The 111,571-nt window shown below is 63.8% G+C and carries 106 protein-coding genes, 1 pseudogene and 1 riboswitch (1 of these 108 cut by a window edge); of the genes and pseudogenes, 47 read left to right on the forward strand and 60 right to left on the reverse strand.

Going from position 1 to position 111,571, the window contains the following annotated elements:
* From MUO32_RS24545 to MUO32_RS24570, 6 genes and pseudogenes are all read right to left on the reverse strand, one after another.
* Nucleotides 1-183 (reverse strand): annotated as a pseudogene (locus MUO32_RS24545) (succinate-semialdehyde dehydrogenase (NADP(+))); the annotation flags it as partial.
* A 10-nt stretch (nucleotides 184-193) separates the two neighbouring features.
* Nucleotides 194-1,174 (reverse strand): 3,4-dihydroxyphenylacetate 2,3-dioxygenase, encoded by a 981-nt coding sequence (gene hpaD / locus MUO32_RS24550; RefSeq protein ID WP_257951002.1) that lies wholly within the window; start codon nucleotides 1,172-1,174, stop codon nucleotides 194-196.
* 90 nt (nucleotides 1,175-1,264) lie between these two features.
* Complete coding sequence (gene hpaE / locus MUO32_RS24555; RefSeq protein ID WP_257951003.1) at nucleotides 1,265-2,782, reverse strand: 5-carboxymethyl-2-hydroxymuconate semialdehyde dehydrogenase; 1,518 nt, start codon at nucleotides 2,780-2,782, stop codon at nucleotides 1,265-1,267.
* Between the two features lie 39 nt (nucleotides 2,783-2,821).
* Entirely contained in the window at nucleotides 2,822-3,208 is a 387-nt protein-coding gene (locus tag MUO32_RS24560; RefSeq protein WP_257951004.1) for a 5-carboxymethyl-2-hydroxymuconate Delta-isomerase, read from the reverse strand.
* A gap of 73 nt (nucleotides 3,209-3,281) precedes the next feature.
* Nucleotides 3,282-3,794 carry a flavin reductase gene (locus tag MUO32_RS24565; RefSeq protein ID WP_257951005.1) on the reverse strand — a complete coding sequence of 171 codons (513 nt, stop codon included), beginning with the start codon at nucleotides 3,792-3,794 and terminating at the stop codon, nucleotides 3,282-3,284.
* A gap of 10 nt (nucleotides 3,795-3,804) precedes the next feature.
* Complete coding sequence (locus MUO32_RS24570) at nucleotides 3,805-5,364, reverse strand: 4-hydroxyphenylacetate 3-hydroxylase family protein (protein WP_257951006.1); 1,560 nt, start codon at nucleotides 5,362-5,364, stop codon at nucleotides 3,805-3,807.
* Nucleotides 5,365-5,458: 94 nt separating this feature from the next.
* On the opposite strand from MUO32_RS24570, the gene MUO32_RS24575 reads away from it, so the two are divergent.
* A complete protein-coding gene (locus MUO32_RS24575) occupies nucleotides 5,459-6,340 on the forward strand; it encodes a helix-turn-helix domain-containing protein (RefSeq protein WP_257951135.1) in 882 nt (293 codons plus the stop codon).
* Here the strand turns inward: MUO32_RS24575 and MUO32_RS24580 are convergent, their stop codons facing one another.
* On the reverse strand, nucleotides 6,341-6,625 hold the full coding sequence (locus MUO32_RS24580; RefSeq protein WP_257951007.1) for a DUF2218 domain-containing protein: 285 nt from the start codon (nucleotides 6,623-6,625) through the stop codon (nucleotides 6,341-6,343). It lies immediately after the preceding gene.
* Entirely contained in the window at nucleotides 6,625-7,185 is a 561-nt protein-coding gene (locus MUO32_RS24585; protein WP_257951008.1) for a PadR family transcriptional regulator, read from the reverse strand. Before MUO32_RS24585 ends, MUO32_RS24580 begins: the two co-directional genes overlap by 1 nt.
* 129 nt (nucleotides 7,186-7,314) lie before the next feature.
* Here MUO32_RS24585 and tsaA point away from each other — a divergent pair, with 129 nt between their 5' ends.
* Nucleotides 7,315-7,833 (forward strand): tRNA (N6-threonylcarbamoyladenosine(37)-N6)-methyltransferase TrmO, encoded by a 519-nt coding sequence (tsaA, locus tag MUO32_RS24590; RefSeq protein ID WP_257951009.1) that lies wholly within the window; start codon nucleotides 7,315-7,317, stop codon nucleotides 7,831-7,833.
* 14 nt (nucleotides 7,834-7,847) lie between these two features.
* Here tsaA and MUO32_RS24595 read toward each other — a convergent pair whose 3' ends face one another.
* Nucleotides 7,848-8,057: a molybdopterin-binding protein gene (locus MUO32_RS24595; protein WP_257951010.1), complete on the reverse strand. Its 210-nt coding sequence runs from the start codon at nucleotides 8,055-8,057 to the stop codon at nucleotides 7,848-7,850.
* A 127-nt stretch (nucleotides 8,058-8,184) separates the two neighbouring features.
* Here MUO32_RS24595 and MUO32_RS24600 point away from each other — a divergent pair, with 127 nt between their 5' ends.
* Entirely contained in the window at nucleotides 8,185-9,018 is an 834-nt protein-coding gene (locus MUO32_RS24600) for an amidohydrolase (protein ID WP_257951011.1), read from the forward strand.
* Here the strand turns inward: MUO32_RS24600 and MUO32_RS24605 are convergent, their stop codons facing one another.
* The 18 genes from MUO32_RS24605 to MUO32_RS24690 form a co-directional block, all read right to left on the reverse strand.
* On the reverse strand, nucleotides 9,019-9,624 hold the full coding sequence (locus MUO32_RS24605) for a thiamine phosphate synthase (RefSeq protein ID WP_257951012.1): 606 nt from the start codon (nucleotides 9,622-9,624) through the stop codon (nucleotides 9,019-9,021).
* Nucleotides 9,621-10,394: a thiazole synthase gene (locus MUO32_RS24610; protein WP_257951013.1), complete on the reverse strand. Its 774-nt coding sequence runs from the start codon at nucleotides 10,392-10,394 to the stop codon at nucleotides 9,621-9,623. Before MUO32_RS24610 ends, MUO32_RS24605 begins: the two co-directional genes overlap by 4 nt.
* Nucleotide 10,395: 1 nt before the next feature.
* On the reverse strand, nucleotides 10,396-10,593 hold the full coding sequence (gene thiS, locus MUO32_RS24615) for a sulfur carrier protein ThiS (protein ID WP_257951014.1): 198 nt from the start codon (nucleotides 10,591-10,593) through the stop codon (nucleotides 10,396-10,398).
* Nucleotides 10,590-11,576: a glycine oxidase ThiO gene (thiO, locus tag MUO32_RS24620; RefSeq protein WP_257951136.1), complete on the reverse strand. Its 987-nt coding sequence runs from the start codon at nucleotides 11,574-11,576 to the stop codon at nucleotides 10,590-10,592. Before thiO ends, thiS begins: the two co-directional genes overlap by 4 nt.
* A gap of 2 nt (nucleotides 11,577-11,578) precedes the next feature.
* Entirely contained in the window at nucleotides 11,579-13,390 is a 1,812-nt protein-coding gene (gene thiC, locus MUO32_RS24625; RefSeq protein WP_257951015.1) for a phosphomethylpyrimidine synthase ThiC, read from the reverse strand.
* Between the two features lie 88 nt (nucleotides 13,391-13,478).
* Nucleotides 13,479-13,595, reverse strand: a riboswitch (TPP riboswitch).
* Between the two features lie 136 nt (nucleotides 13,596-13,731).
* On the reverse strand, nucleotides 13,732-14,448 hold the full coding sequence (locus MUO32_RS24630; protein WP_257951016.1) for a Bax inhibitor-1/YccA family protein: 717 nt from the start codon (nucleotides 14,446-14,448) through the stop codon (nucleotides 13,732-13,734).
* A 27-nt stretch (nucleotides 14,449-14,475) separates the two neighbouring features.
* On the reverse strand, nucleotides 14,476-15,249 hold the full coding sequence (locus tag MUO32_RS24635) for an anti-sigma factor (protein WP_257951017.1): 774 nt from the start codon (nucleotides 15,247-15,249) through the stop codon (nucleotides 14,476-14,478).
* Nucleotides 15,236-15,781: a sigma-70 family RNA polymerase sigma factor gene (locus MUO32_RS24640; RefSeq protein ID WP_257951018.1), complete on the reverse strand. Its 546-nt coding sequence runs from the start codon at nucleotides 15,779-15,781 to the stop codon at nucleotides 15,236-15,238. The genes MUO32_RS24635 and MUO32_RS24640 overlap by 14 nt, the downstream gene beginning before the upstream one ends.
* Before the next feature lie 53 nt (nucleotides 15,782-15,834).
* Complete coding sequence (locus MUO32_RS24645) at nucleotides 15,835-16,272, reverse strand: YqaA family protein (RefSeq protein WP_257951019.1); 438 nt, start codon at nucleotides 16,270-16,272, stop codon at nucleotides 15,835-15,837.
* Between the two features lie 374 nt (nucleotides 16,273-16,646).
* Nucleotides 16,647-16,871: a hypothetical protein gene (locus tag MUO32_RS24650; RefSeq protein ID WP_257951020.1), complete on the reverse strand. Its 225-nt coding sequence runs from the start codon at nucleotides 16,869-16,871 to the stop codon at nucleotides 16,647-16,649.
* A 105-nt stretch (nucleotides 16,872-16,976) separates the two neighbouring features.
* A complete protein-coding gene (locus MUO32_RS24655; protein WP_257951021.1) occupies nucleotides 16,977-17,702 on the reverse strand; it encodes a TfuA-like protein in 726 nt (241 codons plus the stop codon).
* Nucleotides 17,699-18,925 carry a YcaO-like family protein gene (locus MUO32_RS24660; protein WP_257951022.1) on the reverse strand — a complete coding sequence of 409 codons (1,227 nt, stop codon included), beginning with the start codon at nucleotides 18,923-18,925 and terminating at the stop codon, nucleotides 17,699-17,701. The genes MUO32_RS24655 and MUO32_RS24660 overlap by 4 nt, the downstream gene beginning before the upstream one ends.
* Nucleotides 18,903-19,163, reverse strand: coding sequence for a hypothetical protein (locus MUO32_RS24665; protein ID WP_257951023.1), 261 nt, complete (start codon nucleotides 19,161-19,163; stop codon nucleotides 18,903-18,905). The genes MUO32_RS24660 and MUO32_RS24665 overlap by 23 nt, the downstream gene beginning before the upstream one ends.
* A 30-nt stretch (nucleotides 19,164-19,193) precedes the next feature.
* Nucleotides 19,194-21,011, reverse strand: coding sequence for a hypothetical protein (locus MUO32_RS24670; RefSeq protein ID WP_257951024.1), 1,818 nt, complete (start codon nucleotides 21,009-21,011; stop codon nucleotides 19,194-19,196).
* 6 nt (nucleotides 21,012-21,017) lie between these two features.
* Nucleotides 21,018-21,455, reverse strand: a complete 438-nt coding sequence (locus MUO32_RS24675; RefSeq protein WP_257951025.1) for a helix-turn-helix domain-containing protein — start codon at nucleotides 21,453-21,455, stop codon at nucleotides 21,018-21,020.
* A gap of 134 nt (nucleotides 21,456-21,589) precedes the next feature.
* Nucleotides 21,590-22,351, reverse strand: a complete 762-nt coding sequence (locus tag MUO32_RS24680) for an amino acid ABC transporter ATP-binding protein (RefSeq protein WP_257951026.1) — start codon at nucleotides 22,349-22,351, stop codon at nucleotides 21,590-21,592.
* A complete protein-coding gene (locus MUO32_RS24685) occupies nucleotides 22,348-23,028 on the reverse strand; it encodes an amino acid ABC transporter permease (protein ID WP_257951027.1) in 681 nt (226 codons plus the stop codon). The genes MUO32_RS24680 and MUO32_RS24685 overlap by 4 nt, the downstream gene beginning before the upstream one ends.
* A gap of 102 nt (nucleotides 23,029-23,130) precedes the next feature.
* On the reverse strand, nucleotides 23,131-23,904 hold the full coding sequence (locus MUO32_RS24690; protein WP_257951028.1) for an amino acid ABC transporter substrate-binding protein: 774 nt from the start codon (nucleotides 23,902-23,904) through the stop codon (nucleotides 23,131-23,133).
* A 282-nt stretch (nucleotides 23,905-24,186) separates the two neighbouring features.
* On the opposite strand from MUO32_RS24690, the gene MUO32_RS24695 reads away from it, so the two are divergent.
* The 5 genes from MUO32_RS24695 (at nucleotide 24,187) to MUO32_RS24715 (ending at nucleotide 30,569) form a co-directional block, all read left to right on the forward strand.
* Nucleotides 24,187-25,599, forward strand: a complete 1,413-nt coding sequence (locus MUO32_RS24695) for a peptide ABC transporter substrate-binding protein (RefSeq protein ID WP_257951029.1) — start codon at nucleotides 24,187-24,189, stop codon at nucleotides 25,597-25,599.
* Nucleotides 25,600-25,658: 59 nt separating this feature from the next.
* On the forward strand, nucleotides 25,659-26,582 hold the full coding sequence (gene oppB, locus MUO32_RS24700) for an oligopeptide ABC transporter permease OppB (RefSeq protein WP_257951030.1): 924 nt from the start codon (nucleotides 25,659-25,661) through the stop codon (nucleotides 26,580-26,582).
* Nucleotides 26,575-27,699 (forward strand): ABC transporter permease, encoded by a 1,125-nt coding sequence (locus tag MUO32_RS24705; RefSeq protein WP_257951031.1) that lies wholly within the window; start codon nucleotides 26,575-26,577, stop codon nucleotides 27,697-27,699. Before oppB ends, MUO32_RS24705 begins: the two co-directional genes overlap by 8 nt.
* Nucleotide 27,700: 1 nt before the next feature.
* Nucleotides 27,701-29,317 (forward strand): ABC transporter ATP-binding protein, encoded by a 1,617-nt coding sequence (locus tag MUO32_RS24710; RefSeq protein ID WP_257951032.1) that lies wholly within the window; start codon nucleotides 27,701-27,703, stop codon nucleotides 29,315-29,317.
* A gap of 109 nt (nucleotides 29,318-29,426) precedes the next feature.
* On the forward strand, nucleotides 29,427-30,569 hold the full coding sequence (locus MUO32_RS24715) for a gluconeogenesis factor YvcK family protein (protein WP_257951033.1): 1,143 nt from the start codon (nucleotides 29,427-29,429) through the stop codon (nucleotides 30,567-30,569).
* Here MUO32_RS24715 and MUO32_RS24720 read toward each other — a convergent pair.
* Nucleotides 30,547-33,213 (reverse strand): EAL domain-containing protein, encoded by a 2,667-nt coding sequence (locus MUO32_RS24720; protein ID WP_257951034.1) that lies wholly within the window; start codon nucleotides 33,211-33,213, stop codon nucleotides 30,547-30,549. The two genes, MUO32_RS24715 and MUO32_RS24720, sit on opposite strands and share 23 nt — an antisense overlap.
* Nucleotides 33,214-33,413: 200 nt before the next feature.
* Between MUO32_RS24720 and paaX the strand changes: the two genes are divergently transcribed.
* The 11 genes from paaX (at nucleotide 33,414) to MUO32_RS24775 (ending at nucleotide 43,320) form a co-directional block, all read left to right on the forward strand.
* The gene (gene paaX / locus MUO32_RS24725) at nucleotides 33,414-34,307 is read left to right on the forward strand and encodes a phenylacetic acid degradation operon negative regulatory protein PaaX (protein ID WP_257951035.1); all 894 of its coding nucleotides are present in this window, start codon (nucleotides 33,414-33,416) and stop codon (nucleotides 34,305-34,307) included.
* A gap of 180 nt (nucleotides 34,308-34,487) precedes the next feature.
* Nucleotides 34,488-35,693: a 3-oxoadipyl-CoA thiolase gene (gene pcaF, locus MUO32_RS24730; RefSeq protein WP_257951036.1), complete on the forward strand. Its 1,206-nt coding sequence runs from the start codon at nucleotides 34,488-34,490 to the stop codon at nucleotides 35,691-35,693.
* Between the two features lie 24 nt (nucleotides 35,694-35,717).
* Nucleotides 35,718-36,722: a 1,2-phenylacetyl-CoA epoxidase subunit PaaA gene (paaA, locus tag MUO32_RS24735; protein ID WP_257951037.1), complete on the forward strand. Its 1,005-nt coding sequence runs from the start codon at nucleotides 35,718-35,720 to the stop codon at nucleotides 36,720-36,722.
* A gap of 13 nt (nucleotides 36,723-36,735) precedes the next feature.
* Nucleotides 36,736-37,020, forward strand: coding sequence for a 1,2-phenylacetyl-CoA epoxidase subunit PaaB (paaB, locus tag MUO32_RS24740; RefSeq protein ID WP_069061017.1), 285 nt, complete (start codon nucleotides 36,736-36,738; stop codon nucleotides 37,018-37,020).
* Nucleotides 37,020-37,802: a 1,2-phenylacetyl-CoA epoxidase subunit PaaC gene (paaC, locus tag MUO32_RS24745; RefSeq protein ID WP_374708719.1), complete on the forward strand. Its 783-nt coding sequence runs from the start codon at nucleotides 37,020-37,022 to the stop codon at nucleotides 37,800-37,802. Before paaB ends, paaC begins: the two co-directional genes overlap by 1 nt.
* Nucleotides 37,803-37,811: 9 nt before the next feature.
* A complete protein-coding gene (paaD, locus tag MUO32_RS24750; RefSeq protein WP_257951039.1) occupies nucleotides 37,812-38,336 on the forward strand; it encodes a 1,2-phenylacetyl-CoA epoxidase subunit PaaD in 525 nt (174 codons plus the stop codon).
* Nucleotides 38,337-38,423: 87 nt separating this feature from the next.
* A complete protein-coding gene (gene paaE, locus MUO32_RS24755) occupies nucleotides 38,424-39,500 on the forward strand; it encodes a 1,2-phenylacetyl-CoA epoxidase subunit PaaE (RefSeq protein WP_257951040.1) in 1,077 nt (358 codons plus the stop codon).
* Between the two features lie 12 nt (nucleotides 39,501-39,512).
* The gene (locus MUO32_RS24760; protein WP_069061021.1) at nucleotides 39,513-40,268 is read left to right on the forward strand and encodes a Phenylacetic acid catabolic protein; all 756 of its coding nucleotides are present in this window, start codon (nucleotides 39,513-39,515) and stop codon (nucleotides 40,266-40,268) included.
* Nucleotides 40,269-40,280: 12 nt separating this feature from the next.
* Nucleotides 40,281-42,338 carry a phenylacetic acid degradation bifunctional protein PaaZ gene (gene paaZ / locus MUO32_RS24765; protein ID WP_257951041.1) on the forward strand — a complete coding sequence of 686 codons (2,058 nt, stop codon included), beginning with the start codon at nucleotides 40,281-40,283 and terminating at the stop codon, nucleotides 42,336-42,338.
* A 4-nt stretch (nucleotides 42,339-42,342) separates the two neighbouring features.
* Complete coding sequence (locus MUO32_RS24770; RefSeq protein WP_257951042.1) at nucleotides 42,343-42,858, forward strand: acyl-CoA thioesterase; 516 nt, start codon at nucleotides 42,343-42,345, stop codon at nucleotides 42,856-42,858.
* A 213-nt stretch (nucleotides 42,859-43,071) separates the two neighbouring features.
* The gene (locus MUO32_RS24775) at nucleotides 43,072-43,320 is read left to right on the forward strand and encodes a hypothetical protein (RefSeq protein ID WP_257951043.1); all 249 of its coding nucleotides are present in this window, start codon (nucleotides 43,072-43,074) and stop codon (nucleotides 43,318-43,320) included.
* Nucleotides 43,321-43,332: 12 nt separating this feature from the next.
* On the opposite strand, the gene MUO32_RS24780 is transcribed toward MUO32_RS24775, so the two are convergent.
* The 4 genes from MUO32_RS24780 to paaG form a co-directional block, all read right to left on the reverse strand.
* Entirely contained in the window at nucleotides 43,333-43,929 is a 597-nt protein-coding gene (locus tag MUO32_RS24780; RefSeq protein ID WP_069061024.1) for a TetR/AcrR family transcriptional regulator, read from the reverse strand.
* 194 nt (nucleotides 43,930-44,123) lie between these two features.
* Nucleotides 44,124-45,434 (reverse strand): phenylacetate--CoA ligase PaaK, encoded by a 1,311-nt coding sequence (paaK, locus tag MUO32_RS24785; protein ID WP_257951044.1) that lies wholly within the window; start codon nucleotides 45,432-45,434, stop codon nucleotides 44,124-44,126.
* Nucleotides 45,435-45,469: 35 nt separating this feature from the next.
* Nucleotides 45,470-45,910 (reverse strand): hydroxyphenylacetyl-CoA thioesterase PaaI, encoded by a 441-nt coding sequence (gene paaI, locus MUO32_RS24790; protein WP_257951045.1) that lies wholly within the window; start codon nucleotides 45,908-45,910, stop codon nucleotides 45,470-45,472.
* A complete protein-coding gene (paaG, locus tag MUO32_RS24795; protein WP_257951046.1) occupies nucleotides 45,907-46,695 on the reverse strand; it encodes a 2-(1,2-epoxy-1,2-dihydrophenyl)acetyl-CoA isomerase PaaG in 789 nt (262 codons plus the stop codon). Before paaG ends, paaI begins: the two co-directional genes overlap by 4 nt.
* Nucleotides 46,696-46,796: 101 nt before the next feature.
* Here paaG and paaN point away from each other — a divergent pair, with 101 nt between their 5' ends.
* From paaN to MUO32_RS24845, 10 genes are all read left to right on the forward strand, one after another.
* Nucleotides 46,797-48,458, forward strand: a complete 1,662-nt coding sequence (gene paaN / locus MUO32_RS24800) for a phenylacetic acid degradation protein PaaN (RefSeq protein ID WP_257951047.1) — start codon at nucleotides 46,797-46,799, stop codon at nucleotides 48,456-48,458.
* 49 nt (nucleotides 48,459-48,507) lie between these two features.
* Nucleotides 48,508-49,647, forward strand: a complete 1,140-nt coding sequence (locus MUO32_RS24805) for an ABC transporter substrate-binding protein (RefSeq protein WP_257951048.1) — start codon at nucleotides 48,508-48,510, stop codon at nucleotides 49,645-49,647.
* A 70-nt stretch (nucleotides 49,648-49,717) separates the two neighbouring features.
* Entirely contained in the window at nucleotides 49,718-50,590 is an 873-nt protein-coding gene (locus tag MUO32_RS24810) for a branched-chain amino acid ABC transporter permease (protein ID WP_257951049.1), read from the forward strand.
* Between the two features lie 2 nt (nucleotides 50,591-50,592).
* On the forward strand, nucleotides 50,593-51,549 hold the full coding sequence (locus MUO32_RS24815) for a branched-chain amino acid ABC transporter permease (protein ID WP_257951050.1): 957 nt from the start codon (nucleotides 50,593-50,595) through the stop codon (nucleotides 51,547-51,549).
* Complete coding sequence (locus MUO32_RS24820) at nucleotides 51,546-52,331, forward strand: ABC transporter ATP-binding protein (protein ID WP_257951051.1); 786 nt, start codon at nucleotides 51,546-51,548, stop codon at nucleotides 52,329-52,331. The genes MUO32_RS24815 and MUO32_RS24820 overlap by 4 nt, the downstream gene beginning before the upstream one ends.
* Entirely contained in the window at nucleotides 52,318-53,019 is a 702-nt protein-coding gene (locus MUO32_RS24825; protein WP_257951052.1) for an ABC transporter ATP-binding protein, read from the forward strand. The genes MUO32_RS24820 and MUO32_RS24825 overlap by 14 nt, the downstream gene beginning before the upstream one ends.
* Nucleotides 53,020-53,023: 4 nt before the next feature.
* Complete coding sequence (locus MUO32_RS24830; protein ID WP_257951053.1) at nucleotides 53,024-55,084, forward strand: 3-hydroxyacyl-CoA dehydrogenase NAD-binding domain-containing protein; 2,061 nt, start codon at nucleotides 53,024-53,026, stop codon at nucleotides 55,082-55,084.
* A 79-nt stretch (nucleotides 55,085-55,163) separates the two neighbouring features.
* A complete protein-coding gene (locus tag MUO32_RS24835; protein WP_257951054.1) occupies nucleotides 55,164-56,090 on the forward strand; it encodes a helix-turn-helix domain-containing protein in 927 nt (308 codons plus the stop codon).
* A 114-nt stretch (nucleotides 56,091-56,204) separates the two neighbouring features.
* A complete protein-coding gene (locus tag MUO32_RS24840) occupies nucleotides 56,205-57,611 on the forward strand; it encodes an aldehyde dehydrogenase family protein (RefSeq protein WP_257951055.1) in 1,407 nt (468 codons plus the stop codon).
* Between the two features lie 28 nt (nucleotides 57,612-57,639).
* Entirely contained in the window at nucleotides 57,640-59,619 is a 1,980-nt protein-coding gene (locus tag MUO32_RS24845; protein WP_257951056.1) for a tyramine oxidase, read from the forward strand.
* A 34-nt stretch (nucleotides 59,620-59,653) separates the two neighbouring features.
* Here MUO32_RS24845 and MUO32_RS24850 read toward each other — a convergent pair whose 3' ends face one another.
* Both MUO32_RS24850 and MUO32_RS24855 read right to left on the reverse strand, forming a co-directional pair.
* On the reverse strand, nucleotides 59,654-61,030 hold the full coding sequence (locus tag MUO32_RS24850) for an FAD-containing oxidoreductase (RefSeq protein ID WP_257951137.1): 1,377 nt from the start codon (nucleotides 61,028-61,030) through the stop codon (nucleotides 59,654-59,656).
* Nucleotides 61,027-61,494, reverse strand: a complete 468-nt coding sequence (locus tag MUO32_RS24855) for a DUF4126 domain-containing protein (protein WP_257951057.1) — start codon at nucleotides 61,492-61,494, stop codon at nucleotides 61,027-61,029. The genes MUO32_RS24850 and MUO32_RS24855 overlap by 4 nt, the downstream gene beginning before the upstream one ends.
* Before the next feature lie 326 nt (nucleotides 61,495-61,820).
* Between MUO32_RS24855 and MUO32_RS24860 the strand changes: the two genes are divergently transcribed.
* Genes MUO32_RS24860 through MUO32_RS24875 form a run of 4 tightly spaced genes read left to right on the forward strand, consistent with a single transcriptional unit; the run spans nucleotide 61,821 to nucleotide 65,622 of the window.
* The gene (locus tag MUO32_RS24860) at nucleotides 61,821-62,732 is read left to right on the forward strand and encodes an ABC transporter substrate-binding protein (protein WP_374708720.1); all 912 of its coding nucleotides are present in this window, start codon (nucleotides 61,821-61,823) and stop codon (nucleotides 62,730-62,732) included.
* Nucleotides 62,733-62,786: 54 nt separating this feature from the next.
* Nucleotides 62,787-63,947, forward strand: a complete 1,161-nt coding sequence (locus MUO32_RS24865; protein WP_257951059.1) for an ABC transporter permease — start codon at nucleotides 62,787-62,789, stop codon at nucleotides 63,945-63,947.
* A complete protein-coding gene (locus tag MUO32_RS24870) occupies nucleotides 63,944-64,882 on the forward strand; it encodes an ABC transporter ATP-binding protein (RefSeq protein ID WP_257951060.1) in 939 nt (312 codons plus the stop codon). Before MUO32_RS24865 ends, MUO32_RS24870 begins: the two co-directional genes overlap by 4 nt.
* The gene (locus tag MUO32_RS24875) at nucleotides 64,879-65,622 is read left to right on the forward strand and encodes an ABC transporter permease (RefSeq protein WP_257951061.1); all 744 of its coding nucleotides are present in this window, start codon (nucleotides 64,879-64,881) and stop codon (nucleotides 65,620-65,622) included. Before MUO32_RS24870 ends, MUO32_RS24875 begins: the two co-directional genes overlap by 4 nt.
* Here MUO32_RS24875 and MUO32_RS24880 read toward each other — a convergent pair.
* From MUO32_RS24880 to MUO32_RS24915, 8 genes are all read right to left on the reverse strand, one after another.
* The gene (locus MUO32_RS24880) at nucleotides 65,619-65,936 is read right to left on the reverse strand and encodes a Dabb family protein (protein ID WP_069061043.1); all 318 of its coding nucleotides are present in this window, start codon (nucleotides 65,934-65,936) and stop codon (nucleotides 65,619-65,621) included. The genes MUO32_RS24875 and MUO32_RS24880 overlap by 4 nt on opposite strands.
* An 8-nt stretch (nucleotides 65,937-65,944) precedes the next feature.
* The gene (locus MUO32_RS24885; protein WP_257951062.1) at nucleotides 65,945-67,600 is read right to left on the reverse strand and encodes a GMC family oxidoreductase; all 1,656 of its coding nucleotides are present in this window, start codon (nucleotides 67,598-67,600) and stop codon (nucleotides 65,945-65,947) included.
* A 40-nt stretch (nucleotides 67,601-67,640) separates the two neighbouring features.
* Complete coding sequence (locus tag MUO32_RS24890; RefSeq protein ID WP_257951063.1) at nucleotides 67,641-68,420, reverse strand: 3-ketoacyl-ACP reductase; 780 nt, start codon at nucleotides 68,418-68,420, stop codon at nucleotides 67,641-67,643.
* Entirely contained in the window at nucleotides 68,417-69,925 is a 1,509-nt protein-coding gene (locus tag MUO32_RS24895; RefSeq protein ID WP_257951064.1) for an FAD-dependent oxidoreductase, read from the reverse strand. The genes MUO32_RS24890 and MUO32_RS24895 overlap by 4 nt, the downstream gene beginning before the upstream one ends.
* A 7-nt stretch (nucleotides 69,926-69,932) precedes the next feature.
* Nucleotides 69,933-71,048 (reverse strand): ABC transporter ATP-binding protein, encoded by a 1,116-nt coding sequence (locus tag MUO32_RS24900; protein WP_257951065.1) that lies wholly within the window; start codon nucleotides 71,046-71,048, stop codon nucleotides 69,933-69,935.
* Between the two features lie 5 nt (nucleotides 71,049-71,053).
* On the reverse strand, nucleotides 71,054-71,935 hold the full coding sequence (locus MUO32_RS24905; protein ID WP_069061047.1) for a carbohydrate ABC transporter permease: 882 nt from the start codon (nucleotides 71,933-71,935) through the stop codon (nucleotides 71,054-71,056).
* Nucleotides 71,932-72,813 carry a carbohydrate ABC transporter permease gene (locus MUO32_RS24910; RefSeq protein WP_069061048.1) on the reverse strand — a complete coding sequence of 294 codons (882 nt, stop codon included), beginning with the start codon at nucleotides 72,811-72,813 and terminating at the stop codon, nucleotides 71,932-71,934. The genes MUO32_RS24905 and MUO32_RS24910 overlap by 4 nt, the downstream gene beginning before the upstream one ends.
* Before the next feature lie 154 nt (nucleotides 72,814-72,967).
* On the reverse strand, nucleotides 72,968-74,218 hold the full coding sequence (locus MUO32_RS24915) for an ABC transporter substrate-binding protein (RefSeq protein WP_069061049.1): 1,251 nt from the start codon (nucleotides 74,216-74,218) through the stop codon (nucleotides 72,968-72,970).
* 341 nt (nucleotides 74,219-74,559) lie between these two features.
* Between MUO32_RS24915 and MUO32_RS24920 the strand changes: the two genes are divergently transcribed.
* Nucleotides 74,560-75,603, forward strand: coding sequence for a LacI family transcriptional regulator (locus MUO32_RS24920; RefSeq protein ID WP_374708723.1), 1,044 nt, complete (start codon nucleotides 74,560-74,562; stop codon nucleotides 75,601-75,603).
* A 47-nt stretch (nucleotides 75,604-75,650) separates the two neighbouring features.
* Here MUO32_RS24920 and MUO32_RS24925 read toward each other — a convergent pair whose 3' ends face one another.
* The 5 genes from MUO32_RS24925 to MUO32_RS24945 are packed head-to-tail and all read right to left on the reverse strand — an operon-like array spanning nucleotide 75,651 to nucleotide 81,592.
* Nucleotides 75,651-77,156, reverse strand: a complete 1,506-nt coding sequence (locus MUO32_RS24925) for an aldehyde dehydrogenase family protein (RefSeq protein WP_257951067.1) — start codon at nucleotides 77,154-77,156, stop codon at nucleotides 75,651-75,653.
* Nucleotides 77,156-77,935: an enoyl-CoA hydratase/isomerase family protein gene (locus tag MUO32_RS24930; protein WP_257951068.1), complete on the reverse strand. Its 780-nt coding sequence runs from the start codon at nucleotides 77,933-77,935 to the stop codon at nucleotides 77,156-77,158. Before MUO32_RS24930 ends, MUO32_RS24925 begins: the two co-directional genes overlap by 1 nt.
* Nucleotides 77,928-79,541 (reverse strand): acyl CoA:acetate/3-ketoacid CoA transferase, encoded by a 1,614-nt coding sequence (locus MUO32_RS24935; protein WP_257951069.1) that lies wholly within the window; start codon nucleotides 79,539-79,541, stop codon nucleotides 77,928-77,930. The genes MUO32_RS24930 and MUO32_RS24935 overlap by 8 nt, the downstream gene beginning before the upstream one ends.
* 6 nt (nucleotides 79,542-79,547) lie before the next feature.
* Nucleotides 79,548-80,549, reverse strand: coding sequence for a Gfo/Idh/MocA family protein (locus MUO32_RS24940; protein WP_257951070.1), 1,002 nt, complete (start codon nucleotides 80,547-80,549; stop codon nucleotides 79,548-79,550).
* Entirely contained in the window at nucleotides 80,546-81,592 is a 1,047-nt protein-coding gene (locus tag MUO32_RS24945; RefSeq protein WP_257951071.1) for a LacI family DNA-binding transcriptional regulator, read from the reverse strand. Before MUO32_RS24945 ends, MUO32_RS24940 begins: the two co-directional genes overlap by 4 nt.
* 361 nt (nucleotides 81,593-81,953) lie before the next feature.
* Between MUO32_RS24945 and MUO32_RS24950 the strand changes: the two genes are divergently transcribed.
* The 3 genes from MUO32_RS24950 (at nucleotide 81,954) to MUO32_RS24960 (ending at nucleotide 84,907) form a co-directional block, all read left to right on the forward strand.
* Complete coding sequence (locus MUO32_RS24950; RefSeq protein ID WP_257951072.1) at nucleotides 81,954-83,120, forward strand: dihydrodipicolinate synthase family protein; 1,167 nt, start codon at nucleotides 81,954-81,956, stop codon at nucleotides 83,118-83,120.
* 89 nt (nucleotides 83,121-83,209) lie between these two features.
* A complete protein-coding gene (gene ung / locus MUO32_RS24955; protein WP_257951073.1) occupies nucleotides 83,210-83,899 on the forward strand; it encodes a uracil-DNA glycosylase in 690 nt (229 codons plus the stop codon).
* 33 nt (nucleotides 83,900-83,932) lie between these two features.
* Nucleotides 83,933-84,907 (forward strand): squalene cyclase, encoded by a 975-nt coding sequence (locus MUO32_RS24960; protein WP_257951074.1) that lies wholly within the window; start codon nucleotides 83,933-83,935, stop codon nucleotides 84,905-84,907.
* Between the two features lie 24 nt (nucleotides 84,908-84,931).
* Here the strand turns inward: MUO32_RS24960 and MUO32_RS24965 are convergent, their stop codons facing one another.
* Both MUO32_RS24965 and MUO32_RS24970 read right to left on the reverse strand, forming a co-directional pair.
* Nucleotides 84,932-85,882 (reverse strand): nucleoside hydrolase, encoded by a 951-nt coding sequence (locus MUO32_RS24965; protein WP_257951075.1) that lies wholly within the window; start codon nucleotides 85,880-85,882, stop codon nucleotides 84,932-84,934.
* A 41-nt stretch (nucleotides 85,883-85,923) separates the two neighbouring features.
* The gene (locus MUO32_RS24970) at nucleotides 85,924-87,159 is read right to left on the reverse strand and encodes an FAD-binding oxidoreductase (RefSeq protein WP_257951076.1); all 1,236 of its coding nucleotides are present in this window, start codon (nucleotides 87,157-87,159) and stop codon (nucleotides 85,924-85,926) included.
* A 223-nt stretch (nucleotides 87,160-87,382) separates the two neighbouring features.
* Between MUO32_RS24970 and MUO32_RS24975 the strand changes: the two genes are divergently transcribed.
* Nucleotides 87,383-87,676 carry a hypothetical protein gene (locus tag MUO32_RS24975; protein ID WP_257951077.1) on the forward strand — a complete coding sequence of 98 codons (294 nt, stop codon included), beginning with the start codon at nucleotides 87,383-87,385 and terminating at the stop codon, nucleotides 87,674-87,676.
* Here the strand turns inward: MUO32_RS24975 and MUO32_RS24980 are convergent.
* The 4 genes from MUO32_RS24980 to MUO32_RS24995 are packed head-to-tail and all read right to left on the reverse strand — an operon-like array spanning nucleotide 87,670 to nucleotide 91,164.
* Nucleotides 87,670-88,551 carry a metal ABC transporter permease gene (locus MUO32_RS24980; RefSeq protein WP_257951078.1) on the reverse strand — a complete coding sequence of 294 codons (882 nt, stop codon included), beginning with the start codon at nucleotides 88,549-88,551 and terminating at the stop codon, nucleotides 87,670-87,672. The genes MUO32_RS24975 and MUO32_RS24980 overlap by 7 nt on opposite strands.
* The gene (locus tag MUO32_RS24985) at nucleotides 88,548-89,420 is read right to left on the reverse strand and encodes a metal ABC transporter permease (protein ID WP_308311336.1); all 873 of its coding nucleotides are present in this window, start codon (nucleotides 89,418-89,420) and stop codon (nucleotides 88,548-88,550) included. Before MUO32_RS24985 ends, MUO32_RS24980 begins: the two co-directional genes overlap by 4 nt.
* On the reverse strand, nucleotides 89,417-90,277 hold the full coding sequence (locus MUO32_RS24990) for a manganese/iron ABC transporter ATP-binding protein (protein ID WP_308311337.1): 861 nt from the start codon (nucleotides 90,275-90,277) through the stop codon (nucleotides 89,417-89,419). Before MUO32_RS24990 ends, MUO32_RS24985 begins: the two co-directional genes overlap by 4 nt.
* Nucleotides 90,274-91,164, reverse strand: a complete 891-nt coding sequence (locus MUO32_RS24995; protein WP_257951079.1) for a metal ABC transporter substrate-binding protein — start codon at nucleotides 91,162-91,164, stop codon at nucleotides 90,274-90,276. Before MUO32_RS24995 ends, MUO32_RS24990 begins: the two co-directional genes overlap by 4 nt.
* A 210-nt stretch (nucleotides 91,165-91,374) precedes the next feature.
* Between MUO32_RS24995 and MUO32_RS25000 the strand changes: the two genes are divergently transcribed.
* Nucleotides 91,375-92,088, forward strand: a complete 714-nt coding sequence (locus tag MUO32_RS25000) for a hypothetical protein (RefSeq protein WP_257951080.1) — start codon at nucleotides 91,375-91,377, stop codon at nucleotides 92,086-92,088.
* A gap of 129 nt (nucleotides 92,089-92,217) precedes the next feature.
* Here MUO32_RS25000 and lysS read toward each other — a convergent pair whose 3' ends face one another.
* The 3 genes from lysS to MUO32_RS25015 form a co-directional block, all read right to left on the reverse strand.
* Nucleotides 92,218-93,711 carry a lysine--tRNA ligase gene (gene lysS / locus MUO32_RS25005; RefSeq protein WP_257951081.1) on the reverse strand — a complete coding sequence of 498 codons (1,494 nt, stop codon included), beginning with the start codon at nucleotides 93,709-93,711 and terminating at the stop codon, nucleotides 92,218-92,220.
* Nucleotides 93,712-93,723: 12 nt separating this feature from the next.
* Nucleotides 93,724-95,193 carry a glutamate--tRNA ligase gene (gene gltX, locus MUO32_RS25010; RefSeq protein ID WP_257951082.1) on the reverse strand — a complete coding sequence of 490 codons (1,470 nt, stop codon included), beginning with the start codon at nucleotides 95,191-95,193 and terminating at the stop codon, nucleotides 93,724-93,726.
* A 131-nt stretch (nucleotides 95,194-95,324) separates the two neighbouring features.
* A complete protein-coding gene (locus tag MUO32_RS25015; RefSeq protein ID WP_257951083.1) occupies nucleotides 95,325-97,097 on the reverse strand; it encodes an SLC13 family permease in 1,773 nt (590 codons plus the stop codon).
* Nucleotides 97,098-97,582: 485 nt separating this feature from the next.
* On the opposite strand from MUO32_RS25015, the gene MUO32_RS25020 reads away from it, so the two are divergent.
* Complete coding sequence (locus MUO32_RS25020) at nucleotides 97,583-98,653, forward strand: porin (protein WP_257951084.1); 1,071 nt, start codon at nucleotides 97,583-97,585, stop codon at nucleotides 98,651-98,653.
* A gap of 52 nt (nucleotides 98,654-98,705) precedes the next feature.
* On the opposite strand, the gene MUO32_RS25025 is transcribed toward MUO32_RS25020, so the two are convergent.
* From MUO32_RS25025 to MUO32_RS25035, 3 genes are all read right to left on the reverse strand, one after another.
* A complete protein-coding gene (locus tag MUO32_RS25025) occupies nucleotides 98,706-99,455 on the reverse strand; it encodes a TerC family protein (RefSeq protein WP_257951085.1) in 750 nt (249 codons plus the stop codon).
* A gap of 98 nt (nucleotides 99,456-99,553) precedes the next feature.
* Nucleotides 99,554-100,405 (reverse strand): AraC family transcriptional regulator, encoded by an 852-nt coding sequence (locus tag MUO32_RS25030; RefSeq protein ID WP_257951086.1) that lies wholly within the window; start codon nucleotides 100,403-100,405, stop codon nucleotides 99,554-99,556.
* 74 nt (nucleotides 100,406-100,479) lie between these two features.
* A complete protein-coding gene (locus MUO32_RS25035; RefSeq protein ID WP_257951087.1) occupies nucleotides 100,480-101,136 on the reverse strand; it encodes a TetR/AcrR family transcriptional regulator in 657 nt (218 codons plus the stop codon).
* 143 nt (nucleotides 101,137-101,279) lie between these two features.
* Here MUO32_RS25035 and MUO32_RS25040 point away from each other — a divergent pair, with 143 nt between their 5' ends.
* Nucleotides 101,280-102,485: an HlyD family secretion protein gene (locus MUO32_RS25040; RefSeq protein ID WP_257951088.1), complete on the forward strand. Its 1,206-nt coding sequence runs from the start codon at nucleotides 101,280-101,282 to the stop codon at nucleotides 102,483-102,485.
* An 82-nt stretch (nucleotides 102,486-102,567) separates the two neighbouring features.
* Nucleotides 102,568-104,160, forward strand: a complete 1,593-nt coding sequence (locus tag MUO32_RS25045; RefSeq protein ID WP_257951089.1) for a DHA2 family efflux MFS transporter permease subunit — start codon at nucleotides 102,568-102,570, stop codon at nucleotides 104,158-104,160.
* Here the strand turns inward: MUO32_RS25045 and MUO32_RS25050 are convergent, their stop codons facing one another.
* Nucleotides 104,161-105,036: a PhzF family phenazine biosynthesis protein gene (locus tag MUO32_RS25050; RefSeq protein WP_257951090.1), complete on the reverse strand. Its 876-nt coding sequence runs from the start codon at nucleotides 105,034-105,036 to the stop codon at nucleotides 104,161-104,163. It abuts the gene before it with no gap.
* 118 nt (nucleotides 105,037-105,154) lie between these two features.
* On the opposite strand from MUO32_RS25050, the gene MUO32_RS25055 reads away from it, so the two are divergent.
* From MUO32_RS25055 to MUO32_RS25075, 5 genes are all read left to right on the forward strand, one after another.
* Complete coding sequence (locus tag MUO32_RS25055) at nucleotides 105,155-106,264, forward strand: metallophosphoesterase (protein WP_257951091.1); 1,110 nt, start codon at nucleotides 105,155-105,157, stop codon at nucleotides 106,262-106,264.
* An 85-nt stretch (nucleotides 106,265-106,349) separates the two neighbouring features.
* Nucleotides 106,350-107,390, forward strand: a complete 1,041-nt coding sequence (locus MUO32_RS25060) for a LacI family DNA-binding transcriptional regulator (RefSeq protein ID WP_257951092.1) — start codon at nucleotides 106,350-106,352, stop codon at nucleotides 107,388-107,390.
* 9 nt (nucleotides 107,391-107,399) lie between these two features.
* Entirely contained in the window at nucleotides 107,400-108,854 is a 1,455-nt protein-coding gene (gene xylB / locus MUO32_RS25065; RefSeq protein WP_257951093.1) for a xylulokinase, read from the forward strand.
* Between the two features lie 27 nt (nucleotides 108,855-108,881).
* Nucleotides 108,882-110,192, forward strand: a complete 1,311-nt coding sequence (xylA, locus tag MUO32_RS25070) for a xylose isomerase (RefSeq protein WP_257951094.1) — start codon at nucleotides 108,882-108,884, stop codon at nucleotides 110,190-110,192.
* A gap of 328 nt (nucleotides 110,193-110,520) precedes the next feature.
* Nucleotides 110,521-111,571, forward strand: the 5' portion of a protein-coding gene (locus MUO32_RS25075) for a methyl-accepting chemotaxis protein (protein WP_257951095.1). The gene runs 458 nt beyond the window's last position; the window shows 1,051 of its 1,509 coding nt (coding positions 1-1,051); its start codon is at nucleotides 110,521-110,523; the stop codon falls past the right edge of the window.

A 111,571-nucleotide genomic window follows, 5' to 3' on the forward strand; every position in this document is an offset into this window, starting at 1 on the left:
CTTCTGGGCGACGGCGGCCGCGTCGATGGCTTCCTTGGTTTCCGCAGCACCGAGCTTCGGCACGTATCCGACAAGCTCACCCGTCGCAGGGTTCTTCACCGCGATGCCGCTGCCGTCAGCTTCGATCCAGCGCGTGCCAACCAGTGCCGCCTGGCGCAGAAGGCTCGGGTCTTTCAAGGTCATGGTCACTTCCTTACGGCGCGATGATCGGCTGGGATTTCAGCTTTGCATCCTCGGGCTCGACGCCGGCAAAGAGGCTGCCGTGCTCGAACCAGGATTTCGGGGCCGCGGCACCCCAGAGCGTCTGGCGCTGCGGGTCCTTGAGATCCCACTTGATGGGCTCGAGGTCCGGGTCCACCGTCTGGTAGTCCGAGCAGTAGATCTCGATGCGGTGGCCATCGGGATCGAGAATATAGAGGAAGAAGGCGTTGGAAATGCCGTGGCGGCCGGGGCCGCGCTCGATATTGGAAACCCAGCCGGTCGTCGCCATCAGGTCGAGCAGGTCGATGATGTTGAGCGGTGTCGGCACCCAGAAGGCCGTGTGGTGCAGGCGCGGGCCACGGCCGTTGGTGAAGGCGATGTCGTGCACGCCGCCCTTGCGGTGTGTCCAGGCGGCCCAGAGGCGGCCGGTTTCGGCATCCTCGGTATATTCCGTCACGCGGAAGCCGAGTTCGTTATAGAAGGCGACGGAGGCGTCGACGTCGGGCGAGAAGCAGTTGAAGTGGTCGATGCGCAGCGGCTTCACGCCGCGATAGAGCGCGTATTTCTGATGGATCGGCGGCAGGCGGTCCATCTTGGTGTAGAATTCGAGCGGGATGCCCATGGGGTCGCGCGTGCGGAAGGTGCGGCCCTGATAGGGACGCTCGACCCATTCCACCGGCAGGTCCTTGCCCTTGAAGAAATGCGCGGCCTTGTCGAGATCGTTCTCGTCGAACACCTTGAAGCCGAGGTCGCGGGCCTCAGGCTTGTCGGATTTCTTGAGCACGATGCAGTGATGGCCGCGCTCTTCCATGGCGCGCAGATAGATCGTGTCCTTGTCCTCGTCCGTCACCTGCAGGCCGAGCGTATCGACATAGAAGGCGCGCGACTTGGCAAGATCGGTGACGCCGAATTCGACATGGCTGAGGCGCACGATGTTGAAGGGCGGGTAGAGATTGGGCTGGGGTACGGGCATGTTGTCCTCCTCAAGCCCGCCTCGTGACACGAGGACGGGCGCAGTCTTGTGGAATAAGCGGGATCAGCCGCCGAGTTTCGGGCCGGCGGCTTAACCGCCGAGTTTCGGGATCGCGTGGGCGCGGGTGGCAAACGCGATGTTTTTCGTTTCCATGTAGAAATCGAAGGACCAGTCGCCGCCGTCGCGGCCGATGCCGGAATTCTTGACGCCGCCGAAGGGTGTGGGCAGGTGGCGGACGTTCTCCGAGTTCACCCAGATCATGCCCGCATCGAGATGATCGGTGAAGCGGAAGGCGCGGGTGACGTCTGATGTCCAGAGATAGCCGGTGAGACCATACTGAACGTCGTTGGCGAGTGCGAGCGCCTCCGCCTCGTCCTTGAAGGGAATGGCCGTCAGCACGGGGCCGAAGATTTCTTCCTGGGCGATGCGCATTTTGTTGTTGGCGCCGGTGAAGAGGGTCGGCGAGACGTAGCAGCCGCCGCCGGGACCGGCGAATTTCTCGCCGCCGGCCGCAACCGTCGCGCCCTCGGACTTGCCGATCTCGATATATTCAAGAACCTTCTTCTCGTGCACCGGATGGATCAGCGGGCCGACGACGGTTTCCGGGTCGAGCGGATGGCCGACCTTGATGCGCTTGGCCTTTTCCGCGACCAGCGCGGTGAATTTTTCATAGACGCTCTCCTCCACCAGCAGGCGGGAGGAAGAGGTGCAGCGCTCGCCGTTCAGCGAATAGATCATGAAGACGGCGGCATCCGCGGCGCGCTCGAGATCCGCATCGGCGAAGACCACGACGGGGTTCTTGCCGCCGAGTTCGAAATGCACGCGCTTCAGCGTGTCGGCACCCTGCTTCATGATCATCGAGCCGGTGCGGCTTTCGCCGACGAAACCGATGGCCTTGATGAGGGGGTGCTCGGTCAGCGCCTTGCCGGCATCCTCGCCGAAACCGTTGACGAGGTTCCACACGCCCTTCGGCAGACCGGCGCTTTCGGCGATCTCGACGAGCAGGCGCGCCGTCAACGGCGAGAATTCGGCCGGCTTGTGCACGATGGTGCAGCCGGCGGCGAGCGCAGGCGCAATCTTCCACGTGGAGAGCATGAACGGCGTGTTCCACGGCGTGATGATGCCGACGGGGCCGATCGGCACGCGGGTCGTCATGTTGACCTGGTTTTCCGTGCGCAGCGTCTTGCCGTCGCGGGCTTCCGGCGCGCGGTCGGCGAAGAAGCGGAAGTTTTCCGCGCCGCGGAGCGCGGCCTTGGCCATGAAGCGCAGCGACTGCCCGGTATCCATGCATTCGACGAAGGCGATCTCTTCGGCGCGGGCGACGATGGCGTCGGCGACCTTGTGCAGGAGTTTCTTGCGCGTGTCGCCCGGCATACCCGACCATTCCGCAAAGGCGGCCTTGGCGGCCTTGGCGGCGCGGTCGATATCGGCGGCCGTGCCCCGCGCCACCGTCGCCAGAGGCTTCAGGTCGATGGGAGAGATGCTTTCGAAGGTCGTGCCGTCGCCGCCCGCGACATCCTCGCCGGCGATGCGGTTCAGCACGCCCTGTTCCTTGAAGCGGGCGAGATAGGCATCCGCCTTCGCGATGTTTTCCTGAAGTTTCGACATGATAGTCCCTGTTATTTGCCGCGTAGGCGTGGATGCCTGTTATTTACCGCGCAAGCGCGGATGAATGGCGTTCTTCTTCCAGCTCAGCTCCGCGTCGATCTCGCGGATTTCGAGCGAGAGCGCGAAATGCGGCGTCTCGAAAAGGGGAGCGAGCAGCTTGCCCGCCGTGGCAAACAGCGCCTCGCCGGTGCGTTTCTTCTCCTCCGCACTGCGGCCCTTGCCGATGCGGAGATTGAGGTCGATGAAGGCGTTTTCCGCCAGGCGGTCGGCGATGGCATAGTGTTCTGCCTTGAGGGCGCGCACCCTGATGGCGCCGACCTCGAAGAGGCCGGTTTCCAGCACCGTCTCGAGAAGCGCCACACAGAGCGCGTCAAGGTCGGTGCGGCCTTCCAGATTGGCCGAATATTCGACGGTCAGGTGCGGCATTGTTCCTCCTGCAAGCAGCTTTTATTTAACATGTTAAATAGAAGATCGCTTGTCAAGAGGCTTTTGCCACGCATCAGCCGCCGAAGCTGCCGGTCTGGGTCGGCACATGCACGTAGTTACGGTCGAAATAGATAAGCGCATGCCCGTCGCGCCGAGAGCGGATGTCCATGACTTCGCCGATGAGGATGTTGTGCGTGCCGACGAGCCGCGCCTCCGTCAGCCGGCAGTCGAAGGAAACGATGGCGTCGGCCAGCGCCTGGTTGCCGGAGGGCAGGTCCGTCCAGGTCGCGTCGGCATACCGCGCCTCCATGTCGGCCTGCTGGCCGGCGAAGGAGGCGGCCAGCGTCTTGTGTTCCTGGGTGAGCACGTTGACGCAGAAGCGGCCGTTCTCGATGAACAGGCCTGTTTGCGCCGAGCGGCTGTTCATGCAGACGAGCAGGGTTGGCGGCTCGTCCGTCACCGAGCACATGGCGGTGGCGGTGAAGCCGCCGCGCCCGGCGGCTCCCTTTGTGGTGATCACATTGACGGGCGCGCAGACGCGGGCCATCGCATTGCGGAATTCGGTCTTGGAGATGGTGAGGTCCATGGTCGCACCCTCATTCGGCAGCATCGCGCAGGGCGCCATCGCCCAGCGGAGGCAGCCAGGTGTCGCCCGTCCAGCCGGTCTCGTCATAGTCGGCCATGCACTGGTCGACGAGGGCTTCCATCTCCTTCAGCCGTCCGCCGCGTTCGGCACCCTTCAGCACCTGAAGACGCACTTCCTCCGGCGCCCCGGCATAGTTCAGCTCGTAGAGCGCATGGCGGCCGCCGAATTCCGTGCCGGTCGCATCCCAGAGCAGCTTCATGATCTTGATGCGCTCGATGTGGCCCATACTGTCGGAACCGCGGACATATTGCGCGAGATAGCGGTCGATCTCCGGATTGGCGAAATCCTTGGCCGAGGAGGGCAGGTAGATGAGGCCCGAGGCGACGGTGCGGCGCACGATGTCGATGACCTTCGGATAGGCCTCCGACATGAAGGTGCGGTAGCACAATGCCGCTTCGAGGTTCGGCAGCACGGCGCCGTTTGCCCAGGGGATCGGGTTGTAGGCCATGGCGTTGGAGAAGGCCCAGAACTGGTGGCGAATGGCGATGACCTCGCCGAGCATCGCCTGGTTGCCGCGGAAGGCATCGCCGCCGGTGGCGCGCAGCGCCTTGGCGAGCAGGCCGGCCAAAAAGTCCATCTTCACCGCCAGGCGCGTGCAGCCCTGGAAGCAATAGCCGTGCATGAAGCCCGAGGCCGGGTGGAAGGACAGGATCTTTGCCGCATCGCGCAACACCAGCACATCTTCCCAAGGCACGAAGACATTGTCGAGCACGAGGATCGCGTCGTTCTCGTCGAAGCGCGAGGACAGCGGATAATCGAAGGGATGGGCGGCGGCGCTGGCCGTCTGTTCGTAGGAGACGCGGCAGAACATTTTCACGCCCGGCGCATTCATCGGCAGGATGAACATGACCGACAACGACGGGTCTTCGGTGACGGTCGCCGAACTCTGGGCGAGGAAATTGTAATGCGTCAGTGCCGAGGAGGTGGCGACGACCTTGGCGCCGGAGACATAGATGCCGGCATCCGTCTCCTTGGTGATGTGCACGAAGACGTCCTTCACCGCGTCCGCCGGCTTGTGGCGGTCGATCGGCGGGTTGACGATGGCGTGGTTCATGAAGAGCACGCTTTCCTGCGCGCGTTTGTGCCAGGAAAGGGCATTGTCCTTGAAGGGGCCGTACCAGTCGGCGTTTGCCCCGAGTGTGTTCATCAGCGCGGCCTTGTAATCCGCCGTGCGGCCCATCCAGCCATAGGACATGCGCGCCCAGTCGGCGATGGCGCCCTGCTGGGCGACCAGATCGGCGGAGGAATGGGCGACGCGGAAATATTTGTGCGTGTAGCCGCCGGAGCCGGTGTCGGTCGGCGAGGTCAGCCGCTCCTGACGTTTCGGGTCGTGCAGCGCATCATACATGCGGGCGATGGAGCGGGCGGAATTGCGCATCGCGGGGTGGCTGGTGACATCGGCGATGCGCTCGCCGTTGATATAGACCTCGCGCCCATCCCGAAGGCTTGCGAGATATTCGGCGCCGGTGAACGGCCGGGTCTTTTCGCTGCGATGATCTTCCGCGCGCATATGATGTCCTCCTCAGAAATCCTGACAAATGCTAGGTCGGGGACATCAGATGCGCCATGGACAAAGCGGGCAATTCGCTGGTACTTTTTCCGGCATGAATGCCAGCCGCGATGTCCCTGCCTTTTTCGTCTACGGCGAGCCGAGCCGAGCGCTCGATGTCGGCTTCCTGCATGTCGAAACCGTGATGGAGCGCAAGAGCTTGCATTTCGGACGGGTCGCGCCGCACAAGCATCCGCTGATGGGGCAGGTCACCTATTGGTTCAAGGGCGCGGGGCGTTACCAGATCGAAGACCGCACTTGGAATTTTTCCGCTCCGGCGATCAGTTTCGTGCCGAGCAACGTGGTGCATGGTTTCGAGGTGGACGAACAATCGGACGCCATCGTCGTGTCGATCTCGGATGACTTGTTGCGCGCCATGGCATCGCAGGTGGATCTGTCGCTTGCAGCCCCCGTGCTGCTTTCCGGCGAGGCCGATGCGCCGGGTTTTTCGCGCATCGGAGCGCTGCTCTACATGGTGATGGACGAGTATCGCGGCGGCGCAGCGGCGAGCGAGCGGGTCATGGCGGGATTGATCGGCGTCGTGCTGTCGTTGATGGCCCGGCTCGGCGGCACGGTCGGTTTCGAGGCGGCCGCACCCGTGGTGGCGCTGGGGCTGGAGTTGCGCCGCGCCATCGACCGGCACTATCGTGAGGATTGGCCGGTCGGGCGTTATGTCGAGACCTTGGCGACGACGCCGCATCTGCTCGACAAGGCCGCTCGCGCGGTGTTCGGTCAGACGGTGAAGGATATGGTGCTGGAGCGGCGCCTGCTGGAGGCCAAGCGCCTGCTGCGCTTCACCATCCGCCCCATGGAGGATATCGGCCGGGAGATCGGTTTCGAGGACCCGGCCTATTTTTCGCGTTTCTTCCGCAAGCGCACGGGTCTTTCGCCCACGGATTGGCGCCGGCAGAATTCGGAAGCCGCCGGCGCCAGTTGATCAGGCATCCTGCCAGGTGGGGACAAGCTCTTCGCGGAAGGCGAAGCGCACGAGGTGGCGGATCACCACGTCCTTCAGCTGTTCCATATTCTCGGTATCAGGTGCCGTGAGGTCGATCCGCAGCGCGCCATCCTCAGTCTTCAGTCGGCATTCGCCGATGGAGAAGGTGATCGCACCCGCATGTTCATCGAAAGTGACGGTGAGCTTGTGGGCAAAATGCTTGCAGAGTTGCTGCAGGTATTTGCTGGCATGCTCGGTGGGGATGGCGGTTGTGCTCGATGTCATCAGTTTTTCTCCACGGTCTGGGCGGCAAGGTCGAGTGCGGCGGCAATGGCTTCGGCGGAGGTCGCATCGAGATCGCCACGTCTCAGCCGCAGGCGCAAGGCGAGTTTCAGGTTCTCCATGGCGCGAACCACGGGGGCGGGCACACCTTCGCGGCCGCCGGGGCCTCCACCGCCGGCCCGTGCCATCAATTCGTCGATGGCGGCACGGTTGGCGGCCAGGAAGGCCTTGCCTTCCTGCGTGATGCTGTAGCGCTTGCGCCCGCCTTCGGCCGGTTCGATGACCGCATAGCCCATGTCGTCGAGCCAGGAAAGCGTCGGATAGATGACGCCGGGGCTCGGGCTATAGCTGCCGCCGAAACGTTCCTCGACGGTCTTGATCAACTCATAACCATGGCTCGGCGCATCCGAGATGATGGCGAGCAGCAGCAGGCGCAGTTCGCCATAGTCGAAGAGGCGCCCGCCATGACGGCCGCCCCGGCCGGGACCATGGTGCCGGCCGCGATGGAAGGGACCCGAGCGGTCGTCGGGCGGTGAAAAATGGCGGTGAGGGCCGCATCCCATTCTGTGTTTCATGAAGTCGATATAAATCTCGATATATCGAAAATCAAGATATATCGAGATTTACATCTTTAAAAAGATTTTGTGGGTCGCTATCGTCGTATTCAGAAAAATATAGCGATGGAGATGAACGTGGTCCGGCTGAACGAAATCCGCGAGAACGAGGTGGCGATAGCAGCGCCGGACGCTGCCGATGCGGAGATCGTCTTTATCGGCCGCATTTCGACGCCCTGGACCTCGCGCATGGAAACGCCGCGGCAGGGGCGCCCTGACGGGCCGGTTTGCGTCATCGAGATTTTCGAGCCCTGGATACAGGCGCTGACAGGCGTCGAGCGCTATGAACGGCTGGAGGTGCTGTACTGGCTGCACCAGTCGCGCCGCGATCTCGTGCTGCAAAGCCCGGCTTCAAACGGCGAGGTGCATGGGACGTTTTCGCTGCGCTCGCCGGTGCGACCCAATCCGATCGGCACCTCGATCGTGCTTCTGGAGAAGATCGAGGGCAACAGGCTCTTCGTGCGCGGCCTCGATTGCCTCGACGGCACGCCGCTGATCGATCTCAAGCCGGATCGCACGCTCTTCAAGCCGATCGCGCCGCGCCAGAAGGGCGACGACGAGACCGGTGAGGTGCATATGTGCAAGAAGCTGGACTAGGACCTTTCGGTTCCTCAGTCGTCCACGGCCACCATGACATCCGAGGCCTTGATCACCGCATAGGCTTCCTGCCCCGCGGCAAGGCCGAGTTCGTTCACCGCATCATTGGTGATGGCGGCGGTGACGATCGACCCGCCGACATCGATGCGGACATGCGCCGTGGTGGCGCCGAGAATGACTTCGACGATCTTGCCCTTCAGGCGGTTGCGTGCGCTGATTTTCATGCCGGTCTCCTTTTGTTTCATGGGCAGATTTAGCGGGAATAGGGTGAAATGCTAGGCCGCTTCCAATAATTCGTATTTGAATGGATCATTCTTCTATGGCAGTGTTCTTGCGCTGGAGGAGGCCCGAATGATCGTCGATACACATCTGCATCTTATCTACCGCGACCGGCTCTCCTATCCCTGGCTTTCCAGCGTACCGCCGCTCGATGCGGATTTCACGCAGGATCTCTACGCCCGCGAAGCCCGGCGGCTCGGCATCGTCGCGGCACTGCATATGGAAGTCGATGTCGCCGAGAGCGATATTGCGCGCGAAACGGCCGTGGTGAAGGACCTGTCTGGCGAGGCCGGCAGTCTGCTTGTCGGAGCGATCGCTTCCTGCCGGCCGGAATCGCCGGATTTCCCTGCCTATCTCGAGACGGTGCTGGCCAACCCCTTCGTGCGCGGTTTTCGTCGCGTCCTGCATGTCATGCCGGATGATCTGTCCGAAGGCGCGTTGTTTCGGGAAAACATCAAGCGTCTCGCCGGCACCGGCCTCAACTTCGATCTTTGCGTCCTGCCGCACCAGATCGAAAAGGCGGTCGCGCTTGCCGATCTTGCGCCCGATGTCTCCTTCGTTCTCGACCATTGCGGTGTGCCTGACATCAAGGGCGGCGGTTTCGACGTCTGGAAGGGACCGGTCGCGGAGATCGCACGCCGGCCGAACATGACCGTGAAACTGTCCGGCATCCCGGCCTACGGTTCCGACAGCTGGACGCTGGAGGACCTGAAGCCCTACTTCGCGCATGTCGCGGAAAATTTCGGCTTCGACCGCATGGTCTGGGGCAGCGACTGGCCTGTCTGCACGCTGGGCGGCGGGCTTTCCACCTGGATCGGGGCGACGCAGGCGCTTCTCTCCGGCGTTAGCCTTGAAGAGAAGCGTCGCGTCTTCGCAGAGAATGCCAGACGGCTGTGGAAGCTCTGATCATCGCCAGCGCGCGGTGTGTTCGATCCACGCGCGCGCACGTCCCTCCGGGTCGGCATTGAGCGTGATATCCGTCACCACGGCCGCGCTGTCGGCGCCGTTTTCGAAGACGGCGGGCAGGCGATCCGGATTGAGGCCGCCGATGGCGACGAGAGGGATCGGCGCAATCCGCGTTTTCCACTCCCGCAGCTTTTCCGCCCCCTGCGGCGCCCATTTCATTTTTTTGAGGATCGTCGGCCAGACGGGGCCGAGCGCGATGTAATCGGGTTCGGCAGCAAGCGCCGTGTCGAGTTCGGCGTCGTCATGGGTGGAGAGGCCAAGCTTCATTCCGGCGGCGCGGATGGCGGCAACGTCGGCGTCCGCAAGATCCTCCTGCCCGAGATGCACGAAGTCGCAACCCTCCTCGATGGCGATCTGCCAGTAGTCGTTGACGACGAGCTGGCAGCCCTGCGCCGCGCAGGTGGCCTTGGCGCGGAGGATTTCGTCGCGCAGGCGATGCTCCGGCAGGTTCTTCATGCGTAGCTGCACGAGCTTGACGCCCACAGGCACGAGGCGGTCGATCCAGTCGGCGCTGTCGACGATGAGGTAGAACGGATCGAGTTTCACGCGAATACGGCCTTTCCGATGACGGGCGTGGAGGGGACGGCCATGTCGCGCGGCTGCAGCGGCACGGCCTGATGGGCGAGCCGCCCGGCGGCGATGGCCAGTGCAAAGGCCTCGGCCATGGCAGCAGGATCGCCCGCACCGGCCACGGCGGTGTTGAGCAACACGGCGTCATAGCCGCGTTCCATGACGTCTGCGGCATGGGAGGGGCGGCCGATACCGGCATCGACGATCAGCGGCACATCCGGGAAATGCGCCCGGAAGCTCTTGAGCGCCGTCGGATTGACCGGCCCCATGGCCGAGCCGATCGGCGCACACGACGGCATCAGCACGCGGCAACCGGCTTCCAGCAGCTTTTCGGCGACGACGAGATCATCCGTCGTATAGGGAAAGACTTGGAACCCGTCCCCGGCGAGGATGCGTGCGGCCTCGACAAGTCCGAAGACGTCGGGCTGCAAGGTATCGTGATGGCCGATGACCTCCAGCTTGATCCAGTTCGTGCGGAACACGTCGCGCGCCATCTTTGCCGTCAGCACCGCTTCCTGCACGCTGTGGCAGCCGGCGGTATTGGGCAGCACATGCACGCCGAGATCGCGGATCAGGTCGAAGAAGGCGCCGCCCGATCTGCCGCCCGCCGTTTCACGGCGTAGCGATACCGTGACGATCTCGGTCTTCGAGCGCCGCACCGCCTCTGCCAGGATGGCGGGAGAAGGATAGCGCGCGGTGCCGAGCAGCAGGCGCGACTGCACGGCGATATCGTAGAGTTTCAGCATGTCAGCCTCCCTGCATGGGCGAAAGGATTTCGATGCGGTCGCGTGCGCCAAGCGGGAAGGCGGCGCGCTCCTCGCGGTGCACCAGTTCGCCATTGACAGCCGTTGCCAGCCAGTCGCCCTCGTAGTCGAGGGCGAGCAGGAGGTCGGCAAGGGTCGCGGCGGCAACATCCTGCTCCTCACCGTTGATGATGAAGGTCATGAAGCCTTCCTTTCCTGGTGTCTCGGTTCGGCAAGCAGCCGCCGCGCCACCTCGCCCGCCATGGCGGGCGCGAGCAGGAAGCCATGGCGATAGAGGCCGTTTACATGTAGGATGTGCCCTTCCTCCGTTACGCGCGGAAAATTGTCGGGGTAGGCGGGGCGTATGCCGGCGCCGGTTTCCGTCAATCGTGCCTCGCCGAAGGCGGGGTGAAGGGCGTAGGCCGCGTTCAGGAGTTCCATGAGGGAGCGGGCGGTGATGGGGCTGGCGTCGTTGCTCTCGATCATCGTCGCGCCGACCATGAAGTGGTTGCGCTCGCGCGGCACGATGTAGATCGGGTGGCGCGGATGCAGCAGCCGGACCGGGCGGGAGAGGGTGATATCGCCGGTTTCGAGGCCGAGCATTTCGCCACGCACGCCTCGGAGATCGGCAAGGCGCCCGATCCGTTCTGCTCCCGTGCAGTTTATCACGCGGTCATAGTGCGTCGCCTTCCCCTCGGCGCTCATGCCGAAGAGGAAGCGCATGCGCGCCTCCTCAAGGCCTGCAGTCAGCGCGGAGAGCGCCTTGCGCGGATCGAGATGCGCCTCCTGCCGGAAGAACAGCGCCTTGCGGAAACGCCCGGCGAGATGCGGCTCCAGGGCCGCAATGCCCGCTTCGTCCAGCCATTCCCAACCGCTGGTTCGCCCTGCGAAACGGTCGAGCTCGCCGGCATCGCGCCCGCCGGCCACGACCAGCGTGCCGCGACGTTGCACGTGGCCGGGAAGGGCTGCCTCCCACCAATCGGCCGCCATGCGGCCGAGGGCGAGCACAGGTTCCTCCGCGCTCTCTCGCTCGCACCATGGCGCGAGCATGCCGCCGGCAAAACCGGAGGCGCCTCGGCCGATCTTCTCGGCCCGTTCGTGGATGGTGACGTCGAAGCCGTGGCGATAGAGCTGCCAGGCGACCGTCAGGCCGGCGACGCCGGCGCCCTTGACGAGGATGCGCATGGTCATTCCCCCGTCAATGGCATGTAAAGGTCGCCGCCCTCGCGGAATTTCAGGGCCATCGCCTCCAGCCCTTCTTTCTGCGCCTCGGCGCGGATATCGTGCGAGATGCGCATGGAGCAGAATTTCGGACCGCACATGGAGCAGAAATGCGCCACCTTGTGCGCCTCCTTCGGCAACGTCTCATCATGGAAGGCGCGCGCGGTTTCCGGGTCGAGGGACAGGTTGAACTGGTCCTCCCAGCGGAATTCGAAGCGTGCGCGCGACAGTGCATCGTCGCGGATCTTTGCCGCCGGGTGGCCCTTGGCGAGATCGGCCGCGTGGGCCGCGATCTTGTAGGTGATGACGCCCACCTTCACGTCGTTGCGATCGGGCAGGCCGAGATGTTCCTTCGGCGTGACGTAGCAGAGCATCGCGGTGCCGAACCAGCCGATCATCGCCGCCCCGATGCCCGAGGTGATGTGGTCGTAGCCCGGCGCGATGTCCGTCGTCAGCGGCCCGAGCGTATAGAACGGGGCCTCACCACAGACTTTCAGCTGCTTGTCCATGTTCTCCTTGATCTTGTGCATCGGCACATGGCCGGGGCCTTCGATCATGACCTGGCAGTCTTTTTTCCAGGCGATCTGCGTGAGTTCGCCGAGTGTTTCGAGTTCGGCGAACTGCGCGGCGTCGTTGGCGTCGGCAATCGAGCCGGGGCGCAAGCCGTCGCCGAGCGAGAAGGAGACGTCATAGGCGCGGCAGATGTCGCAGATTTCCTCGAAATGCTCGTAAAGGAAACTCTCCCGGTGGTGATGAAGACACCACTTGGCCATGATCGAGCCGCCGCGCGAGACGATGCCGGTGACGCGGTTCACGGTGAGCGGGATGTAGTGCAGCCGTACGCCGGCATGGATGGTGAAATAGTCGACGCCCTGCTCGGCCTGCTCGATCAGCGTATCGCGGAAGACCTCCCAGGTCAGGTCTTCCGCGATGCCATTGACCTTCTCCAGCGCCTGGTAGAGCGGCACAGTGCCGATCGGGACGGGCGAATTGCGGATGATCCATTCGCGGATATTGTGGATGTTGCGGCCGGTCGAAAGGTCCATGACCGTATCGCCGCCCCAGCGGATCGCCCAGACCATTTTCTCGACCTCCTCCGCCATGGAGGAGGTGACGGCCGAATTGCCGATATTGGCGTTGATCTTCACCAGGAAATTCCGGCCGATGATCATCGGCTCGGCTTCCGGGTGGTTGATGTTGGCGGGGATGATGGCCCGGCCGCTCGCGACTTCCTGGCGGACGAATTCCGGTGTCACGAAATCGGGGATGTGGGCGCCGAAACTTTCGCCGTCGCGGGCGAGCGCTTCTTTCGCGGCCTTGCGGCCGAGGTTTTCCCTGATAGCGATGAATTCCATTTCCGGCGTGATTTTGCCGGCGCGGGCATAGGCGAGCTGCGTCACCGCCTTGCCGTCCTTTGCCCGGCGGGGATGGTTGCGGACGGGGAATTCCGGCGTCAGCCGCTCGCCGGTGGCAAAGCCGTTGTCCTCGGGACGGATGTGACGGCCCTCATAGCCCTCGGTGTCGCCGCGGGCCATGACCCAGCTTTCGCGCAACCGCGGCAGGCCAGCGTCAATGGCGACGACGTGACTGGGGTCGGTATAGGGGCCGGAGGCGTCGTAGACGATGACGGGCGGTTCGCCCGATGTCGGATGCAGGGAAATCTCGCGCATCGGCACGCGGATATCCGGGTGCTCTTCGCCGGCAATGTGGATCTTGCGCGAGGCGGGCAGGGCACCGGTCGTGACGGTCGGGGTAAGCTTCTGGGCGGCAATATTCATCGTGAGGCTCCAATTTGGTTTGGAGACCCAGTCCTAGAGCCGGAATGATGGAAGGACGCCGACACGGAATCCGGATGACGGACTACGAGTCGCAGCGCTTGCACCGTCCCTACGCCAGTATGAACTGGATCAGGTTCAACGGGTCACTGCGCTGCTCGCGCCAGCAGTATCTCAGCCCCTTGTCGGGACCCCCCTGGTGAATGCGGCTAGCAAAAACGCTATGGGCCGATTTGTCAACACGGATAAAATATGTAACCTTTAACTTACATTATGCTGCGATGCGCACAAAAGAAAACGGCGGGGTTTCCCCCGCCGTTCGCCTTTGAAATCGCTTGTAAAAACTACTCGCGTTCGCCCGTGAAATTCAGCAGCAGCTGGAAGATGTTGACGAAGTTCAGGTAGAGCGAAAGTGCGCCGAACACGGCCATTTTCTGGCTCGATTCCTGGTCGATGTTTTCGGCATACTGCTCCTTGATATTCTGCGTGTCCCAGGCGGTGAGGCCGACGAAGACGACGATACCGATCACGGAAATCGCGAACTGGAGCGCACTCGAGCCGAGGAAGATATTGACGACCGAGGCGATGACGACGCCGATCAGGCCCATCATCAGGAATGAGCCGGCCTTCGACAGGTCACGCTTCGTGACATAGCCGTAAAGGCTTGTCGTGCCGAACATCGTGGCGGCGATGAAGAAGGTGCGCGCGATGCTCATGCCGGTGAAGACGAGGAACACCGAAGCGAGAGACAGGCCCATGACGGCGCAGAAGGCCCAGAAGGTCATCTGCGCGGTGCTGGCCGACATCGTCTGGATCTTGAAGGAGAAGAAGAAGACGAAGGCGAGCGGCGCCAGTATCACCACCCACTTCAGCGGGGAGGAGAAGATCGGCACGTAGAGGGCCGGCGTCGAGCCGACGATGAAGGCGACGAGGCCGGTGATAACAAGGCCGGCGCCCATGTAGTTGTAGACGCGCAGCATGTGCTGGCGCAGACCCTCGTCGAAGAGGGCGGCCGACTGCGCCTGCGCGCCGTAGCCAAATCGCTGTTGTACGGGTTCCATCTGATATCTCCTTATGGAAACGGTTGATCAGTAGAGCGTGCGGGAAAGATCCCGCGCGGTTTCGGCCAGGTCGTCGGCCTTGCGGCTTTCCGACACCAGCGCATAGGCGACATCGCCGATCTGCCAGTAGGCAGCGCGGGCATTGTCGGCGTGGAAGAGCAGCACGTGCTGCACGGCAAAGGAGCCGGGCCGCACGGCAAAGAGCGACAGGCGCTCGTCCTTCCTGGGCTCCAGCACCAGCTCGACGCTTGGGCCATAGGCGGAGGGGAAGACCTGCGTATCGACCACGCCCCAGCCCTTCGGCAGGTCCGGCAGGATGATCGCCGTCGCCGAGCGGATTTCGGCGGGATCGAAGGTCTCGGTTTCGGGCTGCGACGTCATGGTATCGCGCAGAAGCGTCGTCTTGTGCGCCCGTACGGCCTCCTCCACGAAGGCGGGCGGCGGTGTCGATGCCACGACCTCGGTCGCGCCGAAGGGGCCGAAGGCGGCATGGGCGACCCAGCCTGCGGCAACGAACAGCGCGATGGTGGCGGCACGGCGCAGGAAGCCGAAGACACGGCGGCGGGAAAGCGCGCGTTCGAGCAGGCGCGCGGCCTCGCGCGTTTCCTGCCGTGTCACGGTACGATGGTCGGCGAGTGCGAGGCGCAGTTCGTCGCGCACGCGCAGATCCTTCATGATCTGGGCGGCGGTATCGGGCCGCTCGGAGAGATAGGCTTCCACCTCGATGCGCCGGCCGACGGCGAGCTGGTCGTCGACATAGGCGTTGAGATCGGCCTCGAGGATGGGGTCATTGCTTGTCATCGCCAGTGCCTCCGACGATTTTGAGATGGGTAACGGTTGCGGCCGGGCCGCTCTGTTCGAAGGTGCGCAGGCGCTCGCGGGCGCGCGCAACGCGCGACATCAGCGTGCCCACGGGAATCTTCAGCGTATCGGCCGCCTCCTGATAGGAAAGCTCTTCGATCGCCACGAGATGCAGCGCCGCGCGCTGGTCTTCCGGCAGATTGAAAAAGGCATCGCGCAACTGCGTCAGGCGTACCGAGTGATCCTGGTTTGCCGGCATGGATCGTTCAGTGATGTCTGCCGCTGCGTCGTGGCGGCGCTCCAGCGAGCGGCGCTGGCGCAGGCGGTCGATATGCGCATTGTGCAGGATCGACATCAGCCAGTTGCGCACATTCGCGCCCGTGCGAAAACTCGACTGCCGCTCATAGGCCTTCACCAGCGCATCGTGCACGAGATCTTCCGCCTCGTCCGGATTGCGGACGAGCGACAGGGCATAGCGCCTGAGCGCCGCAAGCTGTCCGATCACGTTGAAGCCGGGTGTCTTTCCGTTCATGACCCAGTATACGAAAGCTGCGCGGCGCTCATTCCATCCCCGCGATAAAAAAATCAGAGCCAGCGCAGAACGATGACGGCGAGCACGATGTAGCGGCTGAATTTTGCGATGGCGACGACCACGAGGAAGCGCGGGAACGGTTCGCGCATGATGCCGGCGGCGAGCGTCAGCGGATCGCCGATGATGGGCATCCAGCTGAGCAGCAGGCTCCACCAGCCGTAGCGGCGATACCAGCGTCCGGCTCGTTCGAGGTTTTGGGCACTGACCGGGAACCAGCTGGCGTCGCGATAACGTTCGACGCCTCGGCCGAGCAGCCAGTTGACGACGGACCCGAGCACGTTGCCGGTGCCGGCGACGAGGATGAGCATGGCAGGCGCATAGTCGCCCATGGCGAGCAACCCGGCCAGTAGGGCTTCCGATTGTGCGGGCAGGATTGTCGCGGCAAGGAAAGCGGCGAGAAAAAGGCTGCCATAGGCGGCAAGGGCGCTCATGGCGATAGGGGCGATGCGGCCAATGGGTGATATGTCAGGCCGGGGCCGCACTGCCAGCCATTTGGGGCTGATCGGGTGGGGGGCGTCTGATAGAACATGCCATTCTTCCTTGCGGACGCCGGAATGGCCGTCTTGCTCCCGACCTAAGCGGTGCTTGCGTTTTGGAAAAGGTGCAAAGCGCACTTTCCCGCATGGAAGGCAATGGATGACGCGGTTGTGAACGTTCCGAAGGCCGGTCTTTCTTGCCGGATGCGCCCACTGCAATGGCTCGCCACAACGTCGCCTCGTCCCAGGGCAACCCGCGACGGCCCACGGATATGGGCCGCGCGCGATCGGCGCCGTGTAGGCACATGACGGCTAGGGTCTGCTGCCGCTCAGCAGAGCGGGGACCGGTTCATCAGAGTGATATCGCTTGCCGTCAGCGTCACGCGGGCCGGCTCGGCGATCTGATCGAGCACGGCGCGCAAGGCCTTGTCGAGGCAAAATTCCACGACTTCAGCGTCCAGCGATTTGGCGGATTCGATGGCGAAGGCCACCAGGCGCGCCAAGGCGATCAGTTCGGTGGTGCGGTCTTCCGTATCTGCGATGTCAATGTTCATGTCCCATGCCCCCAGAGCAAAGCTTGTCTCAATCTCTGCCTCAACTATAGGCGTGACTCGGGATTTGCGCGCGTGACTTGGGCGTGACACACGCGGAATGGGAAATTACACGTTCCGCTGCGCTGTGGGTTGATCGGTTGCGGTACGCCAGAGCGAGGTTGCCCGGAAGGTCCAGTTTCCCTGTTTGGCAGGGGCTCCGGGCAGAAAAGATCGCATCGCGGCAACGAGGGTGAGTGCGTCCTCACGCTTCCGGTTCACGGTTGTTGCATGGAGAAGTTGCAGGAGGGATTTTTCGCCTTCCCCCATGCCTGCCTTTTTCAGGACCGCCGGCCAGGTCCGTTCCTTGTAGAAAAGGCTGTCTGCAATATCACGCAATCTAGATATGTCATACTTATCAATGGCCTCCAGAACCTCCAGCCGATCCAGCGTGGCATCGACATTGACGAGGGGAAGCGATAGTGCGGGGTAGCCCAATTCGGCCGGGCCGTGCAGAAGCGCCACGTCGGCATCGTCGATCCGACGCCCCGTGGCGTAGTCCTCATAGATGCTGCCGATGCCGACCATGCCGAACGTATCGCATTCCGCCGCGCGCAGCGCTCCCATGCTGGCGGCGCCGAAGACGGCCACCCCCTTGTCGAGCGCGTGCAGGATTTCCTTGTGCCAGACGGGAGCGACATGCTCGAAATTGCCGTCGACAATGCCGATCGCCGTGGCGCCGGCCCGTACCGCCGCCAGCACATCGCCGTGCGCGGCCGGTGGACGCACGCGGATAGCATCGCCGCACAGGGCAGCAGCATCGGGCAGGCTGGGGCCGACGAAGAGAATTTTCATGGCGCGCCGAAGAGCATGCTGGAGAGCGCGCGGGTGCCGACAGTGTGCCGGCGCGCGCCCTCAGGGTTTTCCAGCGCCGGCACGACGACCTTGACCACGGAGACCGGCAACGAGGCATCGTGGAGAGGCACGGCGATGACGGGTTTGATCCCGCTCACCGCAAGCTTTTCGAGGCAATGGGCAAGGAGGGCTGCGGCATCGCCCTCCGGTGACGGATAGGTTCTGGCCAGGCCTGGAGTGGCCCCGAACAACGCCAGGGTTTCCGGCGCCAGCGGCCGGGTGAAGCTCTCGGCGAACAGGTCGTCGCGCGCGCCGCTGATATAGGTGAGGCGGGATTGTGCGACTTCGGTGAGCGCCCGGATCACCGCGCGCGATCCCACCGGGTGCGTGCCGTAGCCGATCGTCGCGTCGTGGAAGAGCGGCTGCTGCTTTTCGGCGAGGCCTTCGTTCCCGAGTACGGCGGCATAGGTGGGAATGGCAAGATCGCTGGTGATGTCGAAGAGTTTCAGATCGAGACCGGCGTCACGGAAGCGGCCGGCGAGATCGGTGACGACGGGGTCGTCGATATCGGCGGGATCGACGGCGCAAGCAAGCCGCCGGACGCGCGGCAGGAGCCGCCAGAGGCGGTCGGCATCCCGCTCGATGCGTTCGAGCAGGCCGTGCAGGATGGCCTCGACCTCCGAATTGCCGGAGGCCAGACCATCGGAGGATTGCCAGAAACGGGGTGCCGGGTTCGTCCGGTCGAGGCAAATGGCCTCGCGGGGCAGCCAGAGATGCTCCCCTGTCACGACATCGCGGCCTGCCAGCCAGTGCAGTTCCTCATCCTCGTCGATGAAGGGCTGGCCTGCGGCAATGAAAATATCAAGCGGCAGGCATGCCTCCCCCGCTTCGGCAAAGGCCCGGCGTGAGGTTTTTCGCGCAGGTACGAACGGATCGCCGGCAATTGCCCGCTCCAGAGCCTCCATGGCTGCGGAAACCTTCGCATCGATATCGGTGATGCCTTTGCCCTGATTGATGACGATGGAACGTGCATTCGGGCTGACGGCATTCCATACGGGAATGCCGAGCCGATCCAGACCCGTCAGGCGGGAAAGTCGCGTGACACCGAACCGAGGCAGCAGCGCCTCGATCCGGCTCCAGGTTTCATCGGGGCCGCAGATGCGGTCCGAATAGGTGGTCACGCTGTGGCCTGTCGTGGCCTCACTTGTCCATGTATCCGCCATCGGCGTCCATGTAACCGCCACCGGCATCCATGTATCCGCCAGACGCGGCATCCGCCGATGTGGCCAGCGCCGCGAGGTTGACGCCCTTGGTGATGGTCGCACCCGCCTTGCGCAGGTCATCGGCTGCCTTCAGGGCGCCTGTCGAAGGCGCCGGGAGCGCTGCCACGGTGCCCGCAGCGAGATCGACCACCCAAAGGCCGTCTTCGCCTTCCAAGCCCAGCACAACGATGTTTGCCATGTCGCAATTCCTTTCTATGAAGCGTTGTTGTTAAAAACCGGCCTTCTTCAATCCCTCGTAGTAGTGCTGGCGCTGCCATTCTTCCTTGAAGGGAACAATCGCCATCCAGCTGTCGAGGTCGAAGTTGGGATGAACATTGTAGGTGCGGCGAATGAACTGCCGCGCCTTCCTTGTATCGCCCAGCATGCCCCAGCTTGCCGCCGCGAGGCGGTCTGCCGGGGAGCGATCCTTCATGCGGGCGATGTAATCGAGAGCCTGTTCGTAGAGGCCGACGGAATAGCTCGCACCGGCGGCTATCCAGAAATAGTCGTCCGGCGGCAGGGGATTGAGATCGATCGCCCGACGGATCTTCTTCAGGCCAAGGTCCGGTCGCGAACCCTGGACAAGCGTATCGGCATAGCTTGCAACGACGTTCGCATGGTTCGGGCTGAGGGTTTCGGCCCGTTCCAGATGCTCGGCGCTTTCATCGAACTGGCGGGCATAGAGCTTGGCGACGCCGAGCTCACGATAGCCGGAGGGAAGGTGATCGTCGGTGCGGACGGTTTCCTCCGCCTGCTGCTCCGCCTTCCTCAAGAGGTCGGCGTCGCCGCGCGCCGTGACAAGCCATTCGAGGAAGTAGCTGCGCGAGAGTCCGCCCATGGCCGGTGCGAAATCGGGCCGCACCTGCAAGGACTCACGGAAGCTCTTGCGGGCGCGGCGGATGTCGCGCAGGTCGAGTTTCTTCAGAAAACTCTCTCCGATCAGGAAGCTGCGGTAGGCGCCCGCGTCCCGTTCATAGTCGGTGCGGACGAGCTCGTTCCGCTCGATCTGGGTCGCCAGTGCGCCGGCGATCTGCAAGGCCATCATCTGCCGGGAGCGGGCAAGTCCTTCCGCCGAGAGCGGGAAGCGCTCGGCCCAGATCACCTCGTCGCTGCCGAAGAAGATAAGCTGGGCGAAAAGCGTATGACTGTCACCCTCGTCACGCAGCCTCGTCTCAAGGATGTAGCTGATTTTGTGCCGCTCATAGGTAACAGCGCGATCGGCCTGCAACGAGATCTGCGCTGCCGTATGTGGCGCGATGATCGAAATCGAGCGCAGGGCGCACAGGCCGATGGTCACGTCCTCGATCAGGGCTTCACAGAAACGGGTGGCATTGCGCGAGGCGAAGGAGGTGACCGGCGGCAGAAGCACGACGCGGGGCGGTGCCGACCGGAGAGCCGTGATCTCCACCTCGTCCGGTGAAAGGATAGGCGCCTGGGAACGCAGGGTCATCAACGATGCGGGAACCGGTTGCCGGCCCGTCAGTGTTGCCCGGACATCGTCGTCGTCGGGGCTGTTTTCCAGCAGGCGAAGTGCGGCCGTCGAGCGTGCCTGCCGCTGGTTTCCGCCGCCGTCACGCTGCACCCCGCCGTCCAGGAGCGCGCGGCGCAGGAGCGCCATATGTGCGGCCCGCTGCAGGGTGATCCAGCTCGCGAGCGTCCGCCCGGGCTGCTTGACGTATTTCAGGAAGTCGTCGGTCAAAAGACCGGACAGTTCGGCAAGGCTCGCACCGTCGTTCACCCGGTCGACATCGCTTTCGACGGGCTCCGGTCCCAGCGTGATCGACGTATCGGTGAAGGTGAGATAAATGCGGCCGAGGTCGCGCTGGCGCTTCTGCACGCGCGACACGGTCTGCCGGAGGCTGGCGAAGGAGGCTGCGTCGTTCGCCTCGTTCCAGAAGAGGCTGACCGCCTCGGCGCGCGGCATGTGCGTCAGGCCGCGCGCGCGCATGTAGCAGAGGATCAGAAGCGCCTTTTCAGGAAAGACGATCTCGTTGCCGCCCTCGTCGAGCAGGCGCAGATGGCCGAGCGTCTGCAGCCGTGCCGGCATTTAGGGTCAGATCCGCAGTTCCGGTGCGTTGTCAGTACGATCGCCCGCCGTGTCGGCAGCGCTTGCCTTGGAAAGCGCGGTCGCGAGCTGGATGATCGACTTGCGCACACCGGCATCCTCGATCTTCAGGAAGGCGCGATTGAGGTCGAGGCCCTCCTTGGAGGAAACGAAGGTCGAGACGTCGCCCGTCTCGTGTCCGGCGCTCGGCGCGTTGCTGTCGTCGTCCTGGAAGAAGAAGCTCGGCGGTACGCGGAAGACGTCGGAGATCGCCTGGAGACGGCTTGCGCTGATGCGGTTGGTGCCCTTCTCGTATTTCTGTACCTGCTGGAACGTTACGCCCAGCCGGTCGGCCAGCGCCTCCTGACTCATACCCACCATCAGCCTGCGCAGGCGGACGCGGGAACCGACGAAGATGTCGATCGGATTGGGTACTTTCTTGTTCATGAGACTTTCTCCCCTTGAAGCATGCCGGGGCATGGCAAGATACGAATATCCCGTTACTCTGCTTGAATCGCGGCGCGGATGCAACTGCCGCATTGCTGAATTACCGGCTACCGTAACGTGAAGTCGCGTGCATTTTAGATGTCGTAGTTCTGCGGCGCGCTGAGTGAGGCGATGAACTTTTTCGTGCGTTCCCGCTCCGGCGCCGAGAAGATCGCGCGGGGTGCGCCCTGCTCGACGATCACGCCGCCATCGAGGAAAACGACCGTGTCGGCAACGCGTGAGGCAAGCCTGAGGTCATGCGTCGCCATGACCATGGTCGTGCCCTCGCGAGCGAGCCGGCTCAGCACTTCCACGACTTCTTCGGCAAGCTCAGGATCGAGCGCGGAGGTCGGCTCGTCGCAGAGCAGGACGCGGGGAGAGGGCGCAAGCGCCCGGGCGATGGCGACGCGCTGCTGCTGCCCGCCGGAAAGCGTTGCCGGCCAGGCATCCGCCTTGTGCGCCATGCCGACCTTTTCCAGCAGCTCCAGCGCGCGGGCGCGCGCCTTGTCGGCCGGCCATTTCAGTACGGTGACGAGGCCTTCCATCACATTGGCAATCGCCGTCTGATGGGGGAAGAGCTGAAAATTCTGGAAGACCATGCCGGTCTGCCGGCGCAGCTTCTGGATCGCGTCCCAACCCACCTTGCGCCCGGGCGCGAAGTCGATTTTTTCGTCACCAAGGCGGATGGAGCCTGATGTCGGCGTTTCCAAGAGGTTGATGCAACGCAGAAGCGTGCTTTTCCCGCCGCCGGAGGGGCCGACGAGGGCCGTTACCGTGCCTTCCGCGAGCCTGAGGCTGATATCGCGCAGGACCTGGTTGTCGCCGAAGCGTTTTTCGATATGGCTGAGCTCGATCATGTGCGGGCCTCCAGGAAGCCGCCATAGCGGGCGAAACGTTTTTCCAGCCGCACCTGCAGGGCCGAGAGCACGGAGCTCAATGCCAGGTAGATCAGCGCCGCCTCGATATAGAGGATCAGCGGTTCGTAGGTGGTCGCGACGATGCGCTGCGCTGTCTGGAAAAGTTCCGGCACGGTGACTGCGGCGGCAAGTGAGGTGTCCTTCACCAGCGAGATGAAGGTGTTGGAGAGCGGCGGCACGGCGACGCGGGTCGCCTGCGGCAGGATGGTGCGGCGCATCGCCTGCGACCAGCTCATGCCGATCGAATAGGCCGCTTCCCACTGACCGCGCGGCACCGACGAGATGACGGCGCGGATGATCTCCGACGTATAGGCGCCGACATTCAGCGTAAAGCCGATGAGGGCGGCCGGGAAGGCATCGAGCAGGATGCCGACGCTCGGCAGGCCATAGAAGATGACGAAAAGCTGCACCAGGAGCGGCGTGCCGCGGATCACCCAGACATAGAAGCGGGCGATGGCGACGAGCGGCTTCGCGCCGAACAGCCGCGCGATGGCGGTCAAAAGGCCGAGCGTCAGGCCCAGCACGAAGGACAGCAGCGTGAGCGGAATGGTGAAGACAAGTGCTGCCCACAGAAGGGGTGCAAGCGAGTCCAGCATCAGTTGAAGCCACGGCGGCACGGGAAACCCTCCGGAAATGCGGCTGGCCGGAGTGATCCCCGGCCAGGTGGTCGTTTCATCTATAGGACAGGAACGGGCCGGCTAGAAGCAGCCCTTTCTTGATTACTTCGAGACGTCCTGACCGAAATACTTGTCCGAGATCGCCTGGTAGGTACCATCGGCCTTGATGTCGACGAGCGCCTTGTTGATCGCTTCCAGGAGTTCCGGCTCGCCCTTGCGGATGATCACGCCGGAATAGTCGGCGTTTTCCTGTTCGGCGGCAATCTTCACATTGGCGTCCGGCTTGTGCTTCTTGAAGTCGAGGAAGGACAGGCTGTCGTTGATCGTGGCGTCGGCGCGGCCGGTCAGCACGAGCTGGATCGACTGATCGAAACCATCGGTGCCGACGAGTTCGGCGCCGGCTTCCTGGGCAAGTTTACCGAAGTTGCTGGTCAGCGACTGGGCTGACTTCTTGCCCTTGAGATCGGCGAAACCCTTGATGCTGTCGTCGTCGCCACGAATGATCAACACGGCCTTGGACGCGATATAGGGTTCGGAGAAGTCGTATTTCTGCTTGCGGGCTTCCGTGATGCCGACCTGGTTGATCACGGCGTCGTAGCGGTTGGCGTCGAGGCCGGCGATCAGGCCGTCCCACTTGCCTTCGAGGAATTCGGCCTTGACGCCCAGCTTCTTGGCGATGGCCTCGCCGATCTCAACGTCGAAGCCGACCAGCTTGCCGTCGGTATCATGATAGGTGAAGGGGGCGTAGGTGCCTTCGGTGCCGATCTTCAGCGCGCCGGCCGACTGGATAGCGGCGAGGTTTTCACCGGCATGGGCCGGCGCGAGAATGGCGGCCTGGAGGGCGGCGGCTGCGGCGAGGGTCTTCAACCAGTTCATCTTGGGGCTCCGTTTCTGGCTCAGATGTTCGATTGCGCGATCAATCGCAGAAATCCCTGCAAAACGATGGGCAGAAAACTGCGAATTGTTTGGGCAAAAGCAAATATTTTTCTCACCTTTTGCCGAGATTAGACGTTGCAGGTGTGCGTTTGGGGCTGTTCGCGACCCTGCGCAAAGTTGGCATCCTGCCTGTGCATTTCCTGTTTTTCGGGTCTTGCCAACGGACAAAACAGCGACAATTGATTGTGCACCCAAAAAACAACAACGGGGAAGGACAACAAAATGGCAAACAAAATGATTGGCTTTCGTGCAGCATTTCTGGCCGGCGCGATCCTCATCGGCGCAAGCCCGGCGCTCGCCGAAGCGGTGCTTCACCGCGGTAATGCCGGCGAGCCGCAGACGCTCGACCAGGCGCATACCTCGATCAATATCGAGGAATTCATCCTCAAGGACCTCTATGAGGGTCTGACGATCTATGACGCCGCCGGTAAGATCGTGCCTGGTGCGGCCGAAAGCTGGACCGTCTCCGACGACGGCACGGTCTACACGTTCAAGCTGCGCGAAAACGCCAAGTGGTCGGACGGCTCGCCGGTGACGGCGGAAGACTTCGCCTTCTCCTTCACCCGCGTCGAAGACCCGAAGACGGCCGCCGGCTATGCCAACATCCTTTACCCGATCAAGAATGCCGAAAAGGTCAACAAGGGCGAAGTCGGCCTTGACCAGCTCGGCGTGAAGGCCGTCGATGCCAAGACGCTGGAAATCACGCTCGAGCGTCCCACCCCTTTCTTCATCGAGCTGCTGGCGCATCAGACGGCGCTGCCGGTCTCCAAGGCGAGCGTCGAGAAGAACGGCGCTGACTTCGTCAAGCCCGGCACGATGGTGTCGAACGGCGCTTTCAAACTCGTCAGCCACGTTCCCAACGACAACCTCGTCGTTGAGAAGAACGCCAGCTACTGGGATGCCGCAAACGTCAAGCTCGACAAGGTGGTCTTTTACCCGATCGACGACCAGGCTGCGTCCGTGCGCCGCTTCGAAGCGAAGGAAATGGATCTCGTCTACAACTTCTCCGCCGACCAGCTCGAGCGCCTGAAGAAGAGCTATGGCGACGAAGTGCATGTCTCGCCGGCGCTTGCCAACTACTACTATACGTTCGATACCCGGCAGGAACCCTATAGCGACGTGCGCGTGCGCCGGGCGCTCTCCATGGCGGTCGACCGCGATTTCCTGGCCAAGGAAATCTATAGCGGCTCGCAGGTGCCGGCCTATTCGATGGTGCCCCCGGGCCTGCCCGGCTATGAGCCGGGCTACGCCGATTTCGCGGGGATGTCGCAGCTCGACCGTGAGGACGAGGCGCTCAAGCTGATGAAGGAAGCCGGCTACGGCGAAGGCGGCAAGCCGCTGAAGATCGAGATCCGCTACAACACCAACCCGAACCACGAGCGCGTGGCCACCGCCGTGGCCGCCAAGTACAACAATCCCGAATACGACGCCCTCATGAAGACGTCGTATGAGGAGCGCGACCCGGCGGCCCGCGCAAAGATCCTTCACGATGCGGAAACGATTCTCATGAAGGAACAGCCGGTCGCGCCGTTCCTGATGCAGGCCGAACTCTGGCTCGTCTCGAACCGGATCAAGGGCTGGCAGGACAATGTGAACAACCAGCACCTGAGCCGCTTCCTCAGCGTTTCCGAGTGATCCGGCGTCGGTGCGCGGCCGCTTAGGGCCGCGCACCGCGTTTCTGGGGAGACCAGGTCATGTTCGCTTTCGTTCTACGGCGCTTTGTGAGCGCCGTGCCGACGCTGTTCATCGTCGTCACAATCTCATTCTTCCTGATGCGTTTTGCGCCCGGTGGCCCGTTCAACCTCGAACGACCGCTTCCGCCCGCCACGATGGAAAACCTGATGCGGGCCTATCATCTCGATCAGCCGCTCTGGCGCCAGTACCTCACCTATATGGGCAACGCGCTGACCGGCGATTTCGGTCCGAGCTACATCTACAAGGACAACACCGTGGCCGAGTTGATCGGCAAGGGCCTGCCCTATTCGATGGAGCTTGGCTTCTATGCGCTGCTGCTCGCGCTTGTCGGCGGGGTCATCGTCGGCACGATCGCAGCCCTCAGGCAAAACAGCGCGCTCGATTTCGCGGTCATGTCGGTGGCGACCGTCGGCGTCACGGTGCCGAATTTCGTGGTCGGCCCGGTGCTGACGCTGATTTTTGCCATCACGCTCGCCTGGCTGCCTGCCGGCGGCTGGGGGGACGGGTCGTTGCGCTTCCTCGTCCTGCCGATGATCGCGCTTGCTTTGCCGCAGCTTGCCGTCTTCGCTCGACTGACCCGTGGCTCGATGATCGAGGCGTTGCGCACCGACCATATCCGCACCGCCAGGGCCTATGGCCTGCCGGCGAGATCGGTGGTCGTGGTGCATGCCATGCGCGGCGCCATGCTCCCGATCGTCTCCTATCTCGCGCCCTGCGCGGCGGCGCTGCTTACCGGCTCGGCGGTTGTCGAGACGATCTTCACTATTCCCGGCGTCGGGCGCTATTTCGTGCTCGGCGCGATCAATCGCGACTATACGCTCGTCATGGGCACGGTCGTCCTGATCGCCATCTTCGTCATCGTGTTCAATCTGCTGGTCGACATTCTCTATGGCCTGCTCGATCCGAGGGTTCGCCATGACTGACGCTGCCATATCCTCCGCGCCCGAGGTGAAGGGACGCAGCCTCTTCCAGCTCGCCGTCATGCGCTTCCGGCGCAACCGGCCCGCCATGGCGGGTTCCGTCATGCTGGTGCTGATCGCCTGCTTCTCGTTCTTCGGGCCGTTCTTCATCAGCCATGGTTACGATCAGGTCTTCTCCTCCTACGTTACCATCCCGCCGAGCCTCGAGCCACGGCCGGGCGAGGACACGCTGGAGGATGCGATGAAGGGTGTCGCCACCCGCGCTCGCGTCGAGCTGCAGTCCTTTACCGTCGAGGGCGAGGCCTTCACGGCCGTGATTACCGCCAAGGACCCGATCGATCCGCGTGCCACGCGCTATTTCGACCGGGCCAACGAGTTCGACAAGACCGAAGTTGCGGCGACCGAGGACGAGGGCCGAAGGCTGACGCTGAAGGGCGTGGTCGACCGGGAGTATTTCCTGTTCGGCACCGATACCAACGGCCGCGACCTCATGGCGCGTGTCATGCTCGGCGGGCAGATTTCCATCGCTGTCGGCCTGCTCGCCAGCCTCGTCTCGCTCGGCATCGGCGTCACCTACGGGGCGATCTCCGGCTACATGGGCGGACGCATCGACAATGTGATGATGCGTTTCGTCGAAATCCTCTACTCGCTGCCCTTCGTCTTCCTCGTTGTGGTGCTCGTCGTGTTCTTCGGGCGCAGCTTCATCCTGATTTTCCTCGTCATTGGCGCGGTCGAATGGCTCGACATGGCCCGCATCGTGCGCGGCCAGACGCTGTCCTTGAAACGGCGGGAATTCATCGGCGCGGCGGAAGCGCTCGGCCTGACGGACTGGCAGATCATCCGCCGGCACGTTATCCCCAACACGATCGGCCCGGTCGTCATCTTCGTCACCGTCATCGTGCCGAAGGTGATCCTGCTCGAAAGCTTCCTCTCCTTCCTCGGCCTCGGCGTGCAGGCGCCGCTGACGAGCTGGGGTTCGCTGATCGCCGAAGGGGCCAACAATATCCAGTCGGCGCCCTGGCTGCTCGTCTTCCCCGCCATCTTCTTCGTCGTCACGCTCTTCTCGCTGAATTTCGTCGGCGATGGCCTGCGCGACGCGTTCGACCCGAAAGATCGCTGACATGGCAGGAACGCAAAACACCATGGAACCGATCCTCGCCGCGCGCGGCCTGACGGTTTCCTTCACGACGCCGGATGGCGACGTCCATGCGGTCAAAGGCATCGATCTCGATGTCCGTCTCGGTGAGACACTGGCGGTGGTCGGCGAATCCGGTTCCGGCAAGAGCCAGACCATGATGGGGATCATGGGTTTGCTCGCGAGCAATGGTCGGGTCTCGGGCTCGGCGAAGTATCGCGGGCAGGAGATGGTGGGCCTTCCGCCGAAAGCGCTCAACGAGATCCGCGGTGCGAAAATCACCATGATCTTCCAGGAGCCGATGACCTCGCTCGATCCGCTCTACCCTGTTGGCAAGCAGATCGCCGAGGTGATCGCGCATCATCGCGGCGGCTCGCAGAGAGAGGCGCGGCCGCGCGTGCTGGAACTCCTGAAACTCGTCGGCATTCCCGATCCGGAGCGTCGCATAGACAGCTATCCCCATGAAATGTCCGGCGGTCAGCGCCAGCGCGTCATGATCGCCATGGCGCTTGCCAATGAGCCGGATATCCTGATCGCCGACGAACCGACGACGGCGCTCGACGTGACCATACAGGCGCAGATCCTCAAACTTCTGCGCGACCTTCAAAAACGCTTCGATATGGCGATCGTGCTCATCACGCACGATCTTGGCATCGTCCGGCATTTCGCCGAGCGGGTCGTCGTCATGCGGCACGGCGCGGTGGTGGAGCAGGGGGCGACGGCCGATATCTTCGGCAATCCGCAGGCCGACTATACCCGCATGCTGATCGAGGCGGAGCCGCACGGCCGTAAGGCCGCACCGGCGGACGATGCACCAATCATCCTCGAAGGCCGCAATGTCGTCGTGGACTACAAGATCGACGGCGGCTTCCTGAAGGCGCGCGCCAGCACCTTCCGCGCTGTCGACAATGTCAGCATCAGCCTGCGCGAGGGGCAGACGATCGGCATCGTCGGCGAATCCGGTTCGGGCAAGTCGACGCTCGGGCGTGCGCTTCTTCGCCTCATCGCCAGCGAGGGTGTCTATCGCTTCGGCAAGACGGATATTTCCAGCCTCGACAGATCGGGCATGCGGCCGCTGCGGCGTAGCATGCAGGTCGTCTTCCAGGACCCCTACGGCTCTCTTTCGCCCCGTCAGACCGTCGGTGAGATCATTACCGAGGGACTTTATGTGCACGAACCGCAGCTTTCGCGCACCGAGCGTGACAAGCGGGCGATCGAGGCGCTGACGGAGGTCGGGCTGGATCCTGCGGCGCGCAACCGTTATCCGCACGAATTTTCAGGCGGCCAGCGGCAGCGCATTGCGATTGCGCGGGCGATGATCCTGAAGCCCCAGGCCGTGATCCTCGATGAGCCGACCTCGGCGCTCGACCGCTCCGTTCAGGGCCAGGTGATCGAGCTTCTGCGCGATCTCCAGTCCCGCCACGGCCTCTCCTATGTCTTCATCAGCCACGACCTTTCGGTCGTGCGCGCCATGTCCGACTACGTTGTGGTCATGAAGGACGGCAGGATCGTGGAGGAAGGGTCAACGGACGCGATCTTCAGCGCGCCGAAGGCGGACTATACCAAGGCGCTGATCGGTGCGGCCTACAATATCGGTCCCTGACATCGGCGTTTTCGCGTTGCGCCGCACCGCGAAAACGCCCTAATTCTATCGGCAGATCCACGCCGGAAACCGCACCCGCGCTTTCCGGAGTTTGTGCCTGGGAGACTGCATGGCCGCCGACCGCTTGCCGCATATCGTGCTCTTTTCCGGCGGCACGGCCTGCCGTTCGACCAATCTGGCGTTCTGCGCCAAGCCGGTGCGGCTCACCCGCATCGTTCCCGCCTGGGACAGCGGCGGCAGTTCCAAGGTGATCCGCGAAAGCCTCGATGTGCTCGGCGTCGGCGATATCCGCCAGGCGCTGATGACCATGGCGCATGGCGAGGGCCGGGCGGGGGATGTGGTGAAGGTCTGCAACGCGCGCCTCACCAGCAGCAGCGAGGCGGACGCGTACACCGAATTCGCCCTTTATGCCGAAGGTCGCCATCCGCTGCTCGAACGCATGGAGCCGGGTCTGCGCGGTGCGATCCTGAATTATCTGCGCACCTTCCGTGCCGCGACCGGCGCGGATTTCGATTTTCGCAACGGCAGCATCGGAAATTTCATCCTTACCGGTGCGCATCTCGCCCATAACAGCGATATCAACACCGCCATCTTCGTCTTCCGCAAGCTTTGCGATATCGCCGGGCATGTCTGGCCCTCGACGGCGGAAAGCAGCGTCGGTCTCTCGGCCGTGCTGAACGACGGCACGGCTATCTCCGGACAGCACCGGATCACCGCGCTTGGCGAGGAGCAGGGCAGGATCGGCATTCGCGAGATTGCACTCTCCGCAGCGGCGGGGGCATCGGTCGCAGCCAACGAGGCGGTGATCGAGAGCCTGGAAAGTGCCGATGTCGTGGTCTTCGGACCGGGCAGTTTCTACACCAGCGTGTTGCCGCATCTCCTTGTCGACGGCGTCGTGCCGGCCATCGCGCGCAATGTGCACGCGCGGCGCGTCTTCATCGGCAACATCCTGCAATGCCGCGAGACGCGCGGCCTGGACGTTGCGCAGCTGCTTCAGGCTGCGGCCGCCGTCTGGCGGGAGCGCGGCGGGGTGGACGTCCGCCCTTTCACCCATGTCCTGGCGAACCGCCAGGTGCTGCCCTTCGAAAAGACCGTCGGCGCGTTTGCGTATCTCGCCAATGGGGCGCTGGAGGAGGCTTGCGCCCGCATCGGCGCGGAGGCGGTGATCGGGGAATTCGAGGATCCCTGGCAGCGCGGCCAGCACGACGGCAGCGCGGTCGCCGATATCCTCAGCTCGCTTTTGCCGGCGTGACCTTTGCGCCCGGCATCCAGCCGCGCGCCTTGGCGAAAGCGAGGAAGTCGTCGGCCGCCATGGGCCGCGCAAGGGCATAGCCCTGCAAGGTATGGCAGCCGAGGCTGCGCAGCAGCGCGGCATGATCAAGCGTCTCGACGCCCTCGGCGACCGTCTCGATGCCTCGCACCTTGCCGATGTCGATGATCGAGCGCACGAGGCTCTGCTGGGAGGTCGATTCCAGCAGCGGCTGCACCAGCCGGCGGTCGATCTTCAGGCGCTTGGGCGACAATTCCAGAAGGCTGACGATCGAGGCATGGCCTGTGCCGAAATCGTCGATCTCGATGTCGATTCCGAGTGCCTTGATCTCCTCGATCGCCTGACGCAACCCGTCATCCGCGGTATCGAAGGAGATCGACTCCAGAAGTTCGAAGGTCAGTGAACCCGGACGGATGTTCATCGCCCTGAGCTTGTCGATCAGGCCTTCATCGCGCAGGCGCTGGCAGGAGACGTTGACGGAGACGCGCGGAATGCCGAGACCCTGGCCTTCCCAGCGCATCGCTTGGAACAGCGCCTGGTCGAGAATCGTCTCGTCGATCCGGGCGACGACATTGAGGCTTTCCGCGACGGGCAGGAAAACATCGGGCGCGACGAAGCCGCGCGTCGGGTGCTGCCAGCGCGCCAGCGCTTCAACGCCGACGATCTCCAGCGTCTCGGCATCGAACTGCGGCTGGAAAAAGGGATGGAATTCACCACGTTCGAGCCCGCGCAGGATATCGTCGCTGAGGCGCTTGATCTCCACCGTGCGCAGGCGCAGCTCGTCGTTGAAGGCCTCGACCCGGTTGCGCCCGCGACGCTTCGCTTCGTAGAGCGCGATATCGGCATTGACGAGAAGCTGCTCGGGGGATTCGTCCGCATCGTTGCGCGTGGCGATGCCGATGCTCGCGCCGATGCGACAGTCATGGCCTTCGATGACCATCGGCTCGCTGATGGCCTCGATGAGGCGGGCGGAAAGGCCGGTGAAATCGGCGTCCGAGGGATCGCGGCGCGACAGCAGCACGAATTCGTCGCCGCCGATGCGGGCGATGAAGTCTTCCAGCGGAATATGGGCGCGCAGCACGCCGGCGGCATGTTTCAGGACCTCGTCGCCGGCGGCGTGGCCAAGCGTGTCGTTGATATCCTTGAAGCGGTCGAGGTCGATGTGGAGCAGGGTCAGCGGGCGGCCGTCGCCATTGCCGGAGAGCGCCAGCTGCTGGTCGAGAAAGCGGCGGTTCGGCAGGCGGGTCAGGGCGTCATGCAGCGAATTGTGCTCCATCACGAGGCGCGCCTCTTCAAGCGCGCGGTTCTGCGCCTCGGCCGTGAGCTTCGCCTCGAGCAGTTCGGCCTGCAGGAGCGTATCTTCCGTTACGTCCCAATTGGCGCCGACGATGCGCTTGGTGCCCGACGAAGCGTGATAGGTCATGCCGTGGGCGCGGATATGGCGGATGCCGCCATCGCGCCCGATGACGCGGAATTCGGTGATGTAGGGTTTTTCGCTTGCGATGGCTGTCGCGAAGACGCGCTCGGCATCTTCGATGTCGTCGGGATGGAGCGCCGCGCGCCAATCGTCGTAACCGCAGATCGGCTGGTCCGGCGGCACGTTGTAAAGCGTGCGCATGCGCGTATCCCACGAGAGAGCCGTGGTCTCGCTGTCATATTCCCAGACCCCCACCCTGGAGGCATCCAGTGCGAGCTGCAGGCGCTGCGAGACGGTTTCGAGCCGGTCTTCGCGGTCCTGCAATGCGAGGATGTGCCGATGGCGGTCCTTCATCAGGTAACCGACCCAGAACATTGGCGCGACGATGATAGTGGCAAGGAGGGCCAGACCGCCGCGGAAGATTCCGAGGTCGGCCGAGGGCTGATGCCACCCTTTCAGCGGCGCTGCCGACATGGTCCAGACCTCGTGGCCGATGTCGATGGTCATGACAACGGGGTCGGCATCGACGGTATTGGGCGTCGCGAAGAATGTTCTTGCCTCGCCGCCGTCATGCGGTTTGCTGGAAAGCGAGGCGGCTATCGTGAGATCGTCGCTGAAGCCGCTGCTGGCCAGAAGTCTGTCGAGGTTGATGACGGCAGATGCGATGCCGAAGAAGGCATTGTCCTTGCCGGCATGGATCGGATAGCGCGCGATGACGCCGCGGCCGCCCTGAACCAAATCGATCGGGCCGGTGACGATCATCCGGTCCAGTTCCTGCACCTGGAGTGCGGCAGCGCGCTGAAGCTCGTTCTTGCGGTAATCGAGGCCGAGGCTGCGTTCGTTGCCCTTCTTCGGATAGACGAGGGTAACGACGAAATCGGGGGCGATAGCGAGGCTGCGAAGCTGGTTGTCCTCGCCAAAGATGCGGCCGGCAAGGTCGGCGAAGCGATCGCTCGACATGTCCGGCTCGGTCGACAGCGTTGCGACGAGCCCCTGCACCAGCTTGACGTTGCCGAGAATGTTGCCTTCCAGACGCGAGCGCAGCAGGCCGAGTTGCTCGGTGGTGGAGGAGCGCAGATACTCTTCCTCCAGCCGGCGCTTCTGGGCATCGGCGAGCATGACGGCGATGAGAACCGCGAATGCGACCACGATGGCGGGGATATAGTAGCCCAGCCCCCGAAAGGAAAATTGCGCATTCCGGTCGTTCATTGCGGTCAGTTCGTCTCCGTGTGCTTGCGCCGCCGTCAGGCATACCTTCGGCGTTTCCGGACGATGGCAGACGCTACTTAATATTTGCTGACGAGGTGGTTATCGGTTCCGGAAGGTTCTGGTAGCACTTGTCGTCGGGGCTTTCCGTCTTCGTCCGTTCGCGCTAGTCCTCGGCGCAAAGGCAGTGGGAGGGGGCAGGCGTGCCGTCGGAACAGGACAGGCCAGAAAGCGCGTTCGGCGCGCTGATCAAGGCGATCATCGAGGAGAGCCCGCTGAAGGCGGCCGGCTTCATCGTCACCATCTATGGCGACGTGGTGGAGCCGCGCGGCGGTGTGGTCTGGACCGGCAACCTCATCGATACCTGCGCCGATGTCGGCATCAGCGAAACACTGGTGCGCACCGCCGTCTCGCGTCTTGTCGCCGCCGGGCAGGTGTCGGGCGAGCGTGAGGGGCGCCGCAGCTTTTATCGGCTGGCAGCGCCGGCGCGTACCGAATTTGCCGCCGCTGCCCGCATGCTCTTCGGCCCGCCGGAAGTGGCCGACTGGCATTTCGTGCAGTTGACGGGAGCGGCACCGGACGAGGCGATGCAGGCTCTGGAGCGCGCCGGACATGCGCGACTGGGGCCAAGGCTTGCCGTCGGCGCACGACCCATGCCGTCCTTGAAACAGCCGGCCGTGCTCTTCCGGGCGGAGGTTGTGAGCGGCGAAGGCGACCTTGGCGCCTTTGCGGCCGATCACTGGAACCTTGCACAGCATGCGGATGCCTATCGCGGCTTCATCCAAAGGTTCGGGCGGCTTGCCGATCTGCTCGGTGGCGGCGTGCGGCTGGCGGCGGCCGAAAGCCTCGCCGCCCGGCTGGTGCTGGTGCACCAGTTTCGCCTCGTCGTGCTGCGCGATCCGCGCCTGCCGCAGGCGGCATTGCCGGCCGACTGGCCGGGCGAAGAGGCGCGGCGGCTTTTCAACGATCTCTACCTTCGTCTTTCGCCCGAGGCGGATCTGCATGTCGCCCGCCATTTCGTGACGGCGGATGGTGCGCTGCCGGAGGCGAGCGAGGCGACGCTGCGTCGTCTTTCGCTGTTGCGCGACGCCATCTGAGGCACTTTTCACACGGAAAAACGCAGTTTGTGCTATGATATCGGCTGCTGAAATGAAACATCACAGAATATGGAGAAAAGGCCATTGATTTGTGACGTGTTGGGTGGTAAATAACCAACCGATCGGTCGGCGAATGTTTCGGGAGAGGCGAGCCGGCCTTGGGTACAGGGAGGAAACCGCGTGTCCGAAGCCTTTATCTGCGATGCTGTCCGTACGCCCATCGGCCGTTATGGTGGCCTGTTGTCGTCGGTCCGCGCCGACGATCTGGCGGCCCTGCCGCTTTCGGGCCTGATGGCACGCAATCCCGGCGTCGACTGGTCGAAGGTCGATGATCTCATCTATGGCTGCGCCAACCAGGCCGGCGAGGACAACCGCAATGTCGGCCGCATGGCCGTGCTGCTGTCCGGCCTTCCCGTTTCCATTCCCGCCACCACCGTCAACCGCCTCTGTGGCTCCGGCATGGACGCCGTCGGCATGGCTGCCCGCGCCATCCGTGCCGGCGACTGTGACTTCGTCATCGCCGGTGGTGTCGAAAGCATGAGCCGGGCGCCTTTCGTCATGCCGAAGGCCGACAGTGCCTTCTCCCGTTCGAATGCCGTCTATGACACGACGATCGGCTGGCGTTTCGTCAATCCGAAGATGAAGAAGGCCTTTGGCGTCGATTCCATGCCGGAGACTGCCGACAACGTCGCCGCGGACTTTGCCGTCAGCCGCGAAGATCAGGATGCCTTTGCCGCCCGCAGTCAGGCCCGCTGGGCCGCCGCGCACGACGCGGGCGTCTTCGCCGATGAGATCGTGCCGGTCCATGTGCCGCAGAAGAAGGGCGATCCGCTGGTCATCGACCGCGACGAACATCCGCGTCCCGGCACGACGGCCGAGCAGCTCGGCAAGCTCAAGGGTGTCAATGGCCCCGACCTTTCCGTCACCGCCGGCAATGCCTCAGGCGTCAATGATGGCGCAGCCGCATTGATCATCGCCAGCGAAGCAACCGCGAGGGCGCAGGGCCTGACGCCGAAAGCGCGTGTCGTCGCCATGGCGGCGGCTGGTCTTGCGCCGCGTATCATGGGCTTCGGTCCCGCGCCGGCCGTGCGCCGTGTGCTGGAGCGCGCGGGCCTGTCGCTTAACCAGATGGATGTCATCGAACTCAACGAGGCCTTCGCGTCGCAGGCGCTCGCCGTGCTGCGCGATCTCGGCCTGCCGGACGATGCCCCGCATGTGAACCCGAACGGCGGTGCCATCGCCATCGGCCACCCGCTCGGCATGAGCGGTGCCCGTCTCGTTACCACCGCGACCTATCAGCTTCACCGCCAGGGCGGGCGTTATGCACTCTGTACCATGTGCATCGGCGTCGGCCAGGGCATCGCCATCATTCTCGAGCGCGTCTGACGCGCATAGCCTGAGGAGAAGACCATGTATGCCCAGATGGTAAAGACTGATGCGGCCCGCGTCCGGTCCCTCGACGAGATGGATCCCGTGGAGCGCGCCTTCCAGGAACGCGTCGACGCCGGCCAGAAGATCGAGCCGAAGGAGTGGATGCCGGAAGGCTATCGCAAGACGCTCGTGCGCCAGATCAGCCAGCACGCCCACTCGGAAATCGTTGGCCAGCTGCCGGAAGGCAACTGGATTTCCCGCGCGCCGACCCTTGAAAGGAAGGCGATCCTGCTTGCCAAGGTGCAGGACGAGGCCGGCCACGGCCTCTACCTGTACTGTGCCGCCGAAACGCTCGGCATCAGCCGCGACCAGATGTACGAACAGCTGCATTCCGGCAAGGCCAAATATTCCTCGATCTTCAACTATCCGACGCTGACCTGGGCCGATATCGGCGCGATCGGTTGGCTGGTCGATGGCGCGGCGATCATGAATCAGGTGCCGTTGCAGCGCTGTTCCTACGGCCCCTATGCGCGGGCCATGGTGCGCATCTGCAAGGAAGAGAGTTTTCACCAGCGCCAGGGTTATGATGCCCTGATGTGCATGGTGAAGGGCACGCCGGCGCAAAAGGCCATGGTGCAGGATGCGTTGAACCGCTGGTGGTGGCCGTCCTTGATGATGTTCGGCCCCTCGGACGATGCCTCCGTGCACTCGGCTCAGTCGATGGCCTGGAAGATCAAGCAGAATTCCAACGACGAGCTGCGCCAGAAGTTCGTCGACCAGACCGTGCCGCAGGCGAAATACCTCGGCCTCACCGTGCCGGACCCGGACCTTAAGTGGAACGAGGAGAAGGGCGGCCACGATTTCGGCGAGCCGGACTGGGAAGAGTTCTTCAACGTGATCGCCGGCAACGGTCCCTGCAATGCGGAACGTCTCGAGGCCCGCAAGAAGGCCTGGAATGACGGCGCCTGGTTCCGCGACGGCCTGACGGCGCATGCCGAAAAGGCCGCCGACCGCCGCGCTGCCGCAAAAATCGCCGCCGAGTAAGGGAGAGAGCACGATGTCCAGCGAATGGCCGCTTTGGGAAGTTTTCATCCGGGGTCAGCATGGCCTCAACCATCGCCACGTCGGCAGCCTGCACGCGCCAGATGCCGAAATGGCGATCAACAATGCCCGCGACGTCTATACGCGCCGCAACGAGGGCGTCAGCATCTGGGTGGTGCGGTCTTCCGAGATCACCGCCAGTGCCCCCTCGGAAAAGGGCCCGCTGTTCGACCCGTCGAATTCCAAGGTCTACCGTCACCCGACCTTCTTCGACATTCCGGATGAAGTGGGGCACATGTGATGGCGACCGCGGCACTTGAAACGGCGGTCGATCAGGCCGCGCTTCTCGAATTCCTGCTGCGCATCGGCGACAATGCGCTGATCCTCGGTCACCGCGTCTCGGAATGGTGCGGCCATTCGCCGGCATTGGAGGAGGATATCGCGCTTGCCAACACCGCGCTCGACCTGATCGGCCAGACGCAGCTCTGGCTAGGCCTTGCCGGCGAGGTGGAGGGCAAGGGCCGTTCGGCGGACGATCTCGCCTACCTGCGCGACGGCTACGACTTCCGCAACATCCTGCTGGTCGAGCGCCCGAACGGCGATTTCGGCAAGACGCTGATGCGGCAGTTTCTGTTCGATGCCTGGCACTATCTGCTCTTGAAGGCGCTGAAAGGCTCGACGGAGACGCGTATCGCGGAGATCGCGGAAAAGGCCTTCAAAGAGGTCTCCTACCATCTCGACCGCAGCCGTGATCTCGTCATTCGTCTCGGCGACGGCACGGCCGAAAGCCACCGCCGCATGCAGGAGGCGCTGGACGATCTCTGGCCCTATACCGGCGAGATGTTCGCCGCCGACGCGGTGGATGCGGCACTCGTGGAAGCCGGGATCATTCCGGAACCGCAGAGCCTCAAGGCCGGCTGGGACGAGATTGTAGCCGAGGCGCTGGCCGAAGGCACACTGAAGAAGTCCGCCGACGGCTACATGCACAAGGGCGGCCGGCGCGGCGTGCACACCGAGCATCTCGGCTTCATCCTGTCCGAGATGCAGTTCCTCCAGCGCGCCTATCCGGGCGCTACCTGGTAGGAGGCGGTCATGGACCCGGCGCTCCGTCCCTCGCTCGATGAGGTCTGGCACTGGCTGGCTGAAGTGCCGGATCCGGAAATTCCGGTGATCTCGCTCACCGACCTCGGCATCATCCGTAATGTCGCCTGGCGCGACGATACGCTGGTGGTGACGGTGACGCCGACCTATTCCGGCTGTCCCGCCACCACGATCATCAATCTCGATATCGAGACGGCGCTCGCGGAAAAGGGGCTTTCCAAGGTGAAGCTGGAACGCCAGCTCTCGCCCGCCTGGACGACGGACTGGATCAGCGCCGAGGGCCGCGAGAAGCTGCGCGACTACGGCATCGCCCCGCCGATCGACGGCACGGCCGCCGATGGCGTGCTGATGAAACGCGTCGACCGGCTTTCGGGCCGCTCGAACCTGACCATCGCCTGTCCGCGCTGCGGATCGACGAATACCGAGAAGATCAGCCAGTTCGGCTCGACGCCCTGCAAGGCGAGTTACCGCTGTACCAACTGCCTGGAACCGTTCGACTACTTCAAGTGCATCTGACCACCAGAGCTTTTTGTTTTTACGCAATTCTGAACGCAAGACGCTCAAGCACTTTTGCTGGAATTGCTCTATGGAAAGGGCCTACGCATGGCACGTTTTCATCCCCTGACCGTAACCGATGTTCGCCGCGAGACGCGCGATGCGGTCGTGGTCACGCTCCGGCCGTCCGACGAGGACCGGGCCGTCTTCGATTTCACGCAAGGCCAGTACCTGACCTTCCGCCGCAAGTTCGAGGACGAGGAACTGCGCCGCTCCTATTCGATCTGCGCCGGCAAGGATGAGGGTGTCTTGAAGGTCGGCATCAAGCGCATCGATGGCGGCTGCTTTTCCACCTGGGTCAACGAGAACCTGAAGGCCGGCGACACGCTGGAAGCCATGCCGCCGATGGGCGCCTTCTTCACGGCGCTGGAGCCTGAAACGGCCAAACACTATCTCGGCTTTGCCGGCGGCAGCGGCATCACACCGGTGCTGTCTATCATAAAGACGGTGCTGTCGCGCGAGCCCCGCGCCCGCTTCACACTGGTCTATGCCAACCGACAGATCAGCTCGATCATGTTCCGCGAGGAGCTGGAGGATCTGAAGAACGTCTATCTCGGCCGTCTCTCCGTGCTGCATGTGCTGGAGAGCGAGGCGCAGGATATCGACCTCTTCACCGGTCGCATCGATGGCGCGAAATGCGCAGCACTCTTTAAAAACTGGATCGATCCGAAGTCGGTGACAACAGCCTTCATCTGCGGCCCGGAGCCGATGATGCTGGCGATTGCCGCCGCGCTTCGCGAGCACGGCCTTCGCGACGACCAGATCAAGTTCGAACTCTTTGCCTCTTCGCAGCCCGGCCGGGCGCGGCGCAAGGTGGAGCAGGTCAACGGTGCCGATCATGCTGCAGCCTGCGAGGCGACCGTCACGCTCGATGGCGCGACCCGCACCTTCAAGTTTCCCAAGCACGGCCAGAGCCTGCTCGATGCCGCGCTCGAAAATGCCATGGACGCGCCTTATGCCTGCAAGGCCGGTGTCTGCTCCACCTGCCGCGCCAAGGTTCTGGAAGGCGAGGTCGAGATGGAGACCAACCATGCGCTGGAAGATTACGAGGTGCGCCAGGGTTATGTGCTGACCTGCCAGTGCTACCCGCTCACCGACCGCATCGTCGTCAGCTACGACCAGTAAGGGGAACTTGCCATGTCCGATACGATGCCGATCGAGGATTATCTGGCGCAAGGCGGCGTGCTGTCGTCGCCGGCCAATGTGCCGCCGCGTTATCGCGGCGAGTTGCTGCGCCTGATGGCGAGTTTCGTCGACAGCGAGCTGGCCGGTTCCGCCGGCTTTGCCGATACGATCAACGATGCGCCGGGCATTCAGGAGCGCATCTCCGCCGCCCGCATCGTGCTGGAAAAGGCCGACCATGCCGGCAAGGTGCTCAGGGTGATGGAAACCTTTGGTGCGGATGGTGGGCGCTACGCCGTGCATCATCCCTGGGCCGAGCGGCTTTCCCGCGAAGCGGATATCGGCGCGGCGCGGCAGGGCGGCGACATGCGTCTGTCCGTCTTCCATTATCCGCTGCAAGGCTGGGTCGATGCCGTGGTCATGAACGTGCTGATGGGCCGGGCGAGCGTCGTGCAGTTGAAAGAACTGTCGCGGGTCTCCTACCAGCCGCTCGCCGAGGTTTTTCGCGCCATCCTGCCGCGCGAGACGCGTCATGCGGAACTCGGCCTCGCCGGCCTCATCCAGATCGTCGATGATGCGGAAGGCCGCGCAAAGGCCAAGGCCTCCGTTGCTTACTGGTATCCGCGCGTCGCCGCTAGTTTCGGCCATTCCGGCTCGGCCCGCTTCGAGACGCAGTCGCGCTTCGGCCTGCGGCACACACCCAACGAGACCCTGCTTGCCGAATGGCGGGCGGAGGTCGATGCGCAGCTTTCCGCGCTCGGATTGAACTGAGAGGATACTGAGATGAACGTCATGGCAAACCGGCCGCGCCGGCTCGAAAGCTATGTCGGCGGCCAGTGGGTCCCCGGTGCGAAGGAAGGCGTGCCGCTGCTCGACGCTTCCACGGGTGCCCCAGTCGCCTTCATCGATTCCACCGGCGTGGATTTCAAGGCAGCGCTCGCCTACGGCCGCGAAAAGGGTGGCCCGGCGCTGCGCCGCCTGTCCTTCCATGAACGCGCTGCCATGCTGAAGGCGCTCGGTCAGGCCCTGATGGAGCGCAAGGAAGAGTTTTACGCGCTTTCGACCGCGACCGGCGCCACCCGCGCCGACAGCTGGGTCGACATCGAAGGCGGTATCGGCACGCTTCTGTCCTATGCTTCCAAGGGCCGGCGCGAATTGCCGAACACCCGCGTGCTGCTCGATGGCGATGTGGAGCTGCTTTCCAAGGACGGCACCTTTTCCGCGCAGCATATCCTGAGCCCGTTGCAGGGCGTTGCCGTCCACATCAACGCCTTCAACTTTCCCTGCTGGGGCATGCTGGAGAAGCTGGCACCGACGCTGCTCGCCGGTGTGCCTGCCATCGTCAAGCCGGCGAGCCAGACGGCCTATCTCACCGAACTCATGGTCCGCCGCATCGTCGAGACCGGTATTTTGCCCGACGGCGCATTGCAGCTCGTCTGCGGCTCGGTTGGTGACATGCTCGACCATGTCGAAGGACAGGATGCCGTGACCTTCACCGGCTCGGCCTCGACCGGCCAGCGCCTCAAGACGCACAAGGCGATCGTCGAAAACTCCGTGCGCTTCACCATGGAGGCCGACAGCCTCAATGCTGCCGTGCTTGGCCTCGATGCCGCACCCGGCACCGAAGAATTCGACCTCTTCGTCAAGGAAGTCGCCCGCGAAATGACGGTGAAGGCCGGCCAGAAATGCACCGCGATCCGCCGCGTCATCGCACCGCGCGACTTCAGCGAAGCGCTGATCGAGAGCCTGCGCGCCCGTCTCGGCAAGACGGCGATCGGCAATCCGGCCGACGAAGCCGTCCGCATGGGCCCGCTCGCCAGCCTCGACCAGCGCGAGGAGGTTCGCGCCCGCATCCGCGATCTTTCCGCGGATGCCGAAATCGTCGCCGGCGATCCGGACATAGCAAATATCCTGTCTGGCGATGCTGCGGCAGGCGCCTTCCTCAATCCGGTGCTGCTCTATTGCGACAAGCCGGGTTCGGCCCGCGCGGTGCACGATGTCGAGGCTTTTGGCCCGGTCAGCACCGTCATGCCCTATGACACCGCGGAAGAAGCGGTGGACCTCGCCCGCCGCGGCAAGGGCAGCCTTGTTGCCTCTGTCTTCACCAATGATCCAGGCTTTGCCGAAGAGGTCGTGCTGGGTCTTGCGCCGTTCCACGGCCGCGTGATGATCGGCAATCGCGTCAGTGCCAAGTCTTCCACTGGCCACGGTTCGCCGTTGCCGGGCCTCGTGCACGGTGGTCCCGGCCGCGCCGGCGGGGGCGAGGAACTGGGCGGCATGCGCGGCGTCAAACATTACATGCAGCGCACCGCCATCCAGGGTGCGCCGACGCTGCTTTCCGCCGTTACCGGCCGTTGGTTGCAGGGCGCGGAAGCACGGGCGGGCGGCGAGCATCCGTTCCGCAAGTCGCTGGCCGAACTCAAGATCGGCGACCAGCTGATCACCGCGACGCGCACCGTGACGCTCGACGATATCGAGCATTTCGCCAACTTCACCGGCGACACCTTCTACGCCCATATGGACGAGGAAGCCGCCAAGGCGAACCCGTTCTTCGACGGGCGCGTGGCGCATGGCTATCTCATCGTGTCGTTTGCCGCCGGCCTCTTCGTCGATCCGGCGCCGGGTCCGGTCCTCGCCAATTACGGCGTCGACAATCTACGCTTCCTGACACCGGTCAATCCGGGTGATACGTTGAAGGTGCAGCTCACCTGCAAGGAGATCAACCCACGGGCCAATGCCGAACACGGCGAGGTGCGCTGGGATTGCAACGTGACGAACCAGCTAGGCGCCACCGTCGCGCAATACGATGTTCTGACGATGGTGGCCAAAACGAGAGAGTGACCGCATGACGCCGATGGAGCAGGACCCGCGCCGCCTGGATATGACCGTCTTGATGACGCCCGACATGGCGAATTTTTCCGGAAAGGTCCATGGCGGCGCGCTGCTCAACCTGCTCGACCGCGTCGCCTTCTCCTGCGCCTCGCGCTACTCGCAGCAATATGCGGTAACGCTTTCGGTCGACCAGGTGATGTTCAAGGAGCCGATCAACGTCGGTGAACTCGTCACCTTCCGCGCTTCGATCAACCATACGGGGCGAACCTCCATGGAGGTCGGCATCCGGGTCGAGGCGGAGAACATCCGCTCAGGCCACCGCCGGCATACCAACTCCTGTTACTTCACGATGGTCGCCGTCGACGAGGCCGGAAGGCCGGTGCGGGTGCCGGAACTGGAGCCGAAGAGCACGGTTGATATCCGGCGCTACAAGGCAGCCGAGCTTCGCCGCACGCTCCGGCGTGAATTCGCCGAACGGCTGGAGTCGGTTGCAGCGACCGGCAAGGATGTGGAGAGGGATGGCGAGTAGAACGCTCCAGGCCGGGACCTCAGTGCGAGGGCAACGATCAGGTCGCAAGTATTGGCCATGCAATGGATTTTCGTTGCTGTGCCGTGACGCGAGACCCGACCGTCAATGATGCGCAGGGGGCTACGCAACGAGATCCATCGCGGCTGATTTTGGCCGCTTTGACGACTCCGTCGGCGCGGTGTAATCTGATCGCCTTCGTCCGGAGCATCGGCCATGCATATTGGAGTGCTCATAACCGGTCTGGCTTTGGCCCTGATCCCCACCCTGGCGGATGCCCACAACTGCAAATGCCGAAATCGCGGTGTCATGTTCGAACTCGGGCAGACGTCCTGCCTGCGGGTCGATGGCGGTTCCTACCTCGCGCGTTGCGAGATGAAGCTCAATGTCTCGTCCTGGACCAGGATCCAGGACGGTTGCCCGGTGACGGAGCGTACGCTGCCGCGGCCGACACGCGTCAATTAGAATGCGTAAGTCTTAGCTTACTGCCTTCACGCCCTCAAGGATCAGCGTCGTCGCAATATCCGCATATTCGTCTCGCGTGATCGGCCCGTTCGGGCGGAACCACATGTACACCCAGTTCATCATGCCGAAGAGCGACATGGTGACGGGCATCAGGAGTGGGCGGTCCTTGTTGAGGTCCGGGTTGATGTCGCGGATGACGCCGGAGAAGCGTTTGACGATCTGCCGCTCGATCGCCTGCAATTCGGCAAGCTGTGGCTCGGAGAGCGCGCTGGTGCCGTTGAGCTGCACCTTGTGCTCGTTGTCGCGGCCCTCGTAGTTCGCCAGCACCGCCTTCACCAGCAACCGCAATCGCTCCTGTGGGGTGACGTCGGTGCGGTCGGCGGCCTCGATCGCTTCTTCCAGTTCCGACAGGTGCGTTCGCACGATGTCGAAGATCAGGGCGTCCTTGCTGGGATAATAGTGGTAGAGCAGGGCCTTGGAGACATTGCTGTGCGAGGCGATCAGCGACATGGAGGCCTTCTCCATGCCCATCTCGGCGAAGACCGCCGCGGCACTCGATAGAATGCCTCGCTGTTTTTCCTCGAAATCCACTGCGCGCGTGCGTGCCATGTCGTCCTGCTCTGCTCATTCGGGCTGCGGCTGCGCGGAAGGGCGGCCGCCCTCCCTATACACAGTCAAGCCGGTGCCGGGCTAGAGTCTCTCCGTTCGTCCTGTAGCAACGGAGAGACTCTGGCTCTTTGTTTCTTCACAATTCCGGACGCAAAACCGCTCCGCACTTTTGCGGGAATGTTCTGTCCGGCGTTTCATTCTTTCGGGCGGTTGTCGACCACCCGCTTTGCCTTGCCTTCCGAGCGGGCGACGCCGCCCGGCTCATGCACGGTAATCTTGGTGGAGACCCCCACGATGCTCTTGATGTGGTGGGCAAGCTCCTTCGCCGACCCCGCACGTGCGCCCTCGTCGGTCGCCTCCAGCGTACATTCGACATGCACCGTCATGTTGTCCATACGACCGGCGCGCGTCAGCTCGATCTGGAAATGCGGTGCAAGCCCGCGACATTTCAGGATCTGCTCCTCGATCTGCGTCGGGAAGACGTTGACGCCGCGCAGGATCATCATGTCGTCGGAGCGGCCGGTGATCTTTTCCATGCGGCGCATGGAGCGGGCGGTGCCGGGCAAGAGACGCGTCAGGTCGCGCGTTCGGTAGCGGATGATCGGCAGGCCTTCCTTGGTGAGCGTGGTGAAGACCAGTTCACCGATCTCGCCATCCGGCAGCACCGCGCCCGTGTCGGGGTCGATGATTTCAGGGTAGAAATGATCTTCCCAGATGTGCAGGCCGTCCTTCGTCTCGACGCATTCGTTCGCGACGCCCGGGCCCATGACTTCAGACAGGCCATAGATATCGACGGCGTGCATGTCGAAGGCCTGTTCGATTTCCTCGCGCATGGCGTTCGTCCAGGGTTCGGCGCCAAAAATGCCGACCGCCAGCGAACTTTCGCGCGGGTCGATGCCATGGCGGCGGAACTCGTCGAGGATGGAGAGCATGTAGGACGGCGTCACCATGATGATGCGCGGCTTGAAATCCTGCATCAGGGTGACCTGGCGCTCGGTCATGCCGCCGGAGATCGGCACCACGGTGCAGCCGAGCTTTTCGGCGCCGTAATGCGCGCCAAGCCCGCCGGTGAACAGGCCGTAGCCATAGGCGACATGCACGATATCACCGGCCCGGCCGCCCGAGGCGCGGATCGAGCGGGCGACGACGGTCGCCCAGGTGTCGATGTCCTTGGCCGTGTAACCGACGACGGTCGGCTTGCCTGTCGTGCCAGAGGAGGCGTGGATGCGGGCAAGCTTTTCGCGGGGTACGGCGAACATGCCGAAGGGATAGGTGTCGCGCAGGTCCTTCTTGGTGGTGAAGGGGAATTTCGCGAGGTCCGACAATGTCTTCAGGTCGGAGGGGTGCACGCCGGCCTCGTCGAAGCGCTGGCGATAGAAGGGAGAATTCTCGTAGGCGTGGGTCAGCGACCACTTCATGCGCTGAAGCTGCAGCGCGGAAATCTCGTCGCGCGACGCCGTCTCGATGGCTTCGAGGTCGCCGGGGCGGGGGGACAGGTCTTCCATGAAATTCTCCTCCAAGAATGTGGGGATGATCTGCCTCACTCCGGCAGGTGCGTACCCTTGACTGTTCGCGAGTGGCCACGGAACTCCGCGACGTGCTCGCCCTCCTGATTGCTGATGCGGATATCGTAGATGCCGCCGCGTCCGCGGCGCGACACTTCACGCGCCGTCGCGGTCAGTTTCTCGCCCCTGAAGGCCGGTGCAATGAAAGTCACCGAACAGTGCTGGGCGACGGTGCGCTGATTGTAGGTGTTGCAGGCAAACGCAAAGGCCGAATCCGCCAGCGTGAACATATAGCCGCCGTGACAGGTGCCGTGGCCGTTCGTCATGCTGTCTGCGATCGTCATGGTGATCGTCGCTTCACCGGGGGCGACGGAGACAAGCTCCATGCCGAGATGGCGGGTGGCATTGTCGTCGTCCCACATGGCCTTGGCGCAGGCTTCGGCCAGCGCCTGGGGGGAAAGGCTGGCGGCGCTCATTTGCCTTTGAACTCCGGCTTGCGCTTTTCGAGGAAGGCGGAGACGCCCTCGGCATAGTCGGCGCTGCGGCCGGCCTCGCGTTGCAGGTCGCGTTCGAGGTCGAGTTGCTGGTCCAGCGAATTGGTGGCGGCGGCCTGGATGGCGCGCTTCGTCATGCCGAGGCCGCGGGTCGGGCCGGCGGCGAGGCGGATGGCGAGTGCGGTCGCCTCGTCCATCAGCGCGTCGTCGTCGACGGCGCGCCAGATCAGGCCCCAGTCGGCCGCGGTTTCGGCACCGAGCGGTTCGGCGGTCAGCGTCAGTGCCTTGGCGCGGGCCTCGCCGATCAGTCGCGGCAGGCTCCAGGTGCCGCCGGAATCCGGCACGAGGCCGATCTTGGCAAAAGCCTGGATGAAGCGGGCGGAGCGGGCGGCAAGCGTGATGTCGCAGGCAAAGGCGATATTGGCGCCGGCGCCGGCGGCAACACCGTTGACGGCGCAGATCACCGGCTTTTCCAGGCTGCGGATCAGGCGGAGCAGCGGGTTGTAGTAGGTTTCGATCGTATGGCCGAGGTCCGGCACACCCTTCTTGGGGTCGCGGTCGCCGAGATCCTGCCCCGCGCAAAAACCGCGGCCGGCGCCGGTGAGCAGCACGGCGCGGACGGTCTCGTCCGCATGCGCCCGCTCGAAACCGGCGCGTAGTGCCAGGTGCATCTCTTCATTGAAGGCGTTGAGCTTGTCCGGGCGATTCAGCGTGAGGCTCAGAACGCCATCGGCAAGCGCCGACAGAATGGTGTCGGATGTGGACATTTTTCCTCCCTGTCGCCCTTCCCAGCGGCGACCGTAAAAAAACTCTTGCATAAACCGAACGGCCGGTCAATTATAAATTCACTGACTGGGAGGAGCCAGAGATGACCGAACTTTTCGAGCGCCATCGCCCGTCGCTGGACGCGGCTTTGCAAGCGGCCGCCAAGCGCGACTTCTGGTCCGCCTATCCTGAAGTACCAAGCGGCAAGATCTATGGCGAGACCGCCAAGGACGACGGGCTCGCTGCCTACAAGGCGCGGCTCGGCAAGGCCTTCGCTCTCGCCGATCATCCGGCGGAGAGTTCCGTGGGTGCGGAAGTGTCACCTTACGGATCATCTCTCGGCATCACCTATCCAGCGGCCTCCGTCGACATGCTGATCACGGCTTCCCGTGCCGCCGCTCCGCAATGGGCCGCGGCCTCGCTGGAGGTGCGCACCGGCATCTGTCTCGAAATCCTCGCCCGCCTCAATGCCCGCAGTTTCGAAATGGCCAATGCGGTCATGCACACGACGGGCCAGTCTTTCGCCATGGCCTTCCAGGCTGGCGGCCCGCATGCGCAGGATCGCGGCCTCGAAGCCGTCACCTACGCCTATGCCGAGATGATCCGTACGCCGGCCAAGGCGATCTGGACGAAGCCGCAGGGCAGGGGCGAGCCGATCGTCATGGAAAAACACTGGCGCGCCGTGCCGCGCGGCGTTTCGCTGGCCATCGGCTGCAACACCTTCCCGACCTGGAACAGCTATCCGGGCCTCTTTGCCAGCCTTGCCACCGGCAACACCGTTATCGTCAAGCCGCATCCAGCCGCCATTCTGCCGCTCGCCATCACCGTCGAGATTGCTAGGCAGGTGCTGGTGGAAGAGGGCTTTGCCGCCGATATCGTGCTGCTCGCCGCTGATGCGCCCGGTTCCGAAATCACCAAGGATCTCGTACAGCATCCGGCTGTCGCCATCATCGACTATACCGGCTCCAACACGTTCGGAAGTTGGGTGCGTGAAAACGCCGGCGGGGCCGACGTCTATACGGAAGAGGCCGGCGTCAACTCCATCGTCATCAGCGCCACCGACGATTTTGCCGGCATGTGCAGCAACATCGCCTTCTCGCTGTCGCTCTATTCCGGCCAGATGTGCACCGCCCCGCAGGATATCTTTGTCTCGCGCAACGGCATCGAGACAAACGAGGGCCACAAGAGTTTTGACGCGGTCGCTGCCGGCATCGCCGCGGCCGTCGACGGCCTGCTCGCCGACCCGGCCCGTGCGGCCGGTGTCTGCGGCGCCATTGCCAATCCGGCGACACTCGCGCGCATCGCGACGGTCCGTTCGCACGGCCGCATCGTGCGCGACTCCGCACCGGTCGAGGGCCTCGACGACGCGCGCACGGCAACGCCGTTGATCCTCGCCGTCGACGCTGCGGATAGCGAGGCCTATGCGGAAGAACGTTTCGGCCCCATCGCCTTCATCGTCGCGGTCGATGACGCCGCCGATGGCGTAGACCGCGCCGCCGAGCTCGCCGAGCGCAAGGGTGCGATCACCGCTGCCCTCTACGCCACCGACGAGGCGCAGATCCTTGCCGCAGCCGACCGGTTCGCCACGGCTGGCGTCAATCTTTCGGTCAACCTGACCGGCGGCATCTACGTCAATCAGAGTGCTGCCTTCAGCGATTTCCACGTCACCGGTGCGAACCCGGCAGGCAATGCCAGCCTGACGGATGCGGCTTTCGTCGCGAACCGGTTCCGCGTGGTGATGTGGCGCCGCCCCGTGGCGGCGTAAGAGGAGTTTTCGCTTTAAACCTTTGTCTTTGTTGGGAGGAGAAACCGACATGAAATTTGCGCTCACCACCACCGCACTTGCCCTGATCCTGGGCCTTGCTGCGCCCGCCTTCGCCGATATCAAGATCGGTGCGACCATTTCCGAAACCGGCCCCGCCTCCTTCCTTGGCGATCCGGAAGCCAAGACGCTGAAGCTGTTGGTCGAAGAGATCAATGCGGCCGGCGGCGTCAACGGCGAGAAGCTGGAACTCGTCATCTATGACGACGGCGGCGACCCGAACAAGGCGCGCACCTTCGCGACCCGCCTTGTGGAGGACGACGAAGTCGTCGCCGTGATCGGCGGCACGACGACCGGCACCTCCATGGCGATCATCCCGGTCTTCGAGGATGCGGAAGTCCCCTTCATCTCGCTGGCCGGCGCCATCGAGATCATCGATCCGGTAAAGCCCTACACCTTCAAGACGCCGCACACCGACCGCATGGCCTGTGCGAAGATCTTTGAAGACATGAAGAAGAACGCCATCACCAAGATCGGCATGATCTCCGGTTCCGACGGTTTTGGCGCTTCCATGCACAAGCAATGCCTTTCGATCGTCGGCGACTACGGCATCGAGGTGCTGGCCGACGAGACCTATGGTCCGACCGACGCCGACATGACGCCGCAGCTCACCAACATCAAGGGCAAGGAGGGCATCCAGGCCGTGCTGAACCCCGGCTTCGGTCAGGGCCCGGCGATCGTCACCCGCAACTACGCCCAGCTCGCCGTCGGCCTGCCGCTCTACCAGTCGCATGGCGTTGCCTCGGATGGTTTCATCGAGCTTGCCGGCGCGGAAGCCGCGGAAGGTGTTCGCCTGCCGGGTACGGCGCTGCTCGTGGCAAAGCTCCTTCCGGAAAGCGACCCGCAGCGCGCTGTCGTCACGGCTTACAAGGACGCCTACGAGAAGGCGACCGGCAAGCCGGTCTCGACCTTCGGCGGTTATGCCCATGATGCGCTTCGCATTCTTGTCGATGCCATCAAGCGGGCGGGGAGCGCCGAGCCGTCGGCAATCCGCGATGCGATCGAAGGCACGAAGGGTCTCGTCGGCACAACAGGCACCGTCACCATGACGGCCGAGGATCACCTCGGTCTCGATCTCTCGGCCTTCCGCATGCTGCAGATCGAAAAAGGCGGCTGGAAGATCGTCGAGTAATCGAAGCCGCCGGCCCACGCCCTTACGGCGCGGGCCGGCGCATACCGTCGTGCGCGAAGCGGAGGCCTCCATGCCCGAACTGCTGCAATTCCTTCTGTCCGGGATCACGGTCGGCGCCGTCTATGCGCTGGTCGCCCTCGGCTTCACGATCATCTACAACGCCTCCGACGTCGTGAACTTCGCGCAGGGCGAGTTCGTCATGCTCGGCGGCATGATCACCTTCTTCGCGCATGCCGCCGGTCTGCCGCTGCCGCTGGCAGCGCTCATCGCCATCATCGTCACGGCGGCGATCGGCGTGGCACTCAACAAGCTCGCCATCGAGCCCGCGCGCGGCGCCCCGGTCGTCTCGCTGATCATTATCACCATCGGCGCCTCCATCTTCATCCGTGGTGCGACGCAGCTCGTCTTCGACAAGCAGATCCACCGCTTTCCGGCCTTTTCCGGCGACCAGCCTATCCTTATCGGCGGCGCGACGATCCTGCCGCAGAGCTTGTGGGTGATTGCCGGTGCGCTCGCCGTCTTCGTCTGTCTCTGGCTGTTCTTCACCCGCACGCTGATCGGCCGCGCGGTGTTGGCAACGGCGAACAACCGCGTCGCCGCCCAGCTCGTCGGCATCAACACCAACTATGTGATGACGCTCTCCTTCGCCATGTCCGCGGCCATCGGGGCGCTTGCCGGCGTGCTGGTGACGCCGATCACGCTGACGAGTTACGATGTCGGCCTTGCATTGGCGCTGAAGGGCTTTGCCGCCGCCATGCTCGGTGGCATGGGCAACCCGAAGGGCGCTCTTGTCGGCGGCCTGCTGCTCGGTGTGCTGGAGGCCATGACGGCCGGCTATGTCAGCTCGCAATACAAGGATGCGGCCGCCTTCATCGTCATTCTCGCTGTGCTCTTCGCCATGCCGCAGGGCCTGTTCGGCCGCAAGTCGACGGATCGGGTGTGATCATGCGGCTCTCCAGCAAGGTAACCACGCTCCTCATCCTCGCCGCGGTCATCGCGATTGCGCCGGTCTTCTTCCCGTCCTCCTATTATTTCCGTGTCGGTTCGCTGATCTTCGTCAACGGCCTCGCGGTGGCGGGTCTCGTCATCCTCATCGGCTATGCCGGTCAGATCAGCCTGGGACATGCGGGTTTCGCCGGCATCGGCGCCTACGCCTGTGCGCTGGCGCCTGTTCATCTCGGCCTGCATCCGGCACTCGCCGCGCTGCTCGGCGCGCTTTTGTCCGCGGCCATTGCCTACCTCGTCGGCCGGCCGATCCTGCGGCTCAAGGGCTATTATCTCGCCGTCGCCAGCCTCGGCTTTGGCATCCTCGTCTCCATGGTGCTCTCCAACGAGGCGCAGCTGACCGGCGGGCCGGATGGCATGGCGGTGCCGGAACTCGGGCTTCGTGCGGTGCTGAAGGCAATTGGCATCGACCTGTCGAACACCGAGTTCTGGTATGCCTTCTCCGGCCTCGTCCTGGTGCTCGGCGCGTGGCTGGCCCTCAACCTTTACCACAGCCCGACTGGCCGGGCGCTCAGGGCGCTGCACGGTTCGGAAGTCGCGGCCCGCACGGTCGGCGTCGATGTCGCGCACTACAAGCTCGTCGCCTTCGTCATTTCGGCGGTCTATGCCTCTGTGTCCGGTTCTTTGCTGGCGTTGCAGAACAAGTTCATCACGCCTGATGTCGCGGGCTTTATGCATTCGATCGAGATGGTCACGATGACGGTGCTCGGCGGCGCGGGCTCGGTGCTTGGCGCAATCCTCGGTGCGGCGATCCTGACGACGCTGCCGCAGGTGCTGACGATCTTCCAGGAATACGAACAGCTCATGCTGGGCCTCGTCATGATGCTCGTCATGATCTTCATGCGCGAGGGCCTGTTGCCCTCGATCGCGCGCCGCATCCGGGGGAGGGCAGAATGAGCCTGCTTCAGATCGAAGGTTTGGGCATCGATTTCGGCGGCCTGCGCGCTGTCAACGATGTCGGCTTCTCCTTGAAACCCGGCGAGATCGTCTCCGTCATCGGCCCGAATGGTGCCGGCAAGACGACGCTGTTCAACATGATCTCCGGCGTCTATGCCCCGGCGCGCGGCCGCGTCGTGCTGGATGGCGAGGACGTCACCCGCATGCCGCCGCATCTTCTGGCCCGGCGCGGCCTGTCGCGCACCTTCCAGAACCTCCAGATTTTTCAATCGATGAGCGTTCTGGAAAACGCCGTCGCCGGCCATCATCTGCATGAGCGCGGCTCGGTGTTTGCCGATCTCTTCTCGCTGCCCGCCGCACGGCGCCGCAGCAAGGTATCCGAGGACAGTGCCCGCGCCCTGCTCGACCGTGTCGGCCTCGGCCGGGCTGCCGAGCAGGAGGCAAGCTCGCTCTCCTATGGCGCGCTGAAGCGGCTGGAAATCGCTCGTGCACTGGCGCTGAAACCCCGCGTGCTGCTGCTCGACGAACCGGCGGCCGGCTGCAACGCGGTTGAGACGGAAGAGATCGATCACCTCATCGCACAGGTCGCGGCCGAAGGCGTCTCGATCCTGCTGGTGGAGCACGACATGAAGATGGTCATGCGCATTTCCAACCATATCGTCGTGCTCGATCACGGCGAAAAGATCGCCGAGGGGGAGCCAACGGCGATTTCACGCAACCCGCGCGTCATCGAAGCCTATCTTGGCGTCCAGGCAACGGAGGTCCAGCATGCTGACGGTTGAGGGACTGCGCTCGCGCTACGGCCGCATCGAGGTGCTGCACGGCATCGATCTCGGCGTGGCGTCCGGCGAGATCGTCACGGTGGTCGGCGCGAACGGCGCCGGCAAGACGACGCTGCTCAAATGCCTTTCCGGCATCCAGCCGGTTTCGTCCGGCTCGATCGTCTTCCGCGGCGAGACGCTGACATCCGTACCGGCGCATGCCCGCGTGCGCCGTGGCCTCGCCCAGTCGCCGGAGGGTCGGCAGATTTTCACCAACCTCACGGTGGAGGAAAATCTCCGGCTCGGCGCCTATCTCTTCGCCGACGACAAGGTGGACCGCGATATGCAGGACGCCTTCGCGATGTTCCCGATCCTCAAGGAGAAGCGCAATCTCGCGGCGGGAGGCCTGTCCGGCGGCCAGCAGCAGATGCTGGCAATCGCCCGCGCGCTGATGGCCCGTCCCTCCTGCCTGCTGCTCGATGAGCCGAGCATGGGCCTCGCCCCCATCCTCGTCGCGCAGATCTTCGATGTGGTAAAGAGCCTGAAGGCGCTCGACGTGACCGTTCTCCTCGTCGAGCAGAACGCTTTTGGCGCGCTCTCCGTCGCCGATCGCGGCTATGTCATGGAGACGGGACACATCACCATGTCCGGCCCCGCCGCCGAATTGATCGCGGACGAACGTATCCGCGCCGCTTACCTGGGAATATGACACCATGACCATCACCATCACCCGCGAAAACGCCATCGCTGTCGTTACCGTCGACAACCCGCCCGTCAATGCCCTGTCGCAGGCGCTGCGTCAGGGTTTGATCGAAGCTGTGGCGGAGCTCGATGCGGATGCAGCGGTGAAGGCCGTCGTGCTGATCTGCGCCGGCCGTACCTTCATCGCCGGGGCGGATGTCAATGAGTTCGGCAAGCCGCCACAGCCGCCGCATCTGCCGGATGTGGTGGCGACCGTCGAGGCGGCGAAAAAGCCCTGGGTCGCGGCCATTCATGGCAGTGCACTTGGTGGCGGGCTCGAAGTGGCACTCGGCTGTGCCTATCGGGTGGCCGTCGCCTCCGCCAACCTTGGCCTGCCGGAAGTCAAGCTCGGCATCATCCCCGGTGCCGGTGGCACAGTCCGTTTGCCCCGCTTGATCGGCCCTGCCGCCGCCGTCGATCTGGTGACGGGCGGCAGCCCGGTCGGGGCGAAGAAGGCGCAAGCGCTTGGCCTCATCAATGCGGTGATCGATGGCGACCTGCGTGCCGGCGCGATTGCCTTTGCGAACGATAGCGCCAGCAAACCAGTGCCACAGCCGATTTCCGGCCGCGCCGTGCCGGCGGTCGAGGCCGGGTTCTGGGAGGGCGCGGAAAAGGCCGTCGCTGCCAAGGCGAAACGCGAAGTCGCGCCGCTCAGGGCACTCGCCTCGGTCCGCAACGCCAGCGAAACGGATTTCGCAAGCGCCATGGCCTTCGAGCGGGAAACCTTTCTGGAGCTGCGTGGTTCCGAGCAGGCAGCGGGGCTGCGCCGTGTCTTCTTCGCCGAGCGCGCGGCGCCGCGCCCACCCGAGCTTGCCGGTGTGGCGCCACGCGATATGCGCTCGGCGGCGGTGATTGGCGGTGGCACGATGGGTGCGGGCATTGCCGCGGCGCTGCGCGATGCCGGCCTGCCGGTGATCCTCATCGAGCGCGATGCGGCGGCAGTCGAGCGGGGGATTGCCAATATCCGCGCCATTTTCGACGGTTCGGTGAAGCGTGGCCGCATCACGCAGACGGTTGCGGATGACCGTTTGTCTGGCGTCACTGGCAGTGACGATTATGGCCTGCTTGCCGATACGGATCTCGTCATAGAAGCCGTCTTCGAGGATATCGCCGTCAAGCGCGTCGTCTTCGAAAAGCTGTCGGCGGTCTGCCGGCCGGATGCGGTGCTGGCAACGAACACCTCCTATCTCGACCCCACTGCGATCAGTAAAGGCGTAAGCCATCCCGAACGCTTCCTCGGCCTGCATTTCTTCAGTCCGGCGCACATCATGAAGCTGCTGGAGATCGTGCCGACGGAGGAGACGGCGCTGGAGGTTCTGGCGACCGGTTTTGCGCTTGCCCGCCTGCTCGGCAAGATCCCGGTTCGTGCCGGCATCTGCGACGGTTTCATCGGCAACCGCATCCTGAAGGTGACGCGCGCGCAGGCCGAACGGTTGCTGCTCTCTGGTGCAACACCCTCGGCCATCGATGCCGCCATGCGCGCCTTCGGCCTGCCGATGGGGCCGTTCGAGGCACAGGATCTTGGCGGGCTCGATATCGCCGCCTTCCAGCGCAAGGCCGCCCGCGAACGGGGCGAAGCACCCTTCGCTCCCGTCGCCGAGCGGCTCTGCGCCCTCACGCGTTTCGGCCAGAAATCGGGCGGTGGCTGGTACGACTACGACCCGGGCGACCGCGCGCCAAAACCATCGGAAACCGTGGCGGCGATCATTGCCGAAGAGGTTGCCGGACGGCCGCAGCGGACGTGGGACGAGGCGTCGATTGCCGATGCGGTCATCCTGCCGATGGTCAACGAGGCGACGCGTATTCTGGAGGAGCGCGTGGCGTTGCGTTCCGCCGATATCGACCTGGTGAAAATCCACGGCTACGGTTTTCCGCGCTGGCGCGGCGGGCCGATGCACTATGCCGAAGCGCGCGGACTTGCCGAGGTTGTGGTGGTGCTCGACCGGCTTGCCGCGGAAGGGCTTGCCGATGCGCCATGCGAGGGGCTGCGCCAGGCGGCGCAAGCCGGTGGTTTTGCAGCGGTTGCAGGGTAAGAACGATAGGCAAGCGCTGCGGTCTGTGATGAGATAGGTTTGGGAGAACAGGCATTCTGCTGGAGCCGGGGAGGGCGCGATGCAGTCGCTGATGACGCCGGGGCACAAGCCGGTACAGGTGGAAATTCTCGAGGCGGAGATCCGGCGGGTCTGCGGTTCGTTCGATCTAGAGCCGATGCGGCGCACGGGCGTCGTCAATGGCGATGTCACCACGCGGCGCGTCGGCCCGTTCGATACGGCGATCGTGGCGCTCGATGCCTCGGAGGTCGCGCGCAACACCCGCTCCATCCGGCAGGATCCCGGCGAGCATTTTTTCCTGCTGGTGCAGGATGCCGGCCAATGTCGCGTCGAGCAGGGCGATCAGGTGGCGGAGCTTCTGCCCGGCGACATGTTCCTCGTCGATTCCGTCAAGCCATCGACCTTTCTCTATCGCGGCGAGCGCTCCAACCAGGTGTCGCTGCACATTCCGCGCGATGAGATCGTCCACCGTTTCGGCACGCTATGCACCGGCGGTCTTTCGATCTCGCGTGACGATCCGCTCTGGCTCGCCATGCGTGCCGTCATCGCAAAGATGCTGATGGAGGAGGGCGCGCAGGCGCAGCTTGGTGAAGCGTTCCTGTGCCTTATGGGCGCCTACCTGCATTCGACGCGTGTGATGGGCGCCGCCAACCCGGCTGAGACGCTGCTCTCGCGCGCGCTCGCGATGATCGACCGTCACCGCGCGGACCCGTCCTTCGGCCCGCGCGAACTGGCGTCGCGTCTCAACGTGCCGGAGCGCACCTTGCAGCGACATTTCCGACCGCTTGGCGAAACGCCGGGCCATCGACTGCTGAACCGCCGGCTGGAGCTGGCACATGCGCGGCTTTCCACCCACAAGGGGCAGCACCTTGCAGAGGGAGTGACTGCCGTCGCCTTCGACTGCGGCTTCAACGACCTTTCCTATTTCTACCGCGAGTTTCGCAAGAAATACGGCACGACGCCAGGTGCGGTTGCGCGCTGCCATTGACGCTTTTGTCCAAAAGGCGGGACGGCACCGTCCAAGTCTGACGCCCCGCCAAGACCTATTCTCTGCCACCAGATGTGCCCGCCGGAGGTGGGCCGTTCCTTGGAGGAGGCGGAAATGATGGAATTCAAGGCGACCATCGGCGGTAAGCCGGCAGCAGTCGGCTCTGACTTTGCCGTGCTGAACCCGGCGACGGGCGAAGAAGTCGGCCGCGCGCCGAATATGGGCGGAGCGGAGTTGGACGCGGCCGTCGCCGTCGCCAAGGCGGCGTTTGCGACGTGGTCGGCGCAGAGCGACGAGGCCTTGCAGGCCGCCTGCGCCGCCGTGACGGCGAAGATCGAGGAACACGCGGGCGAACTCGCCGAGATCATCACGCTGGAACAGGGCAAGCCGCTGAACGGCCTTGGTTCGCGCTGGGAGGTTGGCGGGGCCGTCGCCTGGGCTGGTTACACCACCGGGCTTTCGATCCCGGTCAAGGTGTTGCAGGAAAACGAGCAGGGTCGGATCGAACTCACCCGCAAGCCGCTCGGCGTCGTCGGCTCCATCACGCCGTGGAATTTCCCGGTCATGATCGCCGTCTGGCATATTCTTCCCGCGCTGCGCACGGGCAATACGGTCGTCGTCAAACCCTCGCCCTATACGCCGCTCTCGACGCTGCGCCTCGTCGAAATCATGAACGAGGTGCTGCCGCCGGGTGTCGTCAATGTGGTGACGGGCGACGACAAGGCCTTCAATCTCGGCGGCGCCATGTCGGCGCATCCGGATATTCGCAAGATCGTCTTCACCGGCTCCTGCGCCACCGGACAGAAGGTCATGCAATCGGCGGCCGAGACCATGAAGCGGCTGACGCTGGAACTCGGCGGCAATGATGCCGGCATCGTGCTGCCGGACGCGGACCCGCAAGCGATTGCCGCGGGCCTGTTCTGGGGTGCCTTCATCAACAACGGCCAGACCTGCGCGGCGATGAAGCGGCTCTATGTGCATGAGTCGATCCATGACGCCGTCTGCGATGCGCTCGTCGCCTATGCGAAGGCGATCCCGGTCGGCAATGGCATGGAGGAGGCGAGCATTTTGGGGCCGATCCAGAACCGCATGCAGTTCGACAAGGTTTCGAGGCTTGTCGCGGATGCCAAGGGGCGTGGCAAGGTGCTGCTCGGCGGCGAGCCGGGCGAGGGCCTGTTCTTCCCGCCGACCATCGTGTCCGGGCTTCGCAACGGCGATGCGCTGGTCGACGAGGAGCAATTCGGCCCGGCGCTGCCGATCATTCGTTATTCCGATGTGGAGGAGGCGATCCGGCTTGCCAATGACAGCCCGAACGGGCTCGGGGGCTCCGTCTGGTCGTCCGATATTGCGGCGGCGAAGAAGGTGGCGAGCCGGCTCGCCTGCGGCTCCGTCTGGATCAACAAACACGGCGCCATCCAGCCCAATGCGCCCTTCGGCGGCGTGAAGGCCTCCGGCATCGGCGTCGAGTTCGCCGAAGAGGGGCTTGCCGAATACACCGATATCCAGGTGGTCTTCGCCTGACAGAACCAAGCAAGAAGAGGGAACGATCATGAGACTTTTCAAACATCTGGCCTCGACGGCGCTGGCGCTCGGCCTTGCCGCTGGTGCCGCGGCCGCGCATCCGCTCGACGGGCTGACGGCCGAGGAATACCAGAAGATCAACCAGATCCTGCGCGGCGAGAAGGTCGCGGACGACAACACGCTCTATCCGCTGATCGAGCTGAAGGAGCCTGCCAAGGCCGACGTGCTGGCGTGGAAGGAAGGCGACAGCCTCGACCGCAAGGCGACGGTCTACTTCACCAGCGCCGAGGGCTTTAGCGAGGCGGTGGTCAACATCACCAAGGGCACGGTCGAGAGCAATGCCAAGACGACGGGCCAGCCGATGGTGCTGTTCACCGAGTTCATGAATGCGCTGGAAGGCGCGCTCGGCCATCCGGATATGGTGGCGGGGCTTGCCAAGCGTGGCCTGAAGCCGGAACAGGCCTTCTGCCTGCCGCTGACCGGCGGCAACTTCTTCACGGAGGAGTACCAGAATTCCCGCCTGATGAAGGTACCGTGTTACCAGGTTCCGGAAGGCTCCAACTTCTATGCCAAGCCGGTCGAGGGCCTCTTCGCCATCTATGACATCGGCAAGAAGGAAGTGCAGCGCGTCATCGATACCGGCGTCGTCGAAGCGCCGAAGGACGCTTGGGGTTACACGGAGGAAGAAGTCGCCAAGCGCGTGCCGCTGCGTACCGAGACGAACCCCGTCAAGCTGGTTCAGGAAGGCGGCCCGAACTACAAGATCGACGGCAGCCATATCGAATGGGACATGTGGCGCTTCAATTTCCGCGTCGACAAGCGCCCGGGCCTCGTCGTCTCCAATCTCGATGTCAACGACGCCGGCACCTGGCGCTCGGTCATCTACCAGGCGCATCTCTCCGAAGTCTTCGTGCCCTATATGGACCCCACGGAAGGCTGGTACTGGCGCACCTACATGGACAGCGGGGAATATGGTTTCGGCCTGTTCCTGAGCCCGCTTCGCGCCGGCATCGATTGCCCCTCGCACGCCACCTTCCTGCCGGCGACGATCGCCGACGACAAGGGTTCGCCGCTGGTCATTCCGGATGCGATCTGCGTCTTCGAGCGCAGCATCGGTGATCCGGCCTGGCGCCACTTCGAAGTCTTTGCGCAGACGCCGGATAAACCGGTGCCGGCGGAAGGCCGCCCGGCCACGGAACTCGTCGTGCGCACGGCCTCCGAAGTCGGCAACTATGACTACCTGATCGACTACCGCCTGCAGCAGAACGGCCAGGTCAACATCTATGTCGGCGCCACCGGCCTCGATGCGGTGAAGGGCGTTGCCTCCACCTCGATGAAGGACCCGACGGCCAAGGCGGACACGGCCTATGGCACGCTGATCGCGCCGAACCTCGTTGCCGCCAACCATGACCATTACTTCAACTTCCGCATCGACTTCGACGTCGACCAGCCGGTGAACCACTTCTCGACGATGGACATCGTGCCGGCCAAGCTCGATGCGTCGAGCCCGCGCAAGTCGATGTGGACGGTCGAGCACAAGATGCCGATGACGGAGCTGGAAGCGCGCTACAAGCTGTCGTCCTCGCAGCCGCGCTACTTCCACATCTCCGACCCGTCGCGTGAAGGCTATCTCGGCCATGAGCCGGGCTACATGATCCACCACGGCGACGTGTCCTATGGCCCGTTCGACTTCGAAAACGACCCGCCGATGAAGCGCAACGCCTATATCGAATATTCGGTGTGGAACACGGTCTACGATCCGGAACAGCGTTATGCCGGCGGCAAGTTCGCCATGCAGAGCGATGGCTCCGATACGCTCGCCGAATGGGTGAAGAAGGACCAGAGCCTGATGGGCAAGGACATCGTCACCTGGTTCTCCGCCGGCTTCCACCATATTCCGCGCATGGAAGACTGGCCGGTCATGTCGACGGAGTGGAAGACCGTGCACATTATGCCGCACAACTTCTTCGCCCATAACCCGGCGCTGACGATCCGCAATCCGAAGTAGGAAATGAAAGGCCCGGGATTGTCCCGGGCCTTTCTCATTGTGCGGGTTGCATATCGCCGAACACGGTCGGGATCAGCTCCGAGACGGTCGGGTGGATATGCACGGCGTGCGTGATGGTCGTGTAGGGTTTTCCTGCATACATCACGTCGAGAATGCTCTGCACCGCCTCATCGCCGCCGGTGCCGAGGATGGAGGCGCCGAGGATGTCCTTCGTCTCGGCATCGGCGATCACCTTCATGAAGCCGAGCGTCTCGCCCTTTTCCTTGGCGCGACCGACGCGCGTCATCGGGCGCGTGCCGATCAGCAGCTTGCGGCCGGTCTTGCGCGCTTCCGTTTCGCTCATGCCGGCCCGGCCGAGCGGCGGATCGATATAGAGCGCGTAGGTCTGGATGCGGTCGCTCACCTTGCGCTTCTCGTTGTCGAGCAGGTTCGCCGCGACGATCTCGAAGTCGTTGTACGAGGTGTGCGTGAAGGCGCCTCGACCGTTGCAGTCGCCCATGGCGAAGATGCCGGGCACGTTTGTCTCCAGTCGCTCATCGACGGTGATATAGCCGCGCTTGTCCACCGCCACACCCGCCTTGTCGAGACCGAGATCGTCGGTATTCGGCCGCCTTCCGGTCGCAAGCAGGATGTGGGATCCTAAAATCTCGGGTGCACCCGCGGTGCAATCCACGCCCACCCCGACACCATCGCCACTCCTGAAGAAGCGGATGCATTCCGCCCCGGTACGGATGGCGATGCCCTCGCGCTCCAGAATGTCGCGCACGGCGTCGCTGACATCGGTGTCTTCCCGCGCAATCAGCCGCGGCCCCTTTTCCACCACCGTCACCTCGGAGCCGAAGCGGCGAAATATCTGTGCGAATTCCAGCCCGATATAGCTGCCGCCGATGACGACAAGGTGTTTCGGTACCTCTGTCAGCTCCATCATCGACACATTGTCGAGATGCGGCACGTCGTTCACGCCGGGAAAATCCGGCACGACCGCGCGGCCACCGACATTGAGGAAGATTTGTCTGGCAGACAGCAGCGCGTCGCCGACGCGGATTTCCGTCGGGCTTTCGAAGCGCGCATGGCCGCGGAGGAAGGTGAGCCCCTCCATGCCTTGCAGCCAGTCTTCGTTGCCCTTGCGGGCATCGAAGCGCACCTTGTCCTTGCGCGCCATGACCTTGGCGAAGTCGATGGTAACGTCGCCCGTCACCACGCCGTATTCGGCGCCGCGTCGGGCAAGATGGGCGGCATAGGCGCTGGCGACCATGGCCTTGGTCGGCATGCAGCCGTTATTGACGCAGGTGCCGCCCACGAGCTTGCGCTCGATGAGCGCGACTTTCCGGCCGGCAGCCGTCAGCCGGCCGGCCAGCGACGGACCGGCCTGGCCCGCGCCGACGATGATGGCGTCGAAGGTCTGCATCAGAGAACCGACGAGACGACGAAGAGGCCGAGCAGCACGGCAACCGCGTCTTCCAGCAGCGCGATCGGCAGGTCCCTGCCACCGGTGGCCGCGACGAGGCGCTGACGGGCCTCCGCACCGCCGAGCGTGCCGATGACCGAACCGATGATGCCGGCAACCAGGCCGCCGACGAGCGAGCCGCCGACGGTGCCGACAACGGCGCCGCAGAATGCACCGCTGACGATGCGTGCGCCGAACTGCTGTGGAACCTTGCGGCTCGGCGTGCTCGGCAATTGGTCGGTAACGAACTCGACGAGCGCCAGGGCACCGAAAATATAGGGCGTGAAGCGGTAGCCCATGAAGGCGGCCCACGTGCCGGAAACCGGCAGCCAGCCAAGCGCGGCCCCGATGCTCACGGCGGCCGGCGCCGTCATCGCCCGAAGCCCCGCCACGACACCGATCAACAATGCCAGAATATAAATGCTCATTGTCCCTCACGAAAATCTGCGCCGGACATCAGGCCCGGGATGGTCCCCGGCAGGTGATGAAATGCAATATCGGAATATGAGAATGGGCCGCTGGAAAGATTGTCGGATGCGACCGCCAATTGCAATGCGTTTCTATTGCCAAAGGCTCTCTCTTGAGACAAATTTTAAAGCGCTTTGGATGCGGCAATAAACGTCGTGTCTTATCCCGCCTTCGCGGTCTGTTTTTTGCGATTTGCCGCCATATATGGAATGCTTTGCCCAGACGGGCTTTCTGAAACGTGGTGAGAATGCCGCCACGGGTTTCCGCACAAATGAGAGGTTTTCACATGCGCCCAGTCGTCAAGTTTATCGGAGCAGCTCTGGCTTTGGGCCTCACGGCCGGCGCAGCTGACGCCCAGGTCGTCGTCTCCTCGAAGATCGATACGGAAGGTGGCGTCCTCGGCAACATCATCCTTTCCGTGCTGAATGCCAATGGCATCCAGACGACGGACCGGGTGCAGCTCGGTGCGACGCCGGTCGTACGCCAGGCGATCATTGCGGGCGAGATCGATATCTATCCGGAATATACCGGCAACGCCGCCTTCTTCTTCGAAAAGGCCGACGATCCGGCCTGGAAGGACGCTGCCAAGGCCTATGAGCTCGCCAAGACGCTCGATTACGACGCCAACAAGGTCGTCTGGCTGACGCCATCGCCGGCCAACAACACCTGGGCGATCGCGCTGCGCAAGGACATTGCCGAGCCGAACAAGCTCGTCACCTTGAGCGATTTCGGCAAATACGTCGCCGGTGGCGGCCAGGTGGTGCTCGCCGCCTCTTCCGAATTCGTGAACTCGGCGGCTGCCCTGCCAGCCTTCCAGACGACCTACAGCTTCGCGCTGAAGCCGGAACAGCTCATCACGCTTTCGGGCGGGGACACGGCTGCGACGATTGCGGCTGCCGCCAACCAGACCAACGGTGCAAACGCCGCCATGGTCTATGGCACGGATGGCGGCATCGCGCCGTCGGGCCTCGTCGTTCTCGAAGACGACAAGGGCGTGCAGCCGGTCTACCAGCCCTCGCCGATCATCCGCGAAGAGGTGCTGAAGGCCAATCCGCAGATCGAGGAGCTCCTGAAGCCCGTCTTCGAAAAGCTCGATCTCGTCACGCTGCAGGATCTCAACGGCCGCGTCCAGGTCGGCGGTGAGCCGGCCAAGGCGGTTGCCGAAGACTTCCTCAAGAAGAACGGCTTCATCAAGTAAGCTGTGAGAACCCTCCGCCTGTCCGGGCGGAGGGTTTTGCCTCGAAAGGCGTTCATGCGGTTCAGGATTGACAAGCTCGGCGTGGTGATCGCCGCATTGCTCGCTTACGGCGCCTTTCTGGCGCCGTTTGCGAATTTTCGCGCCAACCGCATCGTGCCCGGCGAGCCGCGGGCGATCCTCGATGCGCTGCCAGCCGGCTTCGGCGCGGCGTTGCTCATCTTCGTTGCCTTTGCCCTCGTGTTCGTCGTGCTGAAGACCCCGACGCTGCTGCGGCTGCTGCTCGGCCTTGCCGCGTTGTCGATACTCGCCATCCTCATCGGCCTTTCCGCCGGCCATCTGACGCCGCCGGAAAACACCTATGCCCGTGTCTCGCCGGCCTCCGGCTTCTGGCTGCTGAGCTTTGCCTTCGCGCTCGTCACCGCCGATGCGCTGGCGCGGCTGAAGCTTTCGCCGCTAGCGCGGGTGGCGCTGCTGGCGGCGGCCGCAGCCGCCGTTGCCGTGCTCCTGATGTCCGGCGCGTGGAACGGCCTTTCGATCCTCAAGGAATATGGCAGCCGCGCCGAGACTTTCTGGCTGGAGGCGAGCCGCCATGTCCTGCTGGCGCTCGGCTCGCTGGCGGCCGCAACGCTGGTCGGGTTGCCGCTCGGCATCCTCTGCCATCGCGTCGAGGGCCTGCGCGCCGGCGTGCTCAACGTGCTCAACATCATCCAGACGATCCCGTCCATCGCGCTTTTCGGCCTGCTGATCGCGCCGCTCGGCTGGATCGCGCTCAATGTTCCGGGAGCCGCTGCCATCGGCATCCGCGGTATCGGTGCCGCGCCGGCCTTCGTCGCCCTCTTTCTCTATTCGCTGCTGCCGGTCGTCGCCAACACGGTCGTCGGCCTTGCCGGCGTGCCACGCGATGCCAACGATGCGGCCCGCGGCATCGGCATGACGGACCGGCAGCGGCTCTTCGGCGTCGAACTGCCGCTCGCCTTTCCGGTCATCCTGACAGGCATCCGCATCGTGCTGGTGCAGAACATCGGCCTTGCGACCATCGCCGCGCTCATCGGTGGAGGCGGCTTCGGGGTCTTCGTCTTCCAGGGCATCGGGCAGACGGCGATGGACCTCGTGCTGCTCGGCGCGGTGCCGACGGTCGCGCTCGCCTTCGCGGCGGCGATCGTGCTTGACGCGGCGACCGAACTTTCCAATTCCAAACCCGGCAGGGCCGCATGATCGAGATCGAGACCATCACCAAGCGCTATGCGGATACGACCGTCGTCGACAATGTCTCGATGACGATCGCGCCGCGCACGATCACGGTCATCGTCGGCACATCAGGCTCCGGCAAGACGACGCTGATGCGCATGATCAACCGCCTCGTCGAGCCGACATCGGGGACAATCCGCATCGATGGCGAGGACACCCGCGGCATCCCCGGTCATGAATTGCGCCGCCGCATCGGTTATGCCATCCAGGGCCACGGCCTCTTTCCGCACCGCACGGTGGCCGAAAACATCGCCACGGTGCCGGGCCTGCTCGGCTGGGATAAGAGCCGCATCGAGGCCAAGGTCAAGGAACTCCTGTCGCTCTTCCAGCTCGACCCCGCCGCGTTTGGCCCGCGCTATCCGCACGAACTGTCGGGTGGTCAGCAGCAGCGCGTTGGCGTTGCCCGCGCTCTTGCCGCAGAGCCGAATATCCTGCTGATGGACGAACCCTTCGGTGCGCTCGATCCGGTCATCCGCGCCAAGGCGCAGGAGGACCTCCTGGCGATCCAGAAGCATTTCGGAACGACCATCGTGCTCGTCACGCATGACATGGAGGAGGCCTTCCATCTCGCCGACAGGATCGCCGTGATGGACAAGGGAAAGATCGTGCAATACGCCGCGCCCGAGGACATGCTGGTCAACCCGGCGACGGATTTCGTCGAGACGCTGATCGGTGCCGGGGAGCGGCCCTTCCGGCTGCTCTCGATCGGTACGGTGGGCGACGCCACGGAAGCCGGCATCGCGGAAGGCGAACCGCTCGCTGCGGCCACAAGCCAGCGCGATGCGCTGTCGGCGCTGCTCTGGTCCGGTCGCGAGGCGCTGCCGGTCATCGGCGCGGATGGTGCGCCGCTTGGCCGCGTCACGCTGGCTGGCCTCACCCGCCGCGCCGCGAGGCCGCAATGAAGCGGGTCCTGCCCAATCTGCTGCGGCTGGCGGTGCTGATCATCCTGATCCTCTTCCTTCTCCAGCCATACCTGTTCGAGCCGCTCCTGAAGCCCCTCGTGCAGGCCAACGCGCCGGCGATCTACAATCAGGGCAGTCTGCTCTCGCTGACGCTCTCCCATCTCACGACGGTCTTCATCGCGACGTTCGCGGCGACCATCGTCGCCGTCGGCCTTGCCATACTCGTCACAAGGCCGATCGGTGCGGAATTCCTGCCGCTGTCACGCAGCCTCGTGAATATCGGCCAGACCTTTCCGCCCGTCGCCGTCTTGGCGCTCGCCGTGCCCGCAGTCGGCTTCGGCGAGAAGCCGACGCTGATCGCGCTCTTCCTCTACGGCCTGCTGCCGATCTTTGAAAACTCCATGACCGGTCTTTCCACCCTGCCGCCCGCCATCGTGGAAGCGGCGAGGGGAACCGGCATGACGGCGTGGCAGCGACTGACCAAGGTGGAGCTGCCGCTGGCGCTGCCGATCATTCTCGCCGGCATCCGCCTGTCGGTGACCATCAGCCTCGCCACCGCGACGATCGGCTCGACGGTCGCGGCGAAAACACTCGGCGAGGTCATCATCGCGGGCCTGCAATCCAACAATCTCGCCTTCGTGTTGCAAGGCGGCCTTGTCGTCGCGGTGCTGGCGGTGCTGATCTATGACGCATTCTCCGCCGTCGAGCGCATGCTTTCGCGCCGGGCCGGAAGAGTTTAGTCGTCGGTTTCCAGATCGTAGACGAGAATGCCCGCGATGCCGCCTTCTGCGGCGGCGACCAGACGGCCGCCGGTCTGCTTGTGCTCGGGATCTTCCAGATAGGCGTCGCGGGCAAAACTATCCGCGAAATCGACGATGAAGCCGTCGCCAAACCCCTTGTCCATGCCCTCTTCCGGGCTGACATTGGTGCCGATATGCACGGCGAGCATGCCCGGGAGACGGCTCTTCAGCGCATCGATCTCGTTGAACAGTTCGGCCTTGTAGTGGGCGGAAATGGTCGGCTTGAAGTGGATGAAGACGCAATGGCGGATCATGGCTGCCCCTATCGGATGTTGGCGCGGGCGCGCGGGCGCGCGTCGTTGCGTTCGTGTTGGAAGACCTGGGCCGGGAGTGCCGGCAGGCCGCGAATGATGTCGGCGCCCTTCTCGCCCACCATGATGGTCGGCGCATTGGTGTTGGCGGAAGGAACGCGCGGCATGACGGAACTGTCGCAAACGCGCAAACCTTCAAGCCCATGCACCTTCAAATCGAGCCCGACGACCGCATCCGCGCCCGTGCCCATCTTGCAGGTGCCGACGGGATGGTGGTCCGTCTTGGCATTGGCGCAACCATAGTCGAACAGCTCCTCGTCGGTCATCGCCTTCGGTCCCGGCAGGCGCTCGGCCAGGACGAAAGGTTTCAGCGCTGCCTGTTGCAGGATTTCGCGGGCAATCTTCAGGCCCTCGATCGACATTTTGCGATCGTGCGGGTCTTCCCAATAGTTCGGGTCGATCAGCGGTGCGGCGGAAGGATCGGCGGAGGAAAGTCGAACCGTGCCCTTCGAGCGCGGGTGCAGGTAGGCGGAGTTCAGCGTCACGCCGGCATTCTTCAGCTTTTCCACGCCGGCCTCGATGCCGGAACCGAGGCCGAGATGGAACTGGATATCCGGCGAGCGGGCATCCGGATCGGCATACCAGAAGCCGCCCGTCTCGAAGAGCGAGGAGGCGACAGGGCCGGAACGGAACAGCACATATTGCAGGCCGGCCCAGAGCGTACGGTGGAGTTTGGCGACGCCGTCATAGGTGTGATCGCCGGTGCATTCGGAAATCACGAACAGGTCGAGATGGTCCTGCAGGTTGGAGCCGACGCCGGGCAGGTCGTGTTTTACCTGAACGCCGACGGATTTCAGGTGGTCGGCCGGGCCGATGCCGGATTGCTGGAGCAGCTTCGGCGAGCCGATGGCGCCGGACGAGACCAGCACCTCGCGCTCCGCCCGAATGGTCTCGACGCCCTTGCCCGTCACCACCTCGACGCCGACCGCGCGAGAACCTTCGAGCACGATGCGGGCGACGCGGGCGCCGGTGCGGATCGTCAGGTTCTTGCGGTCCTTGATCGGCGAGAGATAGGCGAGTGAGGCGGAGGAGCGGCGGCGGTTGCGCTGGGTCAGCTGGTAGAAGCCGACGCCGGCCTGCTGGCGGCCGTTGAAATCGTGGTTGTAGGGAATGCCCAGTTCCTGGCCGGCGCGGATATAGGCGTCGCAGATCGGCAGCGCCGAAACCGGCATGGAAACGCCGAGCGGCCCGCCATAGTCATGGTAATCGTCGGCAAAACGCTGGTTATCCTCGGCGCGCTTGAAATAGGGCAGGATTTCCCGGTAGCTCCAGCCCTCGCAGCCATCTTCGCTCGCCCACAGATCATAGTCGGCGGCGTTGCCACGGGCATAGAGCTGGGCATTGATCGAGGACCCGCCGCCGATCACCTTGGCCTGTGTGTAGCGCAGCACGCGGCCCTTCATGTGCTTCTGCGGCACGGTCTCCCAGCCCCAGCTGGCGACGCCCTTGGTCATCTTGGCGAAACCCGCCGGCATATGAAACAGCGGATTCCAGTCCCCGCCGCCGGCTTCCAGCAGCAGCACGCGCACGGTGGGGTCTTCCGAGAGGCGGCTCGCCAAAACGCAGCCAGCCGGCCCTGCGCCGGTGATGATGTAGTCGTAGGTCATGCCTTGGTCCTCAGAATTTGTGCTTCGGGCGCATGGCGGCTCAGAGCCGGCCGATCGATAGCCCGCCGTCGAGATTGATCACCGAGCCGGTGGCGAAGCCGAACTTGCCGGTGGCAAGCGCTGCGGCCGCAGCACCGATGTCGTCCGGTTCGCCCCAGCGCTTCATCGGCACGAGGCCGCCCGCGATCAGCGCGTCGTATTTCGCCGAAACGCCTGATGTCATGTCCGAGCGGATGATGCCGGGACGGATCTCGAAGACGGCGATGCCGGTGTCCGCCAGGCGCAGCGCGAGGCCCTGGCTGAAGGCGGCGAGCCCGGCCTTGGTCATGCAATAGTCGAGCCGTTCCGGCGAGGTGAGGCCTGCCGAGACGGAGGTGATGTTGATGATCGTGCGCGGACCGGCCGCCTGTTTCGAATGCAGCATCGCCTTCAAAACGGCCTGGGTGAAGAACACCGTGCCGCGTAGGTTGGTGGCGACGATCGTGTCGAAATTCTCCGGCGCCAGATCGAGGAAATCGCCGCGGATGACGGAGGCGATGCCGGCATTGTTGACGAGGCAGCCGATGGCGCCGAGCTTGTCTTCGATGGCCGCGACGGTCGCCGCGTGGCCGGAAAGATTGGCAAGGTCGGCCTTCAGGTAGATCGCGCGGCTGCCTGCGGTCGCGAATTCTGCGAGCATGGTGTCGGTTGCCGCATCGCTGTCGCCGATACCGGTGATGGCGATGTCGAAACCGTCTGTCGCAAGCGCCTTGGCAATGCCGAGGCCGATGCCGCGGCGACCGCCGGTGACGATGGCGACGGGGCGTGCTGTTGTCGTCATGCGGCAAGGTCCCTCGATTTGATGTGGGTCGCGACGCGCAGGGCCTGGGCGGCAACACTGAGCGCCGGGTTCACCGCTGCCGAGGTCGGCAGATAGGAGGCGTCGACCACGAAGAGGTTCGGATGGTCGTAGGCCCGGCACCAGATGTCGAGCGGTGCCGTCGTCGGATCGTTACCGATGCGCACCGTGCCGCACTGGTGCGACGGCGTGCGCTTGTCGAAGGCGCGGGCGAGCACGATCGGGAAGCCGGCCTTCTTCAGGGCGCCCTTCAGCTTGGTGACGAGGTCGAGATGGGCCTGCCAGTTGGTGCGCGTCCACTTCATGACGATCCGGTCGCGGTCGACCATGATGCGGCTCTCGGGATGCGGCAGGTCCTCGCTCATCGCGTAGAAATCGATGGTGTGGGCGGCAACCTGTTCCAGCAGCCATTCCGGCACGGAGGGCATGTTGGCTTTCAGGATTTTTCCGGAGACGCGCCCGAGCAGCTGGACATTGCCGAGCGGCGCGCCGCCATTGCCATCCGAGAGATAGTAGTCGTTGAAGCCAAAGCTCTTCTGGTAGACAGAGGTGTTTTTGTAGAAGGGCGAGACGCCGATCACGGCGCTCGAATTGTGGTTCATAAAGTTGCGGCCGACCTGGTCGGAGCTGTTGGCGAGGCCTTTCGGGAAGGCCTCCGAGGCCGAGCGGAGCAGGAGCACGGCCGATTGCACGGCGCCAGCCGAGAGGACGACCAGCTTCGGCGAGATGCTCCGGGCTTCATCGCCCTGCATATAGTGCACGGTCGAAATGCTGCGGCCGTGCGGTGCGGTGGCAAGTCGCGTCACCCGGCAATGGGTGCGCAGTTCGACATTCGGGTGCTTGAGGGCCTCGGCGAGGCCCACGCTTTCCGCATCCATCTTGCCGTCATTGCTGTTCGGATGGGCATCCCATGGCGTCTTCGCCTTTGCCAGCCAGCGGTCGATGTCGATGCCGAGCGGTAGCGAATAGGGATGCAGGCCGTTCGCCTTCATCCTGGCGCGGACCTTCGCGATGGCCTGTTCGTCCGGCACGGGCGGGAAAGGGTAGGGCGCGGAATGGTGCGGCTCGGTCGGGTCTTCGCCGAGCGTGCCGCGCACATTGAAGAGTTTTTCGGCGGCGGAGTACCACGGCTCCAGCTCTTCATAGGGGAAGGGCCAGGCAGGCGAGACGCCCTCGCGGTGCTTCATCTCCTCGAAGTCTTCCCTACGGTAGCGCACCAGCACCGCGCCGTAGAACTTCGAATTGCCGCCGACATTGTAGTAGTTTCCGGGGTTGAAGGCCGTGCCGTCGGCCTCGTACCACATCTCTTTCGGGCGGAAATGGCCGCGCTGGAAGATCGCGCGCTGGTCGCGGTTTTCCGGGCGGTCGGGCAGGTGGTCGCCCGCCTCCAGGATGACGATCCTTGCGCCCGTCGGGGCGAGAGCGGCGGCCATGGTGGAGCCGCCGATGCCCGATCCGATGATGACGATGTCCGGCTGCGTGGTCATGATCTACTCAGGCGATGCGAAGCTGGTTTGCGGGGTCGAAGAACACCGCCTTGTCGAGGTTGAAGGCAAGGCGCGCCGTCTGGCCGGGGGCGATGCGTACATCGGCACGCAGGCGGGCGACGATCTGCTTGCCGCCGAGATGGGTGACGGCGAAGGTGTCGGCGCCGGCGGGCTCCACCACTTCGATCAGGCAATCGCCTTCGGCGAGGGTGCGGGCATTGCGGTCCGCACCGTCCGGGTCGGTCAGGGCTTCCGGGCGGATGCCGAAGATCACGTCCTTGCCCTTGTAGGCGGAAAGGCTGCCTGGCGCGTTTGGCACGGAGAGTACGAGCGGTTCGGCCTGGGGGCGGGCAAGCGACACGGCCATGCCGGCGCCGTTCTGCTCAATCTTCGCCGAAAGCAGGTTCATGGCCGGCGAGCCCATGAAGTCGGCGACGAAGATGTTGGCGGGATTGTTGTAGATTTCCGCCGGTGAGCCGAACTGCTGCAGCACGCCGTCCTTCAAGACGGCGATCTTGGTGGCGAGCGTCATCGCCTCGATCTGGTCGTGCGTGACGTAGACGATGGTGGTCTTCATGCGCTGGTGCAGGCGCTTGATTTCGGTGCGCATGTCGACGCGCAGCTTGGCGTCGAGGTTCGACAGCGGTTCGTCGAACAGGAAGAGTTTCGGGTCGCGCACCAGCGCCCGGCCCATGGCGACGCGCTGACGCTGGCCGCCGGAGAGCTGGCCCGGCTTGCGATCGAGCAGATGGCCGATCTGCAGCATGTCGGCGACCTGCTTGATCGCCTTTTCACGCTCGTCCTTCGGCACGCCGCGGATTTCCATGCCGAAGGCGATGTTTCCGCCGACCGTCATGTTCGGGTACAACGCGTAGGATTGGAACACCATGGCGATATCGCGCTTGGAGGGGTGCAGGCCCGCAACGGAGCGGCCGTCGATGGCGATATCGCCCGAGGTGATCGGCTCCAGGCCGGCGATCGTGTTGAGCAGGGTGGACTTGCCGCAGCCGGATGGGCCGACAAGTACGAGGAAGCCGCCCTGCTCGATCTCGAGATTGATGTCCTTCAGGATTTCGAGCGATCCGTAGGATTTGCGCAGGTTGCTGATCTTCAGGAAAGACATGGACATTATCCTTTCACGGCGCCGGACATCAGGCCGCGCACGAAATACCGTCCGGAGACGATGTAGACGATGAGGGTGGGGAGTGCGGCGAGGATCGCGCCTGCGAAATGCACGTTGTATTCCTTCACGCCCGTCGAGGACTGGACGAGGTTGTTGAGCGCCACCGTCATCGGCGTCGTACCCGCGCCGGAGAAGGAGGCGCCGAACAGGAAGTCGTTCCAGATGTTGGTGAACTGCCAGATGACGGAGACGACGATGATCGGCCCGGAGGACGGCAGCAGGATGCGGTAGAAGATCTGGAAGAAGCTCGCGCCGTCGATCTGAGCGGCACGCACCAGCTCGGTCGGGAAGTTTTCGTAGTAGTTGCGGAAATAGAGCGTCGTGAAGCCGAGGCCGTAGACGATGTGCACCAGGATCAGGCCCCAGAGTGAACCGGCAAGGCCCAGCATGCCGAGGATGCGCGCCATCGGGATCAGCACGATCTGGAACGGGATGAAGCAGGAGAGCAGCAGCAGGCCGAAGAAGACGTTCGAGCCCCTGAACTGCCACTTGGTCAGCACGTAGCCGTTCAGCGCGCCGATGATCGTGGAGATAGCCACGGCCGGCACGACCATCAGGATCGAGTTGATGAAGAAGGGGCGAAGGCCGGTCGGCTGCACGCCGATCTGTGCCGTCGACCAGGCTTGCAGCCAGGGTTCGATCGTCCAGACCTTCGGCAGGTTCAGCATGCCACCCTGGCGGATTTCCTCCAGCGGCTTCAGCGAATTCACCAGCATCACGTAGAGCGGCAGCAGGTAGTAGACCGCAAACAGGATGAGGGCGGTGTAGATCAGCGCACGCGTCAGCTTGTTGTGCGAGATGACGTTGTCGGGGTTTTGAGCGCTCATCGGCCTTTGCCTCCGCGGATTTCGGAATAGAGGTAGGGGATGATGATCGAGAAGATCATGACCAGCATGATGATGGCCGACGAGGCGCCGATGCCCATCTGGTTGCGGGTAAACGTGTAGGAATACATGAAGGTCGCCGGCAGTTCGGTCGCCTGGCCGGGGCCGCCGCCTGTCAGCGCCACGACAAGGTCGTAGGCCTTGATGGCGAGGTGGGCGAGCACGACGAAGGCGGACAGGAAGACCGGACGCATCAGCGGAATGATGATGCGGCGGTAGATCGTCGAGGTCGAGGCGCCGTCGATCTGGGCCGCCTTGATGATCTCGTTGTCGACGCCGCGGAGCCCCGCGAGGAACATCGCCATGACGAAGCCGGAGGATTGCCACACGGCGGCGATCACCACGCAGTAGATCGCGTAGTTGCGGTCCTTGATCCAGTTGAAGGAGAAGCTCTCCCAGCCCCACAGGTGCATGGTGTTTTCAAGCCCGATGCCGGGGTCGAGGAACCACTTCCAGGCGGTGCCCGTCACGATGAAGGAGAGCGCCATCGGGTAGAGGTAGATCGGCCGGAGAATGCCTTCGGCGCGGATCTTCTGGTCGAGCAGGATGGCGAGCCCGAGCCCCAGCACTGAGCAGATGACGATGTAGAGCGAGGCGAAGATCGCGAGATTCGAGATCGCCCGCCACCAGTGCGGCAGCGCCCAGAGCTTGGAATAGTTGCTGAGGCCCACGAAATTGTAGGAGGGCAGCATCTTGCTATCCGTCAGCGACAGGAAGCCCGTATAGGCGATGAAGCCGTAGACGAAGACGAGCACGATGAGGAAACTGGGTGCCAGCACGAGCTTCGGCAGAAGCTCCTGCAGCCGGCTTCGGCTATCCATGGTCGGTACCACCGTTGAAATCGGGTTACAGGGCGGCTCGTGGCCCCCTCATCCGGCTGCCGCCACCTTCTCCCCGTCGGGGAGAAGGGCTTTGCCGCGACGTTCAAGTTCCCTCTCCCCAGCGGGGAGAGGGTAGGGTGAGGGGGCTAGCCCCTTACTTCGCGGCCTCGACGGCGGCCTTGAGTTCCGTCACGGCTTCCTCGGAGGAAAGCTCGCCGTTGAACTGGCGGGTCACGACGTCATAGATCGCGTTCTTGACGGAGGCCGGATTGGCGTGGCCGTGTGCCATGGAGCCGAACAGCGAGCCGTTGGTGTTGGCTTCTGCGAGGTCCTTGATGGCTTTCTTGCCGCAATCGTCGAAGGCTTCGTCCGAGACGTCGGTGCGGGCAGGGGCAGAGCCCTTGACCACGTTGAAGGCCGACTGGAAGGCCGGGCTTTCGATGGCGGTCGCCATTTCGAGCTGCGACGGGATCTTGGCGTCGGCAACCTTGAACATCGCGAACTGGTCGGAGTTGAAGGTGACCGAACCCTGCGTGCCCGGGAAGCGCATGCAGACGAAGTCCGTGCCCGGCTTCTTGCCGGCCTTGATGAATTCGCCCTTTGCCCAGTCGCCCATGAACTGCACGCCGGCCTTGCCTTCGATGACCATGGCGGACGCGAGGTTCCAGTCACGGCCCGAGAAGTTGTCGTCCACGTAGGAACGCAGCTTCGTCATGCGGTCGAAGGCTTCCTTCATCTGGGCGCCGCCCAGCGTGTCCGGATCGAGGTCGATGAACGCCTTCTTGTAGAAGTCGTTGCCGAAGGACAGCACGACCGCGTCGAAGATCGTCGCGTCCTGCCACGGCTGGCCACCATGGGCGACCGGCGTGATGCCCTGTTCCTTGAACTTGTCGAGGAGAGCAACAAGCTCGTCCCAGTTCGCCGGCTCCTTGCCGCCCGCCTTGTCGAGGGCTGCCTTGTTGACCCAGACCCAGTTCGTGGAGTGCACGTTGACCGGGGCTGCGATCCAGTGGCCGTCATACTTCGAGAACTGCTGGAGCGCGGTCGGAATGACCTTGTCCCAGCCTTCCTTGGCGGCGATGTCATCGAGATTGCCGAGTGCGCCTTCCTTGGCCCAGTCGAGAATATCGAAGCCGAGCATCTGCACCGCGGTCGGCGCATTGCCGGCCGTGACGCGGGCGCGCAGCACCGTCATGGCTTCCGTGCCGCCGCCGCCGGCAACCGGCATGTCGGTCCAGGAAATGCCCTTGGCTTCCAGATCCTTCTTCAGAACGTCAAGAGCGGCGGCTTCGCCACCCGAGGTCCACCAGTGCAGAACCTCGACGCCTTCCGCTGCCTTGGCGGACATGCCGCCCATCGTCATCATCACCGCAGCGATTGCGGTGGTTGTTAGAAACTTGCGCATCGTATTCCTCCCGTTTGCAAGTTCGAGGGCGAGAGCCTCCTCCCGCCGATTTCCCCGAGGCCCTTGAAGGCGTCGGAATTTCGTTTGCGGCTCAAAGTGCCGCGCCAATTTAAAACGTTGTAAATTTGCGGAGTCAAGCCACCCAAGGCGTCGGCCGCGACTGCTTTCGCAAATGCGGTAAATTCGGGCAGTTTAGGCGATTGGCGCAAATTCGGGCGCTTGCTGCGCTGCACGGAAAACGTTTTAAATTCTGTGCGGTGCAAGATTGCTAGAGGCGTAGCGCGTCGGTATGGTGCCGCCGATCGACGCCCGCCATCCAAAGAAACGCACCCGTGTCCCGCATCGAAAAGCCCGCCGACAGTGAACCCGCCCGCAGCCCGTCCCGAGCCGGCAAGCCGACGCTGAAGACGATTGCCGAAATGACGGGCCTGGCGATCACCACGGTCTCCCGCGCGCTCGGCAATGCGCCGCAGATTTCCGAAAACACCCGCCGGCGCGTGCATGAGGTCGCTGCCGAGATCGGTTACCTGCCCGACCGCGCCGCGCAACGCCTCAAGACCGGCCGCACGAATGTCATTTCCGTGCTGCTCGATCCGCACGAGGAAATTCTGGGCTTCGGCACGTCCATCATGCATGGCCTGGCACGCGCGCTCCAGACGACGCCCTACCATCTCATCGTCACGCCGAATTTCCTCGACGGCAGCAATGTCGATGCCGTCAACTACATCATCCGCAACGGCATGGCCGACGGCCTGATCTTTTCGCGCACCGAGCCCTTCGATCCGCGCGTGCGGCTGCTGCTCGAAAACGGCTTCCCCTTCGTCACGCATGGCCGCACGGAATTTTCCACTCCGCACGCCTTCGTCGACTATGACAATTACGCCTTCGCCTACGAGGCCACCAGGCGCCTGATCGTCAAGGGCCGGCGCAAAGTCACGATCATCCTGCCGCCGAAGCGCCTGACCTTTCACCAGCACATGCTGCACGGCTTCATGACGGCGGTGCGCGAGGCCGGTATTGCTTACGAAATTCCCGACACGCTCGATCTCGACAGTCCCGCCGACATGATCCGCGACTATGTGCGCCGCCGCAGCGGTGAGCCCGATCCGCCGGACGGTTTCGCCTGTCCCGGCGAAGTCTCGGCACTTGCCACCATCACCGGCATGAGCGACCAAGGTTTTACCCTCGGCACGGAATACGACATCGTCGCCAAGCAGACCTCGCTGCTGCTCAGCCAGATCCAGCCCAAGGTCGAGACGATCTACGAGGACCTCAAGGCGGCCGGCGAGGCGATGGGTCAGCTGCTCTTGCAGCGTATCGCCGGCGAACCCGTCGAGGACCTCACGATCCTGCAAAGCCCGCAGTTCGGCTTCCCGACGCCCTGAGCGGGCGGCAAAGCCGATCCCATCCATGATTGTCGGGAAGGGTTTTGTCATCGCGGCATCCACCAGCCGGTGCGGGCGCCCATGTGCATGTTGAGCGTCTTCGTCTCGGTGTAGTCCTCCACCGCGTGGCGGCCGAGTTCGCGGCCGAGGCCGGACTGGCGGTAGCCGCCGAAGGGCAGTTCGGACGCGCCGTCCATGAAAGTGTTCATCCAGACCGTGCCGGCGCGCACCTTGCGGCCGACGGTCAGGCAGGTGTCGAAGTCGCGGCTCCACACACTGGCCGACAGGCCGTAGTCGATGGCATTGGCGATGCGGATCGCCTCTTCCGTCGTCTCGAAGGTCAGAACCGAAAGGACAGGACCGAAGACTTCCTCACGGGCGACCGCCATGTCGGGCAGTACGCCCGAGAGGATTGTCGGCGCCATGAACTGGCCAAGGCCGAGATCGAGTGCTTCGCCGCCGAGCGCCACCGATGCGCCGGCCTTCGCCGCGTCGGTTACGAAAGCGCCGATCTTTTCGAGATGCTGCGGCGTAATGATTGCGCCGAGCTGGGTCGTCGGGTCCAGCGGATCGCCGACCTTCACCTTGCTCGCCAAGTCCGCAATACGCGCCGTCACTTCCGAAGCAATCGACTTGTGCAGGATCAGCCGCGAGCCGGCATTGCAGCATTCGCCGGCGTTGAAATAGGCGCCGAAGACGGCGGCGTCGATGAATTCGTCGAGGTTCGCGTCGGGGAACACGATCTGCGGGTTCTTGCCGCCGAGTTCCAGCGAGACCTTCTTCAGCGTCTGTGCGGCATTCGCCATCGTCAGGCGGCCGACGCCGGTGGATCCGGTAAACGAGATCATGTCCACGTCGGGATGCGTCGTCATCGGCGCGCCGACCTCGGGGCCGGTGCCGGTGAGGATATTGACGACACCGGCGGGCACGCCTGCTTCGATGAGGATTTCGCCGAGCACCAGCGTCGAGCCGGAGGTGAGCTCCGACGGCTTGACGACCGTCGTGCAGCCGGCGGCGAGCGCGAAGGGCAGCTTCTGGCTGACGATCAGGAAGGGGAAGTTCCACGGCGTGATGATGGAAACGACGCCGATCGCCTCGCGCAGCACGACGCCGAGCGTGCCTTCGCCGAGCGTGTTGTAGCTTTCGCCGTGCAGGTCACGGGCAAGGGCTGCGGCATAGCGCCAGATATCGGCAGCACCGCCGAGTTCACCCTTGGCCTGGCTGATCGGCTTGCCGCTCTCGATGCAGTCGAGGAAGGCCAGTTCATCGGCGCGCGCGGCGATGAGGTCGGCGGCCTTCAGGAGAATGTTGGAGCGCTCGGCGCCCGTCATGGTCGGCCATGGACCGTGGTCGAAGGCCTTGCGGGCGGCTGCGATGGCGCGCTCGGCATCGGCCTTGGTGCCGGCCGGGTAGCGGCTGACCACGATGCCGTGGCCCGGTGCCACGCGTTCGAGCACGGGGCCTGCGCCTTCCGTCCAGACGCCGTCGATCAGCATGCGGAAATCGCGTGCCTTGAAGTTTTCCAGCGCCTTCGGCTTCACATGCGCGGTCATTACCATTCTCCCTTGAACTCTGCGAGGCGTTTACCCGTGAAGGCGGCGACGCCTTCCTTCAGGTCCCCGGTCTTGGCGACGAGGATCGAGCCCAGGGCCTCCACCGCCGCACCATTGTCTTCGCCGTTCGCCACGGCGATCATCAGTTTCGAGACTTCCGTTGCCGCAGGCCCCCGGGCCGCGATGCGCGCGGCATAGGCCTTTGCAGCCTCGACGGCGGTTCCCGTTTCCACAACCTGATCGACGATGCCGAGCGTCTGCGCCTCCACGGCGGTCAACACCTCGCCGCCGAGCAGCATGCGCCGCACGGTCTGCGCGCCAAAGCGCTTCACCAGCCGCTGGGTGCCGGACCAGCCCGGAACCATGCCGAGGCCGGCTTCCGGCAGGCCGATCTTCACCTGCGTTTCGGCGATGCGAATATCGGCGGCAGCTGCCAGTTCCAGCCCGCCGCCGAGCGCGTGGCCGTTGACGGCGGCGATCAGCGGCATGCGCAACGTCGCCAGCCGTTCGAAGACCCGGTGGCCGAAGCGCACCCAGGCATGGCCGAATTCATTGGCTTCCATGCCGGCCCAGGCGCGGATATCGCCGCCCGCCGAAAAGGCCTTGCCTTCGCCGGTCAGGATCGCGACGCGCACGGCAGCGTTCGCCTCGACCGCGTCGCAGGCAGCGGAAAGCTCCTTCAGCATGTCGATGTCGAAGGCATTCGCCTTTTCCGGCCGCGCGACGGTGATCGTCGCGACGTCGCCTTCGACGGAGATGCGGATACGCGGCTCAGCCATGGTGTGCTCCTGCCAGCTGGCGCGGTGCCTTCTGTGGCAGCGTCAGGCCGATCGGCGCATCGGTGAACAGCGCGGCATCCATGACCTTCAGGTCCGGCGAAACAATGAGGTCGAATTCCGACTGGTCGAGGATGTGCGCCTGGAGATCGACGCCCGGTGCGATCTCGGTGAGCACGATACCCTCCGGCGTCAGCTTCAGCACGCAGCGCTCGGTGACATAGGTGATGTCCTGTCCCTGCGCCACGCCGCGCGGGCCGGAGAAGGTGACGTGCTCGACGGCGTTGACCAGCTTCTTGAGCTTGCCTTCCTTCTCGATCACCAGCTTGCCGCCCTCGACGGCGAGCTTGGCGCCGGCATTGAACATGCCGGAGAAGACGATCTTCTTCGCCCGTGCCGTGATGTCGACGAAGCCGCCGGCACCCGCCGTCACATGCGGCCGGAAGGAGAGCTTTGACACGTTGACCGAGCCGTCCTTGCCGATTTCCAGGAAGGAAAGCAGCGAGGCATCGAAGCCCGCGCCCTGGAAATAGGTGAACTGGTAGGGCGAGGGCATGAAGGCATCGGCATTCGACGCGCAGCCGAAGGCGAAATCGAGCAGCGGCACGCCGCCGACGGCACCCTGTTCGATCACCCAGGTGACGGCGCCGTGCAGCCCCTCTTCGAGAAGGATACGCGGCACGTTGGCGGAAATGCCGAAGCCGAGATTGACGGCGCTGCCGGCCTGCAGCTCCTGCGCCACGCGGCGGGCGATGACCTTCTGGATGTTGAATTCCGGCACGCGGAATGTGTCGAGCGGCCGGAAGATTTCGCCGGAGATCGCGGGATCGTAGAGCGTCTGCGTCGTCTGCTTCTGGTCGGGATCGACCACGACGTAGTCCACCAGCATGCCGGGCACGCGCACATCATGCGGTTTCAGCGAGCCTTCCTTGACGATGCGCTTGACCTGCGCAATGACGATGCCGCCATTGTTGCGGGCGGCGAGTGCCTGGTCGAGGCCGCCGAGATAGGCGCCTTCGTGTTCATAGGTCAGGTTGCCGCGTTCGTCTGCCGTCGTGGCGCGAATGATCGCCACCTGCGGCGCGATCGCCTTGAAATACAGCCACTCCTCACCGGCGAAGGTGATTTTTTCGACGACCGGGGTCTTCGCCGCCGAAGCGTTCATCGCGCAGCCTTCGCGGCTCGGATCGACGAAGGTTTCGAGGCCGACCTTGGTGATCACGCCCGGGCGCTTGGCGGCGGCCTCGCGGTGCATGTCGAAGAGAATGCCGGACGGGACGTTATAGGCGGCGACCTCGTCGCTGCCGATCATCTGCCAGATCAGCGGCGGTTCGGACGAAGAGGGGCCGGACGGGTAGGAGCCGCCGATGATCGTCTTCAGCAAGCCCTTTTTCGCGATGTAATCCACGCCCTTGATGCCGCTCATATCGCCCGCCGCGATCGGATGCAGCGTGGTGAGGTTCTGCGGATGGCCGGTCTCGTCGAAGCGCTCGCCGATCGCCTTCAATGTCAGGTCCGGGCAGCCGAGGCCGGAGGAGGAGGAGACCGAAACGACGGCGCCGTCAGGGATCAGGTCTGCGGCCTGGCGTGGCGTGATATGCTTGCTCATGGTCTTTTAGAGTCCAGGTTCGATGCTGACCGTGCGGCCCGTGCGGGCCGCCTCGACGACCGCCAGCCCGGTGGCCAGCGACCAGACGCCGTCCTCGCCTGTGGCCGAGGGCTGTCCCTTGCCGGCAATGGCCGCATGAAAGGCGGCAAGTGCCGTTTCGTAGAGGTTGCGATGATCGAGCGGCAGCTCCTGCTCGCCATTCGCATCGCGCAGCGTCACGGTGCCGGCGGCGCGCTGGCTCATGACGTTGCGGCCGATCAGCGAACCGTCCGTGCCGTGCACTTCCAGGCCGGTTTCGGCGTATTTGGTGGTGAAACCATCGTGGAACTGCGCGATCACGCCGTTCTCGAAGCGCAGCACACCCATCACCGCATCTTCCAGCCCGGCCTTGCCCATGCCGCCGGCCTGCGAAAAAGCGATCGCTTCCACCGGATTGGCGTCCAGCACGAAGCGCAGCGTGTCGGCGTCGTGCACGGTGATGTCGAGGATCACGCCGCCGCCGGCTTCCGGCTTGTCGAGGCGCCAGCCCTGCAGGTGTGGCGGCAGGTAGACGGCATGGAAGACGCGGGCCGACAGCGGCTGGCCGATGCGGCCGGCCTTGATCGCCGCGCGCATGGCACCGTGCGTCGCCGCATTGCGCAGGTGATGGTTGGTCGCCATGACGACGCCGGCGTCCCTTGCGGCCTTGACCATGCTGTGGGCATCCTCAAGCGACATCGCGAGCGGCTTTTCGCAGAGAATATGCTTTCCCGCCTTGGCCGCCGCCAGCGCCTGGTCGCGGTGCAATTCGTTGGTCGTCGAAATATAGACGGCGTCGATGTCGGGGTCGTTCAGGAGGTCGGCGAGCGTGGTGACCGATTTCGCAATGCTCTGCGCATCCGCATAGGCCCTGCCGCGCTCGGCATTCGTGCTCATCACGGAGACGATTTCGCCGCCCGTCGCGCGGATCGCGCCGATCACCCATTCCTTGGCGATTGTGCTCGCCCCGATCAAACCCCACCGTGTCATGCCGAAATCCTCCTCGTCTTGTCGCTCGATCCGGCGCCGCAGCTCTGTCGCACGACGAGGCGCACGGAACTGACGATCGCCTCGGGCTCTACGCGGCCCGCATTGATCTGTTTCAAAAGCAGTTGCGCCGCACGCCGGCCCATGCCCTGCGGGTCGACGGAAACCGTCGTCAGCGCGGGTACTGCGGTTTCGGCCTCGATCACGTCGTCGAAGCCGACCACGCCGAAATCGCGACCGGGCTCCTTGCCGGCGGCCCGCAGGCCATCACAGACGCCGAAGGCGGCCGCGTCGTTGAAGCAGAGGGCGGCGGTCGGCGGTTCGGGCAGCAGCAAGGCGCGCTCGATGGCCGCGACACCGCCGGCGCGCGATGCCGTCGTGGCGATGACGAGGGAATTCGGACCCTCAAGCCCGCCCTCCGCCAGCGCCTCACGCCAACCCTGGACACGCTCGGTAAACACCGTGGTGTTCGAGATGCCGCCGAGGAAGGCGATGCGGCGATGGCCGAGCGCGATGAGGTGGCGCACGGCATCCTTCGCGCCGGCATAATTGTCGGAAAACAGCGTCGAGACCTTGGCGCCGACCACGTTGCGCACCACGGCGACGACCGGAATGCCGCTTGCCACCAGCGGCTTCAGGTCGGCGGCTTCCGTGCCGCGGGCAGGTGAGAAGATAAGGCCGGCAATGCCATGCTCGCGCATGGAGGCGATGACCTCGCGCTGGCGATCGACGCTTTCGGCGGAGTTCGACAGGAACTGGACATAGCCGGCAGACTGCATGACCATGTCCATGCCGACGGCGAGTTCCGCGAAGAAGGAGTTGGTGAGGTCGTTGACGATGATGCCGATGATGCGCGAGGAGGCGGACTGGCGCAGGTTGGCGGCACCGCGATTGTAGACATAGCCGAGCTCGCGAATGGTGGCGTTCACCTTGGCGCGGGTCACTTCGTTCACAAGCGGGCTTGCCTGCAGGACGAGCGATACCGTCGACTTCGACACGCCGGCAGCGCGCGCAATATCGATGACGGTCACCCGGCCTTTGTTCACGATCAGTCCTCCCTGTGCGAGCTGCTATGTGCTCGCTTGTTGGGTGCAGTTAATTGGATCGTTCCAAATTTGTCAAGTGCGTTTGATGAAGATTGAAGGCATATGTCGGCCCGGTCTTCTAGTTGGGCAACATTCTCTCCACCCGTCTTGGCGGACGTGTTTTGGCCAATCCCAACCCAGGCAGAGCCTGATTTGAGCTTGATGCGCTGGGATAGGCAGGGCGGACGAGGGGCCGCGGCAGTTTCCTGTCCTGTCATTTCATCAGGGGGCGGCCTGCCGACAATTGGAGTGCTCCAAAAAATCGCACTTGAAATTTGGAACGATCTAAATTATTGCCCTGAGAAACCCTTGGGAGGATTTCATGCCGATCAACCTTTCCCTGCCGCGTGCCGATGGTGGCGTCGAAGCCTACGCTCTCGTGGGAACGCCTACGGCGCGTCCCGCCGGCGTGCCCGTCTTCAGCCGTATCGCCTATGCCGCGGCCCATGTGGTATCGGACCCGCGTCGCGATACGCGCCCTTGGGAGGCGCCGGCCGTCGATTGGGATGCCACCATGGCCTTCCGCCATCACCTCTGGTCGCTCGGCTTCCGCATCGCCGAGGCGATGGATACGGCGCAGCGCGGCATGGGGCTCGATTGGGCTGGCGCACAGGAGCTGATCCGCCGGTCGCTCGCGGACGCCAGGACGGTGCCGGGTGCCGACCTCGCCTGCGGCGCCGGCACGGATCACCTGAACCCGGCCGATGCCCGCTCGCTGGACGATGTGATCGCGGCCTATGAGGAGCAGGTCGGTTTCGTCGAAAAGCATGGCGGCCGGGCGATCATGATGGCCAGCCGCGCGCTTGCCCGTCTCGCCAAATCGCCGGACGATTACCGCAAGGTCTATGGCCGCATCCTCGGCCAGGCGAAGGACAAGGTCGTGCTGCACTGGCTCGGCGACATGTTCGATCCACAGCTGAAGGGTTATTGGGGCTCGGACAGTTTCGAGCCGGCGCTCGATGCGGTGCTGTCGATCATCGACGAAAATCGTGACAAGGTCGAAGGCATCAAGATCTCGCTTCTGGAAAACGCCAAGGAAGTGGCGCTGCGCGATCGCCTGCCGGAAGGCGTGCTGTGTTTTACCGGTGACGATTTCAACTATGCCGAACTGATCGAGGGCGATGGGCGCAAATACAGCCATGCGCTGCTCGGTATCTTCGATGCGGTGGCGCCGCAGGCCTCGACGGCGCTGGCTTCGCTGGCCGCCGGCGACGTTGCGACGTTCCGCTCGGTCATCGAACCGACCGTACCGCTGTCGCGCAAGATCTTCGAGGCGCCGACGCAGTACTACAAGGCAGGCGTTGTCTTCCTTGCCTGGCTGAACGGCCATCAAGATCACTTCACCATGCCGGCCGGCATGCAGTCCGCGCGCGGCGTGCTGCACTATGCCGACGTCTTCCGCCTCGCCGACCAGGCGAACGTACTCGACAAGCCCGATTTGGCCGCAGAGCGCATGAAAAGCCTGATGACCGTGCTCGGGGTTCGTTGAGATAGCTGTGGATGACCGGCCCTTTGGCCGGTCGTTCCGTCCATCCGGCGCTAAACTCCGCCTCCTCGAAAGCGTGACGGGAGCGGACGATGACGGATGTGAAGATCGGCGAAAGCTGGAAGGCGCCGCTCGCGGTGGAATTCTCCAGTCCCTACATGGCCGACCTGAAGACCTTTCTGCTGGAGCAGAAGCAGGACGGGCGGCGCATCTTCCCCAAGGGGCCTGAATATTTTCGCGCGCTGGACCTGACGCCGCTCGATGAGGTGCGGGTCGTCATTCTCGGTCAGGATCCCTATCACGGGGAAGGACAGGCGCACGGACTGTGCTTTTCCGTGCAACCCGGCGTGCGCATTCCGCCGTCGCTCGTCAATATCTACAAGGAATTGCAGGAAGACCTCGGCATTGCGCGGGCGAACCATGGCTTCCTCGAACATTGGGCCAAGCAGGGCGTGCTGCTGCTCAACAGCGTGCTGACGGTGGAAATGGGCCGCGCCGCCTCGCATCAGGGCAAGGGCTGGGAACGGTTCACGGATGCGGTGATCCGCGCCGTCAACGAGCAGGAAAAACCCGTCGTCTTCATCCTCTGGGGCTCCTACGCGCAGAAGAAGGCGGCCTTCGTCGATAGCAAACGCCACCTCGTGCTGCGCTCGCCGCACCCGTCCCCACTCTCCGCGCACAACGGATTTTTCGGCACGAAGCCGTTTTCCAAGACGAATGCCTTTCTCGAAAAACACGGCCGCAAGCCGATCGACTGGCAGTTGCCGGGCACGCCGGAATAGAAATCGGCGGCATGCGGTGATAGATTCTACCGCATGGCTCCCACCGGTTCCGTCATCGACTGGCTGCTCGCTTCGGATCCCGCGATCCGCTGGCAGGTGATGCGCGACCTCCTCGATGCGCCGGAAGCGGAATGGCAGGCCGAGCGCGCCAGGGTGGAAACCGAAGGCTGGGGCGCGCGGCTCCTCTCCCATCAGGATCAGGATGGCCAATGGGCCGGTGGCGCCTTCATGCCGGCCGGCTACACGCAGGAGAACTGGCGCGACCTCGGCCAGGCCTGGACCGCCACCTGCTTTTCCCTGCAGCAGCTTTACGACTTCGGCCTCGATCCTTCATCGGCACGGGCGCGGCGTACGGTTGATCTCATTGCGAAGAATTCGCGCTGGGACCATGACGGCCAGCCTTTCTGGGATGGCGAAGTCGAAGAATGCATCAATGCCCGCACGGTGATGGTGGGCGTCTATTTCGGTGTCGAGGTCTCGCCGATCGTCGAGCGGTTGCTGGGCGAACGGCAGCCGGATGGCGGCTGGAACTGCGAGCGCTGCAACGGCTCGCACCGCTCGTCCTTCCACACGACGATCAATGTGCTGGAAGGACTGCTCGAATACGAAAAAGCCAAGGGCGCCACGGCGAAAACGCACGCGGCGCGGGCAGCGGGTGAAGCCTATCTGCTGGAACGCGGTCTCTTCCGCCGCCTCGGCACCGGCGCGCCGGCCGATGAACGTTATCTGAAATTTCTCAACCCAAACCGCTGGCGTTACGATGTTCTGCGCGGGCTGGCGTATTTTCGCGCGGCGTCGCTGGCGACGGGTGCTGTGCCCGATCCTCGTCTGCGCGAGGCGATCGGCCATCTGCGCTCCCGGCAGTCGGACGACGGCACCTGGCCGCTCGACTGGACCTTGAAGGGGCCGGTCTGGTTTGAGATGGAAGTGCCGGGACAGCCCTCGCGCTGGATCACGCTTGGGGCTTTGCGCGTGCTGCGCTGGTGGGATGAAAACGCCGGCCGGTGACGGGCACCGGCCGGCGGTTCCCGGTTAGCGTACCAGCGTCTCGTCGAGCAGCGCCATCACCTTTTCCGCATCGATACCGATGCAGGCATGCTGGCTCGGCAGGTCGTCCCAGTTGCCGGGCGGGAAGCTGCGGGCGTCCGGCTTCTGGATCGTCTGGCCATCGGCAATGCCGCCGGCGACGACGCGGATCGCGCCACTGCGCGTCTCGAAGAGTTCGGGGGCGACGAGATAGACGCAGGCGCAGCTGTCATGCACCACCATGCCCTCGTCCTTCACATGCTGGCCGTAGAAATCGATGTAGAACTGCGAGATGTCGGAGAGCAATTTCAGGTGCTTGCCGTTCTGCGCCGTGAGGTCGGCCAGCCGCTTGCGCAGCATCACGGTCTTCATCGTCACGTCGAGACCGACGACGACCACCTTCCACGCTGCCCCCATCACGACGTCGGCCGCCTCCGGGTCGCCGTGGATATTGGCTTCGGCGGCGGGCGTGATGTTGCCGGGCACGTCGAAGGCGCCACCCATGATGATGACCTGCTTGACGAGACCGGCAATGTCAGGGGCTTCCTTCAGCGCATAGGCGAGGTTCGACATACGGCCGACGGCGATCAGCGTCACCTCGCCGGGATTGGCGCGGACCGTCTCGATGATGAAGCGATGCGCCGGGCGCGGGTCGAGCGGCAGGTCGATCGTGTCCGGCACGTCGATATTGCCGAGCCCGTCATGGCCGTGGATGAACACCGGCCAGTCGACCGGGTTGCGCATGGGATTGTAAGTCTTCCCCTCGCCGCGAGCGACAGGGGCGTCGATACCCCATTCGCGCTTCAGGAAGAGCGCATTGCGCGTCGTCGTCTCGATGGAGGCATTACCGAAGACGGTGGTGATGCCGATGAGATCGATCTCGGGGTGATTGTGCAGGAACAGCAGCGCCATCGCGTCGTCGACGCCGGGATCCGTATCGAAGATGACCTTATGCATGGTGGTGCCTTTCTTGTTGTTTTTGTGAGGAGATCGCGCGTTTACTGGAAGCGGGCGATGGAGAAGGGGGCAAGTGCGCTTTCGCCTTCGCCGGCCAGCAACCGGGCGACATGGCGACCGGTCGTCGCCGAGAGTGTCAGGCCGAGATGACCGTGGCCGAAGGCAAAGGCGATGCGCGGATCGCGCGGATGCAAGCTGATGACGGGAATGGAGTCCGGTGTCGAGGGTCGGCGGCCCATCCATTCCGTCCCGCCGTCCTCCTGAAGGTCCGGCACGTAGCGGCGCATTTTCTTGCGCATGGCGGCGGCGCGTTTGTAGTTGGCGGGCGCTTCCGGCGAGGCAAGCTCCACCGCACCGCCGATACGCAGCGCGTTTTCGAAGGGTGTCGCGACAAAGCCGTGTTCGGAGAAGAACACCGGCATTTCCAGCGTGGTCGATGGGTTCATGAAGGTGGTGTTGTAGCCGCGCTCGGTTTCGAGCAGCACCTTCAGGCCGAGATCGGCGACGAAGCGGCGCGACCAGATGCCCGAGGTGATCGCCAGCCTGTCGAAGGTGAATTCACGTCCACCTTCGGTGCGCACCAGGACGCCGCTTTCCGCCTGCGCGACCGAGGAGACGGTGGCATCGACCAGGGCTGCGCGCTCGCGAAGCGCTGCCTGGAGCCGGCGCAGGAAGGTCAGCGGATATTCGAAGGTCTTGTGGCCGTCATTGAAGACCGCACCGGCAAAGGCGCCCTGCAAAGCCGGTACGCGGCGGCGGGCTTCCTGCACATCCAGCTTCTCGACATTGCAGCCGATCAGCCTGGCATTTTCCGTCTCATGCGCAAAAACCTTGTCGCGGGTGGTGGCACTGTCGAAGACCGTCATCGCGCCGGTGTCGCGGATATGGCCTGAAATGCCGGCGAACTGGCCGAGGCGCAGGTGGTCCGCCTCGGCGGTCTTCATGAGGTAGAGCAGGGCGGCGCGGCTGGCGGCGACCTTGCTCGCGCGGGCCGAGAGCAGCAGCCTGATGAGCCAGGGCGTCAGTGCGGGCAGGTCCTGCCATCGCAGCGTCAGCGGCCCAAGCGGGTCGAGCAGCCATTTCGGTACGGACAAGAGCATGTCCGGCCGCGCCATCGGATCGATCTCCGGCGTAGCGAGAATGCCGGCATTGCCGACGGAGGCTGGCAGGCCACCGGCGTCCCGCTCGAGGATGGTGACGGTGTGGCCCTGTTCGAGCAAATGCAGCGCTGAGGCGCAGCCGATAAGCCCGCCGCCGACGATACCGATATGCGCCATGATGTCCCGTATGCGTTGTATTCTGGTCTTTTTGCCGCCGGATGCGATGGGCCGGCGGGCGATTGCGGCGGACGATAGACGGAAAAGGCAAAGCTGTCGACCGCAGCTTCCCTATCCGCATCCGCTGGACATGTGCCTTGGGAAACAGCCGTCAGGATCAGGATATGCGATCTTTCTTCTCACGGAACGGACAGTCCTGTTCCCCCAAAGAGGAGAGAGACCCATGAAAAAATCGATCGTAACAATCCTTGCCATCGCAACGCTCGCATCGTCCTTTGCCGGTGTCGCAGCGGCCCAGAGCCGGGGTGACAATGGCGGCGGTCGTGGCGGCCACGGTGGTCGCGGCGGCAGTGACGGCCAGGAATACCTGCGTGCCATCAACCAGCGCCCGCGTTATGTGAAGGTCGAGGGCGACGTCTTCTGCATGATCGAGAAGGTCCGTCGCCATGACGCCTACGGCAATCGCTACTTCGAGCACGTCCGCAAGTGCGACAACCGGATCGTCGACGTCTACTGATCCGACGGTTGCGATGACATCGTCGCCTGTTGCCCGGCCTCCGTGCCGGGCTTCCGGCTTTCGAGCATCTGCCGCACGAAGGCGATGACAAAGAGGATGGTCATCAGGAGCACGATGGTGGGCGCCGGTGCGCTGTCGATGATGAAGCTCAGCCAGATGCCGACGAAGGACGCGCCCACGGCGACGCTGACGGCGACGAGAAGCATGCTCGGGAAGCGCCGGGTGAGGAGGGCCGCAATGGCGCCGGGGGCGACCAGCATGGCGATGGCGAGGATGATGCCGACCGCCTTCAATGCGCCCACGACGACAAGCGAGAGCACCGCCAGCAGGCCGTAGTGCAGCAGCTTCACCGGCAGGCCGATGGCGGAGGCATGCTGGCGGTCGAAGGCGTGCACCAGCAGGTCCTTGCGGAAGAGGAGGATGAAGCCGGTCGAGGCGATGGCGATCACGCCGGTTTCGATCAGGTCGAACGCCCCGATACCGAGCATGTCGCCGAAGAGGATATGATCGAGATGGATATCCGGCTGGATCTTCACATAGAGCACCAGGCCGAGCGCGAACATGCCGGAGAAGACGATTCCGAGGATCGTGTCCTCCTTCACGCGGCTGTTGTCCTTGAGATAGCCGGCGGCGAGCGCGCAGAACAGGCCGGCGACGAAGGCTCCGGCGGCAAAGGGCAGGCCGACGACATAGGCGATGACCACGCCCGGCAGCACGGCGTGCGAGACCGCATCGCCCATCAGGGACCAGCCCTTCAGCACGAGATAGCAGGAGAGCAGCGCCATCGGCACCGCGATCATCAGCGTCACCAGAAAGGCATTCTGCATGAAGGCGAGCTGGAAGGGCAGAAGGGCGAGTTCGAGCGTCTCGTTCATGGCTGGATGCCTTGCGCGGTTTCAAGCGCCAGCCGGCTGCGGCGGCGGGCGGCCAGCAGGCCGTGTTTCGGCGCGAAGAGGAAGGCGAGAAGGAAGATCGCCGTCTGCAGCACGACGATGATGCCGCCCGTTGCACCGTCGAGAAAATAGGAAGCGTAGGCGCCGACGAAGCTCGTGCCGGCGCCAAGGGCTGCGGCGATCACGACGAGGCGCTGGAAACGGTCGGTCAGGAGATAGGCCGTCGCGCCCGGCGTCACCACCATGGCGACGACGAGGAAGGCGCCGACCGTCTGCATGGCGGCGACCGTGGAGGCGCTGAGCAGCGTGAAGAACAGGATTTTCAGACCCGTCGGGTTGAGGCCGATGGAGCGGGCATGGCTCTCGTCGAAGAAGGTGACCATCAGGTCCTTCCATTTGAGCAGCAGGATGACCAGCGTCACGACGCCGATGATGGCGAGTTGCATCGTATCTTCGGGCGTGATGGCGAGGATATTGCCGAGCACGATGGTCTGGATGTTCACCGGCGTGGGCGAAAGCGAGACCATGAAGAGGCCGAGGCCGAAGAAGGAGGAGAAGATCATGCCGATGATCGCGTCTTCCTTGAGCCGCGTCTTCCGGTTGAGAAAGAGCATGGCTGCGGCGGCAAGCCCGCCGGAGAGGAAGGCGCCGGCCGCGAAAGGCAGACCCAGCATATAGGCGCCGGCAACGCCCGGCACGATGGAATGCGAGAGCGCGTCGCCGATCAGCGACCAGCCCTTGAGCATGAGATAGGCGGAGAGAAAACCGCAGATGCAGCCGACCAGCGCGCTCACCCACATGGCATTGACCATGTAGCCGTAACCGAAGGGTTCGAGAAGCGCGTCGATCACGGCGTCTTCTCCTCGCTATAGATGACGAAGGGGCGCTCGTCGTCGGTGATGACCTTTATGGAGCGCTTGTCCTCGTCGTCGTGCAGATCGTGTCCGCCGAGGATGAAATGGCGCAGCACCCCGCCGAAGGCGCGTTCCAGATTGGCCTCGGTGAAAGTTTCTGCCGTCGGGCCCGACGCGATGACCGTGCCCTTCACGAAGACCGTGCGGTCGCAGAAATCCGGCACGCTGCCGAGATTGTGGGTAGAGACCAGCATGACGCGGCCCTCGTCGCGCAGCTTTCCGAGCAGTTCGATGATCTGCTCCTCGGTGTTGACGTCGACGCCGGTGAAGGGTTCGTCGAGCAGGATGACCTGACCCTCCTGCGCCAGCGCCCGGGCGAGGAAGACACGCTTGCGCTGGCCGCCGGAGAGTTCGCCGATCTGGCGCTTGCGGAACGCGGCCATGTTCACCCGCGACAGGGCCTCGTCGACCAGGTCGTGGTCGCGCTTGGAGGGGATGCGCAGCCAGTTCATGTGGCCGTAGCGGCCCATCATCACCACGTCCTCGACAAGAACGGGAAATGTCCAGTCAACCTCCTCGGCTTGCGGCACATAGGCGACAAGGTTCTTTTTCAGCGCCTCGCGCACGGATTGGCCGAGGATGGTCACCTTGCCGGCGGCGACCGGAACGAAGCCCATGATCGCCTTGAAGAGCGTGGATTTGCCGGCGCCATTGACGCCGACGAGCGCGGTGATCGTGCCCTTCGGCACCGAGAAGCTGGCATTGGTGAGTGCGGTATGGCCGTTGCGATAGGTGACGGTGACATCCTCGGCGACGATGCCGTCGACCTTCTTCGTCTTGCTGCCCATCATCATTGCGACAGGCCTTTCACGATGGTCTCGGAGGTCACGCGCAGGAGGTCGAGATAGGTCGGCACGGGGCCATCCGCCTCGCTCAGCGAGTCGACATAGAGCACGCCGCCATAGGTGGCACCCGTCTCGGCGGCGACCTGCTTGGCGGGGTCCGCCGAAACGGTGCTTTCGGAGAAGACGACATGGATATTGTGCTCGCGCACCGCGTCGATCACCGCCTTGACCTGTTTGGGCGTGCCCTGCTGGTCGGCATTGATCGGCCAGAGGAAGAGCTCCTTCAGGCCGAAATCGCGGGTGAGATAGGAAAAGGCGCCTTCACTGGTGACGAGCCAGCGCTTTTCCGCCGGCAGCGCGCCGATCTTCGCCTTCATCTCCTCGCCGAGCGCCTGGATCTTCGCGCTATAGGCCTTGGCATTGGCGTCATAGATTGCGGCGTTTGCCGGGTCGAGCGCGACCAGTGCCTTGCGGATATTCTCGACATAGACGAGTGCATTGTCCGGCGACATCCAGGCATGCGGGTTCGGTTTACCCTGATAGGGTCCCTCGACGATGCTCATCGGTTCGATACCGTCCGAGATCGTGACGTTAGGCACGTCGCCGAGATTTCCGAGGAACTTCTGGAACCAGAGTTCGAGGTTGAGGCCGTTCCACAGCACCAGCTTGGCGTCCTGCGCTTTCAGGATATCGCGTGGCGTCGGCTGGTAGTTGTGGATTTCCGCGCCCGGCTTGGTGATCGATTCCACGACGACCGCGTCACCCGCCACATTCGCCGCGATGTCGGCGATGATGGTGAAGGTGGTTACGATCTTGGGTTTTTCCTGGGCGAAGGCGGGTACGGCAATGACAAGCGGCAGGCTTAGGATGAGGGCATGAAACGAACGGCGGAGCATCGGCTCTCCTGATCTGCTTTTGCGAATGAGTTGCAATAAACTATAGGGCGCTTTTACGGCCTGTCAACGCAATTGCAAATCATTCGCAAAAACGTCCCGAAATCGGACGCCGCCGTTTAAAACTTCCGAAACGCACCGCGCGTAGAGTGCGGACAGTTCACGCGCTCTCGGCGTGTTCGTGTTCCTGCGTTTTAAGAGAAGTTGCCGCCCGTGAAGCTGCTGCCGACCTCGTTCCGCCTGTCCCGGAAGCTTCTGATCATCCTTGCCGGTGTCATGGTGCTCACCGGTGCTTCCGGCGCCGCCGCCATCATCGTCGGGCGCGAGGCGCTGCTCGGGCCCCCCGCCGAGCAGGTCTCCGGTGCCGCCTGCACGCTCGTGACGACCGTGCGCCTCGATCGCAACGGCCAGCAATGGCTGCGCAAATATGTGCGCTCGGATGCGAAGGAAGCCGACATCCGCATCAAGACGGCGCTACGCGTTGCCGGTGCCGTGTCCAATCACGAGGAAGCCGATCTCTACCAGGTCATCCTGCTCGATGCCGCGGGTCCGGCAAACCGGGCAGACATGCGCGGCCGCGCCATCGGCGCCGAAGTGCTCTTCGCGCGCGATCCCTCGGCCATTCCCGGCATGACGGCGCCCTTCGTCGCCCGCTACACGGATGGCAAGCCTGCCGAGAACGGTGAATTTTACGGCGAGCGCAAGGAACTCTCGCTGGACGAGATCAAGACCATCGTGACCGCAATGGAAGACCGCGCCGATTGCGTCGATCCCAATGCCGTCGCCGAAGAGGGCGGAAAAAGCGGCGGCCATGGTGAAGCCAAGGCCGAAGCTGCCGAAGGCGGCCACGAGGCATCGGCCGGCGGGGAACATGCCGAAGCGGCTGAAGAAGGCACGCACGAAGTCGCAGCAGCAAGCGAGCACTAAGACACTCACCTGGATCGCCGCACGCCTGCACGGCGTAGGCTCTTTCACAATCCAACGCGAAAAACAGAACTGCCGCCACTTCGGCTCGAAACCGGAGTGGCGGCAGCGAATGTCTGCGCTGTATAGACCTCAGTCAGCCTTCGCCCGGCGCGCCGGGAAGAGGATGACGTCGCGGATCGACGGGGCGTTGGTGAGCAGCATGATCAGGCGGTCGACGCCGATGCCGAGGCCGCCGGCGGGCGGCATGCCCTGGTCGATGGCGTCCAAAAACTCGTCGTCGAGCTGCTTGGACTTCTCGCCGCGGGCATGGGCCTGTTCGAGCTGCTCGACCATGCGGGCGCGCTGCTCTTCCGGATCGTTCAATTCGGAAAACGCGTTGCCGAGTTCCCAAGTGTTGCAATAGGTCTCGAAACGCTCGACGAGGCGTGGTTCACCCGGCACTTCCTTGGCGAAGGGCGAGATGTCTTTCGGGAAATGGGTGACGTGGCTCGGCTGGATCAGCGTGCCCTCGACCTTTTCCTCGAAGAGGAAGGCCAGGCATTCGCCCCAGGTCCAGTCCTTCTCCACTTCGAAGCCGGCAGCCTTGGCGGCGGCGCGGGCTTCCTCATCCGTCTTGAGGGCGAGGAAGTCGATGCCGGTTACTTCCTTGACGGCGTCGGGCATCGGCACGCGCTTGAACGGGCCCTTGAAGGAGATTTCCTTGTCGCCATAGGCGAATTCCGTCGAGCCGTGGATCTTGACCGCCAGCTCGGCGAACAGGCGTTCCACGAGGTCCATGATGTCCTCGTAGTCGGCATAGGCCCAGTAGCACTCCATCATGGTGAATTCTGGATTATGCCGGGTCGACACGCCCTCATTGCGGAAGTTGCGGTTGATCTCGAACACCTTGTCGGTGAGGCCGGAGACCAGCGTGCGCTTCAGATAGAGCTCCGGCGCGATGCGCAGGAACATGTCGAGCTTCAGCGTGTTGTGATGCGTCTTGAAGGGCTCGGCCGTCGCGCCGCCATAGACGGAGTGCAGCATCGGCGTCTCGACTTCCATGAAGCCGTCGTTTTCCATGAAGCGGCGGATGCCCGAGACGATCTTCGAGCGCTGCTGGAAACGCAGCTTCGATTCCTCGTTGGTCATGATGTCGAGATGGCGCTTGCGGTAGCGGATTTCGACGTCCGCCACGCCATGCCACTTTTCCGGCATCGGCAGCAGGGTCTTCGTCAGCATGACGATCTCCTGCGCGTTGATCGTCAGCTCGCCACGCTTCGTGCGGCGCACGACGCCGGTGACGCCGATGATGTCGCCGAGGTCGATCATCGGCAGCAGCGCGCGCGCCTCTTCCGGCGTCGTGTCCTTGTGCGAAAAAATCTGGATTTTTCCCGAGGCGTCATGGATGTCCATGAACATGCCGGAATTGCGCGAGGAATAGACGCGGCCGGCCACCGTCACGACGTCGCCGCTCTCGGTGTCGAGTTCCAGCGTCTCGTATTTCTCAGCCAGCTCCGCATTGGTCATCGTGCGGTGGAAATGCGCCGGATAGACGTCGCCGATCGTCTGGCGCAGTTGGTCGAGCTTCTGGCGGCGAACTTCCGTCGGATCGGAGGAAAGGCCGGTTTCTGTCTTGTCGTTCATTCTTTTCTGTCCTTACTTTCCACTGCCGACCATGGAGGCGACGACCTGCGCGGCGACCTTCAGGCGCTGGCGCACGACGGAGCGGCCGAGGATGGCCATCGAGTCGAAAAGCGGCAGCGAGCGCGACGAGCCGGAGACGGCGACGAAGAGCGGGGCCACGACGACCTTCAGCTTCTTGCCGAGCCGGTCGGCGCTGGCGCGCAGTTCCGCCTCGATGCTCTCGACGGTCCATTCCGGCATCTTCTCAAGGTCCGGCTGCACCTGGTTCAGCACTTCCAGAATTTCTTCCGGAGTGGATTTCACCTTGGCGAAGGCATCCGGCGTCAGGCCGAGGTCCGACTTCAGAAGGAAGCCGGCGAGATCGGGCAGTTCGCCGAGCTTGGAAATGCGCGACTGCGACAGCTTCAGACCGTCGCGGATGCGGTTGTTCTCCATCGCCCAGTTCAGCACGCGGGCGGCGAATTCCTCTTCCGTCAACTGCTCGCGCAGCCAGCGGCCGTTCAGCCAGTCGAGCTTCTGGATGTCGAAGATCGCGCCGGCCTTGGAGAGATTTTCCGGATCGAACTTTTCGGCGAGCTGATCCATGGTCAGGAGCTCTTCGCCCTCGGCGATCTGGATGAAGAACAGGCCGAGGAAGTTCATCAGCGCCTCGGGCAGGTAGCCGAGCGCGGAATAGTAGGAGATCGAGGTCGGGTTCTTGCGTTTCGACAGTTTCGACTTGTCGTGATTGCGCATCAGCGACAGGTGCATGAAGACCGGCGGCTCGAGGCCGAGATATTGATAGATGAGAATGTGCTTCGGCACCGAGGCGAGCCATTCCTCGCCGCGCGCCACATGCGTGATCTTCATCAGGTGGTCGTCGACCACGTTCGCCATGTGATAGGTCGGCATGCCGTCGGCCTTGAGCAGGACCTGCATGTCGACGGCATCCCACGGAATCTCGACTGGGCCGTAGACACCGTCGACGAACTTGCAGGAACCCTCGGTCGGGATCTTCATGCGCACGACATGCGGTTCGCCGGCGTCGACGCGCTTGGTGACTTCTTCTGCGGACAGGTGCAGGCAGAGACCGTCGTATTTCGGCGGCTTGCCGGCGGCGCGCTGGCCCTCGCGCATCTGCTCCAGCCGCTCGGGCGTGCAGAAACACTTGAAGCCGTGGCCGTTGGCGACGATCTTGTCGACATAGGGACGGTACATGTCCTTGCGGTCGGACTGGCGATAGGGGCCGTAGGGGCCGCCGATGTCAGGGCCTTCCGACCATTCCAGGCCGCACCATTTCAGCGCGTCAAGCACCTTCTGCTCGAACTCGGGCGTCGAGCGCGTGGCGTCCGTATCCTCGATGCGCAGGATGAAGGTGCCGTTGTGCTTCTTGGCGAAGAGATAGTTGAACAGCGCGATATAGGCGGTGCCCACGTGGGGTTCGCCGGTCGGGGAGGGTGCGATGCGTACGCGAACGCCGGATGCGGTTCCGGAAGTGCTCATGATATGGCCCGTCTTGACTTATGGAAGGAAGAGCCCGGATTTGTGCCGTTTTACATGGGCGGAAAGGGGCTTTCCGTTGGGCTGGTTGAGACCATATTCAGCCCGGCGCGTCAAGAAAAACTCCGCCCGCGCTATTGCACGGGCCAGACGACGAGCAGTGCAGGGATGCTGACGAGCAAGATGAGCAAGGATAGCGGCAGGCCGACGCGCGGATAATCGGCGAACTTGTAGCCGCCCGGGCCCATGACCAGCGTGTTGCACTGGTGGCCGACGGGGCTGAGAAAGTCGCAGCCCGCACCGATCGCCACCGCCATCAGGAACGCCTCCGGCTTGTAGTGCAGGGCACCCGCGAAACTTGCCGCGATCGGTGCCATGACGAGCACGGTCGCCGCATTGTTGAGGAAGGGCGTGACAGCCATGGCGGTGAGGAGGATCAGGGCGAGCGCGCCGAAGGGTGGCAGGTGTACGGCGACGGCGCCGAGCCAGCCGGCGATGAGTTCGCTGGCGCCCGTCGTGCGCAGGCTGTCGGAAACGGGAATGAGGGCTGCCAGCATGACGAGGATCGGTCCGTCGAGCGCGCCGTAGGCCTCGCGCAACGGCACGGCGCGAAACAGGACCATGGCGACGGCGGCGGCGAAGAAGCCGGTCGCGACCGGCACCAGGCCAAAGGCCGTCGCTGCCATGGCGGCAATCAGGATCAGGACGGGAATGATCGCCTTGCGCGGCGAGCCCAGCAGGATTTCGCGTTGCGCCAGCGGCAGCAGGCCGAGTTCCGGCAGCAGGGTCGGCAGGGTGCGATTGTTGCCCTGGATCACGATCACGTCGCCGGGACGCAGGCGCACGGCGGACAGCTTTTCACGCAGGCGCTGGCCCTGGCGGCTGACGGCAAGCAGGTTGATGCCATAGGAATGGAAGAGCGCGATGCTGCGGGCCGAAATATCGATGAGGCGCGATTCGTTGCCGACGACGACCTCGATGGCACTGATCTCATCCGCTTCGCCGCGCCCTGCGCGGATCGGTTTGCCCGACAATGTCAGGCCCGCGGCGGAAACCACCTTGTCGAGCGCGCTTGCCGTGCCCTCCATCAGGATTGTGTCGCCTGTGGCAAGGCGCACGTCGGGCAGCGGCGCAAGATGCACGTGGCCGCGAATGATGGCGGTCGCGATCACGTCGCCGTCGCCGTTTCGCAGCACGTCGTTCAACGACTTGCCGACAGAGGGCGACCCCTCCGCCAGCGTCGCATCCGAGGAATAGGCGGACGCCTCCAGCGATTCCTCGATGCTTGCATTGCCGTTCTCCCGCTCGGGCACGATGCGGTTGAAGAACAGCATGAAAAGGATGCCGCAGACCGTCAGCACCGCGCCGACGGGCGTGAAATCGAACATGCTGAAGCTCTCGCCCGTGATCTCCTCGCGCAGCCGCGAGACGACGATGTTCGGCGAGGTGCCGATCTGGGTCATCAGTCCGCCCAGCAGGGCGGCAAAGGCCATGGGCATCAGGAATTTCGAGGCCGGCGTGTTGGATTTCTTGGCGAACTGGAAGGCGAGCGGCATCATGATGGCAAGCGCGCCGATATTCTTGATGAAGGCCGAAAGCACGGCGACGGAGACGAGCAGCAGCGCGAGCTGGCTCTGTTTCGAAGTGAGGTTCGGGAAGAAGCGTTTGACCGCCACATTGACGATGCCGGAGCGCGCAACGGCGGCGCTCACCATCAGGGCGCTGGCGACAATGATGACGATGTCGTCGGAAAAACCGGAAAAGGCCTTGTCGAAGGGCACGATGCCCAGCGCCAGCGCCAGCAGCAGCGAGCAGCAGGCAACGAGATCGTAGCGGAACCTCCCCCACATGAATGCCGCCATCATCAGGGCGATGACGACGAAGGCGAAGGTCTGCTCAAGGGTCATGAAGTAGGTCCGTGCGGCGGGACGATGTCTGGATGGAATTCCGTCGATGCCGGCCGGGTTCCGCTGCCGAACGACGGAAACACGGCGGTCTCTCCTGGAACAATCCCTCCGTGACAAGGTTTTCCAAGGGAAGACGGGTCGTGTCAACCGGACATGACGGAGATGGAGAACGCAGGGATTTTTCCGGTTTCTCCCGGCGGCCAACGAAATGGCAGGCGAGCTCCCCACCCGCCCGGCCCGTCTTCGTCCCCTTGATCTTGCTGGGCTTTTGGTCGCGACTTACGGTCGAGCCAAGTAAAAACGGAGTGTCAAATCAGATTTCCCGCAACATGTTGTCTTGTAAAGATTATGTGTGGTAGCTTTGAATGAATGTTCAGCTAGCGATCGGGGGATTCGGCATGGCGGAAAGGACAGGAAACACACGAAAATTTTTTGACGCGAGGAAGGGGATTTCTCTCTTTTCCGGGACGGCGGCGGCGTTGGTGATGGTCGGTTGCGCCCAGGCGGCCGACGCGATTGTCGCGGCCGAGCCCGAGCCGATGGACTATGTCCGCGTCTGCGATGCCTATGGCACCGGTTTCTTCTACATTCCCGGCACGGAAACGTGCCTGAAGATCGGCGGCTATGTCCGTTTCGATATCGGCGTGGGCAACATGCCCGATTACGGGCTTGGCGCCGATGCGCCCGATGATTTCGACACCGATGGTGACGGCATTGCCGATACCGGGGACGGCAAAGGGGATGCATCCTACCAGCAGGCGCGTTTTGCGCTCGACGTCGATGCCCGGTCGGACACTGAATACGGAACCTTGCGCGCCTACACGCGCCTGCATTTCAACTACGACCAGGACGCGACCGACAGCTATCACTATATCGAGGTCGAATATGCCTATATCGAGCTCGGCGGCTTCCGCGTCGGCATGAACGACTCGCTGTTTTCCACCTTCCCAAGCTATGCCGGCTACGTGATCAGCGACGATCTCGGTGTTCCCTATGGGCCCTTCGAAACAAGCCAGATCGTCTACACCCATACCGGCGACAACGGCTTCTCCGCCACCGGCGGTCTCGAACTGCCGGGGGATGGCTCCAACAATTCCGACTATGTCCCGAACATCGTCGCCGGGGCCTCTCTCACCAAGGACTGGGGAGCGATCACCTTCATCGCGGCTTACGACGCGGTGGCGCAGGAGGGCGCGGCAAAGCTGCGGCTGGACCTGACATTGAGCGACAAGGTTTCCGTCTTCGCGATGGCCGGCTACAGCACCAACGATCCGGCCGGCACGGGTGTCGGCAATACCGACAGCAACAATTATTATGCCCAGTGGAACGGTGATTGGGCGGTCTGGGGCGGGGCCAATTTCCAGGTCACGGACAAGCTCGCTTTCTATACGCAGGCCGCCTATGACGAGGACGAGAATTTCGCCTTCGTCGCCGATCTTCCCTATACGGTCGTCGACGGTTTCACCGTCACACCCGAGCTTGCCTATCGCGACAATTTCGACATCCCGGACGCGGATGCATGGGGCGGTTACCTGCGCTTCGAGCGCACGTTCTGATACGATGCACTAGAAGAAAAGGGCCGGCGTTCCGCCGGCCCTTTCGTTTGTGTCAGTGTCTGCTCGACTTGTTCTTCTGCCGCGCATTGCGCGAGATCATGTTGAGCAACTCCACGACGGCCGAGAAGGCCATGGCGGCGTAGACGTAGCCCTTCGGAACATGGAAGCCCATGCCTTCGGCGATCAGGGTCGTGCCGATCATCATGAGGAAGGCGAGTGCCAGCATGACGATCGTCGGGTTCCGCTCGATGAAATTGGCAAGCGGCGTGGCGGCGACCAGCATGACCGTGACGGCGACGACGACGGCAATCACCATGATCGGCAGGTGCGGCGTCATGCCGACGGCGGTGATGATGCTGTCGACCGAGAAAACGAGGTCGAGCAGCAGGATCTGGCCGATGGCGGCGGCAAAGCTCGTCGTCACCGGGCCGCCGACCATGTCTTCCTTGTGATCGATCGGGTCCACATTGTGGTGGATTTCCTTGGTCGCCTTCCAGACGAGGAAGAGACCGCCGGCGATCAGGATCATGTCCTTCCACGAATAGCCGTGGCCGAAAAGTTCGAAGATCGGGGTCGTGAGCTGGACGATCCACGCAATGGTGCCGAGAAGCGCAAGGCGCATCACGAGCGCAAGGCCGATGCCGATGCGACGGGCCCGTTCACGATGTTCGGGTGGCAGCTTGTTCGTCAGGATCGAAATGAAGATAAGGTTGTCGATACCGAGAACGACTTCCATCACGATAAGCGTGACAAGTGCAATCCAGGCGGCCGGGTCTTGCATGAGCGCAAGAATGCTGTCCATCCGGTCTTCCTCTCCTAAAATACGGTTTGAGAATGGACTTCCGTATGTATGCAGAATTCAACCGCTGGCAAGCCGGCCGACCGCCGTTCCCGCCAATATCACGATTTCGTCATCTGATCGGCGAGCGGTAACCAGATTTCGACGCGGCCGAGCCCGGTTTCCGGGTCGAAATCCTCGCCGTAGAATTCGAGCACGTCGGGAAACGCGCCGACCGTGCGGCCTGAAGCCGGCAGCCAGGTGCGGAAGGCGGCATCGACCGTTGCCGGAATGCCGTTGACGTGGCCGTGATGCTGGAACATGGCCCAGGTCTGCGCCGGCACCTGGACGGTTTCCAGTTCGGCGGGCAAGTCAGCGCCTTTCGTTACCCGCGCCCCGGCGACATAGCGGAAGCCGGGTTTGCCCGGCTGCATGGTGCAGAGCCCGTAGGCGGTCCTGTCCGTCTGTCCCGGGATATGGCCGAAATAGGCGTTGAACTTCTGCCACAATGCGGGAATGCCGGCGGCCTTGCCGGGTTCGAACTCGGCGCCGAGGCCGGCGATGGTGAAGGCGTCGAGCGTTTCGAGCCGGGGTGAGGGCAGGCTGCTTTTCTCAAGGGTGGACATGCGGATGGGCTCCTGAAGCGTGAGGCCGGCAAGGTCGCGCCGGGTGCGGAGTGTTTCGGGTGTCACGCCGAACTCCGCACGAAAGGCGCGGGTGAATGCCTCATGGGAGCCGTAGCCGGCATCCAGCGCGACGGTCAGGATGTTTTCGGCTCCGCCGGCAAGCTGGCGGGCGGCCTCCGAAAGACGGCGCGCGCGCAGATAGCGGTTGAGATTCTGCCCGGTCATCTCGCTGAAGCGCCGCGACAGGTGGTGTCGTGACATGCCGGCCATGGCGGCGATTTCGGAGAGCGCGACGGCCCGGCCGAAATGGCTTTCGATGAACCAGATGGCTTTCGCTACGGGATGCACGGCGTTGGTCGCTCCTCATGGACAGCCATCTTATGGCGTCCTTCAAGGCCCGTCACTTGATCGCGGTTGCGCGTTTACTTCGCGCCGTATGCCGCAAGGAAGACGCGGATCGCCGAGGTCACGTTTTTCTCGATCACCGCCTTGGCCGGCACCTCTTCCATGGCGCCGAAGATGCGGGGCTTGAAGAGGCCGACGGTCGTGAGCTCGATGAACTGCTTGGCGGCGTGCGTCGTGTCATCGCAGGCAAGGATCCCGGCTGCGACCTGCCGGTCGAGATAGTCCTGCAGGACCGAAACCGGGTTGATCGACGATGTGGAGAAAAAGCGGCTACAGAGCGACGGCAGGCGGTGGTTGGCGGCAATCACCATGCGCATGGCGCGGATCGTGTGGTCCGCCGTCATATGCGTGGCGAAAAGCATGCCGAATTCCCTGAGTGCCTGGTCGAACGGTTGGCCGCCGTCCAGCGCATGACGGATCGTCTCGGTGATCCGGCGGCGCTCGCGCTCGATCATGTCGCCGAACAGATCCTCCTTGTTCTGGAAGTAGACGTAGATCGTGCCCTTTGAGACGCCGGCCGCGCGCGTGATATCGTTCATGCTGGCGGCCTCGAAGCCCTGCTCCATGAACACGCGCTTGGCCCCGTCAAGGATCTGTTCGCGCTTGGCGGGGTCTTCGCCCGCCACGCGGCGACCCGTCTGCGAGGTGGCCGATCTGTCGTCTATGATGTCCATCTGCCTTTCCGAACCTGATATCTGGTGCGAAGTATTTCGAACCATGCGGTTCGATTTCACTTGATATGCGGGATAAACAGGTCTATGTCAAATCGAACCGAACGGTTCAGTTCAATTTCACCCCAGAGAATGGTGGCATGCGCATGTCGACTTCCCATGGCGCCGGCACGGCGAAGGTTCGCCCGGTCAACGACGATTTCCAGGCTGAGACGTCCGAGGCAAAGCCGGTGACGACCGCCGAGGCGGCCGCGCCCACCGCTGCAGTATCCGAGCCCGAAAAGAAGAAGGGTGCCCGCCGCTTCATGTTGCCGATTGTCGGCCTGGCGCTGCTTTCGGCCGCCGGCTGGTACGGCTACCAGTGGTGGACGCACGGCCGCTTCATGATCTCGACGGACGACGCCTATATCGAAGGCGACATCGCCTCTATATCGCCGAAGGTCTCCGGTTATGTCGCCGCCGTCAATGTCGTCGCCAACCAGGCGGTCAAGGCCGGCGATCCGCTCGTCACGCTCGATGATGGCGACTACCTGCTCGCCCGCGAACAGGCCGAAGCCCAGATCGCGACGCAGAAGCTCGCCCTTCACCGCATCGATGCGCAGATCGACGGCGCCAAGGCGAGCCTTGCCCAGGCCGAAGCCCAGAAAACCGCCTATCAGGCGGCGCTGAGCGGCGCCCAGGTCGCGGAAAAGCGCGCCAAGGAACTGGCGGCGAAGGAAGTCGGTACGACCGCCTCGCTCGACAGCGCCACCGTCGCGCTCGATCAGGCGAAGGCCAATCTCGTCGGCGCGGATGCCAATATCGTGTCGGCGCAGGCAAGCATCGCCGTGCTCCAGGCACAGCGCGCTGAATCCGACAGCGGTATCCGCACGCTGGAACTCGCCCGCGACAAGGCTGTCCGCGACCTTGGCTTCACCGTGCTGAAGGCCCCCTATGACGGCGTCGTCGGCAACATATCGGTGCAGGTCGGCGACCTCGTTTCGGCCGGCGGGCGCCTTGCGGCTCTCGTTCCGGTGAAGGACCTCTATATCGAGGCGAACTTCAAGGAGACGCAGATCGCCCATCTCGTGCCCGGTTCGAAGGTGCATCTGCATGTAGACGCCTATGAGGATGACGACATCCTTGGCACGGTCGAATCCATCGCGCCGGCCTCCGGCTCGGTCTTCTCGCTGCTGCCGGCGGAAAATGCCACGGGCAACTTCACCAAGGTCACGCAGCGCGTGCCGGTTCGCATCGCGCTTCCCAGGGATGTGCTCGATACCGGCAAGCTCCGCGCGGGCCTGAGCGTCGTCGTCGACGTCGATAGCCGCACGGCGCCTGAGGGCACGGCGGTGGCCGCGAAGGCCGAGTAAACACGAACGGATTGTTTTGACTGCATCCTGCGGCCGGGCGTTATCGCCTGGCTGCAATGCTTCCAGCAAAGGAACGCGGGCCATGGCCGCGACCGCCCAACCGACAGCAGGTAGCCTGATCGTCGCGCCTGCCCAGGCCGATAAAGTTCCCGTCCGCCGTGTCATCGCATTCTTCGCGATGGTCTTCGGCATGTTCATGTCGATCCTCGATATCCAGATCGTCTCCGCCTCGCTCTCTGAAATCCAGGCCGGCCTCGGTGCCGGCGCCGATGAGATCGCCTGGGTGCAGACGTCCTATCTGATCGCCGAAGTCATCATGATCCCGCTGTCGGGCACACTGGCGCGCATCGTTTCGACGCGCATCCTCTTCAGCTTCTCCGCCGCCGGCTTCACGCTTGCCAGTGCGCTTGCCGCCACTGCGACGAACATCGACCAGATGATCGTCTACCGCGCCATCCAGGGCTTTATCGGCGGCGGCATGATCCCGTCGGTTTTTGCGGCGGCTTTCACCATCTTCCCGCCCTCCAAGCGCAACATCGTTTCGCCGATGATCGGCCTCGTCGCGACGCTTGCGCCGACGATCGGCCCGACGGTCGGCGGTTATCTCAGCCACGCCTTCTCCTGGCACTGGCTGTTCCTCGTCAACATCATCCCCGGCATCATCGTCACGGTCCTGACCTTCAACCTGATCGATTTCGACAAGCCGGAATTCGGCCTGATCAAGCGCTTCGACTGGTGGGGGCTCATCTCCATGGCGGTTTTCCTCGGCTCGCTGGAATACGTGCTGGAAGAGGGCAACAACAAGGACTGGTTCAGCGACGAGCATATCGTGCTCGGCACGGTCGCCATCGTGATCGGCGGCATCGTGTTCTTCTGGCGAGCCTTCAAGGTGCCGTTCCCCGTGGTGGATCTGCGCGCCTTCGCCAACCGGAACTTCGCCTTCGGATCGATCTTCTCTTTCGTGATGGGCATCGGCCTCTACGGCCTCACCTATCTCTACCCGCTCTATCTCGCCCGTATCCGTGGCTACGATTCGCTGATGATCGGCGAGACCATGTTCGTCTCGGGTCTCGCCATGTTCCTGACGGCGCCGATTGCCGGCATGATGTCGTCCAGGCTCGATCCGCGCGTCATGATGATGATGGGTTTCGGCGGTTTCGCGCTCGGCACCTGGTCGATGACGCAAATGACGGCCGACTGGGATTTTTACGAGTTGCTGGTGCCGCAGATCCTGCGCGGCGTCTCGCTGATGATCTGCATGGTGCCGATCAACAACGTGGCGCTCGGGACGCTGCCGCCTGACCGCATCCGCAACGCATCCGGCCTCTTCAACCTGACGCGCAACCTCGGCGGTGCGGTGGGGCTGGCGGTCATCAACACCATCCTCACCCAGCGCACGCAGGAGCACTATCTGCGCCTCTCCGAACATGTGCAGTGGGGCAATCCCGAGGCTCTCGAGCAGCTCAACAACATGGCGGCGAATTTCAACGCCCATGGTCTCGACGGGCCGACGATCGCGATCAAGAAGATGGCCGGCATGGTGCAGCAGCAGGCCTACATCCTCTCCTTCATCGATATCTTCCTGCTGCTGACAGGCCTGTTCGCAACGCTCGTCATCTGCGCGCTGGCAATCCGCAAGCCGCAGGCCGTCGGCGGTGGCGGCGGCGGTCACTGATCAGACGCTGATCGTCCCGCTCATGACGGGCACGCACGCGCCACCGATGCGCACCGTGCCGGCATCGATCTCGACGCAGAGCAGGCTCGGGCGCCCCATGTCGATGCCCTGCGCCACCTCGAAACGGCGCTGGGCGCTGCCTTCCAGCCTGGCGATGAGGGCGCAGGCCGCCGCTGTCGCGCTTCCTGTCGCCGGGTCTTCCGGCAGGCCGTCGAAGGGCGCGAACATGCGCGCGCTGAAATCGACCGCGCCGTCCTCCTCGGACAATTCCCGGCAGTAGAGATAGATCGCGTCGGCATCCTCGGTCGGCAGGATGGCGGAGAAGGCGGCGATGTCCGCCTTGGCGCGCCGCAGGGCGTCGCGTCTTGCGATTTCCACGACGATGAAGCCGAGGCCGACCGAGGCGATGCAGGGCCGATGCGCGCCAAGCGCGATATCCGCCTCATCGAGCGACAGGCAGGCTGCGACACTGGCCGGTGTGAAGTTTCGGCCGACGGTCAGCGGCTGCGGCGCGGTCAGCTGTATCGTGTCCACCTCGCCGTCGATGCGCAGGATTCTCGCCCGCACGAGGCCCGCTGCTTCCTCGAAGATGAATTCCTCCGCCGTCTGCTCGGCCAGCGCCAGCGCATAGGCGGTGCCGACATTGGGATGCCCGGCGAAGGGCACTTCGACCGTTGGCGTGAAGATGCGCACATGGGCCGTGTGGCGTGCATCCTGCGGCCGCAGCACGAAGGTCGTTTCGGAATAGTTGAACTCGCGGGCGACGGCCTGCATTTCCGCGTCCGTCAGGCGGTCCGCATCCAGCACAACGGCAAGCGGATTGCCGCCGAAGCGGCTTCGGGTGAAGACATCCAGCGTGTGATAGGTGAGCTTCATCGTCGGTCTCCGTTGATGCCTTGGTAGCAAGTTCGTTTTCACGCCTCAAGGCGCGCTGTACCTCAGCGTCATCCTGATTCAGAATGTGGTCCTGTCTTCTTTTCATCGGAGCGTCCGCATGCCCTTTCGCCCCACGCGCCGCCACGTTCTCGCTGGAGCCGGTGGTTTCGGCCTGTCGCTTGCCCTGTCACGGCTTGAGGCCCTCGCCCGGTCCGCGACGGACGCGACCTTTCTCTTTTCCTGCGACGTGCATGCCTGCCTCGTCTCGGCCGACAGCCTCAGCCCGAACTGCGCGGCGGAAGGCAAGACGGATGCGGCGCTTCTGCGCCATGTTGCGGCACTGAACGCGGTTGGCGATCTCACCTGGCCGGCGCAGGTCGGCGGAAAGCCCTCGGGCCTTTTCAGTGCAGGTGCGCGCATTGCAGCACCGCTCGGCCTCGTGCTCGGCGGCGACATGACGGACGACGGGGGCGGGCAGGTGAAGGTGCCGGGCGAGGGCCGGCAGCTCCAGCAATTCGCCAGCCGCTACCAGCAGGGAACGGGACCGGATCGCGTGCACTATCCCGTCTATAACGGTCTCGGCAATCACGATCTCGATCAGGACGGCGTGGCGCCGCATATCGACTGGTATCGGCGGGAGCTGCGCGACTATGTCGAGCTGAACCATCGCTCCACCGTATTCTACAAGGCACCCGTGCCGGTGGCGAACTACGATATCGACTCGGACAATTATTCCTGGGATTGGGGTGGCCTGCATCTCGTGCAGCTCCAGCGTTTCGGCGGCGACGACACGAAGGGCGCCATCAGCGGCCTGGCCTGGCTGAAGCAGGACCTCGCCGCCTCCGCTGCCGATGGGCGCCCGGTGGTGCTGTTCCAGCATTACGGCTGGGACCCGTTTTCCACCGAGCACTGGGACCCGGCGGCCAGAACCTTCGATCCGCACGGGGACGGACCCGCCCATTGGTGGACGGACGTCGAGCGCGCAGCACTGCTCGATGCCCTCAAAGGCTACAATGTCGTGGGTATTTTCCACGGTCACGAGCATCCGACGCCGATGATCTACAACAGCGCGGGCTATGACATCTTCAAGCCCGTCGCCGCCTTCCTGGGCGGGTTTGCGCTGGTGCGGGTCACCGATCGCTTCCTGGATGTCGCGCTTGCCCAAGCCGGCGGAAATCCAGGGGAAATCACCTTCACGAACGCCTTCGGCAAACGCCTTTCCGGCTGAGGACGCCGGCCTCGAAAACTGCTGCCGCAAATTTCTGATTTACGTACATCAAAAATTCCTCTAAGGGTCTCGGCACGGAGGAACCATGAGACCCACGGTACATGACATTGCCGCGAAAGCGGGCGTGAGCCTTGCGACCGTCGATCGCGTCCTGAACGATCGGCCGGGTGTTCGCAGCGTCACCAAGGCCAGGGTCGAGGCGGCGATTGTCGCATTGGGTTACGTACGCGATGTCGCAGCGGCAAACCTTGCCAAGAGCCGGATTTATCCTCTCGTCTTCATTCTGCCCGAGGGCGACAATCCCTTCATGCGCGGGCTGGAAGCGGAGATACGCCGCGCCGGCTTGCATTCCGCCGCCGAACGCACGCGCCTTTCCGTCGTCACGGTTCCGGCTTTCGATCCTGCCGCTCTCGCCGCCGCGATCGACGCGGCTGTTGCAGAGGGCGTTGCCGGTATCGCTGCCGTCGCGGTCGATGCTCCCGAGGTTTTTGCGGCGATCGGCCGGGCGCAGGAGGCGGACATTCCCGTCGTTACGCTGGTTTCGGATCTGTCCGGCTCCGGCCGCGATCATTTCATCGGCGTCGACAACATTGCCGCCGGCCGCACCGCGGGCAGTCTGATGGGCCGCTTCCTTGGCAGTCGGCCCGGCCCGGTCGTGGTTCTAGCCGGCTCGATGCGCGTGCGCGACCATGGCGAGCGGCTTGAGGGGTTTCTGTCCGCTATGGCCGCCATGTCGGTCGCGCGCACCATCCTGCCTGTCCTGGAAGGCCAGGACGACCCGGACCTTTCCTTCAGGCTGATGTCCGATTGTCTCGCCGCCGTTCCCGACCTTGCCGGCGTCTACAGCCTCGGCGCCGGCAATCGCGGCCTGCTGAAAGCGCTTGCAAAACGTGGTGTGGACCTTTGCGTGATCGCCCACGAACTTACCACCGAAACCCGCGGCGCGCTCGAAAGCGGCCTCATCGATGCCGTGCTCAACCAGGATGCCGGCCACGAGGTGCGCAGTGCCATCCGCATTCTGCGCGCCAAGGCGGATGGCCTCTCGGTCAACGCGGCGCAGGAGCGTATCCGCCTCGACATCTTCATCAAGGACAACCTGCCGCCGGCCAGCCCGGACGAGGAATAGGAGAGCCACATGTATCTCGGGATCGACCTTGGCACGTCGGGCGTCAAAGCGATGCTCATCGATGCCGGCCAGCGTGTCATCGGCTCGGCGACCGGCAAGGACGTTGCGACCGCGCGACCCCATCCCGGCTGGTCCGAGCAGGACCCGGCGGACTGGATCCGCGCCACGGAGGAGGCCATCGCCGGCCTTCGTGCCGCCCATCCGGCCGAGCTTTCGGCCGTTCGCGGCATCGGCCTTTCCGGCCATATGCATGGCGCGACGCTGCTCGACGCCGACGACAAGGTGCTGCGGCCCTGCATCATGTGGAACGACACGCGCAGCCATCGCGAGGCGGCGGCGCTCGATGCCGATCCACGTTTCCGCAAGATTACCGGCAACATCGTCTTCCCGGGCTTCACCGCGCCGAAACTGGCCTGGGTGAAGAACAACGAGCCGGCGACCTTCGCCAGTGTTCGCTGGGTGCTGTTGCCGAAAGACTACCTGCGCGTTTGGCTGACCGGCGAGCATATGTCGGAAATGTCCGATTCGGCCGGCACTTCCTGGCTCGATACGGGTGCCCGCAAATGGTCCGCCGAGCTTCTTTCCGCCACTGATCTCGAGGAGAGGCAGATGCCGGCGCTGGTGGAGGGCACGGATGCCGCCGGTATTCTTCGCGCGGAGCTTGCAGCCAGATGGGGCCTCGGGGCGGGCGTGGTCGTCGCCGGGGGGGCGGGCGACAATGCCGCTTCGGCCTGTGGCATGGGCACGGTGCGCGAAGGCGCGGCCTTCGTTTCGCTTGGCACCTCGGGCGTGCTCTTCGCCGCCAACGCCAGCTATCTGCCGAACCCGGAAAGCGCCGTGCATGCCTTCTGCCACGCGCTGCCCGCCACCTGGCACCAGATGGGGGTCATCCTTTCGGCAACGGATGCGCTGAACTGGCATTCCCGCGTCACCGGCGCGTCGGCCGCGGACCTCACCGGGGAACTCGGCGAGGCGCTGCAGGCGCCCTCCGGCGTCACCTTCCTGCCCTATCTTTCCGGTGAGCGCACGCCGCACAACGATGCCACCATTCGCGGCGCCTTCCTCGGCCTCGGCCACGAGAGCAGCCGTGTTGTGCTGACGCAGGCCGTGCTGGAAGGCGTGTCCTTCGCCATCCGCGACAGCCTGGAAGCGCTGAAATCAGCCGGCACGAAGCTGTCGCGCGTCACCGCCATCGGCGGCGGTTCGCGCTCGCGCTACTGGCTGAGTTCCATCGCGACCGCGCTTGACCTGCCTGTCGACCTGCCGGCGGACGGCGATTTCGGCGCCGCTTTCGGCGCGGCGCGTCTCGGCCTGATCGCCGCGACCGGCGCTGACCCCGTCGCGGTCTGCACGGCACCCGCGACCGCGGAAACGATCGAACCCGAGACGGCGCTCAGTGCCGCCTATGAGGACGCCTATCAGCGCTATCGCCGGCTCTATCCGGCAATTCGCGCCGCCTACTGACACCAAAACAATCGAAGAGGAGACACCATGGCCACCGGCTTTTTCGGCGATATCGCCAAGATCAAATATGAAGGCACCGACAGCACCAACCCGCTCGCCTTCCGCCACTACAATCCCGACGAGATCGTCGCGGGCAAGCGCATGGAAGATCACCTGCGCTTTGCCGTCGCCTATTGGCACACCTTCGTCTGGCCGGGCGGCGACCCCTTCGGCGGACAGACCTTCGAGCGCCCCTGGTTCGAGGATTCCATGCAGGCCGCCAAGCTGAAGGCCGATGTCGCCTTCGAATTCTTCCAGCTGCTCGGCGTGCCCTTCTACTGCTTCCACGATGCGGATGTCCGCCCCGAGGGCAAGGACTTCGTCGAGAACACGAAGAACCTCAACGAGATCGTCGACTACTTCGCCAGGAAGCAGGCCGATACCGGCGTCAAGCTGCTTTGGGGTACGGCGAACCTCTTCTCCAACCGCCGCTACATGGGCGGTGCCGCGACCAACCCGGATCCGGATGTCTTCGCGTTCGGGGCCGCGACGGTAAAGACCTGCATCGACGCTACGCATCGCCTGGGCGGCGACAATTATGTGCTGTGGGGCGGCCGTGAAGGCTACGAGACCCTGCTCAACACGAATATCGGCCAGGAGCTTGACCAGCTCGGCCGCTTCGTCAACATGGTCGTCGAATACAAGCACAAGATCGGCTTCAAGGGCGCGATCCTCATCGAGCCGAAGCCGCAGGAGCCGACCAAGCACCAGTACGACTACGATGTCGCAACGGTCTTCGGCTTCCTCAAGAAGTACGGGCTGGAAAACGAGGTGAAGGTCAATATCGAGCAGGGCCATGCCATCCTTGCCGGCCATTCCTTCGAGCACGAGCTGGCGCTTGCCAATGCGCTCGGCATCTTCGGCTCCATCGACATGAACCGCAACGACTACCAGTCCGGCTGGGACACCGACCAGTTCCCGAACAACGTGCCGGAAATGGCGCTGGCCTTCTATCAGGTTCTCTCCGGTGGCGGTTTCACCACCGGCGGCACGAACTTCGACGCCAAGCTGCGCCGCCAGTCGATCGATCCGGCGGACCTGCTGATCGGTCACATCGGCGGCATGGATTGCTGCGCCCGCGGCCTGAAGGCGGCGGCGAAGATGATCGAGGACAAGGCGCTGTCCGGCCCGCTCGCCGAGCGTTATGCCGGCTGGCAGTCTCCGGAGGCCCGGAAGGTGCTTTCCGGCGGTTCGTCGCTGGAGGCGCTGGAAGCCTATGTGCTGAAGGACGGCATCAATCCGAAGCCGCGCTCCGGCAAGCAGGAACTCCTGGAAAACGTGATCAACCGCTACGTCTGATCTCTCAGGCTGTCATACCGAAAAAAGAAGGGCGCCCTGTGGCGCCCTTTTGCTTTTTAAAGCTGCTTGACGTTAGGTGAGGTATATTTCCTGTTGTACTGTGACGAAGTGCCTCATGATTGTTTTAATTGGTATGGAATATAATAATAAGGTTCTCTTATCGGATATTTTCGATTCTATTTTGTCCTTCGTCAATTTTGTCTCAAGTATTTCTTCGTTGATTATATTGTTTGTTTACTGTCGGCTGTGAAAAATCACGACATACGGAAGGCCCGACCTGATTCGAAACTTGATGCCGGGTGCCCTTCAACAGCAAAGGAATTGTCGGATGTCGATGCAGGATGCCAAAACGCAACAACTCAACGAACGCCTCCAGTTTGTCGATTTCGATGACGCCCAGCGCGAGGCGCTGAAGAATGCCCTGCCGACGATCTCCGCTTCACTCGACGGCGCGCTCGACACCTTCTACGCCAAGGCCCGCGCGACGCCCGAGACGGCCCGTTTTTTTGCCAACGAGGCCCATATCCAGAGCGCCAAGGGGCGCCAGGTCAAGCATTGGGAAGTGATCGGTTCGGCAACGTTCGACGCGCGCTATGTCGATGCGGTCACCACGATCGGCAAGACCCACGCCCGCCTGGGCCTCGAGCCGCGCTGGTATATCGGCGGCTATGCGCTGATCCTCGAAGCCATCGTCGAAAGCGTCATTTCCAAACATCTCGAAGGTTTCCTCTATCGCAGGAAGGCGGCGGCGATCAGTGGCGAGATCACCGCCATCGTGAAGGCGGCGCTAGTCGACATGGACTATGCGATCTCGGTCTATCTGGAGGCCCTTCAGGAGGAGCGCGAGAAATCGGAAGCCGAGCGGCAGGTCCGTAATGCCGAGCAGGAAGAGGCGCTCGGCGCGCTCGACACCTCGCTCAACCGCCTTGCCGGCGGCGACCTCACGGCCTCCATCGCCCAACCGCTGGCCCCGCAGTTCGAGCGCCTACGCACCAACTTCAATGCCGCCATCGAGAAGCTGGACGATACGCTCGGCGCCATCGTGACGGCGGCGGAGGATGCCGCCGGCAATTCCGGCGAACTGGTCAATGCCACCGACGACATGGCCAGGCGCACTGAACAGCAGGCGGCCTCGCTCGAGGAAACGGCGGCGGCCGTCGAGGAAATCACCACCATTTCGCGCGAGGCGGCCATTCGTGCGGAAGAAGCGCGCCGCGTCGTCGGCAGTGCCACGGAAGAGGCCCAGCGCTCCGGCCAGATCGTCGAGCAGACGGTCGCGGCGATGGGCGCTATCCAGGAATCGTCGGGAAAGATCACGCAGATCATCGGCGTGATCGACCAGATCTCCTTCCAGACCAACCTTCTCGCCTTGAATGCCG

This window comes from Shinella sp. CPCC 101442 (assembly GCF_024704725.1).
Lineage (GTDB): Bacteria > Pseudomonadota > Alphaproteobacteria > Rhizobiales > Rhizobiaceae > Shinella.

Excerpts from the sequence above, each read along its gene's own strand:
- hpaD (WP_257951002.1), bottom strand. The coding sequence starts at position 1,174 with ATGCCCGTACCCCAGCCCAATCTCTACCCGCCCTTCAACATCGTGCGC.
- hpaE (WP_257951003.1), bottom strand. The coding sequence starts at position 2,782 with ATGTCGAAACTTCAGGAAAACATCGCGAAGGCGGATGCCTATCTCGCC.
- MUO32_RS24560 (WP_257951004.1), bottom strand. The coding sequence starts at position 3,208 with ATGCCGCACCTGACCGTCGAATATTCGGCCAATCTGGAAGGCCGCACC.
- MUO32_RS24565 (WP_257951005.1), bottom strand. The coding sequence starts at position 3,794 with ATGGACCTCACCATCTCCAAGACCGAATTCCGCAATGCGATGGCCCGC.
- MUO32_RS24570 (WP_257951006.1), bottom strand. The coding sequence starts at position 5,364 with ATGCGCGCGGAAGATCATCGCAGCGAAAAGACCCGGCCGTTCACCGGC.
- MUO32_RS24575 (WP_257951135.1), top strand. The coding sequence starts at position 5,459 with ATGAATGCCAGCCGCGATGTCCCTGCCTTTTTCGTCTACGGCGAGCCG.
- MUO32_RS24580 (WP_257951007.1), bottom strand. The coding sequence starts at position 6,625 with ATGACATCGAGCACAACCGCCATCCCCACCGAGCATGCCAGCAAATAC.
- MUO32_RS24585 (WP_257951008.1), bottom strand. The coding sequence starts at position 7,185 with ATGGGATGCGGCCCTCACCGCCATTTTTCACCGCCCGACGACCGCTCG.
- MUO32_RS24595 (WP_257951010.1), bottom strand. The coding sequence starts at position 8,057 with ATGAAAATCAGCGCACGCAACCGCCTGAAGGGCAAGATCGTCGAAGTC.
- MUO32_RS24600 (WP_257951011.1), top strand. The coding sequence starts at position 8,185 with ATGATCGTCGATACACATCTGCATCTTATCTACCGCGACCGGCTCTCC.
- MUO32_RS24610 (WP_257951013.1), bottom strand. The coding sequence starts at position 10,394 with ATGCTGAAACTCTACGATATCGCCGTGCAGTCGCGCCTGCTGCTCGGC.
- thiS (WP_257951014.1), bottom strand. The coding sequence starts at position 10,593 with ATGACCTTCATCATCAACGGTGAGGAGCAGGATGTTGCCGCCGCGACC.
- thiO (WP_257951136.1), bottom strand. The coding sequence starts at position 11,576 with ATGCGCATCCTCGTCAAGGGCGCCGGCGTCGCCGGCCTGACGGTCGCC.
- thiC (WP_257951015.1), bottom strand. The coding sequence starts at position 13,390 with ATGAATATTGCCGCCCAGAAGCTTACCCCGACCGTCACGACCGGTGCC.
- MUO32_RS24630 (WP_257951016.1), bottom strand. The coding sequence starts at position 14,448 with ATGGAACCCGTACAACAGCGATTTGGCTACGGCGCGCAGGCGCAGTCG.
- MUO32_RS24635 (WP_257951017.1), bottom strand. The coding sequence starts at position 15,249 with ATGACAAGCAATGACCCCATCCTCGAGGCCGATCTCAACGCCTATGTC.
- MUO32_RS24640 (WP_257951018.1), bottom strand. The coding sequence starts at position 15,781 with ATGAACGGAAAGACACCCGGCTTCAACGTGATCGGACAGCTTGCGGCG.
- MUO32_RS24645 (WP_257951019.1), bottom strand. The coding sequence starts at position 16,272 with ATGAGCGCCCTTGCCGCCTATGGCAGCCTTTTTCTCGCCGCTTTCCTT.
- MUO32_RS24650 (WP_257951020.1), bottom strand. The coding sequence starts at position 16,871 with ATGAACATTGACATCGCAGATACGGAAGACCGCACCACCGAACTGATC.
- MUO32_RS24655 (WP_257951021.1), bottom strand. The coding sequence starts at position 17,702 with ATGAAAATTCTCTTCGTCGGCCCCAGCCTGCCCGATGCTGCTGCCCTG.
- MUO32_RS24660 (WP_257951022.1), bottom strand. The coding sequence starts at position 18,925 with ATGGCGGATACATGGACAAGTGAGGCCACGACAGGCCACAGCGTGACC.
- MUO32_RS24665 (WP_257951023.1), bottom strand. The coding sequence starts at position 19,163 with ATGGCAAACATCGTTGTGCTGGGCTTGGAAGGCGAAGACGGCCTTTGG.
- MUO32_RS24670 (WP_257951024.1), bottom strand. The coding sequence starts at position 21,011 with ATGCCGGCACGGCTGCAGACGCTCGGCCATCTGCGCCTGCTCGACGAG.
- MUO32_RS24675 (WP_257951025.1), bottom strand. The coding sequence starts at position 21,455 with ATGAACAAGAAAGTACCCAATCCGATCGACATCTTCGTCGGTTCCCGC.
- MUO32_RS24680 (WP_257951026.1), bottom strand. The coding sequence starts at position 22,351 with ATGATCGAGCTCAGCCATATCGAAAAACGCTTCGGCGACAACCAGGTC.
- MUO32_RS24690 (WP_257951028.1), bottom strand. The coding sequence starts at position 23,904 with ATGAACTGGTTGAAGACCCTCGCCGCAGCCGCCGCCCTCCAGGCCGCC.
- MUO32_RS24695 (WP_257951029.1), top strand. The coding sequence starts at position 24,187 with ATGGCAAACAAAATGATTGGCTTTCGTGCAGCATTTCTGGCCGGCGCG.
- oppB (WP_257951030.1), top strand. The coding sequence starts at position 25,659 with ATGTTCGCTTTCGTTCTACGGCGCTTTGTGAGCGCCGTGCCGACGCTG.
- MUO32_RS24705 (WP_257951031.1), top strand. The coding sequence starts at position 26,575 with ATGACTGACGCTGCCATATCCTCCGCGCCCGAGGTGAAGGGACGCAGC.
- MUO32_RS24710 (WP_257951032.1), top strand. The coding sequence starts at position 27,701 with ATGGCAGGAACGCAAAACACCATGGAACCGATCCTCGCCGCGCGCGGC.
- MUO32_RS24715 (WP_257951033.1), top strand. The coding sequence starts at position 29,427 with ATGGCCGCCGACCGCTTGCCGCATATCGTGCTCTTTTCCGGCGGCACG.
- MUO32_RS24720 (WP_257951034.1), bottom strand. The coding sequence starts at position 33,213 with ATGAACGACCGGAATGCGCAATTTTCCTTTCGGGGGCTGGGCTACTAT.
- paaA (WP_257951037.1), top strand. The coding sequence starts at position 35,718 with ATGTATGCCCAGATGGTAAAGACTGATGCGGCCCGCGTCCGGTCCCTC.
- paaB (WP_069061017.1), top strand. The coding sequence starts at position 36,736 with ATGTCCAGCGAATGGCCGCTTTGGGAAGTTTTCATCCGGGGTCAGCAT.
- paaC (WP_374708719.1), top strand. The coding sequence starts at position 37,020 with ATGGCGACCGCGGCACTTGAAACGGCGGTCGATCAGGCCGCGCTTCTC.
- paaD (WP_257951039.1), top strand. The coding sequence starts at position 37,812 with ATGGACCCGGCGCTCCGTCCCTCGCTCGATGAGGTCTGGCACTGGCTG.
- paaE (WP_257951040.1), top strand. The coding sequence starts at position 38,424 with ATGGCACGTTTTCATCCCCTGACCGTAACCGATGTTCGCCGCGAGACG.
- MUO32_RS24760 (WP_069061021.1), top strand. The coding sequence starts at position 39,513 with ATGTCCGATACGATGCCGATCGAGGATTATCTGGCGCAAGGCGGCGTG.
- paaZ (WP_257951041.1), top strand. The coding sequence starts at position 40,281 with ATGAACGTCATGGCAAACCGGCCGCGCCGGCTCGAAAGCTATGTCGGC.
- MUO32_RS24770 (WP_257951042.1), top strand. The coding sequence starts at position 42,343 with ATGACGCCGATGGAGCAGGACCCGCGCCGCCTGGATATGACCGTCTTG.
- MUO32_RS24775 (WP_257951043.1), top strand. The coding sequence starts at position 43,072 with ATGCATATTGGAGTGCTCATAACCGGTCTGGCTTTGGCCCTGATCCCC.
- MUO32_RS24780 (WP_069061024.1), bottom strand. The coding sequence starts at position 43,929 with ATGGCACGCACGCGCGCAGTGGATTTCGAGGAAAAACAGCGAGGCATT.
- paaK (WP_257951044.1), bottom strand. The coding sequence starts at position 45,434 with ATGGAAGACCTGTCCCCCCGCCCCGGCGACCTCGAAGCCATCGAGACG.
- paaI (WP_257951045.1), bottom strand. The coding sequence starts at position 45,910 with ATGAGCGCCGCCAGCCTTTCCCCCCAGGCGCTGGCCGAAGCCTGCGCC.
- paaG (WP_257951046.1), bottom strand. The coding sequence starts at position 46,695 with ATGTCCACATCCGACACCATTCTGTCGGCGCTTGCCGATGGCGTTCTG.
- paaN (WP_257951047.1), top strand. The coding sequence starts at position 46,797 with ATGACCGAACTTTTCGAGCGCCATCGCCCGTCGCTGGACGCGGCTTTG.
- MUO32_RS24805 (WP_257951048.1), top strand. The coding sequence starts at position 48,508 with ATGAAATTTGCGCTCACCACCACCGCACTTGCCCTGATCCTGGGCCTT.
- MUO32_RS24810 (WP_257951049.1), top strand. The coding sequence starts at position 49,718 with ATGCCCGAACTGCTGCAATTCCTTCTGTCCGGGATCACGGTCGGCGCC.
- MUO32_RS24815 (WP_257951050.1), top strand. The coding sequence starts at position 50,593 with ATGCGGCTCTCCAGCAAGGTAACCACGCTCCTCATCCTCGCCGCGGTC.
- MUO32_RS24820 (WP_257951051.1), top strand. The coding sequence starts at position 51,546 with ATGAGCCTGCTTCAGATCGAAGGTTTGGGCATCGATTTCGGCGGCCTG.
- MUO32_RS24825 (WP_257951052.1), top strand. The coding sequence starts at position 52,318 with ATGCTGACGGTTGAGGGACTGCGCTCGCGCTACGGCCGCATCGAGGTG.
- MUO32_RS24830 (WP_257951053.1), top strand. The coding sequence starts at position 53,024 with ATGACCATCACCATCACCCGCGAAAACGCCATCGCTGTCGTTACCGTC.
- MUO32_RS24835 (WP_257951054.1), top strand. The coding sequence starts at position 55,164 with ATGCAGTCGCTGATGACGCCGGGGCACAAGCCGGTACAGGTGGAAATT.
- MUO32_RS24840 (WP_257951055.1), top strand. The coding sequence starts at position 56,205 with ATGATGGAATTCAAGGCGACCATCGGCGGTAAGCCGGCAGCAGTCGGC.
- MUO32_RS24845 (WP_257951056.1), top strand. The coding sequence starts at position 57,640 with ATGAGACTTTTCAAACATCTGGCCTCGACGGCGCTGGCGCTCGGCCTT.
- MUO32_RS24855 (WP_257951057.1), bottom strand. The coding sequence starts at position 61,494 with ATGAGCATTTATATTCTGGCATTGTTGATCGGTGTCGTGGCGGGGCTT.
- MUO32_RS24860 (WP_374708720.1), top strand. The coding sequence starts at position 61,821 with ATGCGCCCAGTCGTCAAGTTTATCGGAGCAGCTCTGGCTTTGGGCCTC.
- MUO32_RS24865 (WP_257951059.1), top strand. The coding sequence starts at position 62,787 with ATGCGGTTCAGGATTGACAAGCTCGGCGTGGTGATCGCCGCATTGCTC.
- MUO32_RS24870 (WP_257951060.1), top strand. The coding sequence starts at position 63,944 with ATGATCGAGATCGAGACCATCACCAAGCGCTATGCGGATACGACCGTC.
- MUO32_RS24875 (WP_257951061.1), top strand. The coding sequence starts at position 64,879 with ATGAAGCGGGTCCTGCCCAATCTGCTGCGGCTGGCGGTGCTGATCATC.
- MUO32_RS24880 (WP_069061043.1), bottom strand. The coding sequence starts at position 65,936 with ATGATCCGCCATTGCGTCTTCATCCACTTCAAGCCGACCATTTCCGCC.
- MUO32_RS24885 (WP_257951062.1), bottom strand. The coding sequence starts at position 67,600 with ATGACCTACGACTACATCATCACCGGCGCAGGGCCGGCTGGCTGCGTT.
- MUO32_RS24890 (WP_257951063.1), bottom strand. The coding sequence starts at position 68,420 with ATGACGACAACAGCACGCCCCGTCGCCATCGTCACCGGCGGTCGCCGC.
- MUO32_RS24895 (WP_257951064.1), bottom strand. The coding sequence starts at position 69,925 with ATGACCACGCAGCCGGACATCGTCATCATCGGATCGGGCATCGGCGGC.
- MUO32_RS24900 (WP_257951065.1), bottom strand. The coding sequence starts at position 71,048 with ATGTCTTTCCTGAAGATCAGCAACCTGCGCAAATCCTACGGATCGCTC.
- MUO32_RS24905 (WP_069061047.1), bottom strand. The coding sequence starts at position 71,935 with ATGAGCGCTCAAAACCCCGACAACGTCATCTCGCACAACAAGCTGACG.
- MUO32_RS24910 (WP_069061048.1), bottom strand. The coding sequence starts at position 72,813 with ATGGATAGCCGAAGCCGGCTGCAGGAGCTTCTGCCGAAGCTCGTGCTG.
- MUO32_RS24915 (WP_069061049.1), bottom strand. The coding sequence starts at position 74,218 with ATGCGCAAGTTTCTAACAACCACCGCAATCGCTGCGGTGATGATGACG.
- MUO32_RS24925 (WP_257951067.1), bottom strand. The coding sequence starts at position 77,156 with ATGACCGCGCATGTGAAGCCGAAGGCGCTGGAAAACTTCAAGGCACGC.
- MUO32_RS24930 (WP_257951068.1), bottom strand. The coding sequence starts at position 77,935 with ATGGCTGAGCCGCGTATCCGCATCTCCGTCGAAGGCGACGTCGCGACG.
- MUO32_RS24935 (WP_257951069.1), bottom strand. The coding sequence starts at position 79,541 with ATGAGCAAGCATATCACGCCACGCCAGGCCGCAGACCTGATCCCTGAC.
- MUO32_RS24940 (WP_257951070.1), bottom strand. The coding sequence starts at position 80,549 with ATGACACGGTGGGGTTTGATCGGGGCGAGCACAATCGCCAAGGAATGG.
- MUO32_RS24950 (WP_257951072.1), top strand. The coding sequence starts at position 81,954 with ATGCCGATCAACCTTTCCCTGCCGCGTGCCGATGGTGGCGTCGAAGCC.
- ung (WP_257951073.1), top strand. The coding sequence starts at position 83,210 with ATGACGGATGTGAAGATCGGCGAAAGCTGGAAGGCGCCGCTCGCGGTG.
- MUO32_RS24960 (WP_257951074.1), top strand. The coding sequence starts at position 83,933 with ATGGCTCCCACCGGTTCCGTCATCGACTGGCTGCTCGCTTCGGATCCC.
- MUO32_RS24965 (WP_257951075.1), bottom strand. The coding sequence starts at position 85,882 with ATGCATAAGGTCATCTTCGATACGGATCCCGGCGTCGACGACGCGATG.
- MUO32_RS24970 (WP_257951076.1), bottom strand. The coding sequence starts at position 87,159 with ATGGCGCATATCGGTATCGTCGGCGGCGGGCTTATCGGCTGCGCCTCA.
- MUO32_RS24975 (WP_257951077.1), top strand. The coding sequence starts at position 87,383 with ATGAAAAAATCGATCGTAACAATCCTTGCCATCGCAACGCTCGCATCG.
- MUO32_RS24980 (WP_257951078.1), bottom strand. The coding sequence starts at position 88,551 with ATGAACGAGACGCTCGAACTCGCCCTTCTGCCCTTCCAGCTCGCCTTC.
- MUO32_RS24990 (WP_308311337.1), bottom strand. The coding sequence starts at position 90,277 with ATGATGATGGGCAGCAAGACGAAGAAGGTCGACGGCATCGTCGCCGAG.
- MUO32_RS24995 (WP_257951079.1), bottom strand. The coding sequence starts at position 91,164 with ATGCTCCGCCGTTCGTTTCATGCCCTCATCCTAAGCCTGCCGCTTGTC.
- lysS (WP_257951081.1), bottom strand. The coding sequence starts at position 93,711 with ATGAACGACAAGACAGAAACCGGCCTTTCCTCCGATCCGACGGAAGTT.
- gltX (WP_257951082.1), bottom strand. The coding sequence starts at position 95,193 with ATGAGCACTTCCGGAACCGCATCCGGCGTTCGCGTACGCATCGCACCC.
- MUO32_RS25015 (WP_257951083.1), bottom strand. The coding sequence starts at position 97,097 with ATGACCCTTGAGCAGACCTTCGCCTTCGTCGTCATCGCCCTGATGATG.
- MUO32_RS25020 (WP_257951084.1), top strand. The coding sequence starts at position 97,583 with ATGGTCGGTTGCGCCCAGGCGGCCGACGCGATTGTCGCGGCCGAGCCC.
- MUO32_RS25025 (WP_257951085.1), bottom strand. The coding sequence starts at position 99,455 with ATGGACAGCATTCTTGCGCTCATGCAAGACCCGGCCGCCTGGATTGCA.
- MUO32_RS25035 (WP_257951087.1), bottom strand. The coding sequence starts at position 101,136 with ATGGACATCATAGACGACAGATCGGCCACCTCGCAGACGGGTCGCCGC.
- MUO32_RS25040 (WP_257951088.1), top strand. The coding sequence starts at position 101,280 with ATGTCGACTTCCCATGGCGCCGGCACGGCGAAGGTTCGCCCGGTCAAC.
- MUO32_RS25045 (WP_257951089.1), top strand. The coding sequence starts at position 102,568 with ATGGCCGCGACCGCCCAACCGACAGCAGGTAGCCTGATCGTCGCGCCT.
- MUO32_RS25050 (WP_257951090.1), bottom strand. The coding sequence starts at position 105,036 with ATGAAGCTCACCTATCACACGCTGGATGTCTTCACCCGAAGCCGCTTC.
- MUO32_RS25055 (WP_257951091.1), top strand. The coding sequence starts at position 105,155 with ATGCCCTTTCGCCCCACGCGCCGCCACGTTCTCGCTGGAGCCGGTGGT.
- MUO32_RS25060 (WP_257951092.1), top strand. The coding sequence starts at position 106,350 with ATGAGACCCACGGTACATGACATTGCCGCGAAAGCGGGCGTGAGCCTT.
- xylB (WP_257951093.1), top strand. The coding sequence starts at position 107,400 with ATGTATCTCGGGATCGACCTTGGCACGTCGGGCGTCAAAGCGATGCTC.
- xylA (WP_257951094.1), top strand. The coding sequence starts at position 108,882 with ATGGCCACCGGCTTTTTCGGCGATATCGCCAAGATCAAATATGAAGGC.